Below are 115,343 nucleotides of genomic sequence, written 5' to 3' on the forward strand. Positions count from 1 at the left end.
AAAACTGAACGAAAAGTCGCCTTTTTTGTTTTACACGTGTTTTATGAGATGAAAAACGAAAGTTTTTCAGTGGCCTCGGACGATCCCGGCAACCTTTTTATTTACGCTTTTAATTTCGACATCGCAATTTCTGCCGCTGCAATTGTCGCTTCAATATCTGCATCACTATGTGCTGTTGATAAGAATAATCCTTCAAATTGAGAAGGTGGTAAGAATACACCTTGCTCTACCATTTCACGATAGTAAGCTGCGAAGAACTCTAAGTTAGACGTTTTTGCTGCATCGTAGTTAATAACTGGTTCATTCGTGAAGAATATACCTATCATTGAACCTGCGCGGTTTATATGATGCGGAATACCGTGTTTTTCAGCCGCTTTACGCAGGCCATTTTCTAACATTTCAGCTTTACGCTCAAACTCTTGATAACACTCTGGCGTTAATTGTACTAATGTTTCATAACCTGCAGTCATTGCTAAAGGATTACCAGATAATGTACCTGCTTGGTAAATCGGTCCGCTCGGTGCAACTTGACGCATAATTTCCGCTTTACCACCGTATGCTCCTACTGGTAGGCCGCCACCGATTACTTTTCCTAAACAAGTTAAATCAGGTGTTACACCGTAATAACCTTGTCCACAGTTGTAAGCAACGCGGAATCCTGTCATCACTTCATCAAAAATAAGCAATGCACCATTTTGCTCTGTCACTTCACGAAGTCCTTCTAAAAATCCTTGTTGTGGTGGAACTACTCCCATATTTCCTGCCACTGGCTCTACGATAACACAAGCAATATCGTCACCGAATTGCTCGAACGCATATTTTACACTCTCCAAATCGTTATACGCTACTGTAATCGTATTTTTCGCTACACCTTCAGGTACACCTGGGCTATCTGGTAAACCAAGCGTCGCAACACCTGAACCTGCTTTAATTAATAGCGAATCACCATGACCATGGTAACAACCAATAAATTTCAAAATTTTATTACGACCTGTATAACCGCGTGCTAGACGAAGGGCACTCATCGTCGCTTCTGTTCCTGAATTTACCATACGTACAATTTCAATCGATGGCACACGCTCAATTACAAGCTGCGCTAATTTATTTTCAATCTCTGTTGGCGCACCAAAGCTCGTTCCTTTTTCAGCAACAGCTTTTAATGATTCCACAACACGTTCATTTGCATGTCCGTGAATAAGCGGTCCCCATGATAATACGTAGTCGATATATTCGTTCCCGTCAATATCATACACTTTAGAGCCTTTTCCGCGCTCCATAAAAAGCGGATTCATACCAACGGACTTAAATGCACGAACTGGGCTATTTACGCCGCCAGGCATTAAATCTTGCGCTGTTTCAAACGCTTCAATCGATTTATCAAACTTTTTCATTATTGTATTCCTCCTTCTTGTAACCATCGTGCTGCGTCTTTCGCATGATACGTAATAATTAAATCTGCTCCTGCACGTTTCATGCTCAATAGTTTCTCAAGTACAATCTCTTTTTCATTAATCCAACCATTTTGCGCTGCCGCTTTAATCATTGAGTATTCTCCGCTCACATTATAAGCCACGATTGGTAAATTGAAATTGTTTTTCACATCGCGAATGATATCTAAGTAAGAAAGGGCCGGTTTTACAATTAAGAAATCCGCTCCTTCCATTACATCTGATTCAGCCTCACGGAATGCTTCCATACGGTTTGCTGGATCCATTTGATACGTTTTACGATCACCAAATTGCGGTGCACCGTGCGCAGCATCGCGGAATGGACCGTAAAATGCAGACGAGTATTTCACAGCGTATGACATAACCGGTACGTGTGCAAAACCGTTCTCATCTAACGCATGGCGAATCGCCGTTACAAATCCATCCATCATGTTAGATGGTGCGATAATATCTGCTCCTGCTTTTGCTTGGCTCACTGCTGTTTTTGCAAGAACTTCAAGTGATTCATCATTTAAAATGATTCCATCCTCAATAACCCCGCAATGCCCATGGCTTGTATATTGGCATAAACATGTATCCGCCACTACTACTAACTCTGGAAACTGCTCTTTAATTTGTTTGATCGCACGTTGTACAATGCCGTGTTCACAAAATGCAGAAGATCCAACTTCATCTTTTTCAGCAGGCAAACCAAATACGATAACAGAACGAATACCTAAATCTACCACTTCATGCATTTCAGCTTGCAGAAGATCTAAAGAAATTTGATATACATCCGGCATAGAAGGAACTTCGTTACGAACATTCTCTCCTTCTAATACAAAAATAGGATAAATAAAATCTTCTGTATGTAAAAATGTTTCACGTACAAGCACACGCATATTTTTGCTTTGTCTTAAACGACGATGACGATTAAATTGTAAAGAATTCATAGATTTCTATCTCCCATTCTTTTTATTTAGACTATGCATTTTGATTATATTTTGAAATGCACTGTATTAATGCTTCTACTGTATATTCTTTTGGAACGATTACACCAGCAAAATAACGCCTTGCCTCTTGCTCTGTTATCGGTCCTATACAAGCAATTGTACATTTTTTTGTCCATTCTCTCCAGTTTGTGCCCTCAAGTAATTTCACAAAGCTTGTAACAGTAGAGGGACTCGTAAATGTAACAACATCTACCTTACCTAACTCTAGAGCTGCGATAAGGTCTGGCTGCTTCTCATAATTTGTTTTCGTTTCATACACAACAAATTCTTCTAAAAACACATCAAGATCGCGGAGTTTATTTGGAATAATATCTCTAGCTAAATTCCCTTTTGGAAATAAAATGCGTTCTGTCCCGTTTAACTCTCTTACAAATTCTAAAACGAAAGCTTCCGCGACAAAAGTCTTTGGGACAAAATGAACCTCATAACCCCGCTTTTCTAATTCTTGCCCTGTTTTCACCCCTACTGCAGCAATGCGAACAGTAGGGGGTATTTCCTGACACAAACCATCTAAAAAAAAACTCACACCATTTTTACTCGTAAAAATAACCCAGTCATATGTGTGAAGCTGCTGAGATATACCTTGAAATTCCTGCTGAGATACACCTTCTATATGCAAAAGCGGAATTTCCAATGGAATTCCGCCCTGTTTTTTCACCGCTACACTCATTTGTTTTGCTTGATGCTGGGCACGCGTAATCAGTACTGTTTTGCCAGCAAGAGCATCCATGATTAATGTTGCTCCTTATTCGCAGCAAGAATGAGCTCTTTTGCTCCTTGCTTAATTAAACGATCCGCTGCCTCTAAGCCAACTTGCTCTGGATTCACACCTGTGACAATTTCTTTTAACAAGACTGAACCATCCATAGAACCGACAAGAGCTGTTAATTCAATTTCATCATTCTTCTGAAGCGTTGCATAACCAGCGATCGGTACTTGGCAACCACCTTCAAGTTTATGAAGGAATACTCGTTCAGCCGCTACTGTTCGTTCTGTTACAGCATCATTCATATGTGATAATAATTGCAATAGATCTGCATCATCCTCACGACATTCAATCGCTAAGGCACCTTGTCCTACAGCTGGTACACATAATGTTTCATCTAAGTGTTCTGTAATTACATCATCATCCCAGCCCATTCTCTGCAATCCAGCCGTTGCTAAAATGATTGCATCATAATCTTCTTCTTTTAATTTACGTAATCTCGTATCAATATTTCCACGAATCCACTTCACTTGTAAATCTGGTCTAGCAGCGAGTAACTGCGCACTACGTCGTAAACTACTCGTACCAAGAATTGCACCTTCTGCTAAGTCCTCAAATGATTCCCCGTTTTTTGAGATGAACGCATCACGCGGATCGACACGCTTTGGTATACACCCAATTGTTAATCCATCTGGAAGTACAGCTGGCATATCCTTCATACTATGTACAGCCATATCGATTTCTTTCATAAGTAGTGCGTGTTCAATTTCTTTTACAAACAAGCCTTTCCCACCTACTTTAGAAAGCGTCACATCTAAAATAACATCACCTTTTGTAACAATTTCTTTCACTTCAAATTCATATGGTAAACCAAGCGCTTTTAATTGATCAATAAACCAATTTGTTTGTGTTAATGCTAGCTTACTCTTTCTTGAACCTACAATAATTTTGCGCATAATGTTCTCTCCTCATTATAAATACCAAAAGTGGAAGTTGGATAAACTGCTTAATAGAAAAATATTGATTAACATAACGAGAAAGGCTCCAATGTTCCAGTTTATAATTTTCTTACCTTGCAATATATCTGACCCTCGTAAATATAGACCCATGCAATAGACAAACAAAACAACAAAAGACCCGATTACTTTCGTGTCATACCAATGGAAATTATCTAGTTTTGTATATCCCCATATACATCCAAGCAAAATAGCTAATAGGAAAAACGGAACAGAAAATAAATTTAATCCATATGACATCGACTCAAGCTTCGGTAAGTTTCCTAACCTTCTTAATCTTGCATTCCATTTTTTTTGTTTTAATAATCGATATTGCAACAAGTACATAATGGAAAAAATAAACGATACTGTAAACGCCGCATAGGAAATAATCGCCATTCCTACATGCACGTATACAAGCTCTGAAACTAATTGATGTGCGAGTACAGGCGACATTTTTCCGAGCGGAGTGAAAATAGAAAAAGCGCTTACGCCAAAAGCAATGACATTTGTAAAAAAGACTAAAAAGTCAATGCGCATAAATCGATTGATTACGAGTGACATTGTAATTAATAGCCACACATAAAAATAAATCCCTGACAATAATGTCAAAATCGGATTCGTCTCTGATTCCGTAGCTCGAAGTAACATAAAAATAGACTGTAATACCCATACAATCGCAAGTAACCAAAAAGCAATTCGATTCGCCTTTCGGTTACTTTGGAAATAATCTATAAAATATAAACTAATGCTACATGCATATAAAATAATTGCGATATGATAAATAATACTATTATTTAAAAAACCCATCCGATCATCCTTCCAGTTATAAAGATGGAACGGATGCTGTCCACACTCGTTTATGCTCTGGTTCTTCAATATGTTCCATGGCCGCTTCTTGCACTTCTAAATCAAAAATTTTCGCAAATAAAGCGAGCTTTTCCGTAGCTCCCTCTTCGGCCGCTAACTCTTTCGCTACTAAAATTGGATCCTTTAGCAGTTGATTGATAATACTTTTCGTATGCTTACTAATCACTTTTCTTTCACGATCACTAAGCGTTGGAATTTTTCGTGCAAGACTTTGCATCGTATCACTTTGAATCGCTAATGCTTTATCACGTAAAGCTGATATTAAAGGAACAACGCCAAGCGTATTTAACCAAGCTTTAAATATAACGATTTCCTCTTCGATCATAAGCTGAATTTTTTCCGCCTCTTTCAAACGTTCAGCACGATTGGCTTCTACTACACCTTGTAAATCATCAATATCGTACAAGAAAGAACCTTCTAGCTCATCGATTGTCGGATCAATATCACGCGGCACTGCAATATCTACCATAAATAATGGACGACCACAGCGTATACGCTCCACTCTTGTCATCATTTCTTTCGTAATCACGTAATCTGAAGCACCAGTTGAACTAATTAAAATATCCGCTTCTAAAAGCGCACACTGCAATTCACTTAACGGTTTTGCATGCCCCATATATTTCTCGGCCATTGTTTCCGCTTTCGTAAACGTACGGTTCATAACGGTCACTTTACGAGCTCCGCTTCCATATAAGTTTTGCAGGGCAAGTTCACCCATCTTTCCAGCGCCAAGAATCAAAACATGACAGTCTGTTAAATCGCCGAAAATTTTCTTTCCAAGTTCAACAGCAGCATAGCTAACAGACATGGCACTTTCACCAATTGTTGTTTCTGAATGCGCACGCTTTGCTAACGTAATGACTTGTTTGAACAATTCATTAAAAATTGTCCCTGTTGCTTTCACTTTTTGCGCCTCTAAGAAGCTATTTCGAATTTGTCCTAAGATTTGTGTTTCACCCACTACCATAGAATCTAATCCGCACGTTACACGGAATAAATGTTCCACGGCACCATCTTGTTCAAAAATAGACAAATATGGTGAAACCTCTTCTATACCAAGCTGAAACCAATCAGCTAAAAATTTCTTAATGTAATATCGTCCCGTGTGTAATTGATCGACGACAGCATAGATTTCTGTGCGGTTACACGTTGATACAATGACATTTTCTAACACGCTCTTTTGATTTTGTAACGTTGTCATTGCCTGCTCTAACTCCGCTGCCTGAAATGTTAGTTTCTCACGAAATTCTACAGGGGCTGTTCGATAATTTACACCAACAACAAGAATATGCACGCAGCATGTCCCCCTTCAACCGTTTTATCACCTTATCTACTATCATAATACAACTTTCCTGTTATGAATCTGACAATCGTGTGAACATCAACAAATTATTTTTTCTGCTTTTCACACCTAGCAGGAAATACATTACTCATCTGACTATATAAATGCAAATTGAAAAAACGACATAAAACCTAATCTTTAGGTGGGAGAGAGCATCCAGCCACGCATAGAAGCGGTCAGATCCTCTCCCTGCCCCATGCCAAGTTAAAACAAAGAGAGAAAACGAGTACATGTCACCTTTTGTTCTTCATAACAGCGACTTATATGTTAGAAAATCAAAATGTATATATACCTTACTTTATAATCATTATAAAATAATAACTCTATTTGTACGTTACCAAAAAAATCTATCAGAATCAAGTGATGGAAACTATTCCATACGAATTGAAATACTCTCTTTCTCTATCTTCTTTCATCATACAGAAAAATATGTATGATTGTTCCAAAATGTAACAACTTCTTTCATGTGACACATTACTCAAAATTTTTTCGTTGCAATGTATTTGACATCTCATTTCTTTTTCGTTATATTTATTTTACAAAATTTAATTGTGCACAATTAAAAAGGAGGGATGCTCATGAAAGATAATCCTTTGCATCTCGATAATCAGCTTTGCTTTTCTATTTATGCTTGCTCTAGGGAAGTAACACGCTTTTATCGACCTTATTTAGAAGAAATGGGTATTACGTATCCACAGTACATTACATTATTAGTACTTTGGGAGCAAGATGGATTAACTGTAAAAGAAATTGGTGAACGTCTATTTTTAGATTCCGGCACTTTAACCCCTATGTTAAAACGCATGGAAACATTAGGATTAGTTAAACGTGTTCGTTCTAAGGAAGATGAACGCAAGGTGTGCATTGAACTAACAGAACAAGGACACGCTTTAAAAGAAAAAGCATGTTCATTGCCAAAAACCATTGCTACCAATTTAGGAATTACAGAGCAAGAATACCGATCATTATTAGTTCAATTAAATAAATTAATTGAAACCATGAAACCAATAAATGATAGAAAAGGGGAATGAGGATGGAAAAATTATACACAGCAACTGTAACTGCAACAGGTGGAAGAAACGGGAAAGTTGTTTCAGAAGACGGCATTCTAAACCTTGATGTGAAGATGCCAAAAGCATTAGGCGGTATGGGCGGCGAAGCAACGAACCCAGAACAATTATTTGCAGCTGGTTATGCAGCATGCTTTGATAGTGCATTACAACTTGTTATTCGTACAAAACGTGTAAAAGTAGAAAGTACAGAAGTGACAGCTCATATTTCAATTGGGAAAGATACGGACGGTGGTTTTGGATTATCTGCTGTACTTGATGTACGTGTAGCTGGCGTTTCTCATGCTGAAGCACGAGAGCTTGTAGAAGCTGCACATGGCGTATGTCCATATTCAAAAGCGACTAGAGGAAATATTGAGGTTACATTAAACGTACTATAAGTAAACAAAAAAACGTGCGACGAATCGTCACACGTTTTTTGTTTTTGTAAACTTATGAATGGCTTTCCACGCTTCTTCTTTTCCAAGCCCTGTTTCCGATGAAAATAGAACAACTTCATCACCTTGTTCAATATCAAGCGTTTCTTTCACAACCTTCAAATGCTTTTGCCATTTCCCTTTCGGAATTTTATCGGCTTTTGTTGCAATGATGATTGTTGGAATTTCATAATGCTTTAAGAAATCATACATCATAACATCATCGTTTGTCGGCGGGTGACGTAGATCAACTACTAATACAGCCGCATCTAATTGCTCACGCGTTGTAAAATAGGTTTCAATCATTCTACCCCATGCCGCTCGCTCTGTTTTCGATACTTTCGCATATCCATAACCTGGAACATCGACAAAATGCATCATTTCATTAATTAAGAAAAAGTTGAGTGTCTGCGTTTTTCCTGGTTTAGAAGAAATACGCACTAACTTTTTACGATTTAAAATTTTATTAATAAAGGAAGACTTCCCAACATTAGAACGACCTGCTAATGCAATTTCTGGTAAGTCACCATCTGGATATTGTTCTGGTTTAACAGCACTAATGACAATATCTGCTTTTGTTACTTTCATTGTTTCACTCCTACTAATGCGTGCTCCAATACTTCGTCTAAATGAGACACAAGCACAAACGTAAGGTTTTCTTTTACGCTTTCTGGAATATCATCTAAATCCTTTTCATTTTCGGCTGGCAAAATAATTTTTGTTAAGCCTGCGCGATGAGCACTTAATGTTTTTTCTTTTAAACCACCGATTGGTAATACACGACCACGAAGGGTAATTTCACCTGTCATCCCTACTTCTTTACTGACAGGTACACCTGTCAATGCGGAAATAAGCGCCGTTGCCATCGTAATACCAGCTGATGGACCATCCTTTGGCACTGCTCCTTCTGGAACATGAATATGGATGTCATTCTTTTCATGGAAATTTGAATCGATATGAAGTTCTTCTGCACGAGAGCGAATATAACTAAATGCAGCTTGTGCGGATTCTTTCATAACATCCCCAAGTTTCCCTGTTAAAATTAATTTTCCTTTTCCTGGTGATACAGATACTTCAATTGCGAGTGTATCACCGCCAGCAGCTGTATACGCTAAACCAGTTGCCATTCCAACTTGATCTTTCGTTTCAGCTTGCCCATAACGGAATATATGTTTACCAAGCAGGTCTGTAATATTTTTTTCCGTTACAATAATACGTTTACGCTCTTCTGTTACAATAATCTTTGCTGCTTTACGACAAATCTTTGCAATTTGACGTTCTAACGTTCGAACACCAGCCTCGCGCGTATAGTAGCGAATAATTTCAAGCAGGGCTTCATCACGAATTTGTAAATTCCCTTTTCGTAAGCCATGTTCTTTTAATTGCTTCGGCAATAAATGTTCACGAGCAATATGTACCTTTTCAATCTCTGTATAACCAGCAATCGAAATAATTTCCATACGATCAAGGAGTGGACCTGGAATGCTCGCAAGCGTATTTGCAGTTGCAACAAACATTACTTTTGATAGGTCGTACGGCTCTTCAATATAATGATCGCTAAAATTATGGTTTTGCTCCGGGTCTAATACTTCTAATAATGCAGCAGACGGATCGCCGCGGAAATCATTGGACATCTTATCAATCTCATCTAATAAAAAGACTGGGTTGATTGTTTTTGCCTTCTTCATCCCTTGAATAATACGCCCTGGCATTGCTCCCACATATGTACGACGGTGACCACGAATTTCAGATTCATCACGAACACCACCAAGGGAAACACGGACAAAATTACGATTTAACGATGTGGCAATCGAACGAGCTAAAGATGTTTTCCCAACACCCGGAGGGCCTACTAGACAAAGAATTGGTCCTTTTAAAGAATTTGTTAGCTTTTGTACAGCTAAATATTCCAGTACACGTTCTTTCACTTTCTCAAGACCATAATGATCTCTATTTAAAATTGTTTCAGAATGTGCTAAATCGATCATATCCTCTGTCGCTTCTGTCCACGGAAGTGCTAATAACCAATCCAGATAATTGCGAATGACACCACTCTCTGCAGAACTTACTGGCAACTTTTCATAACGATCTAATTCTTTTAGGGCAGCTTTCTTCGTTTCTTCTGGCATTCCAGCCTCTTCGATTTTTTCGCGAAGTTCCTCTACTTCGCCGCCTTTACCTTCTTTATCACCAAGTTCTGTTTGAATCGCCTTCATTTGTTCACGCAAGAAATATTCTTTTTGCGTACGTTCCATCGAACGTTTCACCTTTTGTCCAATTTTCTTTTCTAAACTAAGTAGTTCCTGTTCATCTTGAATAATGGAAATGAGCGTATGTAATCTTTCTTTCGCTGATCTAATCTCCAAAATTTCTTGCTTTTGTTTTGTTTTAATTGGTAGATGAGAAGAAATTAAATCAGCTAGGCGGCCAGGTTCTTCAACATCTACTACTGTCGCAAACGTTTCATTCGATACTTTTTTCGAAACTTTAATATATTGCTCGAAATGTTCAAGTAACGTGCGCATTAGAGCCTTTTCTTCTAAATCGCCTTCCTCTTCCTCTGTTACTGTTTGAATAGAAACCTGTATTACATTTTCTTCTTCAATAAATTCTACAATTTCTGCTCTATGTAAACCTTCTACAAGGACACGAAGCGTACCGTTCGGCAGTTTTAATATCTGCTTTACTTTCGCTACTGTACCCACACTATATATGTCATCTTCTTTTGGATCATCGATATTCATTTCTTTTTGCATCGCTAAAAAGATGATATTTTCATCCATTGCTGCCTGCTCTAGTGCTTGTATTGATTTATCACGTCCTACATCAAGATGCAGAACCATCGTTGGATATACGAGAACGCCTCTTAATGGTAGGAGGGGCACAATTCTTTCGTTCGTATTCATACTAGACATAGCACCTCCATAATAAATTAAACTCCTGTTCAACTATTTTATATTACAATACACTTGGATGCAATTGCAGAGATTCCTTGCAATTGCAAATCTCCTACTTTTTCTTTCTCTATAAAGTGAAACTTCCAGCCGTAGGGGCCTTAGTTAACCATCACCAATCGGGCTTTTACAGGTAAGTTGCCCTACCTATTTCCCCCTCTTCTCTCTGAGCTTTGAAGTAGGGGCTTATTGCCCACGAATAGCGGGATAAAAGAAAAAGGGACCTCGCTTAAGCATACAAACTTAAACGAAGTCTGGCAAATATTACATGCTCTATTTCCCATTTACCTAAAAGGAAATCATTTCTTAGAACCCGATTTAATTTACATCGATTGTACATCGCCTTCATCTAGCTCGCGATGCACATCAATTTCACGATGCAATTTTTCCTGGACGAATGTTAACGCAAAAACTTCTTTTAATTTTCGAACAGGAATAATCTCGATACCCTTTATCGTATATAAAAATGGCTGCATGTTTTCAGCAGGAATAATAACCTTTTTCGCTCCTGCCTTTTTTGCTGCTTTTACTTTTGCATATACGCCGCCTACTGGTTTTACTTCTCCATGAATACTTATTTCTCCGGTCATCGCTATTTCGTTATTCACATACACTTGGTGAAGCGCTGAATATACACCTGTTGCCATTGCAATGCCTGCTGAAGGACCATCAATTGGAATACCACCTGGGAAATTAATATGTATATCATATCCTTCTGGTAACAAGTCTAGGGAGCGGAGCACGGTTAATACATTATCAACGGATCCTTTTGCCATACTTTTACGGCGAATCGATTTTGTTTGACTACCAATACTCTCTTCTTCCACAATTCCTGTAACATTTATCGTACCTTTTTCCGCAGCTGGAATTGCCATTACTTCAATTTCTAATAGCGCCCCTGTATTCGGCCCATATACTGCAAGACCGTTTACAAGACCGATCTTCGGAATTGGATAAATACGCTTTTCATATTTTGGAGTAAGCTGACTAGAATGTACAACCCATTCAATATCCTCATCTTTAATAAAAGAACGTCCCTCATTAATCGCCATTCCTGCAGAAATTTGCACAAGATTAATGGCTTCTCTTCCATTTCTTGCATACATGCCGATCATTTCAACACCTTGTTTTCCAATTTCCATTTTCACTTTTTCAGCTGCATTCTTCGCTACTTTTTGAATTTCTTCTGTATCAAGTTCACGGAAGAAAACTTCTAAACAACGAGAACGAATAGCAGGAGGAATTTCATCTGGAGAACGAGTTGTCGCTCCGACTAAGCGGAAATCTGCTGGTAAGCCTTTTTGAAAAATATCATGTATGTATGTTGGAATCATTGAATTTTCTTCACTGTAGTATGCACTTTCCAAAAATACTTTGCGATCTTCTAATACTTTTAACATTTTATTCATCTGGATTGGATGCAATTCACCAATTTCATCAATAAATAAAATGCCACCATGTGCATCCGTTACGGCACCTTTTTTCGGTTGTGGAATTCCTGCTTGCCCCATCGCACCTGCACCTTGATAAATCGGATCATGTACCGAGCCAATTAAAGGATCAGCAATGCCACGCTCATCAAAGCGGGCAGTTGTTGCATCTAGTTCAATAAATGTTGCATTCATACGAAATGGTGATTTTTGATTTTTCTTCGCTTCTTCTAACACAAGACGTGCTGCCGCTGTTTTCCCTACCCCAGGAGGTCCATATATAATGACATGCTGCGGGTTCGGTCCACACAGTGCTGCCTTTAATGATCTAATTCCGTCCTCTTGGCCAACAATATCTAAAAAAGATGTAGGACGTACCTTCTCGGCAAGTGGTTCTGTCAAAGAAATCTCGTGCATTTTGCGAAGTTGTTCTAATTCTTTTTTCGATTCTCGATCAATTGAAACTTTTTGTGTTCGCTGGTTTCGGAGCAAATGCCAAAAATACAATCCGACAATTACACCAAAAACAAGTTGAACAAGTAAGAATATGTTTGTCCAGCTCATAATTCATTTCCTCCCGCTATGTTTTACCATTTAGTATTTCCTGGGAGGAATAGTGCTAAACATAATAAGAAACAGCAATTATAAAAATTGCTGTTTCATTTTTACACTATGCAGATGTTTTTGTATCAAGTACAGTACCGTCTTGTAACACCAATTTTGGCGGTGCATTGTCCGCTACTGTTTCTTTTGAAAGAATACACTTCTCGATATCTTTACGAGATGGAAGCTCGAACATTACATCTAGCATTAAGCCTTCAATAATAGAGCGAAGTCCACGAGCACCTGTTTTACGTTCAATTGCTTTTTTCGCAATTTCAATCAGTGCTCCTTCTTCAAATTCCAACTCAACATCGTCAAGCTCCAATAATTTTTGGAACTGTTTTACAAGCGCATTTTTCGGTTTTGTTAAAATATCAACAAGAGCACCTTCATCAAGTGGTTCTAGGTTCGCAATAACTGGAAGACGACCAATAAACTCTGGAATTAAACCAAATCGTAAAAGGTCTTCTGGTAATACGTGAGATAAAACATGCTTTTCATTTACATCAGCATTTTTCTTCTCTGAACCAAATCCAATTACTTTTTCACCAAGGCGACGTTTAATAATTGGCTCAATGCCATCAAACGCACCACCACAAATGAATAAGATGTTCGTTGTATCAATTTGAATAAACTCTTGATGCGGATGTTTACGACCACCTTGAGGCGGAACGCTTGCTACAGTACCCTCTAAAATTTTCAGAAGGGCCTGCTGTACACCCTCACCAGATACATCACGTGTAATTGATGGATTTTCTGACTTACGCGCCACTTTATCAATCTCATCAATATAAATGATTCCTTTTTCAGCTTTCTCTACATCGTAATCAGCTGCTTGAATAAGTTTTAGTAAGATGTTTTCTACATCTTCCCCTACATATCCAGCTTCTGTTAAAGATGTTGCGTCCGCGATTGCAAATGGAACATTTAAAATACGCGCTAATGTTTGTGCCAATAATGTTTTACCACTACCTGTTGGCCCGATAAGTGCGATATTACTTTTCGCCAATTCTACATCATCAATTTTGCTGTTAGAATTGATGCGTTTGTAATGATTATATACCGCTACCGCTAATGCTTTCTTCGCATTATCTTGTCCGATTACATACTCATCTAAGATTTCACGAATTTCTACCGGTTTCGGTACATCTTTGAATTCTACTTCTTCGTCCTTCGCAAGCTCCTCTTGCACAATCTCTGTACAAAGCTCAATGCACTCATCACAAATGTAAACACCAGGACCAGCAACAAGCTTTCGGACTTGCGTTTGTGTTTTACCACAGAAAGAACATTTTAATTGCCCTTTTTCATCATTAAATTTAAACATATTTTCACACCCCTTACAAAGTGCTAATATCTTGCCTTCGTATGTACACGATAAATGTATCGTATGTAAATACATATTATGTCACTACGTGGCGAGAAATACAAATAATATGACTAGTTATGTACAAATAAAAAATTTTTAAAACTTTTGAAATATGTATATTCGACTTTAGAAGGATCATTTCCTTCTTCATCGAAAAGTTTTATAAATATATTTATATCTATATTTATAAAACAAGGCACGATCCAAAATCGCGCCTTGTTATTTTATTATGCAGCTTTGCTGTTGTCTACTAAGAAGTCTACAGCTTTACGAACTTTAATGTCTTCAGATAAAGCATCTAAGCTTCCAAGAGCTTGTGTGATAGCGTCAACTGGCATATTGTACATTGCAGCCATTTTTTCAACTTCTGCAGTTACTTCTTCTTCAGTAACTTCAATGTTTTCAGCTTCAATGATCGCTTCAAGAACAAGGTTGATTCTTACACGTTTTTGTGCATCTTCTTTCATTTGTTCTTTTAGCTTGTCAGCGTCAGTACCTGTGAATTGGTAGTAAAGCTCAAGGTTCATACCTTGTTGGCTTAAGCGTTGTTCGAATTCACGAATCATACGATCTAACTCAGTTTCGATCATAGCTTCTGGAATTTCGATTTCAGCGTTATCAGCAGCTTTTTCTACTACTTCGTCACGAACTTTGTGCTCAGCTTCGTGCTTTTTGCCTTCTTCTAAGTTTGTACGAAGTTTTGCTTTTAACTCTTCAAGAGTTGCAACTTCTTCGTCTGCATCTTTAGCGAACTCGTCATCTAAAGCTGGAAGTTCTTTTGCTTTAATTTCATGAACTGTTACTTTAAATGTTGCTGGTTTACCAGCAAGTTCTTCTGCATGGTACTCTTCTGGGAATGATACTTCAACGTCTTTTGACTCGCCAGCTTTTAGACCAATTAATTGCTCTTCAAAACCTGGGATGAATGTACCAGAACCGATTGCTAGAGAGTAGTTCTCGCCTTTTCCGCCTTCGAATGCTTCGCCATCAACGAAACCTTCAAAGTCGATTACAGCTGTATCGCCGTTTTCAGCAGTACCTTCTTCTTTAACAACTAGTTCAGCTTGACGCTCTTGTAAAGATTGTAATTCGTTCTCTACATCTTCGTCAGTTACAGTTGTTTCAACTTTTTCTACTGCTAGTCCTTTGTATTCACCTAATTTAACTTCAGGTTTTACAGTAACTTTTGCAGTGAAGATTAAGTTTTCATTTTTCTCGAACTTCTCGATGTCGATTTCAGGATGAGCAACTGGGAAGATACCAGTTTCATCGATTGCTTCACCGTATGCTTTTGGTAAGATAATATCTAAAGCATCTTGGTATAAAGATTCAATACCAAAGCGTTGTTCGAATAACGGACGAGGCATTTTTCCTTTACGGAAACCAGGTACGTTAATTGTTTTTACTACTTTTTTGAACGCAGCGTCGATAGAGTTGTTTACTTCTTTAGCATCAACTTCGATTGTTAAAACGCCAACGTTACCTTCTAATTTTTCCCATTTTGCAGCCATTTATTCTTTCCCTCCAACTATAATAATGTATGCACATACCTCTACAGATTGAGATTTTCATTATTTCTTTTTTAGAAACAACAAAAGCATGAAAGCCAATTTATTTAAGCTTTCTAATCTTCTAGCAATAAGCCTTAAGACACGCGATTCTCAATCTATTATTTGTCTATAAGACAAACACGGTATATTTTGTTCGAGAATAATATGAAACATATTAAGTAAGAGAATTATACTTCTCTCCTCTTACAAGCAGGCATAATTCAGCCTTTTGCAACCCTTACATTATAACATAGAATATTCTCGTTTCAATAACTGAACGATTCTTTTTCATAATTATACAGGTAAATGCCCTTCTCTCTCCACGCGTAAAAACCATTGATAGGCAATATGAAACTCTTCAACGGTAATATTATACGCCGCCATAAGTTCCTCTTCATCGATGATCAATCCGAAACGCTTTCTCCCGATTCGCTCTAAAACCGCTGCCCATACTTCTACTTTATCTATTAGTAATGGGAACGGGAAAATACTAGCTTGCATTTCTCTCCAATATGTAATAATCGCCTCAAACATATTTGGATTATCACTTTCTAAACGATTAGATAATATATGTATAACTTTCTTCGAGTACTCATCATTATGATCCAAATGAGCTGGAATAATCATTATTCTTTCGCCAAATTTTTCTACTTCTATTTCTTCTTTCATACGCTTCTCTACCATTTTGTATATAATAGAAGTTTTTAAATATGGATGTCGCGTGCTATCAACGAGAAATTTCCGTAAAGCTGGCAAAGCTTTTTCGAGGTTTTTAATTAAAAGAGCATGAATTACCTGTAGCTGCTGCCCAAAATTTTCTACAAATAGTTTTTTCGAAAATTCTTCCAGATCAAAATCTGATTCTACTAGCGTCGTTTCCTCACCATTTAGCATATTCTCCGCAAATTGGGCAAGCTGCGCTAACTTTTCTCTTTGCTCTACAGTCAATTCTTTCTTCTGCAAAACCTCTTCAACAGTCTCAATTACACCTACATAATCATTTGTTTGAACTAAAATAGTCACGTATGTTTCAAGAATATCCCCAAACAAGACTGTTCCTGTTTCAAGCAACTTCTCACATCGGTCTTTTGATTCTTCCATTCGCTTTAATTCTAATAAACAAATAACTGAAGCTAATTCTGTTTGCTCTGTTTCTCCATTATACTGGCGTAATATTTCAAAACAGCGCAATGCATCTTCGAACTTCCGCTCCCGCAGCGCCATAAACCCTTGATCAATATAACGCTCTGACAACTGCGGAAACAATACGACCGTATTTTCTTTTTTATCCATACGTCCGCCTCTTTTTTTAGATTTTAAATATCTTCAAAGTAAATATAACAAATGGCTGTTAAGAAAACAACATTCCAAATACATTTATTTGAAATATGAAAATATTCGACTTTTATAATTAAAACGAAAAAATCATATCAGAAAATCCTCTTTATACATATAAAAAACCCTCAGCAAATAACGCAGAGGATTTCCTCATTAATGGGCAGCTTTTATAATTGTAGGATATACGAAAAGAGTAATCATTTGGAGAACAATAATTGTAACAACAACCATGCTAAAAAAGAAGATTGGCTTACTTCGTTTCATCAAAAACATAATAATAAGCATAATGCAGGCAAGTAAACACATAAAAAATAAACTTGTAGTAGGACTCAGTATTCCGCTAGGGACAAATGACAATAATATAACACTACAAACACCTATAATTCCGAGTAACCATTCCATTCATTTATCCTTTCCCTCTCATAACAATTCTCTCTATGCTACTAAATGTTTTACAACCTCAATTACATCTGTTAATTTCTCATATGCAACAAACCCGAAAGCTACTGTTAAAGCCGTTACGACTAATCCTTTCATGTTTTTCTTCCTCCTCGTGTCATCTTCGTTACCTTAATTATAAAGAACTGGCATTTTGTTACCATCGAACTTTCTTACACTTACCTTACAGAATTGTAAGATTTCAAAAGAAAAAAACCACCTAACATACTTGAAAGTGGTTTTACGGGAGTTCTCTATAATCGTCTGCAAAATTAACATTCTTTTCTTAGTACTTATTTGGTGGATTTATTCTTAAACTAATTGATTTACGAAACACTTTTGTAATTATTTATTACATCACATTCGAGATATTTCTCTCCTTCACCTTCTTATAAATTTTTAAATACAGCCTAATTCCCTTGTTGAAAAATGTTAAAATATTTTTATGTAATTCAAAATCCAGAAATTAAAGGGGATGATCCATATGTTCAAAAAAGTAGCTGCTGATGTTCTCGGGCTAAGCGATGTAGGTTCTGTAATCACACCGAAAGATTATGATAAAGTGGATGCTGATGATTATGTGATGCATGAAGATGGAGAAAAAATTTATTTTCTAATTAAATCAAAATCAGATGAATATTGTTTTACAAACAAAGGGTTAATTCACTTAGATGGTACGAGTGCAGCAAGTAAAAAACGTACATTACGCCGCTTCAGCTACAGCAAACATCAAATTAAAAATGTAGCGTTAGAAACTGCTGGTACAATCGATTTAGATGTAGAAATTAAATTCCATATGGGAGATGAATATTACTCAATTGACGTTCATAAAAAACATATCGAGGAATTAAAAGACTTATATAAAGCTCTTCTCAAAATTGAGGAAATTTCATACGAAAATGATATTACATTACAATATGCTCATAAAAGTTTAGATATGGCTTCTAACACATTTAGTCGTATTACGAATGCACAAGTTAATTTAGCAGAGCAATTTAAAGAAATGAATCAAATTGCGTTTAATTGGCTTGTGGATACGAAGAAGCAATATAACGTGAAAGATTATGGGTTTGTTTTTGAAAAATTTATTAACGATTAATTTTTGAATAAACAAAAAACCTTGTCATCAAAAGATAACAAGGTTTTTTTAGCGTCCCAGGAGAGATTCGAACTCCCGACCGACGGCTTAGAAGGCCGTTGCTCTATCCTGCTGAGCTACTGGGACATGGAGCGGGTGAAGAGAATCGAACTCTCGACCAGAGCTTGGAAGGCTCTTGTTTTACCACTAAACTACACCCGCATATTTTGTTTTCATTTCCGTCTGATATCTTATCGACAAGCTTTATTATATTTGCACACGCAGATAAAGTCAACACCTTTTTTCAAAGAGGATAATTTTTCTTATCCTCTTTGAAAAGTTTTATGTGCGACAACTTTTCCAGCTAATGTTTCAAATCGAATTTCAATGTCCTTTTCATTTACTTCTAACAAAGTAAATGTTTTTTCTTTACGGGAACGTGGCAGTAAAATGCTTCCTGGATTGATGAATAAAATACCATCAATAAATTCCGCTCCCAACATATGAGAATGTCCAAAACATACAATATTCGCTCCCACTTCTTTTGCACGATATAAAAGTGTTTGCAAAGTCATTTTAATATTGTATCGATGACCGTGTGTAGCAAAAAAGCGCATTTCATCTACATCAGTAATGATTTCTTCTTCAAAACCATTATAAAGATCGCAATTCCCTTTTACTACTTGGAACCCTCGTAAATCTGGATGATCTGGCGTTAGTTCTGAATCACCGCAATGAATCATAACATCTACATTTCCCTCATATGTATCTTTTAATTGCTGTAATTCTTTCGTAGAACCGTGACTATCGCTTACAATTAAAGCTCTCATCGGTCTCTCTCCCTTATTCTTCTTCTAAAAACCACGCTGGAATTTTTTCTTCCAACTTACGAAGAGCACGCCCGCGGTGACTGATTTCATTTTTCTCATCTGAAGTTAACTCTGCCATCGCTCGTTTGTATTCTTCTACATAAAAGATTGGATCATATCCGAAGCCATTTTCACCACGACATTGCTCTAGAATTTTCCCTTCGCACGTTCCATTTACAATAACCGACTCTTTATTTTCTTCTGGAAAAGCAACCGCTAACGCACAATAAAAACGCGCTGTACGCTTTTCCATCGAAACGCCATCTAATCCTGTTAAAACTTTATCGATATTTGCCTGATCATCTTTTTGCTCACCAGCATAGCGAGCAGAGCGCACACCAGGATTTCCATTCAACGCATCAACAATTAGCCCTGAATCATCCGCAATAACAATTGAATTTAACTGTTTACATAAACTGTCCGCTTTCAAAAGTGCATTTTCTTCAAATGTTTCACCAGTTTCCTCGACTTCTTCAATATTAGGGAAGTCATGAAGAGATTTTACTTCTAAGTCAAATCTCTCAAATAGCTCGGCAAATTCACGTACTTTCCCCATATTTTTCGTTGCTACAACAACATGTTTCATATTTCCCACCTCTACTCTATATGAGATACGATGTCACCTAATGCTTCTTTTTGTTTTTCAATGAGTTGTAAAATCCCATTTTCAGCTGCATCAAGTAATTCATTTAACTCTGCACGGCTAAATGTTGCTTCTTCTCCAGTTCCTTGCACTTCAACAAAATGGCCTTTCCCCGTCATAATAACGTTCATATCAACATCAGCTTGAGAATCTTCTGCATAGTTTAAATCTAAAACTACACCTTGGTCTTCAACAATTCCAACGGATGTTGCAGCTAAATAATCTTTTACTGGAATTTTAGATACTTTTTCTGCTTGTAATAACTTTTCAAATGCTAACACCATCGCGACATAAGCACCCGTAATAGACGCTGTTCGTGTTCCTCCATCTGCCTGGATTACATCACAATCAATCCAAACCGTTCTTTCCCCAAGTGCTTCCAAATCAACAACCGCACGTAATGCTCGTCCAATTAAACGTTGAATTTCCATTGTGCGACCAGTTACTTTCCCTTTACTGGACTCACGAATTGTACGTTGTTCTGTTGCGCGTGGAATCATGGCGTATTCAGCTGTTACCCACCCTTTTCCTTCGCCTCTCATAAATGGTGGCACACGTTCTTCAATCGTTGCCGAACAAATAACCTTTGTATCTCCAACTTCAATTAGTACAGACCCTTCTGGATGTTTTAAATAATTTGTATGAAGATGTATATTGCGTAGTTCTGCCGCTTGTCTACCATCTACTCGCATAAAATAACCCCCTACCTAGTAACTGCTACTTGTTAGTATAGCCCGTTTTAAATTTATGATTATGTATATCAACAGAAGAAGGGGAACTCAAAAAGAAATTCCCCTTTCCTACATAAGTATATCAAATTATTTACGATTAAAAACTACCTGTATTCACGTTTTGCGGACGATCAACAGGTTTTGTTAATTTCTCACCCTTCTCGTTAACAAGATTTGCTTTTCCATTTACTTCAACAGAAACATTTTTCACACCTTGTTTTTCCGTTAAAGATAGAACGAGTGATTGCAGTACATAATTTGAAATCATACTTTTTCCTTTGTTCACATATATATTTTCATTGAAATTCAATGTAACCTTTCCATCTTGCACTTTCGGTTCACTAACGAGCTTTACATCTGGATTAAAATCATTAAGTAAAGCTGAACCCGACGGTCCTTTAACAAGCTCATTCACAACCGTTGCTACTTCATGTTCCTTTCCTTCTGCCACGCGGCGTGTTACTGGCACATAGTACTGTTTTTTATTATTTCGCGCTAGGAAATAAAGTGTAACCGGCTTCGTATTCGTTACATCCGCCACTTGCTCATCATCAAAGTTAATTCCATCCGCACGGCTAACCCCTTCACCAATCGGTGTACCAGCAACCGGCATCGTTTCTAAATTTTTACCGTTCATCTGAAATTTGACTTGCTTAATTTCTTTAAATTGCGTCAATGTCCATGCTACAGATTCCACGATTTGACGCTCTTCTTCTTTTTTATAATTTTTTATTTCCTTTGAGAAATCAACAACTGCTGTCCCATCTTTTTTCACATCAACTGACAGCGTTGTATTCGCTGGAAGAACCGCTTGAAATCCATTTGGCAACATATTTGTTACAGGACCATCCTTCACAAGATATTCCAATGTTTGCTTCACAACTGCATTCCCTTTGGGCGCAGGTAAATCAAATGTTTGCGGTACAACATAACCATTTTTATCAACGAGGTATAAATCATATTTCTTCGTTTGCCCTTGTTTTTCTTTTGTAGCAGTCTCTTTCTTCTCACCATCTGTATACGTAACTTTTTTTGGTGGATCAATTTGTTCCGTTTCTTTCTCCTGATTTAACAAACCGCATCCTGATAATAAAACTGCGCTTACTGTAACACAAACAAGCCATTTAAAAGTGGATTTAGGCATACCATTTCCCCCTAAAATCTAAGTTTGTACTATATGTATACGAGCTCTTTATCATTTTAGAACAAGCAATAACAACTTATCTTACAATTTACTAAACAAAAAAACTCCTGATTTCTCAGAAGTTTTTTATACAAATCTATTATTAACTTGTTTACAAATTAATATGTTTTACATTTTCAATCGGCTGTCCAAACCATTTAGAAGCAATTTCTTTGAATAAATCTATTTTTCCTGTGGTTAAGAAAAGATGGTCGCTTTGTTCTTCCCCTTCATTTAACATTTTACTATGATATAGTATCGTACTTACTTCACGAGCTGTTTCATCTCCAGAACTAATTAACTGCACCTTATCTCCCATTACCCGCTTAATAACTGGGCCTAGAATCGGATAATGTGTACATCCTAAAATCAGCGTATCAATTTCAGTATTTTTCAGTGGTTGCAACGTTTCTCTAACAACCTCATACGCCATCTCACTCTCAAAGTTTCCACTTTCAACAAGTTCAACAAATGGCGGACACGCTAAGCTTTCTACCATAACGCGGTTATTAATGGACTTTAACGCATCTTCATACGCACCACTTTTCACCGTTCCAATTGTTCCAATAATACCAACATGGTACGTATTCGTCACTTTTAAAGCTGTACGCGAACCAGGATGAATCACACCCACTACTGGAATTTTTAATTGTTTTTGCATCTCTTCAAGTACGACCGCAGTTGCAGTATTACAAGCAATAACTAGCATTTTAATATCAAGTGCTAATAAATACTCTGTCATTTCCCATGTGAATTGACGCACTTCCTCGCGAGAACGCGGGCCATAAGGACAACGTGCTGTATCTCCTAAATATATAATACGCTCTTTTGGCAGCTGACGAATTAACTCTTTCGCTACCGTTAATCCCCCTACTCCCGAATCAATGACACCAATTGCTCTATTCAACATAATCACCCGTTTTCTCATTCATCATCTTATTTTTTTGCATATCATTATATCTTACATACTTTAGATCTTTACAGATCCAAAATATACCTGTTAATAGATTTCCAAATATGTACCTGTATAGACCAGGACTTTTTTATTTTGCTCCTTTTCTTCGCAATTTGCAAGACAGAAAAATAGCCGACCTTTTATAAAAAGTCGGCTTCACCTATTATAATTCGAGTTCCCCCATACGAAGAAGCTCAACAACCGCTTGCGAACGTCCTTTAACCCCTAGCTTTTGCATTGCATTTGATATGTGGTTGCGTACAGTTTTTTCACTAATAAATAGTTCACTTGCAATTTCTTTCGTCGTTTTATCTTGAACCAATAATTCAAAGACTTCTCTCTCTCTCTTTGTGAGTAACGGTTTAGATTGATATGCTTTTTCCTTCAACTGGTATAACCCTCCTTGCTTAAGCCAGAGCTGTATATGTGTAAGTTGGGTGTTTATTTAGTCAAGATATTGTATGAACAAAATGTGCAGGTGGTGAATGAAAATGGGCTAATTTCGGCACGTTATTTATGATTTATATATATGTAAGAACTTCCAAAAAATCTTTTTCAAACAATAATCTCTATTCATCAAAAAAATTATTAAATAATAAGCGTGAAAATCCCCAAACTCCATTTATTACCTCTTTCTTTTCAGAAAGATTCATCAATAAACAGTCAATACTACCAAACAGGGATGTATGTGTTCATACCAATCCGCTTTGCACGCAAAATTTTATGTATTGGTGGTGTCATTATGTTTTCGGCCTTCAAACGATTTTTAATCGGTAGACCACTTAAGTCAACAGCACTCGGGGAACAAAAATTAAATAAACTAAAGGCACTCGCGATCCTTTCTTCTGACGCCCTTTCTTCTGTCGCTTACGGAACAGAACAAATTTTAATTGTATTAGCTGCATTTGGAGCGATTGCTTTTTGGTATTCCATCCCGATCGCAATTGGCGTTTTAATCTTATTGACAGCGCTCATTTTATCATACCGACAAATTATTTTTTCTTATCCGCATGGCGGAGGTGCTTATGTTGTTTCCAAAACAAACTTAGGCACAAATGCTGGGCTTATTGCAGGAGGATCATTACTTGTTGATTATATCCTTACTGTAGCTGTAAGTGTTTCAGCTGGAACCGATGCTATTACATCTGCTTTTCCGGCTTTGCACACATACACCGTTCCAATCGCGGTCATACTTGTTTTATTTATTACAATTTTGAATCTAAGAGGCGTAACGGAGTCAGCATCGATTCTAGCTTATCCTGTCTATCTCTTTGCCTTTGCACTTGTTATTTTAATTATTGCTGGTGTTTTTAAAATTTTTTCTGGGCAAGCTCCCGCTCATTTACATACACCGATTGGAACAGTCGTGCCTGGCATTACACTCTTCTTCTTGTTGAAGGCTTTTTCATCTGGTTGTTCCGCTTTAACAGGGGTAGAGGCAATTTCCAATGCAATTCCAAATTTTAAAGAACCGGCTGCAAAAAATGCAGCAAAAACATTAGTTATCATGGGAACGATTCTTGCTATTTTATTTACGGGTATTACATTTTTAGCCTATTGGTATGGAATTGCTCCGAAACATAATGACACTGTCGTGTCCCAAATTGCTTCAAATATATTTGGAAGGAATTTTGTATACTACTTTATTCAAGGAACAACTGCGCTTATTTTAGTACTAGCTGCAAACACAGGTTTTTCAGCATTTCCACTTTTAGCATTTAATTTAGCATCAGATAAATATATGCCGCGTATGTATTTAATGCGTGGAGATCGCTTAGGGTATTCAAATGGAATCATTACGTTAGGTATTAGTTCTATGCTTTTAATCGTTGCATTCCAAGGTAAAACCGAGCAATTAATCCCGTTGTATGCTGTCGGGGTATTCATTCCTTTTACATTGTCACAAACAGGTATGATTATAAAATGGTTACGAGAAAAGCCAAAAGGATGGATGCCTAAGTTACTAACAAACTTATTAGGCGCTCTTATTTCATTAACTGTGCTTCTCATTTTTTTTATTACAAAATTTGCGCAAGTATGGTCCATTCTTATCTTTTTACCTATCATTGTTTTCATCTTTCATCGCATCCACAATCACTATGTTGCAGTAGGAGAACAGTTGCGCATCAATTTTAATGAAATTCCTGAAAAAGTAACTGGTAACGTCGTAATTGTTCCCGTCGCTGGTATTACAAAAGTAGTCGAACAATCCATCAATTACGCAGAAACAATTAGCGATCAAGTTATCGCTGTGTATGTAGCTTTTGATAAAGAAAGCGAACTACGTATGCAGGAAAAATGGAAAGAATGGCAACCGAATATTCGTCTCGTTACCTTTATCTCATCTTACCGAAGCTTAATGCGTCCTATCGCAAAATTAATTACAATTATTCAGCATAAGGCGCAAGAAAAGAATCGTTTCGTTACCGTTTTAATTCCGCAATTTATTACAAAAAAGAACTGGCATAACTTTTTACACAACCAATCGAGTGTATTACTACGTGTCTATCTTCTATATAAGAAAAATGTTATAGTCACAACAGTTCCTTACCGTTTCCGAAAATAAAAGCAATATATACGTAAAAGAAAGGAGGCTATCCTCTCCTTTCTTTTATGTGTACAACTGCCTTACAAAACTGTAATCTTCTTTCAGAAAAATGTAATATAATTCGATAGTTTACATATTCTTTTCCATGTAAGATAAAAGTATAAAGAATCACCAATACATAAAAGAAACAAAATGGTGATTAAAAAGGAGAGGGGTTTATAATGGAAAAAAAGTTACGTAGATCTGAAACTGATAAAGTTTTATTTGGTGTATGCGGTGGTTTAGGAGAATATTTTGATATAAGCGTTAGTATGATTCGCATACTTTGGGTTATTGCGATTCTATGCTTCGGAACAGGTTTTTTAGTCTATCTTGTTTGTTTGTTGCTTATGCCACGTTCTTACTAAAAAGGCACCGGTGCCCAATCGGTGCCTTTCTTTCATCTTGTCACTTTTTGATAGAGCATACTTTCTTTTTGTGTTAACAAATACTTATTTGCTAAAATAAGAAACACACTAGAAGTCCATGTAAACGCTAAATCACGCAATCCTTGCCCGGTTTGTGCATGAAAATTTTCAGCCATCCCACTTTTATTTGCCATCCTACAAAAACGAACAGCAATATCCTTTGCAAATTCATTTTTGCCAACTGCTTGTAAAGCCTCAGTCATAATAAATGTTGTCGGTGCCCAAATTGGCCCGCGCCAATATCCATCATCACGATAATATGGACTCCTTATACTCTCTGTTGCAAAACCATACTTTGTCAAAAAGTGATTTTCTTTTTTCAATTCTACAAGTAAGCTTTCAATGATTTCTTTAGGTAACCTTTTTCCTAAAATGAGAGGAATATATAACACAAGACTATCTGATACTTCATATGAATGATTCCCAGATTGCGGGGCAATAAAACGCTTTTCTCTCCAACAATGTTGAATCATACGATTGAGCGTTGTATTTGCTCGCGCTTCCCATCGCTTTGCTTCTTCTTCAAATCCAAGCTTCTCCGCGACCTCCGATAATACCTCCATTTGTAAAATAAGAAATGAGCTTAAGTCCGGACTCTCAATAGGGGCACCACGGTGAAAAATCGTACTATTATCCCAACCGCTATCATTCCCATGATTATATTGAGGAACCCCATCCTCATCATCATCTCGATATGTAAACCACCAATCCGTCCATTTGCATAACGGTTCATACACTTCTTGTAAATGCTCTTCTGTTATAAAATCTGTATGTTCCATCATCCATTTCAGCGTCCACCCATGAATAGGTGGTTTACAGCAATTCCATAGCCCACTTTTATCGTTAATATAATCCGGTAATACACCGCACTCATCTTGCTTATCAAAGAAAATCATAAATTGATCCCACGCCACTGTCGGCTGATGCATCGCTAATGCCATCGCATTAAAACAATGATCCCAACTCCATATATTTGTCATCCAGTTTTTTGACATATACATCGCTTTTCTCGGTAAATACCCTTCCGCTTCTACCATACAAGACCATGTAATATAAGCCGCTAACTCTCTTCCTTTCAATAAGTCTTTCGGGACAGCCAATGTATGACGTAACCAATTTACAAAATCCACTTCAGCAGCATCCACCGCCTCCGCGAATGTCTTCGTCTCCTTCGGCTTCTGCAATACTGTTTTGTATTCCGTTAGTTCCACATCAATCCCTGATTCTTCATCTTGCGCATAAATATCAACAATAATATGTTTACAACGAAGTTCTTCAAACGGGGCATCCATATGCATAACCCCTTCTATAGCAGATAAATGAAACCTCATTTCTTTTGAAAAGCTATTAATTTCCCACCCACCTTGTGCACTTGGAATACAGTAATCATACGAACTTGTAATCCCAATAAAACGTAGCTGCAATCGATCCGAATAAAAACGAATTGTATCAGAATGAGAGAAACAAATCTTCACATCACCTTCTACAGTTTGGAGCGTTAGTAAAGATGGCGACATCTTTGTTTCACATGGTAAAACCTCTCCTTCCCGATTTAATACCTCTATTTTAAACACTTCACCAAAATCGTCGTCACCACCGCGAATGTTTCGAATCAATAATCCGTTATCATAGTTTAAAGAAATAACTAAAAAAGAACCGTACCGACTAAATGGAACTTGTTGTAAATCAAACATTTATATCCCCCTAGGAAAGAGCCCTAGCAATAGAAGGGCTCTCTTGTAATTTAAGATTCTTTTACGATCTCAAAAGCTCGTTTATGATCCCCATTAAAAGGAACAATGTACACTTCAAACTGGCACGGCTCCGGCTTCAACTGATACTCCTGAAGCTGAGCCGGCCCACAACTCGCGCTTCCTAAACCATTTTGCTTATAATCTAGATGGAACGTAACAAACTCCCTTTCTTGTAATTCATATAAATGCTCTGCTTTCTCTAAATCTTCTGTCGTGTAAGGCAAGGCGCTAAAATTAAAATCTTGCGTACTATGCGCAACAAATCCAACATGATATTGATCATATAACGAAACCCACTTTACATCTGTTCGATTTCCCGTCTCTTGCGGAAAAACATACGGGAAAAATAAATCCTTTACAGTCATTTCATACAAATCTATTTTGTTCGCTTCTTTACTATCCACATATGATTCTCCTGGTCCACGTCCAAACCAACTTACATTTTGATATTGTTTTGGCAGACGCATTTCGAGCCCAATTCGCGGAAGCATCTCTGGTAAAGTACCGCTTGGATTCAACTTTGTCTCTATTTTCATAGCTCCGCTTCTTTCAATTTCATACGTATAAGTAAAAGCAATTTTCCAATTCACGACAAGCGGGGAAATAAATCCTTTCACAACAACTTCAACATTTCCATTTTCAAGTTGTACAGCTTCTATACTCGCTACGTCATGTTTCACAAGGTGTACATATTGTTCTTTCCATTTTTCAACTACATACATATCATTATCAATTGTTGCCCGCCAAATATTTAATTCAGGCCCTTCTTCCATAAGTGATTGCCCTTTAAAGGTCCAGTCTTTTATACACCCTGTTACAGGGTGAAAAGAAATAGCAAAACTTTCAGCAGCAACACGAATTTCCTCCTTTGTTTCATGTAAAGTTACTGGCTCATATAACTTCGAATCTCTTTTTCTTCTTATCTTTTTCAGAGCTGGAATACAAAATTGTTCCCAAGCTATTTCATGTCCTGCTACTCCCCAATTTGTATCTGCTCCTAATACAATCGATACTGTTACATAGCAATCCTCCTCTGTATGAAGGGCTATTTCATCTTTAAAGAGCAACTGAATCTCACAACTCTCTTTCGGTAACAAAGGCGGGGCATCTATAGAATCACTCGCAATTACTTTTCCTTCTTTTTTGACAGTCCACTGCACACGATAGCCTTTCAATGAGCGAAAATCATATATATTTTGTATCGAAATCCTACCACTTCGTATGTCTATCTCTCCTACTTTAATAGGTTCAATTATTTTCTTATATTGCAACAAAGCTGGCGATGGCGTTCGATCTGGCAAGAGTAGTCCATCAATGCAGAAATTACTATTATGCGGAGTATCTCCAAAGTTACCTCCATATGCAAAGTACTCTTCTCCATTTTCATTCACTTGACGTAATCCGTGATCAATCCATTCCCAAACAAAGCCACCTTGTAATCTTTTATGACTATAAATCGCTTCCCAATATTCTTTTAATCCGCCTGGTCCATTTCCCATCGCATGAGCATACTCACATAAAATATGAGGTTTTTCCCACTTTTCTTCTTCTGCATAACCAATAATCTTTTCGACTGAAGAATACATTGTACTAAAAATATCAGCGACTTTCGTTTCTCGATCCCCTTCGTAATGAATGATTCTTGATTGGTCCAATTCCCTACACTTATTCGCCATTGCAATAAAATTACAACCGAACCCAGATTCATTTCCGAGTGACCACATAATAATTGAAGAATGATTGCGATCTCGACGCACCATACGTTCCACACGATCTACATAAGCATTTTCCCATTCAGGATCATCACTTAATACGTTTGCATTACCAATCAACTCAAATCCATGGCATTCCAAATCAGCCTCATCAATTACATATAAACCATATTCATCGCATAGATCATAAAAACGTGGATCATTCGGATAATGTGCTGTTCGCACCGCATTAATATTATGCTGTTTCATAAGCATTACATCTTGTTTCATTGTTTCATATGTGACATATCTTCCTGTATCCGGGTCGTGATCGTGACGATTCACCCCTTTAAATATAATGGGAATACCATTGACAAGAAGATTTCTATCCTTCATCTCAATCATCCGGAAACCGATCTTCTGTGAAATCACTTCTACAACTTCACTATTTTCGTTTCGAATCGTGAACAATACAATATACAAATACGGGTCTTCTGCGGACCATTTCTGCGGCTTTTTGACAGAAAACGAATGTGTATCATCTATATCCCTTTTCCCCTGTAAGTCCAAATACGATGTATGTTGATCTAATACTTCCCCATTCTTATTACAAAACTTATACTCTAGTACATAATTTTTATTCAGTAATTGTTCGTTGCAAATCTTTGTACTTAGTTGTAATACACCATTTTCATAATTTTCATCAAGCGTTGTACATAACGTCATATCATAAATATGTACAGCAGGTTCATGCACAATGTACACATCACGAAAAATACCACTTAACCACCACATATCTTGATCTTCTATATAAGATCCATCACACCATCTATACACACATACTGTCATCGTATTCTTTCCGGCATGAACAAACGATGTAATATCAAACTCTGCCGTCAAACGACTTCCTTGGCTATATCCCACTTCTTCTCCATTTATCCATAAATGAAAGGCACTATCCACACCTTCAAATCGAATACGAATACATCCTCCGTTCCAACTTTCTGGTATATAAAATTCATTTTTATAACAACCCACTTGATTTTCAAATGGAACATGGGGTGGCTGAACCGGAAACGGATAATATAAATCGGTATAATGCGGCTTTCCGTATCCTTGCAATTGCCAATGCCCAGGTACATGAATCGTATCCCATTCACTACAATCAAAGTCACTTATGAAAAAATTCTCTGGAAGTTGCTTTGGGGATTCTAAGTACAAAAACTTCCACATTCCATTCAGCAATTTGTAATAAGAAGAGCTTTCACGCGTAAAAGATAGAGCCGCTTGTTCAGTTTGAAATGGAATAAAATGTGCTCTTCCCTCCATGCGATTCCGCCCTGTTACTTGAACATTTTCTAAGTCCTCTAACATGTTATGTCCCATATCGATCCTCCTTTTTGCATTCACTTTGTCACATCATTTCTACGCTCTATTATTTAAGGCCCGTATGCCCCGACTCTTCCACAATATAGCGTTGTGCGAAAAAGAAGAGTGCAAGAGGTACAATACTAATTAACAATGTCACCGCCATAATCCCTTCCATATCAACGCCAAACATACCTTTAAACTGTGCTAAGCCTAGCGTTAATGTATATTTGCTTTGGTCATTTAAGAAAATAAGCGGTCCTAGATAATCGTTCCAACATCCTAAAATATTAAAAACAGCAACAAGAATTAAAATCGGTTTCATAATCGGTAAATAAATACGGTAGTAAACTTGAAAAGCGTTCGCACCATCCATCCTTGCAGCCTCATCTAGCTCCTTTGGAACAGACATAATAAATTGTCTCATTAAAAAGATAAAAAACGCACCGCCAAACCAAGATGGAATAATTAAAGATTTTAACGTATTAATCCAGCCGAGAGCATTAAATTCCATATAAAGCGGAATCATCGTTACTTCCCACGGAATCATCATCGTCGCTAGCACAATCATGAACAAAATATCCCGTCCTTTAAATTTAAAACGTGCAAAACCGTATGCTACTAAAGAAGATGATATTAACTGTCCGATTGTTGAAAATACTGTTACAACAATTGAATTCCATAAAAAAGTATTAAATGGTTGACTCGTCCACGCCTTTGCAAAATTACTAAATTTAAACTCAGATGGAATCCACTTTGGCGGATATAAATATAATTCTTCTGGTGATTTCACAGATGTTGTAATCATCCAAAAGAAGGGCAATAAAAATAAAATGGAAAAACCTATTAATAGTGCGTACACTACAATTCGATGTATGCGCTTCTTCGTTCTCACACTGCATCCTCCTTATTCATCTTCTACTTTGACTTCATCTCATTTTCATAATAAACCCAAGCTGCTGATGATTTAAAAACAAGTAGTGTTAACCCTAAAATGATTAAAAACATAAACCAAGCATTCGCTGATGAATAGCCCATTTTAAAATACTTAAATGCATTTTCATATACATACATCGCGTAAAAATAGGTGGACTTTAATGGACCTCCGCCGGTTAATACAAGCGCTAATGTTAATTGTTGAAACGCACCGATAATTGTTGTAATTAAATTAAATAAAATCGTCGGCGTTAACATCGGCAATGTAATTTTGAAAAATTGTTGCACTTTTCCAGCTCCATCAATGGAAGCAGCCTCATACAAGTTTTGCGGGATATTTTTTAATCCTGCTAAAAAAATGAGCATAAGCGTACCTTGTCCCCATAAACTAGCAATTACCATCGCAATTAGCGACCAGTTCGGATCACTTAACCAATTTGGTCCTTTTATACCAACAAGCGATAGAAAGTAATTCAAAATACCATACTCTCCGTTATACACCCATGCCCAAATCATCGCTAAAGCCACACCAGAAATAACGCTTGGCAAATAGAAAAATGTTCGAAAAAACGCATATCCTTTTACCTTTTGATTTAGCAAAATCGCTAAAAATAGGGCAATAATTAAATTAAACGGAACAAATAATGCTGCAAATTTCACAGTAACCCATAACGAGTCCCAAAACATCGGGTCATTTAGAAACATATCTTGATAGTTTTTTAGTCCAACAAATTGAACTTCTCCAATAAGCGGCCAGTCAAAAAAACTAATAAATAATGAAAATAAAAGAGGACCAAGGGTAAAGGCTACAAAGCCAAATACCCATGGAAATATAAATGCATAAGGAACGAGTTTCTCCCATTTCATTTTCTTTTTCCTAATGGCTATATTCGTTTCACTTTCTATAGATACTCCATATTTCAACATCCACACCTCTTTGCTTTTACAATTATTTATCCATATATTTCTCTGAATCTTGAACAGCTTTATTTAATAATTGCTCTGGATCTTGTCCAAGCATAATTGCATTTATTGCCGCTGATAAATTCCGGTTTACTTCATCCCATTTTGGGTTAAGTAAAAATGCTGGTGTATTTGTTGAACGTTCTAGCATTGTGTAGAACGGTTTAACATTCGCATCTTCCTCTTTCTTCAATTCTTTTACAACACTAATTCGAACTGGCAAATCAGAAGTTCGCATTTTAATCGCTTCTGGTGAAGAATAAAACTTAACAAACTCCCAAGCTAACTCTTTATGCTTTGCATCTTTTGCAATTGAAACAGCTGATGTACCAACAAGTCCCTTCACTGGTTTCCCTTTAAATGCAGGAGGTTCTACTGTACCAAAATCAATTTTTGCATCTTTAAATCCTTCTAATGGCCAAATTCCACTCTCCCACATCGCTAACTTCCCAGCTTTAAAAATATCATCACCGCTCTGTTGATTTTTTCCACCTACTAATACAGCCGTTTTATCCTTTAGCATACTTTGGAAAGATTTCATAACTTCAATTGTTTCTGGACTGTTCATATGTCCTTTTATTTGTTTTCCATCTTCACTTACAAAACTACTACCGTTACTCCAAATAAACCCTTGTAAATCATACGTATCTGGCTCAGGTCGTAAAGCAAAGCCATATTGTTTATTGCTTGCATCTGTTAACTTTTTCGCAGTGTCTACAAACTCATCCCAAGTCCATCCATCTTTCGGGTATGGAATATTCGCTTTATCAAATAACTTTTTATTGTAATATATAACCCGCGTTGTAAACCCTGCTGGCATACCATATAATTTCCCGTCAATACTAGAGTAGTTAAATAGCCCTTGATAAAAGTCATCTAATTTCATATCTGGATCTTTCTTTGCCAGTTCATCTAAAGGCTCAAGAGATTTATAGTAAGCTGGGAAATTCCACATATACATAACATCCGGTGGGTTTTTCGCCCCGAAAGATGCTGCGAGCTTTTGATCAAAACCATCACCATAAGCCTCCACCTGTACTTTTACTCCCGGATTCTTCTCTTCAAATTTCTTTGCAATTTGCTGCTGAATCTTCAAATTTTTTCCAGAATCCCAAGTTGCAAATCGCAAAACTGTTCCATCATTTGATGTTTGTTTCTTTTCATCATCCTTTGATGATTTTTTACTTGTAGTCTCATTTGAGCTACAACCAGCTAAAAAAACAATAAGTACGAGCATAAAACTAAGACATACATGTACCATTTTTCTCACTGCACACACTCCCCTTCTCCAAAAAGCTTTTTTATTTCTGATTTTTCAGAATAAATAATTTAACCGCTTTCATTTTACCTTTTATGAAAGCGGTTAAAAACATCGATTTGTTCGATTTTTGTTATCAAATTGTTCGCTCGACGAAATCAGGGTGTCAATTTGTTTTATATAAAGTTCCACATTGTTTTTCTCGATATTCTGATGGCGTTGTTCCTGTACACTTTTTAAACCATTTACTAAAATATTTACTATTTGAAATACCAATATGTTCCGCTACCTCTTGAATCGTAAGTGAGGTTGTTTGAAGCATTTGCATGGCAAGTTCAAGTTTTCTTCGTTCTGTAAAAGAATGAAAACTTTCACCTATTATCTTTTTAAAAAGCATACTAAAATGGCTCCTGCTTAGTCCCACCATCTCTGCCACTTCTGAAACAACAATTGGCTCTGATAAATGATTCATTGTATACAAAATAGCCTCTTTAATTGTTTTTGGCCAATTGTTAATCGTTACTTTATACTTAATCTCAAGTTCTGCAAATTGCTTCATCGATTTAACCGAATCGATCCATTGCTCTATACTGAACAGCTCCCCTGATGTAATCCAATATAGCTCTTCGTATGTACTCTTTACATCCATAAACATTTGCTCCATCATTTCCTTATAGTTTTCATTAAGAAATAAGAAACATTGCTCCTTTCCACATAAGATCTTCACATGTGGATTTGGTATCTTTTGATCAATATCTTGTAATATGAGATGTAATCTCGATTCCGATCTTATAAAACAAGCATAATACCCATCGTTCATCCATTTCCATTCATTACGAAATAAATCCACAAGTACTTCTTGAAACTGATTTTGAAAACCACATAACCATTGAAAAAAATCTTCGTAAAAGAGGAATTTTTGCTGTTCAATCCCTTCCGCTTCCCTATGAATCATTAACTCTTTTTGAAATGCTCGTAAATATTGATCCAGCTCCTCATCATGAAACGATGTTTTCAATAAATAACCTGAAACCCCCAGTTTAATTCCTTCTTGCGCATATTCAAAATCACGATGACAACTTAATAATAATACCTTTGTTTTCGGCGCATGTTGTTTAATCTTTTTCACAAACTCAATTCCATTTACAACAGGCATAACAATATCTGTAATAACCACTTCTGGCTCATGCTGTACAAACTCCTCCCATCCTCTCTCACCATTTGGCACATCCGCTACTACTTCCATATTATACGCCGACCAATCTACCGCCATCTTCAATCCCCTTCGAACAATCGTCTCGTCATCCGCAATGAGCACTTTAATACGTTTCACTTCTGTATCCCTCCCTTTGGCCAAAGAATCTGAACTATAGTTCCTTTCTTTTCTTCTGATTGAATCGTTAATCCGTACTCTAGCCCAAAATGTAATTTGAATTTTTGATCGATATTATATAATCCAAGCCCACCTCTTTGTTCTGCAGACGGCTCTTGTAATAAATCCCGTTTCCGCCTATCAGAAATACCACGACCATCATCGGTAATATGTATACATAAGTCACCATTATCCTTTTCAAATGCCGATAATGTAATAGCTCCATGTCCATCGTCGAAAGCATGAAAAAATATGTTTTCAAATATAGGCTGAAGCGACATTCTTGGAATATGTTCCCCTTTCATAGAAGACGAGACATTTTGCGTATAAGAAAAATGATTTCCAAATCGAATCTCCTGTACCTTTAAATAGTGCTCAATAATGGTTAGTTCACTTTGGAGTGTGACAAGATCATTCGCAAAATTTAAATTCCCTTCTAACACAGCAACAAGATGATAAATCATTTCACTTACATCACTTGCCCCCTGAAGCTTTGCTTTCCATTGAATAGAATTTAATGTATTAAATAGCAAGTGCGGATTAATTTGATAATGAATTGCCTTGAGCTCAGCTTCTTTTTTCAACTTTTCTTTCTGATATATTTCTTCTACTAATGATTTAATTTTAACAACCATTTTATTAAAATTCACAGTTAAACTCCCTACTTCATCTTGTGAATTTACTGGTATATTTGTATAAAAATCTCCTTTACTTACTTGAGATATTGCATGATCCAAATTCGTGATATTTTCCGTTAACTTAGCCGAGATTAAAAATGCCAGCATAAAAGCTAAGCACAGTGATACAACAATTCCAATTAATGTAACAAACAAAATAATTGTAGAGGATTGATAAAATTCTTTTTCTGGAATAATAATTTCTAGACTCCATTTATTTGATGGAATTGGCTTTTCCCAAATGATATCATCCTTGTTTTTTTTATAATTTTCATCCGTCGTATAAATCACCTGTTTTTTTTCATCACGAATGGTAATCAATGCATGCAAATCTGTTTCTAATGAATCAATAAACTTAAATAAATCCGTCGCATCTGTTTCCACTAATATTCGGCTATCTTTCAAGCTACCGAATGATGTTTTAACTGGAACAAGTAATCCAATTACTTTGCTTTTATCAAGTGCAGAGTAATGATTCGGAACATAGATCCCATTCCAATACCCTTGTGATAAATTCCCTTGTTCTTCCCAAAATTTTTCTTGTTTTAGTTTCTGCACATCTAAATACCGATCTCCATAATAATAACCGCTAGGTGTAATTAAAAAGATCCCCTTCGTTTGTGCTGTTTTATGCGCTTCTAAAAACCTTTCAAAATTTTTCTCAATAATAAATTCCGAATACGATTTCGGTGCTTCTTTTTTTAAAACAATTAATGTCGGGTCTGATAAATATTCTTGAATATCACTAGCAATTAAATGCATATGGCTTAATGTTAATTCAATTTGAGTTTGAAGCTGCGATATAGCAAACTTTCCATAATCCCCAAACTGTTCATTTACAAGATTGGATGACTTTTCATATGACATCCAACTAAACAACATGAGCGGAATAAGTGCGACCACTAAAAAACATGTTAATAACTTTAAACGAAGGCTTGTTCGAATTTGTTGCACCAATCTCCATAATCTAAATTTCGTCATTCGTCTCATCCCTTATCCTACTCAATTTATTTTTTCAGAATATTTAAACTTAACTGTATTTTATCAAAAATATAGTTAAAATCTATAAAAAAAGAGCGCTTTATTGCAAGCGCTCTTTTTTATAGCTAAGAAGAATACTTCATCGTTAAATGCAAAACAGCTATTTCATCTCCAGCATTTTTATAACTATGCTTCTTATTCGCTTCAAACTGAATCGAATCAAATTCATTTAATTCATACACATCATTTTCAACTTGAATAGCAACTTGTCCTTTCATAACTGTAACAAGTTCAATCGCCCCTTCATGGTGAGACTCTGGCTCATACATACTTTGCGGTCTTAAACAAGCACGATGCATCTCCATGCCCGTTTCTTTCGTATACCGGAACATTGTCTCTAACCGCCATGCCTGTCCTACGTCTACCGCAAATCCTTCTCCACAGCGAGCAATCGCTACTGGTTCTCCAACTACCATTAACCTCGACAATGGAATTGACAGCCCCTTCGTAATTTTCCAAATGACGGCTAATGTTGGATTCGTTTCACCTCTTTCGATTTTTCCTAATGTTAATTTACTAACCCCTGTTTTTTGCGCCAATTCTTCTAAACTCAGTTTTTGTTCATTACGAATTTGTCTTAATAACTGACCAACTTGCTGAATGACTTCTTTTGTTTGCATATCCTCTTTTTCTTTCATAATAACAAAATCACCTCTAAGTATAAAAAAGTTTACTTTAATTAACTTTAAGTATATTATACTATACATAAATGTTTCGAATCTCGAAAGGAGTGCTTACGTATCATGCGCGCAATATTATTAGGTATTTTATCATCCGCCTTTTTCTCTGCAACATTCATTATTAACAGAGCAATGAATGTATCTGGAACAAGCTGGGCTTGGACTGCTTCTTTTCGCTTTTTATTCGCTCTCCCTATTTTATTCCTTATCGTTTTATTTCGCAAAAACCTTTGGCCCTTATGGTCAGAAATGCGAAAACATCCCTTTGCATGGCTAGGGTGGGGATCTTTAGCAGGGATCGGCTTTTATTCTTTATTAAGCTTTGCTGCTGTCTTTTCTCCAGCTTGGCTTGTTGCAGGAACTTGGCAAGTTACAATACTCGCTGGCTTGCTACTATCGCCATTATTTTTTATTACGATTGAAACAAAAACAGGTACAAAACGCGTACGCGGAAAAATCCCACTTCGCAGTTTATACGTATCACTTTTCATTTTAATTGGTGTAATTTGTATGCAAGCAACAGAAGCTGGGCATATTACAGCCACTCAATTTATATCTGGTTTTCTTCCTGTTGTTCTTGCAGCTTTCTTATATCCATTCGGCAATCGAAAAATGATGGAAGTTGTAGGAGGACGCCTTGATACTTTCCAGCGTGTATTAGGAATGGCAATCGGCAGCCTGCCTATAGCAATTATTCTTGCAATATATGGTTTTGGGGCAACAGGCATTCCAACATCCGGTCAAATGCTTCAAGGATTTTTATTAGCATTATGTTCTGGTGTTATCGCCACAATGACATTTTTCTTTGCAACAGATTTAGCGAAAGATAACCTTTCCTTATTAGGTGCTGTAGAAGCAACGCAAGCCGGAACTATGGTATTTACTGTTCTTGGTGAAATGCTTTTCTTAAATGGTTCATTCCCTATCGGACTCTCACTTATTGGGATGATTATCATTATAGCTGGAATGATCACAAATAGCATTTTGAATCGATCTATTCCAGTTACTAAACGAAAGAAAACAGCATAACAAATGAAAACACTGCATAAATAAAAAACATGATTATTCTTTGAGAATCATGTTTTTTATTTGATCAAAATTGTATAATCCTTCCCTATTTTTTTATCAGAATACTATTTCATTTTCCATTTATACTTAAAAGCACCTAATTTTATGCTATACTACGATTCATGTGTACATGAGGAGGAAAATTATGTTAAAAAAAGGAATCGCTGAATTTATTGGTACTTTTGTACTTGTATTATTTGGAACTGGAACAGCTGTTTTAGGCGGCGGAATTGAAGGAATTGGAACTTTAGGAATTGCAATGGCTTTCGGATTATCAATTGTTGCTATGGCATATAGCATTGGAACAATTTCTGGATGTCATGTAAACCCGGCAGTATCAATTGCCATGTTTGTAAACAAACGAATGAATGCTATGGAACTTAGCTACTATTTATTAGCTCAAGTTTTAGGTGGTTTATTAGGAACTGCAACATTAGTGACAATTTTAAAATCTTCTAATATGTCTTTAGATAACTTAGGACAAAATGCTTTTGGAAATTTTGGTTTGTCAGGATCTTTCTTAGTTGAATTTGTTTTAACATTCGTCTTTATTTTAGTAATTATTGCAGTAACAGGTAAAAAGGGAAACGCACAATTAGCTGGATTAGTAATTGGCTTTACACTGGTATTAGTTCACTTATTAGGTATTCCATTAACAGGCACTTCTGTTAACCCTGCACGTAGCCTAGCACCAGCTTTATTTGCTGGCGGAGAAGCTGTATCTCAATTGTGGGTATTTATTGTTGCACCAATTCTTGGTGGTATCGTTGCTGCCATTGTAGGGAAATTTGTATTAAATACTGAAAAATAGAATCTTCGATCTTTCTGAAAGTAAAAGAAGCGAGCCCACTTATACGAGGCTCGCTTTTTTTACTTTTTAATTTTTGATTGTAAATTTGTAACAAGTTGCTGAACTGTTACATTCGCAAGTACGCTTTCCATCGCTCCTTGCGCTTGTATTAATATAATTTCTAATACCGATTGAATATTCGCACCTACTGGACATTCAATATTTGGATTCTCATGGAAAGAAAATAGATGTCCTTCTTCTACTACTTCCACTGCTTTATATACATCAAGTAATGTAATCTCATCTAAATCACGAGCAAGTGATGTACCACCTTTCCCTGCTTGTACATCCACTAGACCTGCTCTTTTTAACATTCCTGTAATGCGGCGAATCACAACTGGGTTTGTATTCACACTGCCAGCAATCCATTCAGAGGTACAGCGAGAGTTTCGATCTATCGCAAGTAACGTTAACATATGAACACCTACTGTAAAACGGCTACTAATTCCCATCTGCACACCCTCCTTTTTATTCATTCTATTAAAAGACAACTCTTATTATTATATACTATTTTTAATTTATACATAAAGAAAAAGCATGATTTCACAAGAAAATCATGCTTTTTCCTATTATTGACGTTTAATAAATTTCGCTAAATCTTTAAATTTCACTTTGTCTGAGTAATTCATTACACCATTTACATAAATACGACTCGTAACAGCACTTAATATACCAATCGTCGCCAAAAGAATCGCAAGTGTTATCGTAATTTCTAACATCCCCGCCTCACCAGCTACAATGCGCGAGAATGTGACCATCGGTGTAAAGAACGGAACATACGAACTTACAACAACAATAGTACTATTCGGATCACTTAATGATTTCATACTAATGAATAATGCTGCCATGATTAAAATCGACACCGGGAACATTACACCTTGTAAATCCTCAGTCTTAGAAACAACCGCACCAGCAGCTGCATACATCATCGCATAAAGGAAATATCCTGTAACAAAATAAATTAGGAACATACTGATAACTTGTGCATCTAGCTTTGTAAAATCAATTGGCAATCCAAATAATGAACCACTTTCTAAATCTACCCAGCCTAGTACACAAGGAACAAGGTAACCACATGCCAATATAACAAGTTGTAATAACGCCGTTGAAACAACTGCCAAAATTTTTGCATACATCATAGTAAGAGGTTTTACTTTCGGAATCATGACTTCCATAACGCGAGAAGCTTTTTCAGAAGCAATATTCATCGCAATTGTGCTTCCGAACGCAACAATGAACATATACAAAGCGAATGTAAAGAAATATGCAATTCCGAAAGAGGCAGAACGATCTTTTATCGCTTCTTGTTTCACGGAAATTTCTGTTTGCAATTGTTGTGCAATTTCCGGTGAAACATTATGTTTAGCAACCGTTACTGCCGTATATTGCTCCTTTAAATAACTAGCCATAATTGTAGAAGTTGTTTCACTAGGGAACCCATTAAACATATACGTAACCTCTGGAACTCCATTCTTTTCTTTCACATGGAATAAACCATCTAAATCTCCTTCTTCTACTTGTTTATGGAATTTATCAAAATCACCCTTTGAACCAACCGTTATTTTTGCTGATGGCAATAACTTATTTAACTCTTCTTTTTGTATTTTATATGTAGAACTTTCTACTACAACTGCAATCTTATCTTTCTCCTTACTTTTATCTCCATCAGAAGTGAAATGGTTAAATGCAAAGATTCCAAACACAACTAAAAATAAAATCGCACTCGTAATCAATGATTTTTTAGAAAAAAATGCTTCCCTGAAATAAAATGAAAATACATGAGAAAATTTACGCATTGTTATTTCGCCCTTTCTACAAATATTTCGTTTAGCGTCGGCTCTAGCATTTTAAATTGCCTTAAGCTTACACCTTGCTCTTGCAATTGTTGCAAAATCTTTAGAGCTTCTGCATCGTCTTGTACTTTTACATAAAGAAGGCCTTGTTGTTTTTCATACGGAACATGTATAGCTTCTAATCCCTTTTCATTCTCTGCTGTATCTTCAATAGTTAAATTACGAAAACCGTATTCTTTCTTAATATCACTTAGCTGTCCTTCTACGACTGCTTCACCTTTTTTCAAAATACATACATGTTGGCAAAAAGCCTCTACTTGTTCCATACGATGACTTGATAAAATAATCGTCTTTCCGCTCTGTACTTGTTCTTCAATAATACTAGCTAGCATTCCAGCATTAACTGGATCAAGTCCGCTAAATGGTTCATCTAAAATAAGTAGTTCTGGATTATGAAGAAGGGCCGCAATTAATTGGATTTTTTGTTGATTCCCTTTTGAAAGCTCTCCTGCCGTTTTAAATTTATATTCTGGGATTGCTAATCGTTCTAACCAGTGATCGATTGCAAGATCGACTTCTTTCTTCGTCATTCCTTCTAATCTACCAAAATATCGCAGTTGATCTATTACCCTACTTTTTGTATATAATCCTCTTTCCTCTGGCAAATATCCAATTGTTACCCCACTATTACCAAATGTTTTTCCATCCCACGTAATAGAACCTTCATTAGGCGTTAATAACCCAAGAAGCATTTTAATTGTCGTTGTTTTCCCTGCACCATTTCGGCCAAGTAAACCTAACACTTCACCTTTTGGTAACGAGATTTGCAAACCGTTAACTGCCCTTGATTCTCCAAATGTTTTTGTTAAGTTTTGAATTTGTAAACTCAAAGTATAAAGCCTCCCCTTTAATATCATTCGTACTCTCTTAAAGACTATGATTGTTTGAAATAAAATATAGTATTATATTTCATTCTCTTATATGTACCATCATCTCTAATCCATCATTTGTTTCATTTAGTTAAAATTGTAAATAACAGAACGGAGTTTGTCAATTATAATTGTCATTTTGACAATAAAGTAAGTCAAATAACTCATTATCATTTTGCTCATCTTTCTAATATAAGGCACACTACTATATATACAAAAGACAATATACAAAAGTTCATAAAAAAAGGTATAAAAAAATATTATATTTTAATATATAATATTAAAGAATTTAGTTACATCAAGGAGGATACATATGAAAATGAAAAGAGGCATTACCACATTATTATCTGTAGCAGTTCTTTCTACATCACTTGTAGCATGTTCAGGAACAGCTGAAAAAACTGTAGCAAAAGAAGAAAAAGTAAAATTAACAGATCAACAGCTAATGGCTGATCTATGGTATCAAACAGCTGGTGAAACAAAAGCTTTGTATTATCAAGGCTATAACATCGGACAATTAAAACTCGATGCTGCTCTTGCAAAAGGGACAAGTAAAAAACCAGCAATTGTACTAGATTTAGATGAAACCGTTTTAGATAACAGCCCCCACCAAGCGATGACTGTGAAAGAAGGAAAGGGCTATCCTTATAAATGGGATGAGTGGATTAATAAAGCAGAAGCGGCAGCTCTTCCTGGTGCAATTGACTTCTTAAAATATACTGAATCTAAAGGTGTCGATATCTACTACATTTCAAACCGTAAAACAAATCAATTAGATGCAACGATTAAAAACCTTGAACGCGTTGGCGCTCCACAAGCAACGAAAGAACATATTTTACTACAAGACCCGAAAGAAAAAGGGAAAGAAAAACGTCGTGAACTTGTTTCACAATCACACGATATCGTCCTATTCTTCGGTGATAACTTATCTGACTTCACTGGATTTGATGGGAAATCTGTAAAAGATCGCAATCAAACAGTTGAAGAAACAAAAGCACAATTTGGCGAGAAATTCATCATTTTCCCTAACCCAATGTATGGTGATTGGGAAGGCGCTCTATATGATTACAATTTCAAAAAATCTGATGCAGAAAAAGATAAAATTCGTCGTGATAACTTAAAATCATTTGAAGTAAACAAATAACGGGAAACTTCCATCAGTTGGGTTTTCTTTATCCCTCACCCATCTTCTTTACTTTCACTAAATCTTGAGGTGGGGGTCTTACTGTCCGTGAATAACGGGATAAAAGGATGGCTTAAGCCATCCTTTTATTTCTTAACCCTTGGTTTATTCCAATCCATTTATGTGTATATCCGAACAATATACATATCCATTTTGATTTTTCAACATATAAGTCGCGGCTATGAAAATAAAAAGAAATCTCCACTCGTTTTCTCCCTTTGGTTTTACTCGGCATGGGGCTAAAAAAGGCACTGTCCGCTTCTATCCATGGTCAGACGCTCTCTCCCACCCAAAAAGAAAGGTTTTGTATTGTTTTTTCCATTTGTATGTATATGAATCAACAAAATCAAACATTTTTTGACATTTTCTTTGCAATTCTATTACGTTACGACTCTTATATTTCTTTTTATAGAAACTAGACTTATAATTAACATACTAGAAAAATTATAAGAAAGGACTGAGATTACACAGCGTTATGAAAAAGGTAATTGTTATTTCTGCCACTACGATTGTAATCGGTATTACATCCTTCGCTTATTTCAGCTCAAAATCTCCATTACAAAATGAAGCGAAAGCTGTCGAAACACAAAAACATATTGAACATCCAAAAGAAGAGATTCCAACATTCCCAAAAGCAACTCATACTGCTAAAAAAATAGATGAGAATTTCTCTCTTGTTACAAATCCAGATTCACCTCTTGTATTAGTAAATAAACATCGTAAATTACCAGATGGCTATACACCAGACGATCTTATAAGACCAGACGTTCCATTTGCATATCCAAAAGATAAAGAAAAAACATTACTTCGTAAAGATGCCGGCGTAGCACTAGAAAAAATGTTCCAAGCAGCAAAAGAGCAAGGACTAGAGCTTACTGCTGTATCAGGATACCGCTCTTATAAACGACAACAATCGTTACATAATATGTACATAAAAAGACAAGGACAAGCTGAAGCAGATTCGGTAAGCGCAATCCCTGGAACAAGCGAACATCAAACAGGCCTTACAATGGATATTAGTTCTAAATCAGCAAATTATCAATTAGAGCCTATTTTCGGTGAAACAGAGGAAGGTAAATGGGTAGCAGCACATGCCCATGAATTTGGATTCATTATTCGTTATTTAGAGGATAAAACAGATATAACAGAATACTCATACGAACCATGGCATATTCGCTATGTTGGTAATCCATATGCTACATACTTACATAAACATGACTTAACATTAGAAGAAGCAATGGGTGAAACAAATAAGAGAGCTAAATAGCTCTCTTATTTTTATTGCAATAGCTTTTGCTTCCATTCTTGGGGCCAAGGTGCCCCTTTTCCCGTTTTCTTTGAGGCTTGCACCATTGCCCCGCGCCCTACTAAGCAAACTTCTCCCGCTTCATTTTTCACCATATAGTGTAAATCCAAAGAAGAATTCCCAATTGTTTCAGCTTTTACATATACCTTTAAATGTTCATCGAAGAAAATTTGTTTTAAAAAATTACATTGTAAGTCAGCAACAACAATCATTGTTTCTGATGCTTCATGTGTCCATTCTTGCATAAAACCAAGCTCTTTAAAAAATTCAATACGTGCTTCTTCAAAATATGTAAAAGCAACACCATTATTCATGTGTCCAAACATATCTGTTTCACAAAAACGAACTTTCACAGGAATGTAAAATGAAAAATCTTTTTCCCAGCTAGCAAAGTTTTCAATATAGGAAATCTTCTTCATGTTTTTCTCTCCTTTTTCTCTCATTCTCATAAGTCACATAATAAATTTCAGAATAAACAAAAAATTAAAACGATTAAAAACCATATATCCATTTTGATTTTCCAACATATCAGTCGCAGCTATGGAAAACAACAGGTGACCTACACTCATTTTCTCCCTTTGTTTTCACTCGGAATAGGGCTACCGTTTCTATGCATGATCGGATCCTCTCTCCCACCCAAAAAGAAGAATTTTATGTCGGTTTTTCCATTTGTATTTATATAAATATTGCCTCTTCGATTCGAAGAGGCAATATAAATTAATAGTTATTGTCGCTACCAAAGAAATCTTTAAACGACTGAATTGTTGTATCACGGTTTAATGCTGCAATTGAAGTTGTTAACGGGATACCTTTTGGACATGATTGTACGCAGTTTTGCGAGTTACCACAGTTCGCAAGGCCACCATCACCCATAATTGCACGTAAGCGCTCTGCTTTATGCATTTCACCAGTTGGATGTGAGTTAAATAAACGTGCTTGTGAAAGCGGCGCTGGTCCGATAAAGTCAGATTTACTGTTTACGTTCGGACATGATTCTAAGCAAACACCACATGTCATACATTTTGAAAGTTCATATGCCCATTGACGCTTTTTCTCTGGCATTCTTGGTCCTGGTCCTAAATCATACGTACCATCGATTGGAACCCAAGCCTTAACACGTTTCAAAGCATCAAACATACGACTACGATCAACTTGTAAATCACGTACTACCGGGAATGTCTTCATCGGTTTTATACGAACTGGTTGTTCTAATTTATCGATAAGCGCTGTACATGATTGACGTGGTTTACCGTTAATTACCATAGAACAAGCACCACATACTTCTTCTAAACAGTTCATATCCCATGCAACCGGAGTCGTATGATTTCCTTTTGCATCAACAGGATTACGACGAATTTCCATAAGAGCCGAAATAATATTCATATTTGGGCGATATGGAATTTCAAATTCCTGATCAAACGATTGTGCATCTGGTCCATCTTGTCTCGTAATGATGAGGCGGATTGTTTTCTCAGACATGTTGTTTATCCCCCTTCTCTTCACCCTTAGCAGCTACATCATGTTTTGAAGAATAATCACGTTTACGTGGTTTGATTAATGAAACATCAACGTCTTCGTAATGGAATGCCGGTGCATTTCCTTCTCCTTCAAACTTCGCCATTGTAGTTTTTAAGAAGTTCGCATCATCACGATTTGGGAATTCTGGTTTATAATGCGCACCGCGGCTTTCATTACGGTTATACGCACCAATTGTAATAACACGAGCTAATTCAAACATATTTGCCAGTTGGCGTGTAAACGAAGCACCTTGGTTACTCCATTTTGCTGTATCGTTAATGTTAATGCGTTTATAACGTTCCATTAACTCTTGAATTTTCGCATCTGTTTCTAATAACTTTTTATTTTCACGAACTACTGTAACGTTATCCGTCATCCATTCTCCAAGCTCTTTATGAAGAACATATGCATTTTCATTACCATCTAACGTTAAAATATTGTTAAATTTCTCTGTTTCGATTAATTCATTTTGCTCGTATAAAGTAGCTGAAACAGCATCAGATGATTTTGAAAGACCTTTCATATATTCAATCGCATTTGGTCCCGCTACCATACCGCCATAAATCGCTGAAAGTAACGAGTTAGCACCTAATCGGTTACCACCGTGCATAGAGTAATCACACTCACCTGCTGCAAATAACCCTGGAATACTTGTCATTTGCTTATAATCAACCCATAGTCCGCCCATTGAATAATGAACAGCAGGGAAGATTTTCATCGGTAGTTTACGAGGATCATCACCTGTGAACTTTTCATAGATTTCAATAATTCCACCAAGTTTAATATCTAGTTCTTTCGGATCTTTATGAGAAAGATCTAGATATACCATGTTTTCACCATTAATACCTAGTTTTTGCTCGACACACACGTCAAAAATTTCACGCGTTGCGATATCACGAGGCACAAGGTTTCCGTATGCAGGATATTTCTCTTCTAAGAAGTACCATGGCTTACCGTCTTTATACGTCCAAACGCGTCCACCTTCACCACGTGCAGATTCACTCATTAGACGTAACTTATCGTCCCCAGGAATTGCTGTTGGGTGAATTTGAATGAACTCACCATTCGCATAATATGCACCTTGTTGATATACAGCAGATGCTGCTGTACCTGTATTAATAATAGAGTTTGTTGATTTTCCGAAGATGATACCAGGGCCCCCTGTTGCCATAATTACGGCATCAGCTTGGAAACTCTTAATCTCCATAGATTGTAAGTCTTGTGCAACGATTCCGCGACATACGCCTTCGTCATCCACAACAGCACGTAAGAAATCCCAACCTTCATATTTCGTTACAAGTCCTGCTACTTCATGACGGCGTACTTGCTCATCTAATGCGTACAATAATTGTTGGCCAGTTGTTGCACCAGCGAATGCTGTACGGTGATGTTGTGTTCCCCCGAAACGACGGAAATCAAGAAGTCCTTCTTCTGTACGGTTAAACATAACACCCATACGGTCCATTAAATGAATAATACCAGGCGCTGCTTCACACATTGCTTTAACTGGCGGCTGGTTCGCTAAGAAGTCACCACCATAGATTGTATCGTCAAAGTGAATCCATGGAGAATCCCCTTCACCTTTCGTATTTACAGCACCGTTCATGCCACCCTGTGCACATACAGAATGCGAACGTTTTACTGGTACTAAAGAGAACAGTTCCACGTTTACTCCTGCTTCTGCTGCCTTAATCGTTGCCATTAAGCCGGCTAAGCCACCACCGACTACTATAAGTTTCCCTTTCATGCTCTCCCACTCCTTACTGATTTGCTAGCTGTGGATCGATGAACGCTAATAATGCACTCACACCTACATAAGATAAACCTAAGAAAATAGCTAATGTTACATAAGTAGAGATACGTTGTGAACGTGGCGATACTGTAATTCCCCAGCTAATGCAGAATGTCCATAATCCATTCGCAAAGTGGAAAATTGTTGATACAACCCCAACTAAGTAGAAACCAAACATAACTGGGTTGCTTAAAATATCTGCCATCATGTCATAATTTACCTGCTTACCCATTGCTGCCTGAATACGTGTTTCCCAAACGTGCCAAGATAAGAAAATAAGCGTAACGACACCTGAGATTCGTTGGAAGACGAACATCCAGTTACGGAAATAACTATAAGATGTCGCATTGTTCTTAGCTGTAAATGCAATATATAATCCATATATAGCATGGTACAGTATCGGTAAAAAGATGACGAAAATTTCTAGCGCATACCGGAATGGAAGGAGCTCCATAAAATGAGCAGCTTTGTTAAAAGCCTCTGCCCCTCTTGTTGCAAAATTGTTTACTACTAAATGTTGCGTCAAAAAGACACCAACCGGAATGACCCCCATTAATGAGTGCCACTTGCGAAACGTATACTCGCGGCCTTTCATGTCCCCATTACCCCCCTTGAGTGTTTAACTGCTGCTTTCAGTATTAGTTTATAACAATAATGTTTTTTCACTATTGCTATAAGAAAAACTGAAAAAATTATTCGAAATATTTCAGCATAATTTGATACCAAATTCATTTTACTCCTATTTTTGTCGAAGCGTCAAGAAAACGTATACATAATTTGTACATAATTTGCATATAATTTGCCACTTCCTTTTTTCTTTCTATATATTTAGATTTTCCTAAAGAAAGTGCTGTTTTTATAAATGGGAAATGTTATATAATAATCCCTATAGAAAGAGGGGAATATTTTGAGCAAAAATACAATTGATATAGCATCTTTAGAAGATGTTTCATTGCACGCTTTCGCTTATGAACTGCTGCGGGAAGAAGTACTACCTGACCTAATTGGTAAAGAATTAGATGACATCTTATACTGGGCCGGCAGAAACCTAGCACGAAAATATCCGCTAGAGACGATTGAAGAAGTCATTTATTTTTTTGAAAAAGCTGGCTGGGGTCGCTTGAACATCATCGAGCATAAACGCCGTGAAATGCATTTTCAGCTAACAAGCCCGCTCATTACAGAGCGTCAAAAGCAAACTAGACATTCTTCTTACCAATTAGAAACTGGATTTGTTGCAGAACAAATTCAAAAGCAACGAAATGTTGTTGCAGAGTCATATGAAGAGCAAAAAAAACGTTCGGATTCTATCACATTTCTTGTGAAATGGGACGTAAAAGATCCTATCGAAGTGTAGAATCTACATTAACAGTCAACTAGACATATAGGTTTAGTTGACTTTTCTATATAAATCCAAATTAAAAAAACGACATAAACCATTTCTTTTTAGGTGGGAGAGAGCATCCGGCCATGCATAGAAGCGGTCAGTGCCTTTTTTCTCCCCCTACCGTGTGAAAACAAAAGGAGGAAATGTGTGAAGAACTGTTTTTGTTTTCATAGCTACAGCTTATATGTCGAAAAATCAAAATGGATTTATATTGCATATTCATTCATTTTTAATAATTTTTAATATTCTGAAATTATATCAAAAAATAGAAGACATTGTAAACTACAACGTCTTCTTATCTGTTAAATAGGAATAAATGGTTTCTGCAACATTTTGCGGCATTCCCGCTTCGACAAATTCCGTCACAGAAGCTTCTTTCATCTTTTTTAGGGAGCCAAAATGTTTTAACAATACTTTTTTTCGCTTTTCACCAACTCCAGGAATCCCATCTAAAGCAGATTGAATCACTGATTTCCCGTGAAGCTGACGGTGAAATGTAATTGCAAATCGGTGTACCTCGTCTTGAATACGCTGCAATAAATAAAATTCTTGGCTATTTCTTTCAAGCATAACAGGCTCAGGAGGATCACCAATCATTAAATGCGATGTACGGTGTTTATCATCCTTAACAAGTCCAGCCATCGGAATATATAAGCCAAGTTCATTTTCAAGCACATCACTAGCAGCTGCAAGATGTCCTTTCCCGCCATCAATCACAATTAAATCAGGTAGTGGCAAATTTTCTTTTAAAGCACGCGTATACCGCCGGCGTACAACCTCTCGCATCGATTCATAATCATCTGGCCCTTGAACTGTCTTTATCTTATATTTTCGATACTCTTTTTTCGCTGGTTTTCCATCAATAAAGACAATCATTGCTGAAACTGGATTCGTCCCTTGAATATTTGAGTTATCAAATGCTTCAATACGATATGGTGTTTCAATGTCAAGCTGCTTACCTAAATTTTCAACAGCCTTAATTGTTCTCTCTTCATCACGTTCAATTAAATAAAACTTCTCCCCTAAAGCGATCTTCGCATTCTTGTTTGCTAATTCAACGAGGTCTTTTTTCTTTCCTCGTTTTGGCTGCGTTACATCCACTTCTAAAAAACGCTCTACTAATTCAGGATCAATACTGCCTGGCACTACAATTTCCTTTGGTTTAAAATGATTGTTTTGTTCATAAAATTGACCGATAAATGTTAAAAACCCTTCTTCCGGCTCATCATAAATTGGGAACATAGAGACATCGCGCTCGATTAACTTACCTTTTCGGACAAAGAAAACTTGCACGCACATCCAGCCTTTATCCACCGCATAACCAAACACATCGCGGTCAACTAAGTCGCTCATAATCATCTTCTGCTTTTCCATAATCGCATCTATATGAGAAATTTGATCACGTAATTCTTTTGCACGTTCAAACTCTAATTTTTCCGATGCTTCATACATTTTCGCTTCTAATTCTGAACGAACTTCTTTATGTCCACCATTCAAAAACTTAACAATTCCATCTACAATTTCTTGATTCTGTTCATCCGTTACCTCTTGTACACAAGGTGCTAAGCATTGTCCCATATGATAATATAAACAAACTTTATCTGGTATATTTGTACATTTCCGAAGCGGATACATGCGATCTAATAGTTTTTTTGTTTCATGAGCTGATTGCGCATTTGGATACGGACCAAAATACTTTCCTTTATCCTTTTTTACATTTCTCGTAATGAGCAAACGTGGCTGTTTTTCAGCTGTAATTTTAATAAATGGATATGTTTTATCATCTTTTAATTGGATATTATATTTCGGATCATATTTTTTGATTAAATTTAATTCTAAAATAAGTGCCTCTAGATTCGAGGAGGTAACAATATATTCAAAATCAACAATTTCTCCGACAAGACGGAGTGTCTTCCCATCATGTGAACCAGTAAAATACGAGCGCACACGATTTTTTAACACCTTTGCCTTCCCGACATATATAACCGTTCCTTGCTTATCTTTCATTAAGTAACAGCCTGGTTGATCTGGTAAAATTGATAATTTTTCTTTTAAATGCTCGTGCACTCGCAAACCCCCGTTTCTACATATTTATCATTATTATTCCAAAACACCCAACATACGTTCTTTTATTGTAACGGAAAGAACAAAAAAATGAAAACATTATACATATTTTCTTCTTTTCACATAGAATTGTACTATTAATTTTCATGTTAAACTAACAAAATAGAATTTTTGATTTTGTTTTTTAACCTTTGATCATGATGTATTATATAAACAATTCGCGCATGAAATATCCAAAAGAAGCTTTCAAATAAAACATCAAAGAAATGCGTAAAAAGGAGGATACAATGGAGAAATATTTTGAAGAAGCACACCGTTTCTGTTCTCATAATAGAATTTACTTAAAAAAGACACTATGTGTGGTTGTTTTTATTGTTTAGAAATTTTCATCCCAAGTAAAATTAATGAATGGTGGGATGATGATACAGCAGTTTGCCCCTATTGTGGTATTGACTCTATTATAGGAGAGGGTTCTGGATTTAAAATCACTGAAACCTTTTTAAAAGAAATGCGCCAAAGATGCTTTGAATAATTAAATTTATTCTCCTTATTACACAAACCATAACGTGAAATTTTAATCAGTGGTGGGCTTTATTCCTCGCTGATTATCAGCCCTCACCAATCAGACTTTTACGGGCAGCTGATCCCCACCTAACTTCTTTGCTTTCACTGAATTTTGAAGTGAAGTCTTAATACCCATTAATGAGGGGTAAAGTGAAACTTTAATCGGCGGGGTTCTTCATCCCTTACTAATTGTATTATTATCATCTAACAGAGACTTAAAACAAAAAAGCTACCTCATGGCAGCTTTTTTGTTTTAGAAGTGTTTAGAAACTAATTCTACTAACGCTTCTTTTGGTTTGTATCCTAACGCTTGGTCAACCACTTTACCATCTTTTAACACGAAAAGAGATGGAATGCTCATTACTTCAAAACTACGAGCAGTTTCTTGGTTTTCATCAACGTCTACTTTTACTACTTTTACTTTTTCGCCTAATTCTGCATCGATTTCCTCTAATACAGGAGCGATCATTTTACAAGGCCCACACCATGGTGCCCAGAAATCTAATAATACAATACCTTCGCTTGTTTCAGCTGCGAAGTTTTGGTCAGTTGCGTTTACAATTGCCATTTTGTTTCCTCCTTCAAGTATATTCTACCAAAAGTATATCATTAAGTTATATACGTGGCGAATATTATGTATCGTTATGTATTGTAACAAAAAAATGTACCTTTATACTATACAAAAAATCTATGGTATATGCTAAAAAACGAGAGGCAGGGGACCTCTCGTTTTTCTATATATAGGGGTATTTCACTTGGAACTCAAGGGTCACTCAAATTAAGAATGTACTTTTAACTTTTTAAACTCTTCTGTTAATAAAGGAACCACTTCAAATAAGTCGCCAACAATACCATAATCAGCTACTTTGAAAATACTTGCTTCTGGATCTTTATTAATTGCAACGATTACTTTTGAGTTAGACATACCAGCTAAATGCTGAATTGCGCCAGAAATACCGCATGCAATATATAAGTCTGGCGTAACAACTTTACCTGTTTGTCCAATTTGTAATGAGTAATCGCAATACTCTGCGTCACAAGCACCACGTGATGCACCAACAGCACCACCTAATACATCTGCTAATTCCTTTAACGGTTTAAAACCGTCTTCACTTTTCACTCCGCGTCCACCAGCAATAATAACTTTCGCTTCTGAAAGATCTACACCTTCTGCTGTTTTACGCACAACATCTTGAATGATTGTACGTAAATCTTTTACATCAACTGTAATAGAAGATACATCACCTGTACTCGCTTCATCTTTTTCAAGTGGCGTAATGTTATTTGGACGAACTGTCGCAAATAGAATACCATCTGTTACAACCTTCTTCTCAAACGCTTTACCAGAATAAATTGGGCGTGTGAAGACAACATTTCCACCTGCAACTTCTAATGCAGTTACATCAGAAACAAGGCCAGCTTCAAGCTTAGCAGCTAACTTTGGTGATAAATCTTTACCGAGTGCTGTATGTCCAAAGACAATACCTTCTGGCTTCTCTTCACCATACACAGCTAAAAATGCTTGTGCATAACCATCGGATGTATATGATTTTAATTTATCATTTTCAACTGTCACAACGCGATCTGCACCGTAATGAATCAATTCATTTGCAAAAGATGCAACGCTCTCTCCAACTAGAAGGCCAACCACTTCACCGCCTTCTGCGATTGTTTTCGCTGCTGCTACTGCTTCAAAAGAAACGTTACGTAGTGATCCGTCACGAACTTCACCCATTACTAATACTTTACGAGCCATAGATTTTCCCTCCTGCATATATAATTTCGTATTTTATTAGATTACTTTCGCTTCTGTATGGAGCAACGATACAAGTTCTTTTACTTGATCTTGCAGCTCGCCTTGTAACACTTTTCCTGCATCTTTCTTAGGAGGTAAATAGATTTCGATTGTTTTTGTTTTTGCTTCCACATCATCTTCCTCTAAATCTAAATCATCTAATTCTAGTTCTTCAAGCGGTTTTTTCTTCGCTTTCATAATACCTGGAAGCGATGGATAACGCGGTTCATTTAAACCTTGTTGCGCTGTTGCTAAAAGTGGTAGTGATGTTTCAATCACTTCAGTATCACCTTCGACATCGCGCTCAATTTTCACGCTTGTGCCATTAATTTCAAGCTTCGTAATTGTTGTTACATATGGAATATTTAGCGCTTCCGCTACGCGTGGGCCAACTTGTCCAGACGCACCATCAATCGCTACGTTGCCACCTAAAATTAAATCTACTTCTTTATCTTTTAAATATTCAGCAAGCACTTTCGCTGTTGTAAATTGGTCACCATTCTCAACATCATCTTCAATATTGATTAATACCGCTTTATCACAGCCCATCGCTAGCGCAGTGCGAAGTTCTTTTTCACTATCTTCTCCGCCAACTGTTACAACCGTAATTTCACCGCCTTGTGCGTCTCTTACTTGAATTGCTTCTTCAATCGCATATTCATCGTAAGGGTTGATGATGAATTCCGCTTCGCCATCATAAATTGCACCGTTTTTAATTACGATTTTTTCTTCTGTATCAAATGTTCGTTTCATGAGTACGTAGATGTTCATTCCATTTACCCCCTTGTTTTTCAGAAAGATTCTATCAATTTTAATATTCTGGTAATTTATATTAAAAAAATAATTTGAACTACCTACCACTAAATGAAGGTTTGCGTTTTTCTAAAAATGCCGCTACACCTTCTCTTCCATCTTCACCCGTAAACACTTCACCAAATATTTGTGCTTCACGCTGTACACCTTCATAATAATGAGATGATTTTGTTGTTTGTAATAGCTCTAACACAGCACGAGTTGTCGCTGGGCTTTTGCCAGCAATTTGTTTTGCGATTTTGAGAGTCTCTTCTAAAAGTGTTTCTTCTGAGAACACGCCGTTAACAAGTCCCCATTCTAATGCCTGTGTACCTGTAATTGGTGTACTTGTTAGCATCATTTCACAAGCCTTCGCTTTACCAACATAGCGTGGCAAACGCTGTGTACCTGCAAAGCCAGGAATAAGTCCAAGCGTTAGCTCTGGTAAACCAAGCTTTGCACTTTCAGTTGCAAAGCGCATGTGGCAAGACATAGCGAATTCAAGGCCACCGCCAAGTGCCGCTCCATGAATTGCCGCAATGATTGGTTTTGAGCACTTTTCGACACGCTCAAACGTAACTTGTCCAAGCTGTGCTAACTCTGTTGCTTGTTTCGCTTCCTCAACAGAAGTAAACTCTTTAATATCTGCTCCTGCTGAAAAGAAGCGGCCTTCACCATGAAGAACAACAACGCGGATATTTTCATCCTTTTCGACTTGATCAATTAGCTCAGTAACGTCATGCATAACTTGTGAAGACATCGCATTAGCTGGCGGATGATTTAACGTTGCCACCGCAATATGGTCTTCTACTGTTACAGATAGGAATTTCAACATGATCCCTCCCATTATTGACGATAACCACAAGCTGAAATAAGCAGCCCATGTACCGTTTTTGAAAGTGCGACCAAATCATATTTATGATCGCTCATTACCCAATTGGTCACAACTTCATCTACTGTTCCGAAGATCATTTGTCTTGCTACGCGAACATTTAAATCCGCTTGGAATTCTCCTTGTCTTATACCTGTTTCCAAAATCTCATCGATAACTTGTAAGTATCCTTTTAATACTTCATTTATTTTGAGGCGTAACTCTTGGTTGGATTGACGAAGCTCTAGTTGCGTGACAATAGCAAGAGGATCATTTTGTGACAACAGCAAGAAGTGCGTTTCTACCAACATAAATAACTTCGCTACAGCGCTTTCAATTCCTGCTGTTTTTTTGCGAATTTTTTCTATAAATTCTCCCATCTTCTCTTGGAATAAGGATATTAATATATCTTCTTTATTTTTAAAATATAAATAAATAGTTCCATCAGCAACACCAGCTTGCTTTGCAATTTTAGAAACTTGCGCTTGATGGTATCCATTTTCTGCAATTACAATAACCGCAGCATCAATAATTTGGTTATATTTTGGTCGATTTTTTTTCACTTTACTGTCCCCTTCAAGAAGATGACTGAATGAGTGATCATTCATATTTCATATAATACTGACTATTCAAAAAAATGTCAATCCTATATCCTATATTTTCAAAAAGAAAGGGCCTTTAGCCCGTCTTCTCATCCTCTTTCTTCTTCTGTTCTTCATCTATAAGGACACGGCGTAAAATCTTCCCTACTGTTGTTTTTGGTAACTCGCTCCGAAACTCATATACTTTTGGGACTTTATAAGCAGCCAAATATTTACGAGCAAATTGATCTAACTCTTCTTCAGAACAAACTTCTCCTTCTTTTAGCACAACAAAAGCTTTCACAGTCTCCCCGCGATACGGATCTGGAACACCAATCGTAACCACTTCCTGCACTTTTTCATGCTCATATAATACTTCTTCCACTTCGCGCGGATAAACATTGAATCCGCTGGCAACAATCATGTCTTTCTTGCGATCTTTCACATAGAAAAAACCATCCTCATCCATATACCCAATATCACCTGTGTGTAACCACCCGTCCTGTAATACCGCTGCTGTTTCCTCAGGCTTATTCCAGTATCCTTTCATCACTTGCGGGCCCTTCACTACAATTTCACCAATCTCACCGGGTGGCAAATATTCTCCTGTTTCAAGTGACATAATGCGTGCATCTGTATCTGGCCACGGAACACCAATACTTCCCGGCACACGTTTTTCCCATAAAAAATTGCCGTGTGTAACTGGAGATGATTCTGTGAGTCCATATCCTTCTACCAGCTTACCGCCTGTAATCTTTTCAAATTTCTCTTGTACCTCTACTGGAAGTGGGGCAGAGCCACTAATACAAGCCCGAATCGAAGAAATATCATATTCCCGAAGTAGAGGACTATTTAAAAGGGCAATATAAATTGTTGGAGCTCCTGGAAATAGTGTAACTTTATGTTTTTTAATCGCTTCAAACACCATTTTCATATCAAACTTCGGAATCAATACCATTTTATACCCTTGCATAATAGCCAAATTCATTACAGCAGTCATTCCATACACATGAAAAAATGGAAGAACACCGAGAATGACTTCCTCTCCCTCTGTACAGTTATATAGCCAATGCACACCCATTAGTGTATTCGATACAAGGTTTTTGTGTGTTAACATAACTCCTTTCGGAAAACCTGTCGTACCTCCAGTATATTGTAAGAGTGCTAAATCATTTTCAGGATCACACGGCACTTCTACCATTTCATCACTTTCTTTTTCTACCGATTTCCAAACATGAATCGTATCACTTTCCGTTACTGTTACAACCAGGTTGCTTTGCTTCTTTTGTACAACTGGATAGAGTAAATTTTTTGGAAATGGCAAAAAGTCAGCAATGCGGGTTACAATAACGTGCTCCACCTTTGTAGCAGATTGAACATTGGTGACTTTCGGAAAAACTAGGTCAACACAAAGAATAACTTTCGCACCGGAATCATGGAGCTGATATTCTAACTCCCTCTCTGTATAAAGGGGATTTGTTTGTACCACTATACCACCTACAAGTAACGTACCATAATATCCAATCACAGCTTGCGGACAATTTGGTAACATAATCGCAACTCGGTCACCTTTTTTCACACCAAGCCTTTTAAGGTAATTTGCAAATTGTCTCACCTTACGATCTAACACTGCAAATGTAATATCTTTCCCTAAAAAATGAAGCGCTTTCTTTTCTGGGTACCGAGAAGACATCTGCTGTAAATATACATGGAGCGGCTGCATATCATTAGAAATTGTATGCGGAATTTCCTTTGGATAATTTTGTAACCAAGGTTTCTCCATTCCCATTCCTCCTTCCTGTTCTTACACAAATAAAATGAATGTCCATTCATGATGATTATTTTCATTATATTATAGCCATAATCATGTTACAATCATAATATTCTGACTCTTGCGTAACTATTCATTTATAACCTCATATATGTACTAGCCCTCCTACAAGATCTTTTGCATCTATTCTAATTGTATAGGAGGAGCCAAGATCTACATTCTAATATTTATTACATACAACTTTTTTCTCTTTCGGCTTATATCTTTTGTCTTGATTTTATAGTTCCTTCTTCTTCATTTAAAATCTCCGCAATTTCCTTTGTTTTGAATTTATTCACATAGTAGAGTACAATCACGAGTCGATACTCTAAACTTAAATGACTAAGCATATTTTCAAATTCTAGCTTTTGTTCCATGTTTTCTTTTACTGCGTGCCCACTACCCACTTCTCCGTAATCTTCCACATATAAAACTTTATTTTTCTGTACCATATCGTTACACTTATTAATTAATATTTTCGTAATCCACGTTTTAAAATATGCTGGTTCTTTTACACTCAATACTTTAAATTCCCCCGTTTTGGATGCTTTCATCTTATGTTAACAATATAACTAATTCGTGAAAGGAAAAACCTCCTCCTTTCACGAATTTACCATATGAATGTAACCATAGGAGGGATAGCATGTATCAAACAATTGAAGGCTTTCTAAAAACGTGGAAATACGAGGCTGATTCTACGCAAAAGGTATTGGATGCATTAACAGATGAATCGTTGACTCAAGAGATTGCACCTGGTCATTGGACTTTAGGTAGAGTTGCTTGGCATATCGTCACCGCGATTCCAGTAATGCTGTCAGGGACAGGTTTACAGTTTGAGGGGGAAACAAAAGATTATCCTGTTCCAACTTCTGCAAAGACGATTACAGAAAATTACCGTAAAGTAAACACAGCTTTTGTTGAAGCAATTCAAACGCAGTGGACCGATAAAGATTTAACAACAATCAACGATTTTTTTGGACGCCCAATGCCGAATTCTATATTTTTAATGACTCTCATTAACCATCAAAACCATCACCGCGGTCAAATGACTGTTTTAATGCGCCAAGCTGGATTAAAGGTTCCAGGTATTTATGGGCCCACTAAGGAAGAATGGACTGCTGCGGGGATGGATGCTCCGAAAATGTAATGACATAAAAAAGACAAGGTGATTCAGCACCTTGTCTTTTTTATGTAACTTGTTTCATGTGAAACGTTATAGCATATCCTCTTTCTCAATATTTCTAATTCCATAATAAGCAATCATAATGCCAATAGCCGCAAGCGCTAATTGAAGTGGCAGAAAAGTTGCTAATGAAAACTCTGGCTGGCTTTGACATGCAATCATCACAACAATTAAGGAAGAAACAATCGTTGTTGGAACAGAATATTTACGCATACCAAAATATAATGGAATTATACCTGCTCCTGCAGCTGCAACGGCAAAAGGAACCACTTTTATACCTTCTTGAATCAACTCATCTATCGTTATTGTATTCGGAATAACTAAAATATAGCTATTTACTGTAAAGAAGACACCTACTATAAAAATGTTAGATAATAAGATTGTTATGAATGTTAGTATTGCGGTAATTAATAACTTACTTGCAATGATTTTTTTTCGATTAATCGGATACGAAAACATGAGCAATATTGTTTTATTTTTATATTCTTCAATTACTAATTTCGCAATTAATACTCCTGCAAAGACAATAAACGTCCCTCTTACCATTGCACTCGCCATTAAAAGAATACCTTGAGGGTTTCCTAATTCTACATCCCCTTCAATTTGTGACACATAGCTTACAAAAAACAACATCGCAACCATCACTATATTTGCGATAATCGCACCTTTTATATACCAGCCGAGCTTACTTTTCTTTATTTCTAGCTTTATTAATTGCAGCATGTTATTTCCCTCCCTAGTTCATATGTTTTATTAAATAAATCCTCCTGCTCAATTTTATTGTTTATTCACTGGTAATACTTTACGATAACTTCTAGATAGAAAATTCAAATAAATACGGCGATACTTCCCACGATTCCACCTATGATCAGAGCCAAAACCATGCTCCACTCCTGAGGGATTGATAAACCAGGTCCAATATCCATTTTTATCCACACAACTCCAAAAGAACGAATAATACCTGCAATAAATATAAGTACAGTGCAAAAACCGAAACCGTACGCGATCGTTGCCAAAACTGGAATAACAATAGCACTTAATAGTCCCGTCGTACAGTAAAAAACCAGTATAGCAAATACGTCACTGACGGAACGAGTTGATTTTTTCTGCATGGTATATTCACCTCTTCTAATTATTATTTGATATATATAGTGCCTTTCTTTCCAAAACTGAACCCTCCCGCAAAACCTTCCTTTCGCTCTTTCTGATTCACTACAATTTTCTTTCCATCCTTTTTCATTGTTACAGGATCATTCTTCTTATCTTCCTGTTTTCCCTCAGCTGCGATTGTTACTTTGCTTGATTCCGCACTTTTGAACGCAACATCCCAATTTTCGTTATTTATTTCTATTTCTTCTACACTATCTACTGCAAAAAAAATTTCTTTTTCAAAACTCTTTGTCCCTACTTCCTTGAGACTAAAAACTACTCCTGCAACTACAATTATTAAAATAGAAGCTAATATCGTTTTCTTCATGTTTTATTCCCCAGTTCATTTTAAGCCCACATCTCATTCAAGATTGTATTTTTATTTAAGCCACATCTATTTTATCCACTTTATGATAAGAAAGGTAGCCAATTGCAAGACCTAATAGACAGAGCACAATCGGTACTATAATGAAGTCAAACAAACTAAGCTGTCCTCCCCCATTAGAAACAGTGGAGTTAATCAATAATCCTATTAATATAGACGAGGTAATCGTTGTAGGAGTTGATTTTTTTCTCATGCCAAAATATAAAGGAATGAGACTTACTCCAGCCATCATAAATGCGCTAATAAAAGTAGCTGGAACTGTAGCAATGATTTCACCTACACTAACAGGTGTTTCAAAGAATCCTATTATTGGATTTAAGAAGAAAATTAACATATTGATGATAAAAGTAGCAATGATTATGCTGCAAAAACAAAATCCAAAAACAATTGCTAACTTCGCTTGCATGAGTTTTTTTCGTTGTAACGGATAGGTAAACAATAATTGCATCGTTTTACTTTTGTATTCATCAATTACTAAACGTGATAAAATGACAGCTGAAAAAATCATAAATGTTGTTCTAATAAAAATATTTGTTAAAGACATAAATCCTGCATAATCTAGAAACATTTGCTCACTCTCAGCTCTAGAACCCCATGCCATAAGACCGACAGCAACGAAAATTGCTACAATGCAAATTGCTACTCCTTTAAAATAACGAGATAAGCGATGTTTTTTCCATTCTAGTTTCATAAGTTTAAGCATGTTGTTCTCCTTCATTCATTAGATTTTAAAAATATGTTTCTAATGAGTTATATTTTTTCGTTTCTATCTTCTATTTCCTATTCTTTAAACTTGCCCTATTTAAACAAATCTACCTGTTCAATCTTTCTTATTGCCATATAAGCGATCAACAAACCAATACAAGCTAATATAACGGGAATAGCAATAAAATTGAATAATGTACCCCCAGTCCCCCTACCTGAATTTAACAATGCTACAATTACTATCGCTGACACAACCGTTGTTCGCACAGAATATTTTTTCATTCCAAAGTATATCGGGATTAAACTAATTCCTGTTGCTGCTAATGTATTCATGAATAGCTTTAAGGCATTTTGAAGTAAGATTGATACGGTTAATGTTCCTGCAATGATTGGCTGATACAAATTGAATACATAAACAACGCTAAAAATGATAATATCTGAAATCACAATAAAGCAAAGTGTAAAAAAAATGATAATAAATAATTTTGCAAACATCATCTTTTTACGATTAATTGGATACATAAATAGCACTGTCATCGTCTTTTCTTGAAACTCTTGAATAATAAATTTTGCAATTAGACTTGCTCCGAAAATCATAAATACCGCTCGTGAAAAAGTGTCAATGAGTGCCCCTCTCATAATAGGCGCCATTTTAAATTTCATAAGCTCAAGTCTCATTAAATTAAGCACGGATTCCCTCTCCATTCACAAGGTTCAAGAAATACTCTTCTAATGAGCTATGCTTTTTATTTATACTTTCAATTTCTATGTCATTCATGATCAGCGTTTTAGAAATTGCTTGCTGCGTAGCTGTCATTTCATACACACGAATGATACCCTCACTCATAATTTTGTAGTTTGTTATGCTGAGTTTATTTTCTAAAACATAAGCCGCTCGTTTCACATCTTGAACGTGAATTTCAATATACTCCGTTTGCTTCCCATTAATACTTTTCATTGAAACTTCTTTTATCAATTTTCCATTTTGAATTACACCAATCGTATCTGCCATTTGCTCCATTTCTCCTAAAATGTGGCTAGAGACTAATAGCGTAATCCCATATTCTTTGCAAAGCATTTTAAATAGGTCGCGCAGTTCTCTAATCCCGATTGGATCTAAACCGTTGATTGGTTCATCTAAAATTAATAGCTCCGGCTTTGTCAAAATTGCTCTGGCAATTCCTAACCTTTGCTTCATCCCCAGTGAAAAGTCTTTTACTTTTTTATTCTCCACATTGTGTAAATTGACAAGATCTAGTGCATGCTCAATCCCCTTCTTGTCGTAGTAACCCATATATTCACAATGTAAATATAAATTTTCTTTAGCTGTTAATTTGTCATAAAAGATTGGATATTCAATAATTGTTCCCATTCGTTTTAACACGTCATAAGATGTATCGGTTAATTTCTCACCGAAAATTTCAATATCCCCACTCGTTGGTTTTATTAAATTTGTAATCATCTTCATAATCGTTGTTTTACCAGCACCATTAGGTCCTAAAAAGCCATAGATTTCTCCTTTTTTCACATGCATATTAACCCCAGAAATCACTTCTTTCCCCTCAAATACTTTTGTTAACTGATTTGTTTTTAATACATAGGACATATCATTTTCCCCTTTCGCTTCCACTTCATACTTCCCCCGCATTAACGGGCAGTAAGATTCCCCTAACTCGAAGGAAGATAAAACCGCCCGTTAATGCCCGATTGGTTCAACTAACCATCAGTGGGGGATAAAGCCTCCCCACTGATGGAAGTTTCACTTTATATCATAGACAATGAAAATCTCTTTTTTCTTACCCATTCCTTACAAATTCCTTACGTTCAAAAAAAAGCTTGTAGAATACTCTTTTCTACAAGCTAAAACTCTATTTTTTTCAGTACAATTGTAAATACCGTTTTCTTATATGGCGTACTAGAAAGATGAATTTCTCCTCCTAACGCTTCCACAAGTCGTTTTGTAATCGTAAGCCCAAGACCGCTGCCTTGATACAATCGGTTCCTTGAATCTTCTAACGTATACATGCGTTCAAATACTTTATCAATATGCGATTCATCAATTCCTTTACCACGGTCCCACACATCAACATACACGCACCTATCAGCATCTCTTAATGTAATACCAAGTGTTTTCCCATCATATCCATACGCAATTGCATTGGATATTAAATTATTCAACACCCTACCTAATACTTCTGTATTTCCAAGTGCATATACATTTTTCTCCGGTATATCAATATGCACCTCAAATCCTTTGGTCGTTACTAAATCATAAAACGTTAAAATCTTTTCTCGGCATACTTCATTCATATTCACCTTTGTCATTTCGACTGCTTTATCTCCAGATTCTAATTTCGCCAAATCAAAAAATTTATGAATAAGTTCCATTACTTCCAAAGTTTTCAAATGTACCTTTTCTAGCAATACTTGTCGTTCTTCTTTACTTATCGTTTTATCTACATTTAACATTTCTGTATACCCAAGAATAACAGTGAGCGGTGTTTTTAAGTCATGTGAAATGTTAGAAAGCATCTTTCTCATCGAAATTTCAACCTTCGCATGATCAGCATTCGTTTTTTGTTTCGCATCTAATAAATGATTAATTGCTACTAATAATTTTTGCAGTTCTTTATCATCCGTCACAACTAATAATTTCTCACCTGTTTGCTGCTTTACAATATCCTGTAACTTTTCATATGTATAGCGTACATTTGCACTTTTACTTTTCTGTATTCTATATTGAAAATAAATAACACCTAATAATATGAAGATAACGATCGTTAAAAGAGAGATCATACTACATCACTTCCAACTTATAGCCAATGCCCCATAATGTTTTAATATATTCTGGATTAGAAGGATCATCTTCAATCTTTTCACGCAACCGTCTCATGTGAACATTAATCACGTTATCATCACCATAATATTCTTCATTCCAAATCAGGTTATAGATTTGTGCTTTTGTAAATACACGATTTTGATTCTTCACAAATAGTTTTAAAATCTCAAATTCTTTCAAAGTCAGTTTTAGCTGTTTTTCTTTTTTTTGCACAGTGAAATTAATCAGATCAATTTTTAAATCACCAATCTCAATCGTTTCTTCTTTCTGCTCCGTGGCTGAATACTTTGTAGATCTTCGAATGCTTGCCTTTACCCGAGCTGCCAGTTCAATCATAGAAAATGGTTTACAGATGTAGTCATCTGCTCCAAGTCCTAAACCGACCGCCTTATCCACATCCGTATCTTTTGCGGACATCATTAAAATCGGCACAGCACTTTTTTCGCGAATGATTCTCACAACTTCTAATCCGTCTAGCTTTGGCATCATGATATCGAGAATGATTAAATCAAATGAGCCTTTTAGAAATGTGAGAACTCCTTCTTCTCCATCAGATGCAATTGTTATTTGAAAGCCCTCTTTAGTTAAATATTTCTCGACCATTTCTTGAATAGAGCTATCATCTTCCACTAACAAAATATGATGTGACATGCTTCTACCCCCTTTTTTACAAACATTAACAATTTAATTGTAACTGAAGTCAATAAAGGTGAAAAGAATTATATGAAAATTCAATCCGACTTCATTTCTTTTCATAACAATGTTATGATGGAACTCACAACTATTGTTTACAATTAACCTAATATAAAGGAGTTTTACCATGTCAGAAAATAAAAAAGTAAGCTTAGCTGATTTAATGCGCGAACAACTTGCAAAGAAAAAGCAAGGAAATGGAAACGGAGCAAATACTGCAAATCAAAGTCAAGCAACGAAAAAACTACAAAACCAACAAACGAAGAAAACGAACAACCAACGTAGACGTACAGGTGTGTAAATGAACGGGCAAAAACGAGCTAACATTTCACCAGGTCTTGAAGTTGATATTGTCTTAAAAAAAGACCAACGTACTGGTACACTCACTAGAGGGATTGTAAAAGATATTTTGACAAACTCACCGTCTCATCCGCACGGCATTAAAGTGCGCTTACAAGACGGACAAGTTGGCAGAGTGCAGCATATTGTTCAATAGGAAAATGAGCTCATTTTGAAATTGAGCTCATTTTCTTATATCGTTTTTTATCTGTAAATCGATATCCTTTGTCAAAATGTTGATATATTTTAATTATCCTTTAATTTTTTCAATAAAAACAACCTTTAAATAGTCGCCTTCTTTAAATTGGTCAATCGTACGGAAATCTTCTGGCAAAGAATATTCTTCTAATATTTTATATTTGCCATTCATTTCTTTGAACGCTGTATCAATAAAGCCTTTAAATTTTTTCATATCAAATGTACTGCAGTTTGTAGAAGCAACGATAATACCGTTGTTTTCTGTAATGGCGATTGTTTCTTTTAATAGGTTTTTATAGTCTTTTGCTGCACTAAATGTATATTTTTTAGACCGTGCAAAGCTTGGTGGATCTAATACAACCATGTCAAACTTCATCTGTTTCTTCGCTGCGTATTTAAAGTAATGGAAAACGTCTTCTACAATAATATCTTGTGCTTCATAGTCAATGCCGTTCACGCTAAATTGTTCAATTGTTTTACTTAAACTACGATTCGCAAGATCAACACTTGTTGTTTTTGTCGCTCCGCCAAGCGCTGCGAATACAGAGAAAGCACCTGTATAAGAGAACATATTTAACACTGTTTTACCTTTCGCGTATGTGTCACGAATTTGTTTTCGAACGTTACGCTGATCTAAGAATACGCCAACCATCGCACCATCATTTAAATACACGGCAAAGTTTACACCGTTCTCTTTCACGATGATTGGGAACTCGCCGCGCTCTCCAGCAACAAAATCATCGTCTTCCATATACTTTCCTTTTGTATCAAAACGCTTCTTCTGGTAGATTCCTTTAAAGTTTGCTACTTTTTGAAGAGCCCCAATGATTTCATCTTTAAAAGAATAAATCCCTTCACTATACCAGCTAATTACATAATAGCCATCGTAATAATCGATGATTAAACCACCAAGGCCATCACCTTCACCATTTACAGCCCGGAATGCAGTCGTGTCATTCGATTTGTAAAAACCTTTTCTCTTATGTAACGCTGATTTGATTTTTCTTTCAAAGAAAGCTTGATCAATGTGCTCCTGCTCTTTTCTTGTTAAAATCCAGCCATATCCTTTATTTTGCTTTCCGTAATATCCTTTACCAAGAAATTGGTTCTTCTCATCAACAATTTTGATGATTGCCCCCTCTTCACGTATATCATTTAAGTTTTGAATTGCATCTTTTAAAATAAGTGGGTAGCCACTTTTAATCTCTTTTATAAATTTCGGTTTTATCTTTACATTTACTTCTGATCGCATGTAATGTCTTCCTTTCCATTTGAATGCTTTCTATTTAGTAGGAAGCATTTAAAAAACGAGACTGAAAAAACAGCCTCGTTTCACTATACCATATTATTGCTTTGCGAGTACAACCAGCTCGTTGCTTAGAACGACTGTTATATATTTATCCCGCTATTTGCGGGCAGTAAGACTCCCATCTCAAAATTCGGCAAAAGCAAAGAAGTTAGGTGGGAGATCAACTGCCCGTAAAAGTCCGATTGGTGAGGGCCAATAATCAGTGGGGGATGAAGAAAAACCCCACTGATTAAAGTTTCACTTTATACGATGTAAAAGATGAGACTCTTATCTAAAGATCAGTCTTAGAGCATTGTCCAACGGAAAAACCCTGTACATAAACAAGAATAAACAAAAACTTTCATTTCTCTCAAAAACCAAATAATAGATTTTTAATATTGTGGGTTTTCACGAAACCATAATGTAGCAATCCATTTTTCTCCTTCATGTACCGCACAACCTTCATGCAATGAAAGGGGATGTGGTTCATTTGTCCCTCTTTTACAATTTTCAAAAACTAATAATTTCCCTTCGCTTGGAGTAACTGTAAGATTCAGAGAGGGAAAAAAAGTTTCTCCACCTGCATTAACTGTATTCAAATAAAGAATAGCTGTATAAAGTCGTTGTCCCCCTTGTTCAACTCGGTTCCTCCCGTCTTCGTGCCAGGTACCATAACAATCAATATGAGCATCAAATTTCCCCCCAACTTCATATCTCGCTGCTTGTAATGGCTCAGCGTGATTAAGCGGTAAGGGCATAGCAGTAGCAATAAGTTCAGATACTTGACTAACAAGTCCATGTGAATAGTGTGGAAGCCAAGTGAAATCTGATTTCCGTTCCCCTGTATGTCCATAGGCTTGTGCGGGTTGGATGTGCTTTTTAGATAGTTCGATTAACTCTTGGCATTCTGCTGGTGTAATTATTTGTTCATACTGGGCTACAAAAGGCTCATCATGGAGAACAATTGGCTTTTTATTCATAAGGTATATTCCTCCTCAAACTTTATTGAACGACGATATTATATTATGTGGGTGAAACTAAATAGGTGTTACAAACAAGGATTAATAAAATGACAGTCTTTTTTAGCTTGAAAACTCCTTCATCAATGAACAATAGATTTAGATAAAGTGAAACTTTAATCAGTGGAGATTTTCTTCATCCCCCACTGATTATTGGCCCTCACCAATCGGGCTTTTACAGGCAGTAATGTGGGGTACATTTCCCAACATCTCACTTTCTATATATGTAAGCTTTTCTACAAAAAAAAGAGACTTTCTTTCAAAGAAAGCCTCTTTACCTTATTTCCCTACAACAACTTCTCGCTTCTGAAAAGCCGAAACAACATACCCAACAAACATACCGATCATTCCTGGAATTAACCATCCAATCCCTACACTATAAAACGGAACTTTTTCTAAAATCGGCGCTAATGCTGCAATTTGAATGTGTGCATTATTTAATCCATCGAAAAAGCTAATAACAAATGCTCCTATAATACCACCCACATACATTGCCAACGGGATACGAAGGTAATTTTCAATTAGCGATAATATGATTAATACGATTCCAATTGGATAGATTGCTATTAAGATTGGTAATGCTAATGCATTTAATTGTGTTAAACCTAGGTTTGCTACCATAAATGCTAACACGCAGAAGATAAAAACAACTTTTTGATAAGACAGCTTTGGTAGTAGTGCTGAGAAAAACTCTCCACAAGCTGCGACAATCCCAACAGAAGTTGTTAAACATGCAGCCGCAATTGCTACCCCAAGTAGTAGTGTGCCGTAATTTTCAAATAAATGATGAACAACGTTTGTTAAAATCACACCGCCGTTTTCTCCCATTCCAAGCGATACACTAGAAGCCCCAAGGTAAGCGAGTGCTAAGTAAACGATAAGTAAGCCAAGTGCTGCAATAATTCCTGCAAAGATTGTTACTTTCGCAATACTTTTCTTATTTGTAATCCCTTTTCCTTTTAGAGCATTGATAACCACATTTCCGAAAACAAGTGCTGCTAATCCGTCTAATGTTAAATATCCATCAATAAATCCTTTAAACAGTGGATCTTTGTATGTTTCTGTCGGTGCACCGAACTCTCCAATTGGTGTAATAAGTGCTTTAATAACAATAATTGCAATGACAGCTAATAAAATTGGTGTTAATACTTTTCCGATGCGCCCTACTAATTTTGAAGGGTTTAATGCTAAATAGAAAGTAACTGCAAAGAAAATGAATGTAAAGATAACAAGTGGATATGCTTGGCTCGCTACTGAACTTGATAAAAATGGAGCGACTCCCATTTCATAAGCAACCGTTCCTGTACGCGGAACGCTGACAAATACACCTAAACATAAATAAATCGCAACTGTAAAAACAAGTGCAAATAACGGATGCACGCGACCTGCTAATTCATTGATATCTCCTTTTAAAGCAATGACAATAACCCCTAGTAAAGGAAGTCCTACCCCTGTAATGATAAAACCAAACAACGCAATCCATACATCTGTTCCAGCACCTTGTCCTAACGCTGGTGGGAAAATCATATTACCTGCGCCGAAGAATAGCGCAAATAACATTAAACTTATTGCAAACATCTCAGATAACTTTAAAGATGATTTCATTTTCATTTACCTCCTAAAAATCAATAAATAGACAAAATATTCAGAAATAAAAACTCGTTACGTTTCCTCTTTCAATCCTACTTCCCCTATAAAAGAACACAAAAAACACCCGTCCCTAACAAAGGGACGAGTGTTGAAATCGTGGTTCCACCCTTATTCTAATAAAATGAATGTATAACGAAATAAACTCATTTTATAGCTCGTGTAAATTGATAACGGTTTTATCCGTCAAGAATTACAATGCATCATGCCGTTCACTCTTGAAGTTTAGAGGTGGTAAGTGTATCTTTTCGTATTAGGAAGCTCACAGCCTAAGGCTCCCCTCTCTGAGAATCGTAAAAAATAACTCGTGTCCTCATCATTACTTTTATAAAATATATTGTCGAATATTGTTGTTTTTTATTATATGGGCTATTTTTAAAAAAATCAATAGTTTTATTTTTTTAAAAATAAACACAGAAAAACAACTATAACTGCTTCAATAATTCCTGTAACTCTTGCACTGTGACATTCCGCCACTCTCCAGCCTCTAATCCATCAAGCTTAATATTCATAATTCGTACGCGCTTCAGTTTTGTTACTGTATATCCAAAAGCACGGCTCATTCGACGAATTTGTCTGTTCATTCCTTGCGTTAAAATAATTCGAAATGTAGAACTATTTACTCGTGTCACTTTACACTGCTTCGTTATTCCATCTTTAATCTTCACGCCACGGGACATTCCGTCAATAAACCAATCTGTAAATGGCTTATCGACCGTTACAATATATTCTTTTTCATGCTCATGATCTCCGTGTAAAATTTGATTGGCAATCCTTCCATCATTCGTTAACAAAATCAATCCTTCCGACGCTTTATCTAAGCGGCCAACTGGAAAGATTCTTTCGGGATGATTGATATACTCGATGATATTCCCGTCAATATGATCCGCAGCTGTGCAAGTAATGCCAACTGGTTTATGGAAGGCAATGTAGATTTTTTCTTTGTCCTCTTTTTCAATCGTTTTGCCATCAATCGTTACAATATCATTCTCCGTAACAATCGTACCGTGCGTACACACTTCACCGTTAATTGCCACGCGGTCCGCTTTAATAAGGCGGTCTGTTTCTCGCCTTGAGCAGGATAATGCTTCGCTTATAAATTGGTTAATTTTCATGTCATGTTCCTTTTTTCTTATAGATTATCCGAAAAGAAAAAGCGTCAATCTCAGGCGGTATACTGATGCCGAGATTGACGCTCCCTTACTTCGCAAAAACCACTAAATAAATAACCCCAATCACCAAAAATATTCCGCAACAAGCTAACAATACTTTTGCAAGTTTGTCCATAAACATATAATGGTTTCCCCTTTTGCTTGGTTTTGTGTTATTTTAATTCGACAACTGTTACGCCTAGGCCTCCCTCGCCCATGTCACCGTAACGGTAGTTTTTCACGCCGCGATGTTTTTTCAAGTAGTCTTGTACACCTTGGCGAAGTGCTCCTGTTCCTTTTCCGTGAATGATGGATACACGTGGATAGTTTGCAAGCTGTGCATCATCTAAATATTTTTCAACGCGCATCATCGCATTTTCAAAACGCTCGCCACGAAGGTCAAGCTCTAAGGAAACGTGATAGTCTCTTCCCTTAACAGTCGCGACTGCTTTCTTCTCAACCGGTTGTGGCGTATTAATGTACTCCATATCGGATTCTTTCACTTTCATCTTCAGAATACCAATTTGAACGTTCCACTCATTATCGCTTACTTTTTTCAGCAGCTGTCCTTTTTGACCGAACGTTAATACTTTCACTTCGTCGCCTGCTCGCAATTGTTGTTTTGGCGCTGTGTTTTTCACTTTTACTCTTTGTTTTTTCACAAGCTCTGGCGCTGCCCCTTCTAGACGACTTTTCGCTTCAATGAGTTCATGATCTTTCACGCTTGCAAGCTGCGCTTTACGCAGTTGACGAAGTTCATGAATGATACCTTCTGCTTCTTTTTTCGCAGCTTCTACTTTTTCTTCGCCCTCTTTTTGCGCTTTTAATAATCTTTCATCACGCTCATAGTTAAATTCAATGATTTGACGCTGTAATTCACGATGAAGTTTTTCAGATTGTTTACGATGCTCTTCTGCTTCGTTCCATTCGCGCTCTGCATTTTTTTGACTTTCTTCTAGCTTCGCAATCATATTTTCGATTTTATTCGTATCTGTACCAATATGATTACGAGCACGGTCAATCACGCGATCAGATAATCCAAGGCGTTTGGAAATTTCAAAAGCGTTACTGCGTCCTGGTACACCGATTAATAATTTATACGTTGGGCTTAATGTATTTACATCAAACTCAACACTTGCGTTAATAACTTGTTCACGATTGTAACCATATGCTTTTAGCTCTGGATAATGCGTTGTTGCGACAACGCGCGCTCCGCGGTTATATACTTCATCTAAGATTGAAATGGCAAGCGCAGCCCCTTCTTGTGGGTCTGTTCCGGCACCTAATTCATCGAATAATACTAAGCTTTCAAAGTCAGCTTTTTCTAAAATATCTACAATGTTCACCATATGTGAGGAGAACGTACTTAAGCTTTGTTCAATCGATTGTTCATCACCGATATCAGCAAAAATGTTTTTAAACACACAAATCTCGGATTCGTCTAATACTGGAATATGAAGGCCAGATTGCGCCATTAATACACAGATACCGACTGTTTTTAATGTAACTGTCTTACCACCTGTATTCGGACCTGTAATAACGATTGTTGTGAAGTCTTTACCAAGCATAATATCGTTTGGCACAATGATTTCCGGGTCGATAAGCGGATGACGTGCTTGTCTTAAATTCATATAGCGTTCATTATTTACAATTGGTTTTGTAGCTTTGATTCGCTTTGCATAAAATGCTTTCGCAAAAATGAAATCAAGATTCGCAATAACCTCTACGTTTGCTAATACAGTATCTGCTTCTAGTGCTACTTCTTCTGTTAACATCATTAAGATGCGCTCTACTTCTTGTTTTTCTTTCACGCGTGCTTCTTGCAATGCGTTATTTAGTTCCACAATGACTTGTGGCTCAATAAATAACGTTTGTCCAGATGCCGATTGGTCATGAACAATACCACCATAAACACCACGGTATTCTTGCTTCACAGGAATTACATAGCGATCATTACGAATTGTTACGATTGCATCTGATAGCATCTTCTGTGCATTAGAAGATCGCGTCATATTTTCAAGTTTCTCACGAATGCGGCTTTCCGCAGTACGGATTTGGTTACGAATACCGCGCAGTTTATCACTGGCACTATCAACTACTTCGCCACCATCACCAATGCAGCTTGTAATTTTCTTTTCTAAATCATATAGAGACACAATTTGCGCCACATAGGTTTCTAAGATTGGAAGCTCTACGCCATTATCAACCATATCTTCAATAAATCGCTTCATTTGGCGGCTACCATACATCGTACTTGCAATATCAAGAAGTTCATGTGGACTTAACATACTTCCAATTTTCGCACGTTTTACATTTGGACGAATATCAAAAATCCCACCGAGCGGCACATGTCCTTTTAAGCGAATGACTTTTGCTGCTTCATCCGTTGTCTCTTGCATTTCTACAATTTCTTCAAAATCTGTACTTGGCACAAGGCTCTTCACTTTATCACGACCAATTGAAGAAGCAACATGCTCAAGTAATTGTTCTTTTACTTTGTTATATTCTAATACACGCAACGTTCGTTCTAACATAAGTTGCCTGTCCCCCTTGTGTTACTTATTCCGTTTAATAAAATCTAATAAACGTTTCATATCCCATGTGTTAATCACAGTATCTTTTTGAATCCAGCCTTTACGTGCTGCCGCTACACCTGTTTCCATATCTTCTAACATTTCAAGTGTATGAGCATCGGTATTAATTGCTACTTTCACACCAGCATCTTGCGCTTGCTTTAGTAATTTTGCGCTTAAATCTAATCGGTTCGGATTCGCATTTAACTCTAAAACTGTATCTGTTTCTTTCGCAAGTTCAATGAGTAAATCTGTATCTACATCATACCCTTCGCGTCGTCCAAGGAGACGACCTGTTGGGTGGGCAATCATTGTAACATGCTTATTTTCAATTGCTGTGCGCAAACGTTTCATAATCGTTTCACGGTCTTGTGAGAAACTAGAGTGGATTGCACCAATTACATAATCAAGTTCTGCTAATACTTCATCATCAAAATCTAGCGTTGCATCTGGTAAAATGTCCATTTCGATTCCGCGTAAAATTGTGATATCCGGGTATTTTTCGTTAATGCGCTCAATCTCTTTTCCTTGTTCACGAAGACGCTCTTTCGTTAAACCATTTGCTACTTTCAAATATTGCGAGTGATCAGTAATTGCCATAAATTTATACCCACGCCCTCGGCACGCTTGTACCATTTCTTCAATGGAAAAAGCACCGTCGCTCCATGTTGTATGCATATGTAAATCACCTTGTATGTCAGAGAACTGAATTAAATTCGGATATTCTTTAATTAATTCGACCTCTTTTCCATCTTCACGTACTTCTGGTGGAATGAACGGCAATCCAAAATGAGCAAAAAATGCTTCTTCTGTTTCAAACGTCTTCACTTCACCCGTTTCTAAGTTTTCCACACCGTACTCACTAATCTTTTCACCTTTATCTTTCGCAATTTGGCGCATTCTTACGTTATGATCTTTTGAACCTGTGAAATGATGAAGAGTTGTAATAAATTCCTCAGGTTTTACAAGACGGAAATCAATCGAAATATCATATTCATATTGAAGACGAACGGATACTTTTGTATCACCGCTTGCAATGACTTCAATCATATTATCAAACTGTAATAAATGTTCACGTACCGCTGCTGGCTCTGTCGTTGCGATGATGAAATCTAAATCTTTCACTGTTTCGCGAACGCGTCGTAAACTACCAGCGCGAGAGAATCGAACAATTCCCTGGATATTCGACAATTTCTCTTCTATTTCCCCGGCAATAGGTAGGACCATTGCAATCGGTAAACGCTCTGGACGAGATCCAACTTGAGCAATCGCTTCTAATATTTTCTCTTCCGTTTTCTTACCGAACCCTGCTAATGCCTGTACTTTATTTTCTTCACAAGCCCTTTGCAATGTTTCCATATCAATAATGCCAAGCTCTTTGTACAACTTTGCTACTTTCTTGCCACCAAGCCCCGGTAATTTTAATAATGGTAATAGGCTACTCGGCACTTCTTTTTCAAGTTCCTGCAATACTTCTGAAGTTCCAGCTTCAATATATTCTTGAATAACTGCCGCTGTTCCTTTTCCAATGCCCGGAATCTTTGTGAAATCTTCAATTTCAGAAAGACTACGATCATCGCTTTCTAATGCTGCTGCCGCTTTACGAAATGCGGATATTTTAAATGGATTTGCGCCCTTAAGCTCCATAAAAAGGCCGATTGTCTCCAGTAATTTAATCACTTGTTTTTTATTCACTTTCATTCTTGCCCCACCTTTCTTTCATAGAAAAAAACTTCTCTTTCCGAGAAAAGAGAAGTTATACTTTGCTACCTGTCTGCCATAGTTCCTTCACTTTTTCAGAAAGAATCGGTGTATCGTCTACAATTATTTTGCTGATTGATGATTTTTGCAGTGGCGTTTGTACTTGTTCAATCGGAAGAATTGTTCCAATAATAATTAAGACAAACAAAATAATGTACACTTCTAAAAAGCCAAGAAGTGCCCCAGCAAACGCATTCACCTGTTTTATAACTGGGATTTCTGTAAACATATTCAGCAAATTCCCAAGCAATGAAAGTGCGATTTTTGTAATAATAAATAATACAATGAACGCAATTGCTTGATAGAATACTGCTTCGATATTATTCGCATCAATCCATTCTGGAACAGATACGTTCTTATCAAATGGATATGGAATAAATTTCTCAAATGTTGGTGCTAAATCTTTGCAGTACCAGTACGCAACAAGGTATGCGATAATAAAGCTTGTTAACTTTACAAGTTGCAGGACAAATCCTCTTTTTAAACCGAGGAAAAATCCCATAACAAGCAGTAAAATGATAATAATATCAATCATGTTATTCCATTCCTTTTTTTGTCATACTTTCTTTCAATTTCTCATGTTCATCTTTTAATTTTATGTAATCGTGTATGACGTTTACCGCCGTCAATACCGCTAGTCTACTCGTATCAAGCGAAGGATTCTTGGCATTGAGTTCGCGCATTTTATCATCCACAATCGCTGCTACCATGCGGATATGACTTGTACTTTCATCGCCAACAACTGAATATTGTTGACCATAGATTTCTACATTAATTCGACTTTTATTTCCCTTTTGTTGTGACAACTCACCGGCCTCCAATCACGTACAGAATCCTAAAGTTTATCATACCATGAACCATCATAATATGGAAACAGAAAGAACAATCCGATATGATAAAAATAACAATATAAAAAAGGAGCGACTACTTTGTCAAATTCTATCGTAATCCAAACAAGTTCTAGAACAATTGAAGATATGAAACAGCAATATAAACAAGCAATTGCACCGAAAGTTCCGCAAGGCGGTGTCTTTATGGCAAAAGTCCCATCTTGTACAATTACAGCCTATAAATCAGGCAAAGTAATGTTTCAAGGTACTCGTGCTCTGGAAGAAGCAGCACGTTGGCAAAATGTTTCTCAAGCACCTAAATCTTCTGTTAAGAAAACGGCAAATTCACACTGCTATGCCCCGCCTTCTTCCATTGGAACAATGTCTATAGCAGGATCCGATGAAGTAGGTACTGGAGATTACTTCGGACCGATGACAGTTGTTGCTGTATATGTAGATGCAAAGCAAATTCCATTGTTAAAAGAACTTGGTGTAAAAGACTCTAAAAATTTAAACGATGCGCAAATTGCTGAAATTGCAAAGCAACTACTTAGCGTTGTTCCTTACAGCTCTCTCGTTTTGCATAATGAAAAATATAACGAACTGTTCGAAAAAGGGAACAATCAAGGTAAACTAAAAGCGCTCTTACACAATAAAGCTCTTACACATTTACTAAAAAAGATCGCGCCGACAAAGCCAGAAGGCATCCTAATTGACCAATTTACACAACCTGATACATATTATAAATACTTAACAAAACAAAAAGAAGTACAGCGTGAAAACGTGTATTTTGCAACAAAAGGCGAAAGTGTCCATTTAGCAGTTGCAGCAGCCTCCATTTTAGCTCGCTACTCATTCGTAAAACAGTTTGATGAACTAAGCAAAAAAGCGGGTATGCCACTTCCGAAGGGGGCAGGCAAGCAAGTTGATATTGCCGCGGCTAAATTGATTCAAAAACTTGGAAAAGAACGACTTCCTGAGTTTGTGAAACTTCACTTTGCAAATACAGAAAAAGCATTTCGTTTACTGAAAAAATAACTATTTTTCAGTATCGACAATATATAAATGAACTAAACAAAATAAAAACATATAAATAAGAGTAGTCGACATGACTACTCTTATTTATATGTTTAGCTTCGTTTTTGTCTCTTATTTGATGAAGATACTTTAAAAGAACCCGTTTCGTTTGTTGTAGTTCCTTGCCCTTCGACTTGCGAGGAACCAAGACTTACTCTAGAAGGATCTTTTTTAATCTTTTTTCCCATTTTATTCACCCCTTCGCGTTACTTTTTACTTAGAGGCGAGAAACTATACAGCATAACAATCAAAATATATACTGCCGATCCAATCAGTATAAAGTCACTCTTACACTTTCATTTCTATTAACGCTAGTTCTATTTTCCTGAGAGATGAGTCTGCTCTTCACTAATATCCCATAGACGCTTTGCGGCATCCATATCCAATGCAACCTCAGATGGCTTTTTCACTTGTCTATCAGCATAATAACAACCACTATGATTGATAATATCAGTTGTTTCTGCTAGCCATACTAAAGTTTCAGCCCCTTCCTCAGGTGTGCGAGAGAAAGGCTTCATTACTGCCATAGTTAAGCGAGCTGTGAAGCCATTATCCTGGTTGAAATTCGTGGCCACAAGTCCTGGATCGAAGCAGGAAGCTATGACACCTGTTCCCTCTAGCCGCCGTGCCAACTCAGAGGTGAATAAGATGTTAGCTAATTTTGTCTGCCCATAACGCATCGTAGGACCCCCCATTAATTTCTTAACACCACGATAAAGTTGTTCTGCATCTAAATCACTGAAATCAATTCCTTTTTTAGCCATTTTGTAACCATGAGATGCCGTAGTGATGACGCGAGCTGGGGCACTTTCCTTTAAACGGTCAAGTAGCAAATTAGTAAGTAGGAATGGACCTAAATGATTAACCGCCCAGGTCATCTCCAAACCGTCCTCCGTAATTTGCCTTGTTTGAAATAAAGCACCAGCATTATTAACTAATATATCTATTCTAGGGCACTTCTCTAGAATGTCAGTAGCTACTTGGTGTATCGACTTCTGAGAAGCCATATCAGCTAGAAATACATCTACCACTGCATTACCATTCGTTGAATCCTTAATTTGAGTCACAATATCATTTGCTTTTGCTTCGTTTCGTGCAATAATCCCTAGCTTTGCACCGCGTTCTGCAAGTACCTTAGCCGCCGCTAGCCCAATCCCACTTGTCGCTCCAGTGATTACTACATACTTGTCACGCACCGTCCACTCCAAACGACTGGTAATTCCCCCCATCTCCCCAAAACCCCTCTCCCAATTTCCATAAATGATTCATTCGTTTTACTATATATGAAATGGAAAGAGAACTATGAACAACATTTTTTATCCTATCTCAAAATACTTTATAGATTTGAGCTCTGGTTACATCCTCTTCTAAATAAAAAAGCGAGAGCAATTGCTCTCGCTTTTTTATCTTAAAACTCCGAAGAACCTGGAGTTCTTGGGAATGGAATTACGTCACGGATGTTCGCCATACCAGTGATGTACATTAGGAAACGTTCGAAACCTAGGCCAAATCCAGCGTGTTTTGTGCCGCCGTATTTTCTAAGTTCTAAGTACCACCAGTAGTCTTCTTCATTCATACCTAATTCTTTAATTCTGTCTACTAAAACATCCATTCTTTCTTCACGTTGACTTCCGCCGATTAATTCACCAATGCCAGGAACGAGAAGGTCAGTAGCAGCTACTGTTTTACCGTCATCATTCATACGCATGTAGAATGCTTTAATGTCTTTCGGATAGTCAGTTACGAATACAGGGCGTTTGAAGATTTCTTCTGATAAGTATCTTTCGTGCTCTGTTTGTAAGTCAATACCCCATTCTACTGGATATTTGAAGTCTGCACCTGACTCTTGAAGCACTTTAATTGCTTCTGTATATGTGATACGGCCGAAGTCAGAGTTAATTACGTTGTTCATGCGCTCTAGAACTGTTTTATCAACAAAGCTGTTGAAGAATTCCATTTCTTCTGGTGCATGCTCTAGTACATATTTCATTGCATATTTCAACATATCTTCTGTAAGATCCATTACATCTTCAAGTTCAGCGAATGCAATCTCAGGCTCCACCATCCAGAACTCAGCTGCGTGACGAGTTGTGTTTGAGTTTTCTGCGCGGAATGTAGGTCCGAATGTGTATACATCACGGAACGCTAATGCATAAGCTTCCGCATTAAGCTGTCCACTTACTGTTAAGTTTGTTTCTTTGCCGAAGAAGTCTTTTGATTCATCAACTTTTCCGTCTTCACCTTTTGGCAAGTTGTTCATATCTTGCGTTGTTACGCGGAACATTTCGCCCGCACCTTCTGTATCACTACCAGTAATAATTGGTGTGTGAACATGTACGAATCCACGCTCTTGGAAGAATTGGTGGATTGCAAATGCTGCGATAGAACGCACGCGGAATGTTGCAGAGAACGCGTTTGTTCTTGGGCGTAAATGAGCGATTGTACGTAAGTATTCAAACGTATGACGTTTCTTTTGAAGTGGGTAATCAGAATCTGATAAGCCCTCGATATCGATTTTTTCTGCTTTAATTTCAAATGGTTGTTTTGCCCCTGGTGTTGCAACTAGCTTACCTTCTACTTTAACTGAAGAGCTAAGTGGAAGTTTTGCAATTTCTTTGAAGTTATCTAATTCTGTATCGAAAACGATTTGAACGCTTTTGAAGAAGCTACCATCGTTTAATTCGATGAAACCAAATGCTTTTGAATCACGTAAGTTACGAATCCAACCTGATACTTGTACTGTTTGATCTGCGTATTTATCTGTATCTCTATACAGACTTTTTACTAATGTGTTTTCCATAGTGAAATTCTCCTTTGCTGATATATTTGAATACAAAAAAACCTTTCATCCATAAAGGGACGAAAGGTTAAACTTCGCGGTACCACCCAATTTGTCATAAAGACCAACTTTAACTCGTATGTATGTACATACTTCCCGGTTTGTAACAGGCCGGCTTCCCGTCTAAGTCTACTCTTGAATATAAGCTTCAATTTCGGTTAGCAACTCCAAGGTGTTCTTCATATATACCGCCTCATCAGGCTCTCACCGTCCCTGACTCGCTATGGATTATAGTATATACTACTTTTCCTTATCATCGTCTTTCATTTTGTTAAACTAAAATTAATGTACTACATTCGAGGGAAAGATGCAAGTTGTCCTTTTATTTCCTAACTAGCTCTATTTCTCCAAACTTCTTCATTTGGAGCTTCAATGTATTCGCTTTGTCATAAGAAGTAATCGGGAAATTAACATAGACAGTCGTTTTACCATTCTCAACATCCTGACTATATCCTTTTGATTTATATTCTTTTCCTGTTTCGTCTACCATCTTCATATCCATAAAAGTATTTTCATCTTCTACTACTTCATCCACTGAAAATGTTAGATTCAGAGATGTTGGATTTGCCTTTGCGGATACAATTTGGATATTAGATCTTGTTTCTGCTAATCTATACTCAAACGTTGACGTTGCTTCTTCTTTCGTTTTGTCGCTAATCGGTAAATTCCATATGCCATCAATTTCTTTCCGTTCATCATTCTCATAAAAAACCTTAACGCTCTCTATTTCTAACACAGCATCTTTCAATTTAGGAATAGAACCTTGGTTCGATTCAAATACTACATCATATTGCACTTTCCCGGTCTTTCCATCTATTGATGGATTTTTATCTTCCGCTTTAGACATATACACTTTTTTGCCTTTCAATGGCTTTGTATCTGGAATAGACTCCATAATATATTTGCCATCTCCATTTTTTAATCGATAATCAAAAGACACTTCACTCACTTGTTTCTTTAGTATACTTGTATCCTCAAATACCAATTGAAAACTAAATCCTAGTTTATTCGCGTCAGCAAAATAACGGTCAAGCGCCACCGTAATCCCTTTGTCAGTAGCTATACTATTGCTTTTTTGTGGAAACTCTTCATCCACTGCTCGCTCAATTCCTTTATCATTAAAATGAAATAATTTGTTTATATTAGCTTGCACATGCTTATTTGTAAAAATACTACCAGCTATCACAAAACAACAAGCCGCCACCGCCAATTTTCTCCACATCACATTTCTTTTCTTTTTCTTTGCTTTCATACGTATCACATCATAGGAATGATCTAAAGACTTTCTAACAATACTAGGCATTTCTTTTCCCTCATGTAGCAACTGCTGAAATTCTTTTTCAAAGTTATTTTTCATTTACACTCACTCCTTCACCACTGTAATAATGATTACGTAATATCGATTTAGCTCTGGAAAGTCTTGATTTAATCGTTCCTTCTGGTTCTTTTAAAAACACGCTCATTTCTTTTATACTAAGTCCAACAATATAATATAAAACAATCGCCATTTTATAATCCTTATTTAAGCTATTTAACGCGTCTTCTAGTTCTATCTTCAAAAATTCATTTTTGTTTTGTTTTTGCTCAATGAGCTGATCTACTAACGTAATTTTTTGTCTTTTGTTTAATATACCGTTGCATGTATTGATTAATATTTTACAAATCCATGTGTTAAAGTACTCTTCATTTTTGAGTGTATGTATTTTCTCATAAGCCACTGTGATTGCTTCTTGCATCGCATCTGCTACATCCTCATCTTTCTGTAACAATCTACTTGCGACTTTGTATAATACATCTTCATACCGCTGTACAAGAGAAACAAAAGCTTCTCCATCCCCTTTTTTCGCCTTTTTCACCAAGGCTTCTAGCTTTCCCATGTAAGAACCCCCTTGCTAACTCATTTCAATATACGCTTGTTTTCCTGTTCTTTACATCCTATTAGATACAGAAAAACAATATTTGGTTGCATTGATTTTTTCTTTTTACAAAAAAAGAGGATCATCACTTTATTATGAGTGACAATTCTCTCAAATTATTTACGCAACTCCGTACTAAATTTCTCTTCTAACGCTGCTAATCCACCTATGACAATAGTTCGTTTTTTGTAATTCATTTTTAAAAACAAACATCTACAATTTAGAAAACATATTCTACACTATATATTAATGAAAAGTGAGGAAACGCAAATGAATCTGTACCATCAAAAAGGATTCCCTTCCACAAGTACACCTTTTTTTCCTTATATCGATCTACCAAAACTTCCCAAGGTCCGAAAAACAATAAATGTATCAAAATCCCCCAAAATTCAACCTCCCATAAAATCATCAAAATCTCCTGAGCTAAAAACCATGTGCTGCAGACAAATTGTAGAACATAAAATTCAGTTAGTTCCCCCTGCCAAAAAAGGAACCACTAAAGTTAAGAAACAGATATTTACTACGATTGAAAAGGTGTGTTCAGAAGTAGTTGTCATCCTTGGGTTTATCCGGAAAACCATTACCTATACGGCGGTCACTCACAATAAGGAGATTCCAAATCATAGCATCCAAGATGACGTTCCCTTCCAGTGTCTTATAGAATCAATAGATATTAAAGAAAACCAGCCAGTTCGCATCATTGAGCAGAAAATTCTCAGTGAAGTTTTTTCTCATGAAACTAATTTTGGAGAAGTAACCACAGCCTCACCTTGTGTATAATGAACAGTTCAAGTAAAGATTCAACAAAAAAGCAGCCAAACGGCTGCTTTTTTATATTATTTACGTAACTCCGCACCAAATTTTTCTTCTACCGCTGTTAATACACGACTGTGTGCTTCTGTTACTTCTTCGTCAGTTAATGTGCGTTCTGGATCGAAGTAGTTCATAGAGAATGCAAGTGATTTCTTGCCTTCTTCCATTTTTTCACCTTCGTATAAGTCAAATAGTGTTACTTCTTTTAGAAGTTCTCCGCCAGCTTCAGCAATTACTTGCTTCATTTCACCAGCTTTTACTTCTGTATTTACTACAACTGCCATATCACGTGTCATAGATGGGAAACGTGGAATTGCTGAGTAGGAAGTATCTTCTGTATCAGCAGTAAATACTTTTACTAGAGACAATTCGAATACGAACGTATCTTTCACATCTAATTGCTTTTGTGCTTCTGGGTGTAACTGACCGATGAAACCAATCACTTCTTCGTCTAGTAAGATATCAGCTGTACGGCCTGGGTGCATACCTTCACGTTTTGTTGGTAGGTATGTGATATTGTTTGAAACGCCAAGTACGTCGAACAATCCTTCTAATACACCTTTTGCAACGAAGAAGTCAACAACTTTCTTCTCACCTTGCCATGCATGATGAAGTGCAAGACCTGTCATAACACCAGCAAGATGTTGTTCTTCTTTCGGAAGCTCGCCTTCTGCTGTTGGTAGGAAGATAGAACCTACTTCATATAATGCAACACTGTCGTTTTTACGAGCGTTGTTATATGAAACTGCTTCTAACAATTGTGGTACTAAGCTTAAACGAAGTTGGCTGCGCTCTTCGCTCATTGGAAGTGCAAGATTAACAGGAGCTTTTTCGTTCGGCTCAACCATATATTGTTTTGCTTTATCAGCGCTTGTTAATGAATACGTAATCGCTTCATATAAGCCAGCACCTTCTAAGTAACGACGTACTTTACGACGTTTTGCTTGCGCTACTGTTAATTTACCACGTGTCATTGTACCAGTTGGTAGTGTAACTGGAATATGATCGTAGCCGTACAGACGACCTACTTCTTCTACTAAGTCTTCTGCAATTGTAATATCAGGACGACGTACTGGTACGTTTACATGGAATGTTCCTTCTACTTCTGTAAATGGGAATTTCAAGTTTGTAAAGATTGTACCCATTTCACTTGCAGAGATGTCTGTACCTAATACACGGTTTACTTTTTCAGCTGTAACAGATACTGTACGCTCTTGTACTTGTAAGTTATCAACTTCTACTACACCTTCAAGTGCTTCACCACCAGCATATTTCGCCATTAAAGCTGCTGCATGTTGAATTGCTTCAAATGTACGTGTTGGATCAATTCCTTTTTCAAAACGTGCACTTGATTCACTGCGAAGACCTAAATCTTTTGATGTGCGGCGCACTGTTTGCCCTGCAAAGTATGCAGACTCGATCAGAACGTTTACTGTATCGTTGTCAACTTCAGATTCAGCCCCACCCATTACACCAGCAACAGCCAATGCTTTTGTACCGTTTGTAATAACAAGGTGATGCTCTTGTAGTGTACGCTCTTGATCGTCTAATGTTTGAATCTTTTCGCCTTCTTTTGCAAGACGAACAATGATTTCTTTTGAACCTAATTTATCATAGTCAAATGCATGTAATGGTTGACCATATTCAATTAAAATGTAGTTTGTAATATCAACTACGTTGCTAATTGGACGAATACCCGCTGCCATAAGGCGCGTTTGCATCCACATTGGTGATGGACCTACCTTTACGTTTTTCACCATTTTTGCGATATATAATGGATTTTGCTCTGTTGCTTCTACACTCACAGAAATATAGTCAGAAGTTTTTTCTTCTACCTCTTGTAAGTCAGCGGCTGGTAGTTTCACTTCGCGGCCATAAATAGCAGCTACTTCATATGCAACACCTAACATATTTAAGCAATCAGCACGATTTGGTGTTAAACCAAGCTCGAGTACTTCATCATGTAAGTTTAAGATTTCAAGTGCATCTGCACCAACTTCAGCGTCACTTGGGAAGATGAAGATACCATCTGCATAATCTTTCGCAACTAATTTACCATCAATACCAAGCTCTTGTAGGGCACAAACCATACCGTGAGAAGCTTCGCCGCGTAGTTTTGCTTTTTTAATTTTGAAGTTACCAGGAAGAACCGCGCCAACTTTCGCAACTGGTACTTTTAAACCTTTTGCAATGTTAGGAGCACCGCAAATGATTTGTACTGGTTCTTCTTCACCGATGTCGATTAGACATTTGCTTAATTTATCAGCTTCTGGGTGTTTTTCACATTCTAATACGTGACCAACCACAACACCTTTTACACCTTTATTTAATACTTCAACGCCTTCTACTTCGATACCACTTTTCGTGATTTTATCTGCTAGTTCTTGTGCCGTTACATCTTTAATATCTACATATTCTTGTAACCAACGATATGATACGAACATATTTATCCTCTCCTTCCCTTACGCTCGTTTGAATTGTTGTAAGAAACGTACATCATTTGTATAGAAATGGCGAATGTCATCAACGCCGTATTTTAACATTGCGATACGCTCTGCACCCATACCGAATGCGAAACCTTGATATTCTTTTGAATCATAGCCAGCCATTTCAAGTACGTTTGGATGAACCATACCTGCACCTAAAATTTCAATCCATCCTGTTCCTTTACAAGTGCCGCAACCTTTTCCGTGACACATCATACAAGAAATATCCATCTCAACAGATGGTTCTGTGAATGGGAAGAAACTTGGACGAAGACGAATTTCACGGTCTTCACCGAACATCTTTTTCACGAATACTTGCAATGTACCTTTTAAATCACTCATACGAATATTCTTGTCAATTACAAGACCTTCAATTTGCATGAACTGATGTGAATGCGTCGCATCGTCATCATCACGGCGATACACTTTACCAGGACAAATAATTTTAATTGAACCTTTTTCTTTATTATTTTCCATTGTTCTTGCTTGCACAGAAGATGTATGTGTGCGTAGCAATGTTTCTTCTGTAATGTAAAATGTATCTTGCATATCACGCGCTGGGTGATCTTTTGGTAAGTTTAATGCTTCGAAATTGTAGTAGTCTTTCTCTACTTCTGTTCCTTCAGCTACTTCATACCCCATACCGATAAATACATCTTCAATTTGTTCAACAACCGCTGTTAACGGATGATGACAACCTGTTTCTACAGGACGGCCTGGTAATGTAACATCAATTGTTTCAGATGCTAATTTCGCTTCAATTACTGCTTTTTCGATATTGTTAATTTTGTCTTCTAAACGCGTTTGAATTGCTTCACGTACTTCATTTACTAATGCTCCCATACGTGGACGCTCTTCTGGAGATAATTTCCCCATGCCGCGTAATACTTCTGTAATCGGACCTTTTTTTCCTAAATACGCTACGCGTACATCGTTTAAGCCCTTTAGCTCTTTCGCTTCTTCAATCAGCTCTAACGCTTTTTGCTTTAGCTCTTTTAAACGTGCTTCCATTTGGAACCCTCCTAATTTTAAAAATAAAAAAACCTCGCTCCCAAAAAGGGACGAGGTAAATTCGCGGTACCACCCTAAATTGACAGAACAAGTCTGCCCACTCAATTAGTTATAACGGCTTGTTAGACCGGAACGCCTTTACATATCAATGGTCCTGGCGTCAACTCCAGAGGTGAATTCACTTCCGTCTACCATAAGAATGCTTTCAGTCTACGGCACTCTCTCCCTATATGGCGATTTTGCAAGCTACTCTTCTCTATCAACGTCTTTTCATTATTTCACTTTTATTATATGTTCATCATGAACATGTACTTCAATTTATTATAAGAAGTTTTTTATCGATTCGCAACTGGGCTTTGTAAATAATACGTTAAAATTCCAGCAGCAACCGCAACATTTAATGATTCTGCCCCGCCATAAATCGGAATATACAAGTTTTGATTACATTTTGTAAGAATTTCTAGGCGTACACCATTTCCTTCGTTTCCTACAATTAATGCAAAACTTCCTGTCGGCGTTACTTCACCATATGGAATTCCGTTTTCAAGAGATGTTCCGTATACAGGAACGTTCTTTTCTTTTAACTTATCTACCCATTCTTCTAAGTTTCCTTTCACAATCGGTAAATGGAAGATTGAACCTTGTGTAGAGCGGAGCACTTTACTATTATAAGCATCCACGCATCCTTCTCCAAGCACAACGGCATGAATACCAGCTGCATCTGCTGTACGAATAATTGTTCCTAAATTACCTGGGTCTTGTAGGCCATCTAATAATAGAAATTTCCCATCTGTAAGAGCGATTTCTTTCTCATGCTTCTCACAAACAGCAAATACACCTTGCGTCGTTTCTGTTTCACGAAGTACCTTTACAATTGCTTCCGGCACAATATACATTTCAACATCAGTAACCGTCCAATCTTTCGGAAGATCTGTCTGATCTGAGACGATAAGTTCTGTTATAACTCCTGCTTTTAAAGCTTCCTCTACTAAATGAAATCCTTCTACAAAGAATAAACCTTTTTTATCGCGCTCTTTTTTCGTCTGCAGCTTTTTCCACTGCTTTACGCGCGGATTTTGTACTGAATCAATGTTTTTCATTCTATGCATTCCCTCTCTTCTTGTCTTCTCATTATAGCCTATTTTTTATACATATTTACATAGAAAAGAACAAAAACTAACGTCAGTTTCAATTCAGAAGAAGAGGTGAAAGTGATGAACTTTAATTTACGCGGCGCTGTATTAGCAAACGTTGCAGGAAATACACAAGGCGAATTACAAGAAACAATTGTAGAAGCAATTCAAAGTGGTGAAGAAAAAATGCTTCCAGGTCTTGGTGTTTTATTTGAAGTGATTTGGCAAAATGCCGACGAAAATGGAAAGCATGAGATGTTAGAGACACTTGAGCAAGGGTTAAAAAATAAGGAATAGGAAGTCACCTTAGCTTGAGCTAGGGTGATTTTTATTTTCATGATGAATCCCCCCTCTCAATTCTTCTATTCTTAGAAACTGTTCCTTTCTCAAATTCCTCTTCTCCTAAACATTTCTACTTTACTAACACAGGCATGATGGAGTAAAATATTCAAAATATATTTACGTCTATCTTTTTGTTTCCATCATACACATCAACGAATAAAAGGAGTGAATGTTTTATGCGCCGTATCACGCTTGAACAAATTTTCCAACATCATATCACACAAAAATATGTAAACCGTTCTGGAATGGTCCACGCGATCGCCGTTGCTTACCATGCGTTTCACTTAGCAAAAAAGCATCACGCCTCAGTCGATACTGCAACAAAGGCTGGTTTTCTTCATGATATAGGACATCATACATGGTATCGTAACGGAGAATGGGACTATGAATTGTATAAAAAGAATGATATACATGCGATTAAAGGAGCGGAAAGAGCTCATAAATTACTAATTCGATTAGGAGAACATCCAAAACAAGCAAAGGAAATTTCTGTTGCAATTCTCTTGCACACAGATTCCTTTTTACTAGAACAAACGCTTGAAAGAACACCGTTACAAAATATTATTAAGTGGGCGGACGAAGCCGATGAAGAACCGGGCGGAGCTCATCACTACCGAACAATTTCTTATAAAAAAGCTCTCAAAGCAATTCAGCAATTAGATCGAATGGTAGAGCGTGAATTACAAAAACAACAACCAGCGTCCCTTGCTCATATTTCTTCAGATAAACGAAAAAAACAGGGCGAATTTGTTAAACAGTAATATATTTTGAAGATCCTGGATTGGCACTCCATACAACATCCATCACATATATAAGTGAATGGCATTAAAATAAAAATAAAAAGGGGCATCACTACATAGCGATACCTCTTTTATCCCACATTAACGGGCAGTAAGACCCCCATCGATTAAAGTTTCACTTTATTATTTTACAACTACTTCAAACTCTTTCTTTTTTAACACTATCGTCTCATTTGTCAATATGATTCCAAATGCTTCTTTATCCTCCATACATTCCTCATATACATCGGCTAAAGAACTTAAATGCTTTTGAATCATACCTTTGATAAGCCCACCGTATCGATCAATAACGAAATGTAGTACTTTTCCATTTTGTTTCTTAATCATTCATTTCTAACTTTAAATATCTGATTATTACGCAATATTAGACAATGACATACCGAAACTAAATGTGTATAATTTTTATATATAAATATAAAGAGGGGATTCGATATATGCAATCGACTACACAACTTACATACGGTCCAAAACAATCTATGTCCTGGTTACAATTTTTTGGTTCTTCCTTATTTGCCTTTTTTGGAACAGGACTACTAAGCGGCTTATTTATATTACTCCCGCTTACGATTTATAGTGAAGGCATTACAAATAAAAAGACAATTGCTCTATATGAGTCACTTGGAAATACTGCGAGCACTTTATTACAACTACTTGTTTTATTGTTATTCATCTATAAATACAAGCCGGTGAAAAACCTATTATCATCCGCCTTCAATTTCAAAGCACTAAAAAAAGTGAGTACTTACGTATACTTAGTTCTTTTCTTCATCTTAAATATCGTCTTGAATTCACTAATCTTAACACATCTATTTCCTGATGCAACAACGCAACAAGCCTCTGCTTTAAACTTAGATGTTCTAAAACAATATCAATTTTTATTAATTATTGGATTTGCAATTTTCACTCCTATCTTTGAAGAAATCATTTTCCGAGGTATCATCCTTCGTTTCTTCTCAGAACGTTTTCCATTTTGGATTGCTGCAATTGGGACGAGCTTAATCTTTGGTATTGCTCATACATACTCACTCGGCGTTATGATTGTAACTTTCCTTATGGGGCTATTGATGGCTATTTTATGCAAACGAACAAACTCCATCCTTCCAGCCATGCTATTTCATATTATGAATAATACGCTTGCGTTTTTATAAAGTGAAACTTTAATCAGTGGGGGTTTTCTTCATCCCCCACCTATCTCCCTTGTTTCTCTCTGAATCTTGAGGCGGGGAGTCTTACTGCCCACAAATAACGTGATAAATTGAAACTTTAATCTATTAAATGAAAAAGGAGTATAACTTTGCAAATACGTACACAGTTAGATCATTGGACCAAAACATCATGGCTTCAATTTCTTGGGATTTTGTTAGTTCTCTTTTTCTGTTTTCCACTCATAAATTCTGCTTTTACCATACTTCCAATTTGGTTGTATGAGCAAGCTAACCAAAATACAAATGCACCTTTACTTGAATCGCTAAAAAATATTAGCTATGAATTCGTAGCTCTACTCTTTTTGGTACTATACACGATGAAGTATAAGCCACTTAGACAACTTGTTTTACCAGCTGTTGATTTTCAATGTTTAAAAACTTTTCGCATGTACATCTATGTACTAATTTATTATGTGATTGGTGCTTTTATCGACTTCTTTATACTAGATAAACTATTCCCTGAATCCTTACAAGAACAGCTAGATGCGCTAGACTTCGCTACTTTAGAGCACTATAAATTTCTATTAGTTCTCGCAGTTGGAATCATTGCACCTATTTATGAGGAACTTGTATGCAGGGGATTGCTTTTACGTTTCTTTGAAGAGAAGTTTACATTTTGGCCAGCTGCGCTTTTATCCAGTCTATTATTTGGCATCGCTCATACATATTCAGTTGGTGTAATGGTGAGTGCATTTATTACTGGACTATTTGCCGCATTGTTATATAAACAAACAAAATCTATCATTCCAGCTATGCTACTTCATATCATTATCAATACTTCTTCTTTCTTTTATTAAATAAACCTTTTATTGTAAAATATAACTTACAAATTAGGAGGAATTTATAATATGCAAATGTTAAGCTTTCTGTGGGTTTTCTTTATGCCCGTACTTGTATCCTGTGGAATAGTTGGTGGAATTTATTTAGTTATAGCAGGAGTCAGGTATCGAAAGCTACTTGTTATTACAATGGGGATTATTTGTTTCTCATTCATCGCTATGCCTTTTATTTTCTGGGGAATGGGGATTGATGGCGATAAGATCTTACCAATTCCAACTGTCCTGTACTGGATTCTTTTCGCTTTAGCTGGCTTATTGGCAGGTATAAGCGGGATACGTAATCAAATTAAGAGCATTCGCAATATGGGGATTATCATTTGTTCGGCAGGAGTACTGGGAGCTATCTTCTATCAATTGATGTCTCTGCCGATGTAATTTTTTAGAATATAAGAACACAGAAAAAGCAGAGAAATTAATTCCCTGCTTTTCGGTTCGGCTTATTACCTGATGGCAAGAATAATGATAATACCCAGGCAATACCCGCTAATATTGTTGCAATTAAGAAAGCATCATTAATACCATTAATCGCAGACAGCTTCGAAATTTGTCCGAATAATAGTTGTGAGCTCATCGCATCTCCAGCTTGTGCTGATCCGGCAACCGCTGCTAAACTTTGTCCCATTCCGTGTACTTTATCCACTAAAATTGGGTTTGTTTTTGTTAGCATATTTCCGTAATCCGCTACGTGAGCTGTTGTTTGCTGCGTCATAATTGTAATTAAGATTGCTGTACCAATTGAACCTGCTACTTGTCTAGATGTATTTTGTGTTGCTGTACCATGAGAAATTAATTTCATCGGCAGTGCGTTCATACCTGCTGTCATAATTGGCATCATAATGAATGACATACCAAATGAACGTATAATATAATCCGTCATAATGACGCTATATGGTGTATCCATCGTTAGCTGCGTAAACTCATACGTTGCATATGTCGTAATCGCTAATCCAACTACTGCTAATGGACGAATGCCATACTTATCAAATAGTTTCCCTGCGATCGGTCCCATAATCCCCATAATTAATGATCCTGGAAGAAGCAGGAGACCTGATTCAATTGGCGTAAAGCCACGAATGTTTTGCAGGTATACAGGAAGTAATAACATACCTCCGAATAATGCCATTGTTACAATCGCGTTAATTAATAATGTAAAAGTAAACGTTGGATATTTAAACACTTGTAAATCCAGCATTTTGTTATCCGTCGTCATCTCTCTCCAAATGAACACCGCTAAACCAATTACACCAATAATAAGTGAAATAACAACTTCGGCACTGCTCCAGCTGTTGTTTCCAGCTTCACTAAATCCATACAGTAAGCTACCAAGTCCAATACTTGAACTAATAACACCAAACATATCTAACTTTGTTTTAGAAACTGGCTGAGCTAGTGTAAAGAATTTTAAAGATAATAATATGATGATTAAACCAATGGCAAACATCGCATAGAACATTAAGTTCCAGCTATAATTTTCAATCACCCATCCTGTTACAGTTGGTCCGATAGCCGGCGCTAAAATCATCGCTACCCCAAGTAATCCCATTGCAGCTCCGCGCTTATGCGGCGGGAACAAAGTCATGAAAATATTCATACCAACTGGCATTAAAATACCAGCGCCTACCGCTTGAATTACACGCCCTGTCATCATCATTGTGAAGTTTCCAGATAACGCACAAATAATAGAGCCGACTGTAAAGAATAACATAGCTGCTACAAACAATTTTCGATACGTAAACCGAGAAACTAAGAAGGCGCTAATTGGTACTAAAATCCCGTTCACGAGCATAAATCCTGTAATTAACCATTGCGCTGTTGAAGTTGATACATTGAACTCATTCATTAATGGAGGCAATGCAACATTAATGATTGTTTGGTTTAAAATGGAAACGAACATACCGAGAATTAATACCGCTACAACTGCTTTTACATTGACATTCTCTACCGGCAATTGCTTTTTCGGTACTTCTTTTGTCATTTTCTGTATTTCTTGTTCTACTAATTCTTTTTTTGTCGTTTCTAATTCTACTACATTGGAAGGTTCTGGTTCTGGTTGTTCTGATTGCGTTGTTTCTATCTTACTTACGGCTGGGACTTGTTCTTCTCCCGCGTTCGTTTTTTTCTTTCTTAAAAGACGATTTACAAGGAAGAAGACGATGATACAAAATAATGCATATCCTACAATTAAACCTGAGGACATTTTATCTTCCCCCCTTACTTATGAATACGAACTGTCACATTCATTCCAGGAACAATATTTACTGATTTGCTATGATCTAAAGAAACTTTAACTGGTACAACTTGTGTTACTTTCGTATAATTTGCTGTTGCATTGCTTGATGGTAACATAGAGAACGTATTTGCTGTTGTTAATCCAACTTGTTCTACTTTTCCTGTTAACGTTGTATCAGGATATGCATCTACATATACGTCTACTTCTTGACCTTTTTGTACACTATCAATGTCTGTTTCTTCAATGTTTGCTGTTACCCATAAATCGTTCATATCGTATGCATATGCAATTGGACTACCTGCTCCGACAAACGCATTTGTTGTTGCATTGGATTGAACAACTGTTGCATTTTTAGGAATTGTTACGTCGATTGTTTGCTCACCATTTTGTCCTGATACAGTAACAGCACCTAATTTATCGTTTTCATTGTAGCTCTTACCTACTTCGGCTTTCCATTCTGCTAATTTCCCTGCTACTGGTGATGCGATTGGGATCACTTTCCCATCGATTTTCGCATTATCTGTTTTTAAATAGTTTTCAGCTTGATTATAGTAGTAATAACCGACAATACCGCCGCCAACTAATACAATTAATGTGATAATATTAATAATCACCATTCTTCGAAACTGATTCATTGCTTTCCTCTCCTTATATCGCATATAATTTTTTTCTAAACTATTTCTACCCCTTTTGTTTATACTGTTTAATGGTTAATTATATTAACCATTAAACAAAAAAATCACAGCCTTTGCTATGCAACACAATCTTTACCTGCATGCTCGCGGTGCTGTTTTCTAAAGGAATATCGTTTATAATTATAAATAATTATTTTGAATCTACAACCGACAATGCGAGCATATGTGTTGGTTATCCAACACTTTGCTATCTATTTGTTGTTTAAGTGATTAAAATTCAGCAAGGAGAAATAAAATGTCTATTAAAAATACAAACGATCCGCGTGTGAAACGAACGAGACAATTAATACAGGATGCTTTTGTCGCTTTAGTAGGCGAAAAAGGATTTGACAATGTCACAGTGCAACATATCGCTGAACGTGCTCCTGTCAATCGTGCTACCTTTTATAGCCATTATCATGATAAATACGATTTATTGGATAAGAGTATAGAGGAGATGTTAGCATCTTTATCAGAAGTGATTAAGCCAAAAAAGCAAACAAAAGAAGATTTTCAGCTTACATTCGATTCACCTAATCCAATTTTTCTAGCCTTATTTGAACACATCGCTGAGAATGCAACCTTTTATAACGTAATGCTCGGAGACAAAGCAGCTGGAAACTATTCTTATAAAATGATGAAAACCATTCAAACACATTTAACATTAAGTCTTTCTATTTCACAGCCAGATGATGACGAACTTATGGTTCCTCGTGATATTCTCATTAGCTATGTAACAGGTGCGCATATCGGTATGATTATGTCGTGGTTAAAAAGAGGGATGATTTATACGCCGCACTTTATGGCGATGCAGCTTACAAGGTTGATTATTTTAGGAGCGCATACTGCTGCTGGACTAGAGAGACCTTTTTAACAAGATATATTTATAACGCATTAAAGATCTTTCATATAGTATTTAGTAATATTTACAAAATCATCAGAGGGAGTATTATTTTATGAAGAGAGGAATAAGTTTTCAACTACCTAATACTGATAAATATGACTCTTGTCTTGGGGATGTATTAAAACCAATAGACATTTCTACTTTCAGTTGGAGAGTTACCCCCGTAGAGTCTTATTTAGTAGTTAATGATGAGTTAGATATAGATAAAGACCTTTTTGAAACAGATAATGAAATAATGGAAGGTGCTGATCTTAAAAATCTATTAGAAAACAATGTCTATTATATTATTTTCGCTGATTTACAAGCATATCCGAAAGGCAAAGTTTCAGAAATTGAAACTTATGAAGAATTCGTTGAAAGTGAGTGTGAACTCGTTCTTTTCGTAGTGGACAGCTACTACACTGTCATTTACTGCAAAGATAAAGAAAAACTCGAATTACTTTATAAGAACGCAGCAGTCTTCGGATTTGAAAATATACAATTTATTACTGATGAAAATGATACAAGAACAAGAATAACTGCATGGTAAAAACATAAAAAAAGCGAAGGAACCCCCTTCGCTTTTTCTTATTAATTAAATGTGATATTATGTACAGCCTCTTTATCAAGACGTTTGATAACTTCTACAATTAACTTCACTGCATTCTCATAATCATCACGATGTAACATTGCTGCATGAGAGTGAATATAACGAGTTGCAATCGTAATCGCCATAGATGGAATACCATTGACAGAAATATGAATTGCACCTGCGTCAGTCCCGCCACCAGCTACAGAATCATATTGATACGGGATATCTAATTCATCCGCCACATCAACTACGAAATTGCGAAGCCCAGTATGTCCAATGACTGATGCATCATATAAAATGATTTGTGGTCCATCGCCCATTTTACTTTGCGCTTCTTTTTCTGTTACTCCTGGTGTGTCGCCGGCAATACCAACATCTACAGCAAATGCGATATCTGGTTTAATATAATGTGCAGATGTTTTCGCACCGCGAAGACCTACTTCTTCTTGAACAGTTCCAACGCCGTATACAACGTTTGGATGCTTTTCATCTTTTAATTGTTTTAACACGTCAATTGCAATAGCACAGCCAATGCGATTATCCCATGCTTTTGCAAGTAGCATCTTTTCATTTTTCATCACTTGGAATTCAAAGTATGGTACAACTTGATCCCCTGGTCGTACGCCCCATTCCATTGCTTCTTCTTTGCTAGAAGCACCGATATCAATGAACATGTCCTTAATTTCAACCGGTTTTTTACGAGCTTCTGCTGGTAAAATGTGTGGTGGTTTTGAACCAATTACACCTGTTACATCACCTTTACGTGTTACAATTGTTACGCGCTGCGCAAGCATAACTTGTGACCACCAGCCACCAACTGTTTGAAAACGAAGGAAACCTTTGTCATCAATTTGCGTAATCATAAAGCCAACTTCATCTAAGTGGCCAGCTACCATAATTTTCGGACCGTTTTCTTCCCCAACTTTTTTCGCAACTAAACTTCCTAAATTATCTGTAGAAAGTTCATCTGCAAATGGTTCGATATATTTTTTCATAACTTCACGTGGTTCGCGCTCATTACCTGCAATCCCACGTGCATCTGTTAATTCTTTTAGCATTGTCAATGTCGAATCTAATTTTGTCATTGCCAACACCCTCCTTTTTCTTCATTCACTTCATTATACAAAAGTAAATTGAAATATTCAAAAAACAAATCAATACCCTTGTGTTTGACGCTGATGATTGACTTCGTTTTTATCTAAATATGCTTTTTCAATTTCTTCTTGACCAAACTCAAGAGCTTGTCCTAAACGAAGGTAGCTTGTAAATAGTTCAATATAATTTGTAATAGACGGTTGGTCCGTAAAACGAATTACTTTCGCATACGTGTCTAAGAAAATTTCAACTTGTGTTTTGTTCGTTTGAGCACATTTATAAAATAGGAAGTTTTTATCAATTCCCAGGTCAATTCCAATCGATAAAATAAAGTGCAGGCCATCTACATATTCTTCAAGTATAACTTCACGTTCAGCTGCTGGTTTTTTGCTCCAATATTTAAAACAACGTGTTTCATTTGCAAGTTCTCCAATTTCAACAAGGAGTGCTAGCATTTTTTCTTTTAATAATTTCTTCGGTTGTAAATCATGTTCTTTCACAATACGATCATCTAACTCTTTTTGTAATTTAAATAGCTGTAGTAAATCCATTCTATTCCTCCTCCAACATCGCATAAAAACAATGTTGTTTCATCTCATATTTATTGTAAGCTTTAAAAATCCTACCCTTTATTATCTAGTTAGCTTCCTAGCCCCTTATAAAATAGCTTGTCCCTAAATCATCAATACGTTTCAGACATCATCTACATATGATGAAACTTCCATATCATCTTTCCATTATAGCAGTGTCGTTTCTACTAGGAAAGATGCCTTTAAACGACAGTAAAAAAGCCAGAGGAAACCTCCGACTTTTTTACTGCATATTCTTCTATATTGTTATAGCTTTTATACTTATTTTGTCATATCAAGTACAACACGTCCATTAATCTTTCCTTCTTCCATTTCACTAAAAATCTCATTAATTTCATCAAGATGACGTGTTTCTATAATTGCTTTTACTTTTCCTTCTGCGGCAAATTGCAATGTTTCTTGTAAGTCTTTTCTTGTCCCTACGATAGAGCCAATAATTTTCACGCCATTTAAGACGGTATCAAAGATTGGTACTTCCATCATTTCTGGTGGTAACCCTACTGCTACACACGCGCCACCTCGTCTAACAGAACGGTACGCTTGATCAAATGCCGGTTTTGACACGGCTGTACAAATAGATGCATGCACACCTTTTACTTTCTTGAATATCCACGCTGCCGCATCTTCTTTAAGTGGATTCACAGCTAAATCTGCACCAAGTTCTTTGGCGAGCTCTAATTTATCATCTACGGTATCAACAGCAACAACATGTAACCCCATTGCTTTTGCATATTGAACAGCTAAATGCCCAAGGCCACCGATACCAAAAATCGCGACCCAATCGCCAGGTTTTGCTTCTGATGCTTTTAATGCTTTATATGTTGTAACACCGGCACAAAATAGCGGTGCTGCATCAACGAACTCTAAGTTATCCGGTACTTTCACAACATAATCAGCTGCTGCAACGCAATACTCTGCATAACCACCATCAACTGAGTAACCTGCATTATGTTGATCTAAGCAAAGCGTTTCACGGCCAGATAAACAATATTCACAATGACCACACGCTGAATATAGCCATGGTACTCCAACCCGGTCACCAACTTTTACGTGAGTAACACCTTCCCCTACTTCTTCAATAACTCCAACACCTTCATGTCCTGGAATTAATGGGAGTTTCGGTTTTACCGGCCAATCACCGTGCGCCGCATGTAAATCTGTATGGCAAACGCCGCATGCTTCAATATGTACAAGAACTTCACCAAGTTCAGCTTTTGGTTTTGGAACTTCTTTCACTTCTAACTTCTCTTTGAACTCATTTACAACTGCTGCTTTCATGTAAACGCCTCCTAGTTATAGATACAAAAAGTTCTTACAAGTTCATCTTAATATAATAGAAGAAACGAGAGGCAGTTGAATTATGACAATAATTTGCGAAATATATCACAAATTATCGAACGATTATATTAATTATAAAAGTAGCTCCAAACAATAAAAAAACCTCAGAAGAAAATTCTTCTAAGGTTTTTGAACAATTAGTTTAAGTTGTTTTTTGCAACTGTTGCTAATTCAGCGAAAGCTTTTTCGTCATGAACAGCTAAGTCAGCAAGCATCTTGCGGTTAACTTCGATACCAGCAACTTTTAAACCGTGCATTAAACGGCTGTAAGAAAGACCGTTAATACGAGCAGCTGCGTTGATACGAGTGATCCATAATTTACGGAAGTCACGTTTCTTTTGACGACGGTCACGGAATGCATATAGTAAAGATTTCATAACCTGTTGGTTAGCAACCTTAAATAATGTATTTTTAGAACCGTAGTAACCTTTTGCTAATTTTATAACTTTTTTACGACGTTGACGAGTAACTGTACCACCTTTTACTCTTGGCATAATATTACCTCCTATTTGTTCTATATATCAGCCGAACTTATTTTAAGTTGTCAAGCATTTGACGAATGCGTTTGAAGTCACCAGCGCTTACTACACCAGCTTTACGTAGTTTACGTTTAGCTTTCGTAGATTTGTTAGCGAATAAATGGCTTGTGTAAGCGTGTGAACGCTTAAGTTTACCAGATCCAGTCTTTTTGAAACGCTTTGCAGCGCCGCGATGAGTTTTTTGTTTAGGCATAGGTATTTCCTCCTCTATCTATTACTTATCGTTTTTCGGTGCTAAAACTAAGAACATACTACGTCCTTCCATTTTAGGCTTAGATTCGATTGTACTAACTTCAGCACAAGCTTCTGAGAAGCGATCTAAAACACGTTGACCGATTTCTTTATGAGTAATGGCACGTCCTTTAAAGCGAATTGACGCTTTAACCTTGTCGCCTTTCTCTAAAAACTTGATAGCATTACGAAGTTTTGTGTTAAAGTCGTGTTCATCAATTGTTGGACTTAAACGAACTTCTTTCATGCTAATTACTTTTTGATTTTTGCGCTGTTCTTTTTCTTTCTTTTGTTGCTCAAAGCGGAATTTACCGTAGTCCATAATGCGGCATACTGGCGGTTTCGCATTTGGAGCAACCAATACTAAATCAAGATTAAGATTTGCAGCTAAGTCTAAAGCGTCATTACGAGACTTGATGCCAAGTTGATCACCATTCGCACCAACTAAACGTACTTCACGTGCACGAATTTGCTCGTTAATCATCATATCCTTGCTAATAGTAAGCCACCTCCAAGGTTTTCTTAGAATACGTTTGTAGTCATAGAACCCAAACAAAAAAGTGTGGGCATACGGACACCCACACTTGTACAATCTTAAGTAAGAAAGACATTTACCTGCTAACTGCGTATGCGTCAATCAGGTGAGAAGCGGGTGCTTCTACTTGTTCTACAAAACAATATTCTATTATCCTTGATGATTTTACCATAGGATATAACGTCTGTCAAGACGACGCGTTTTACTAATAACAAGAAATATTGTAACAAACAACACGAATACATGCAATACTTTTTTATGATAAGTCTTGTTTGGTTATTATTTCTAATTTTTGTCCCCCTTACCCATAAAACAAAGGCGCGGCATGCCGCGCCTTTTCCTTAGCGTTTTCCTTCAACTTTAATCATATCAACAAACGCATCTAATGCGATTGTTTCTGATTTTTGTTCACCGTATTTACGTACGTTTACGCCGTTTTCAGCAACTTCATTGTCACCTACTACAAGCATATACGGAATTTTTTGCATTTGTGCTTCACGGATTTTATAACCGATTTTCTCTTCACGAGTATCCACTTCCACACGGATACCAGCACGTTGCAAGTCTTCCTGTACTTTCTTCGCGTAGTCTAAATGTACTTGCGGAGAAACCGGGATTACTTGTACTTGAACTGGCGCTAACCATGTTGGGAATGCACCTTTGTACTCTTCGATTAAGAAAGCAACGAAACGTTCCATAGTTGATACAACACCGCGGTGAATAACAACTGGACGATGAGGTTTACCATCTTCCCCAACGTAAGTTAATTCAAAGCGCTCCGGAAGTAAGAAGTCTAATTGTATAGTTGAAAGTGTTTCGTCTTTTCCAAGTGCAGTACGAACTTGAACGTCAAGTTTTGGACCGTAGAATGCAGCTTCACCTTCAGCTTCATAGTACTCAAGACCCATTTCATCCATAGCTTCTTTTAACATAGATTGTGCTTTTTCCCACATTTCATCGTCAGCATAATACTTTTTAGTATCTTCTGGATCACGATAAGATAAGCGGAATGAATAATTTTCTAAACCGAAGTCTTTATATACTTCTAAAGTTAAGTTTACAACGCGTTTTAATTCTTCTTTAATTTGATCTGGACGAACGAAAATGTGCGCATCATTTAAAGTCATTCCACGTACACGTTGTAATCCAGATAGTGCACCCGACATTTCATAGCGGTGCATTGTTCCAAGCTCTGCAATACGAATTGGTAATTCACGATAGCTGTGGATATCGTTTTTATACACCATCATATGGTGAGGGCAGTTCATTGGACGAAGTACTAATTCCTCATTATCCATTTCCATTGATGGGAACATGCCATCTCGGTAGTGATTCCAGTGACCAGAAGTTTCATAAAGCTCTCTGCTTCCTAATACTGGAGTATATACGTGGTCATATCCTAAGCTCGCTTCTTTATCAACAATGTAACGCTCAATAATACGACGGATTGTTGCACCTTTTGGTAACCAAAGCGGTAAACCTTGTCCTACTTTTTGGCTATTTGTAAATAATTTCAACTCTTTACCTAATTTACGGTGGTCACGCTCTTTCGCTTCTTCAAGCATACGTAAATGCTCATCTAATTCTGCTTTCTTCACGAATGCAGTACCGTAAATACGCTGTAGCATTTTATTATTGCTATCACCACGCCAGTAAGCACCTGCAACACTTAACAATTTAAACATTTTAATTTTCCCTGTAGATGGAAGGTGAACCCCACGGCAAAGGTCGTAGAATTCGCCTTGTTCATAAATTGAAATAACCGCATCTTCTGGAAGATCGTTAATCAATTCTACTTTTAGCTCATCGCCAATTTCTTCATAACGGCGAAGTGCTTCCGCACGTGGCACTTCATGACGAACGATTTCTAAATTCTCGTTCACAATCTTTTGCATCTCTTTTTCGATTTTTAGGAAGTCCTCAACTGTAATTGCTTCTTCCATATCGATATCGTAGTAGAAACCATTTTCGATTACTGGACCAATACCAAGTTTTACATCTTTATATAAACGTTTTAACGCTTGTGCTAAAAGATGGGCTGTTGAGTGGCGTAAAATGTATAAGCCATCTTCAGAATCTAATGTAATGATTGAAACTGCACCATCTTCTTCAATTGGTGTACGAAGATCGATCATCTCATCATTTAATTTTCCAGCCACAGCTTTTTTCTTTAAGCCTGGGCTAATAGAAGCTGCGATTTCTTCAGTTGTTGTTCCTTTTGGAAACTCCTTCACAGCTCCATCAGGGAAAGTAATTTTAACTACATCTGCCATCACTGGTCACTCCTTTTTTTCTCAAAATAAAAAACACTCATCCCGTAAAAAGGGACGAGTGTTGAATTCGTGGTTCCACCCTTGTTCCAATTAACTAAACTGTCAATTGCTCAAGTTCAACATAACGGTGTTGGCCGTTAGCAATTACTAGAAAAAGTGTTCACTGCTAAAGTTTAGAGGTGGTAAGTAATAAACCCGTACTAGGAAGCTCACACCCTAAGGCTTCCCTCTCTGAAAATCGTAGTAAATCACTCATGTCCTCATCGTAACATTTCAATATATTTCATTTATGTAGGTAATTATATGCTCAAAAACTTAGAAAATCAAGGGTGTTCCCTTTATTTTTTAAATTTTTCACGTTGTGTTCAAATTCATGCAGTGCACATAACTGAACTCGTTCTTGAAATACATTTTGAAGGGTAACAATCATATTGTGATCTTGCTCTTTCGTGTACAAATAAATCATTCTCGGCGCAATAGAAAGAAGCGGTGCAATTACCTTCGTGTCAATATATACGCCCTGCTTATTTAGTAAATCCTCTTCTATATATTGAACTAATTTTTCTTGTTTTAAACGTATTCCTTTTTCATCATAAAAAATAAAACTTTCATCAAATACAAGATGTAGACACGGTAAACGTGATTTTCGGCTGCTCACTTGTTGCCTTAGCATTTCTACAAACATTTGATATTCTTGCTCCATTTTATATTCATCGATCGCCACTTCCGCAAGTCGGTGTACCATCTCCCTATATGCGCGGAGGCGAAAACGAATATAAGATGAAAAAGAAAAAGAAAGTGGGTCACAGAGCCATCCTTTTAAAGAAGACATAATACGGACTTCAATCTTATTACGTGTTAGATCACGGGCAATCCCTTTTCGCTTTCCATTTAAGATAGCATGTGCCATATGTAAAATTTGATGGCACTCTTCTTGTTCTTCATAAAAAAATTTCTCTTTTAAAATAGTACGAAGCCATTCGTTTTGTTTTATATTAACAATAAAATAAAGAAGTACTGGTGTTAAAACTTTCTCAATATAATTCGATTCGCATATTGGTATATGAATCGTTACCTTTTGTTCATATAAATAAACACTTGTTTCTTTATATAGCTTTTCCGTTCTCTTTATCAGTTGTTGATATACGTGCGCAGCATCATTTTTTTCTTCGAAGCAGATTTCAATCACTCTTGTCCCCCCTTTTATCCCGCTCTACGGAGTTACTTTCTCTCAAGCCCCCATAAGAGTCCAGTTCACGAAAGCTAGGCGCTAAGTAGCAATACCTTCTTCCGCTTCACTCTACAATCCTTGCTAATTTTATATATATTAAGGGACTAGAAAAAAAATGATACAAGCTCGTATGAAATTTCAAACATATACTGAAGAAACATAAAAAAAGAGCAAGCAGTATGCTCACTCTTTACGTATGACGACGATTTTTCCCACCAATTGGAACTGGCTTCGCCAAATACTTAATACGCTCCATAATACGCGCCGCTTTCATTTCTTCTGCTTCTCCACGCTGTGTGTAGGTTAAATGATGTTCTAGCTGTTTAAAGTCAAAATTAGACGTAAAGAACGTCGGTAAGTTTTCAAGCATACGGAACTGCAGTATAGCACCAAGCACATCATCACGCACAAAGCTTGACATTGCTTCCGCCCCAATATCATCTAACATTAATACTTGTACACGCTTCACCGCATCAATCTTTTCACCTATCGTATTATTTTGCAGTGAACTTTTAATTTCTCGTAAAAATTCTGGTAAGTATACGATCATTGAACTTATTTTTTTTAAGGCTAATTCATTCGCAATCGCTCCTAAGAGATACGTTTTCCCTACACCAAATTTACCGTAGAAATATAACGCTTGTACTTTTTTTCCAGGTTCGTATGCACTTAAAAATTCATTTGCTGCACGAATCGCCTCAATTCGCGGTTCTAAATCTGATGGATCTAAATTTTCCATAGAAGCCTGTAAAATATCACTTGGCATATAGACACTTTGAACTAATTTTTCATATTTCTTCCGCTCATCATAAGCCACTTTTCTTACGCAGCGATCATATTGAATATCAATCATCTTACCTTGAATAATCAGTTTCGGCTCATATCCTTGAATCATATTTTTACATGATTCTAAGTTCGGACAATCTGCACATCCAACACTTTGCCCAATGTATTCATACAGTTTCACAAGACTTCGCTCTATCATGGAAGTCGTCACTTCACCTTTATGTTCTTCAATAAACTCTTTCACACGCGGATGTGCCATCACTTCCGCCTTTAACACTTCGTATCTATTTTTAAAATTCTCATTTTGCATCAACTTTGCAAATGAATTTTGAATATGCTCCATTCTCTCACCTCAAAGAGCGTTCATTCTCTTCTATTAATCACGCTTATATTTTTTCAACTCTTCTTCCAATCTCTTTCGTTCTTCTTCTAACTTGCTCGATTTTTTCGCCACATTCGTAAGTTCCTTAGGCTGTTCTTCTGGTTGTTCCTTGGATTGTTCTTTCAACCAATCGGGCACCATTTCTTTCCGCACTGTTTTCTTCGAAGTATGACCCTTTTTCTTCGTTTCAGCCCATTCTTGATATTGACGATTCTCTTCTTTCGCCAATGCCATCGCTTCTGATACCGTACCTACTTTTTTTCGTGCCCAGTGCCCCGCAATTTTCTCAACATATGTTTTGGCAAGCTTCATATCCGAACGCAGCATTACATAATAAATAAGTACATTGACCACACCTGGCGTTAGTTTTTGATTCATCATTACTTCTTCTACAATTTGCAAATCTGCTTTCGTTGCTTCTGCCCCGCCTGAAATTTCTTTTAACAATTGTTTTGGAGAAATTTCTTCTAGCTGTTTAATGAGCATCTCTTCTTGCGTAGACGGCTCTTTCTCTTTCATCGTACGTGCAGCATGAGGCTGTACTCGTTCACTTAACACTGGAAGCGCTTGACCATTTTCAAATTGATACCAATCACGCGCTCCTTTCCGAAGCCTTTCCATATCAATCGTTTGCAATTCTGTCATTGCACCAAGCACAATATTTTGCATCGACAGCACATCCACACCATACACGTAAGAGAGTGTAACAACACATTCACGCACTTGGTCCGTAATCGCTTTTCGCGGCACAAGAGTCGATAACCCTTCTACAAATAAAGAAAAATCAAAGAAATCGTTCCAAAGTTGTGGGGCAGTTCCTTTTTCATTGCCCGGCATAACTGCGCTACTTGGAATTCGAAGTTCCTCTTGCGCATGTTCAAATTGCCCTGGATTAAAAGACCCAAATACATCATTAAAGGAATGTGTAACATTTTCATAAGAAGCAAAATCAAACTCTTCTTCTAAAAAATATTGTTTAACTTGATTATATTTCGCACGGCTTAATCGATTATACAAAAAGATGCTCAGGACAATATCATCAAAAAATTGTTTTGGTGATAACGGCGGCTGCAATTCGTATATAAACATTCGAATATCTTTTTCTTTTTTTATATATACGTTTAAAAGCCCAATTGCTTCTAATTTCATCCGTTCTTCATATACTTCAGGAAGCTGCATTTGCATTGTCACCATAAGAGAGTGGTGTGTATTCTCTTTTCCAAATACACGATCCTGCTCTAGCTCTCCCCACAGCGTCATGTATAAGCTAAAAGCCTTGCTACCCACTAATGGTTGATATAACATCGTTAATACCTTCCGATCGTAACTATGCAGCAACCCTTTCGCACTTACTTTATAACGATCAATTGGCAATAGCTCCATCCATGACTGTTTTTCCATCCTTGCAATTCCTTTCTTTCTTCCATTCTACGTATATAATTCCTTAGTGAAAAAGAGCTAATAGCTTTCGCTTCTAGCTCTTTTTCACCACTATTTGCGGGCTCAAAGTTTCACTTTATTCTCGTTCTTTTTGCAGTATATCTTTTAATTCTTCAATAAATACATTTAAATCTTTAAATTGACGATATACGGAGGCAAATCGTACATAAGCAACATCATCAATATCTCGAAGTGCTTCCATTACGATTTCACCGATCATATCACTTTTCACTTCTGATATTCCTAAATTACGAAGTTCACGCTCCACATTTTGTGTTACTTCTTCTAATTGTTTTAACGATACAGGTCTTTTTTCACACGCTTTAATTAATCCACGCAAAATCTTTTCTTTATTAAACTCTTCTCGTGTTCCCTCTTTTTTTACAACAATAAGAGGTGGTTCTTCTACTCGTTCAAATGTCGTAAATCGATTTAAACAACTTTCACACTCTCTTCTTCTTCGAATGGAGCGTCCCTCATCTACCGGACGTGAATCCAATACTCTTGTACCATTATGAAAACAGGCTGGACAACGCAACTCATTCACTCCCTTGCAATTTAATCTTCATTCTTTTTACTTCATCTACATGTGAAAATATATATACAATATTATATAACCTATTTGTATTTGCTCACTACCTTATCCTACTATTCACGTTCAATAATACATTACTTTTTTAAAATTTACTTTATAGCAAGCATTCGTCAAAAACAGTCTACCATTTTACAATTTCAAATTTATATAAACTAAAAAGAGGTGCATTATACACCTCTTTACATTTTAAATCAATTATGTTCTTTTTTAAAGAGCTTTTGTTTCTCTATGCTTAATTTCGAAGCTACCTGTGCCTCGAGGAAGCTCGATGCTCTCTCGCGTTTTCGCATTTAAACCTTCTGCAATATACTCTGCAGCAACATTTGGATCAATACGATCCCCGCAAGTATAAACATCAATACTTGCATAGCCGTGCTCTGGAAAGCTATGAATTGTTAAATGTGACTCCGAAATGATTACAACTCCACTTACACCCTGTGGCGCAAATTTATGAAAAGCAACCTCACGTACTTCAGCACCAGCTCTTAGTGCTGCATCCACAAATAATTGTTCAATAAACGGCATATCATTAAGCTTGTCGAAATCGCAATCCCAAAGTTCAGCGATTACGTGACGACCCATCGTGTCCATAGTATCCATTCTACAGTTCCCCCTCATAAAAATTTAATCTAACTGTTCGAATTGAAAACTAATTTGCAATTTGGCTTGCTCTACTACCACGGGGGAAAGTTAGTCCAGAGAGGTCCTAACCCTTTAAGTAGTAACTACGTACCTCAGCTCTTAAGTTTACGAGTGTTAGTATACTTTGTTTATTTTCATTTTGCAACAACAGTTTTTTCGATTTTTTGTCATATTCTCTTCTTTACTTTTCCCCAAGAAAAATAATTGATTCACAAATACAGTAATCACAATGGTTTCTCCTATGTACCATTCACAAAAATATACTTGTATAATTTTTTTCCTTTTCAGAAAAAAGCATAAAAAAGAAGACAAGCAATCGCTTGCCTTCCTTGTATCATTAAATGTGTTGCACACTTTCTTGTTTTGTTAATTCAGCGCCAACTAACTTCACAAGATCTACAACGCGGCGAGAGTAACCCCACTCGTTATCATACCAAGCAAGTACTTTCACTTTACGTTCGCCCATTACCATTGTAGATAAACTATCAATGATAGCTGAGTGTGTATTTGTATTAAAGTCAATCGAAACTAAAGGTTCCTCACTGAACTCAATAATCCCTTTCAATGGACCGTTTGCAACAGTTTTAAACGCTTCATTAATTTCCTCAACTGTTACATCACGTTTTACATCTACTACTAAGTCAACAAGAGACACGTTTGGTGTCGGAACACGAAGTGCCATCCCATGAAGTTTTCCGTTTAAATGTGGAAGAACTTTCGCTAGAGCTTTCGCAGCGCCTGTTGTTGTAGGAATAATAGACTGTCCACAAGCACGCGCTCTTCGTAAATCTTTATGTGGGTTATCAATATTTTTTTGGTCATTTGTATAAGCATGAACAGTTGTCATTAAACCGTTTTCAATTCCAAATTGCTCATCTAACACCTTAACAACAGGCGCTAAACAGTTTGTTGTACAAGATGCATTTGAAATCACAGTATGGTTTGTAATATCTAATTGTTCTTCGTTTACACCAACTACAATTGTTACATCTTCATTTTTACCAGGTGCTGTTAAAATAACCTTTTTCGCCCCAGCTTCTACGTGAAGAATTGCTTTTTCTTTCGCATTAAATTTACCAGTTGCTTCAATTACAATTTCAACATCCAGTTCTTTCCAAGGCAATTCTTTTGGATCGCGGTTGTTTAGAAGGCGAATCATTTTCCCATCCACTAATAAATGATCTTCAAATGCTTCCACTGTTCCGTCAAACTTGCCATGAACTGTATCATACTTGATTAAATGTGCTAATGTTTCTGGTGGATAGCTTGCGTTAATCGCTACAATTTCGAATGCGCTTTCTTTTATCGCTTGACGAAATACCATTCTCCCAATACGTCCAAATCCATTAATTGCCACACGAGTCATAATATGTTATCCCCCTTGAATGCGTTATACTATTTATCTCCAATCCCAATAATAGTATAACACAAAAAGAAGATATGTCACTAAGCATTTTCACTAATTTCACAATTTTTTAGTTAATAATGTTCCATTCTTTTAAAATGAGCTGTAATTGCGCTTTTGTCTCAGCAATTGTGCCATCATTATAAATAACTTTATTAGCTAATGTTGCTTTCTCCGCTAAAGGCATTTGCGAATCAATACGTGCTTTCGCATCCTCTTCTGTAAAGCCATTTCGCTTCATTAAACGTTCTAATTGCATACTAGGTGATACAGCTACAACTACAATCCGATCAACAAGTGCTGTTAACTTACTCTCAAATAGAAGCGGAATATCTAACACAACCGCTTGCACTCCTTCCTTTATGTACATGTCCTTCTGCACATTCATTTCTTTGCGGACAGCTGGATGAACAATTTTATTTAAGCGCAATCGTTTTTCTTCATTATGAAATACAATACTCCCAAGCTTCGGACGATCAAGTTCGCCATCTGCTTGTAATATTTCTTCACCGAATACGTCTACAATTTCTTTATATGCTTCTTTACCTTGTTCTACAACTTCTCTTGCAATAATATCCGCGTCAATTACAGGTATTTGCAGTTCACGAAACATTTGTGAAACAGTACTTTTTCCACTTGCAATACCTCCTGTTAAACCTATAACAATTGTCATTCTATTTCCTCCTCACAAATAGAAGCGTGAAACTTATGTTTCACGCTCCCACTTACATTTTCCAAATTCCAATAATAATAAGTAAAATCCCAGGTAGGAACGTAAATTTTTGTAACCATCGCATATTCGATAAAACCGTTCCTAGCCTCATTCCGATAAATAAAAACAGAGAACTCATAACGGCAACTAACACTGCCATCATGGCGGGTGTATATCCTAGTAAGGATGCACCAATCCCTGCTCCAAACGAGTCTACTGAAAGAGCGATACCTAAAAGCAAGGCTTCCCCACCAGAAATCGTGCCTGATTTATCAAAATCGGCAACAGTCGGTTTCCGTAAAATTTGAATGACTAACCCAAGCGAAGCAATTTCTAACTTCCAAACTTTCTCTTCTTGCTGCGGTTCGTCTTTTTTATCACTCCGAAAAAACTGATACAACACCCACGCTCCAATAGCCACTAAAACGATTCCGCCAATGCGCGTTGCAATCACCGGAGAAAACACCTTAGCAATCATATGTCCAATTCCCATCGACACAAGCATAACAGCCGCTGAACACATTCCAATGATGAGTATCGATTTTAACGGAATCCGTACGCTCCGCAAACCATAAGTAAGCCCTACACTACAGCTATCCAAACTTAATGTAAAAGCTAATAAAATAAGAGAGAAATAATGATACATCGGTAAGCTCCTTCCCTATACATAGCTTTGCTGTATGTATATGACAAATGCCTATCCGATGTTATTAGAAAACGATATCTTTCTTAGCTTTTTGGCTGGCACATAGGACAATAATGCGTTCCTCGTCCACCAACAACTGTCTTTTCAATCACGTTCCCACAAGTTACGCATGGTTCACCTTTTCTTCCATACACATTTAGAAGCTCTTGGAACGAGCCGATTTGTCCTTGCGAATTGATATACGTTCTGATTGTACTTCCACCGCGCTCAACAGCCTCCGCTAATGTTGCAACGGTCGCCGCATGAATCTTTTCTATTTCAGCTTTCGTTAAAGATGAAGCTTCTCGTTCCGGGTGAATCCCGGAACGGAATAAAACTTCATCTACATATATATTACCAAGCCCGACTAAAAGACGTTGATCGAGCAATACAACTTTTATTTTACGGTTTGTCTTTTGCAATCTTTCTTGCAAATACCCTACTGTCAGTTCAGCGTCAAATGGCTCAGGCCCTAAATCAGCAAGTGGCATTTGGTCAAATTCTTCACCTTTTTTAAAGAGATGCATCGTGCCGAACTTTCTTACATCTTTATAGTGTAACTCTGTACCATCTGTAAACTGGAAACGCACATGCGTATGTTTATCTACCGGCTCATCATCTTTATGAAGCAAATATTTCCCTTCCATACGCAAATGTGAAACAATAACATACTTTGTTACATATAGAAGTAAAAACTTACCTCTTCGCTCAATCCGTTCAATCTTTTCACCTCGTAACATTTCTTTAAAGAGCTCTGCGTCATCTGGTCGCTTTACTAATTTTGGATATGTTACGATCACATCTTGAATTGTTTTTCCCGTTACAAGGTTTTCAAGTGTCCTTCTAACATTTTCAACCTCTGGTAGTTCAGGCATTCAATCACTTCCTTATTTTGCGTCATACCAAGTTGGACCAGAAGAATAATCAACTTTTAGAGGAACAGCAAGTTCAATCGCATGCTCCATCACTTCAGGTACAAGCTTTTCTAATTTTTCTACTTCTTCTTTTGGCACTTCAAAGATCAATTCATCGTGTACTTGCAGAAGAAGACGCGCTTGTAAGCCTTCTTCTTCTAAGCGATCCGCCATAATAATCATCGCTTTTTTAATAATATCTGCCGCACTACCTTGAATTGGTGTATTCATCGCAGTACGCTCCGCAAAGCTGCGCAAATTAAAATTCCGACTCGTAATTTCCGGAATATAACGGCGACGATTTAATAATGTAGAAACGTATCCTTTTTGCTTCGCTTCTTGTACAATCTCATCCATATATTCTTTTACACCAGGGAAGCTTGCGAAATACTTTTCAATAAATTCCCCTGCTGCTTTTCGTGTGATTCCTAAGTTTTGTGAAAGCCCATAGTCACTAATACCATACACAATTCCGAAGTTAACCGCTTTTGCTTGACGTCTCATATTCGATGTTACTTCATCTTTTCCAACGCCAAACACGTCCATTGCAGTTTTCGTATGAATATCCATATCATGCTGGAACGCTTCTACTAACCCTTTGTCTTTTGCAATATGCGCCAAGACACGCAGTTCAATTTGTGAATAATCGGCTGCATACATAACCCAGCCTTCTTTTGAAGGAATGAACGCCTGACGAATCTTTCTTCCTTCTTCTAAACGGATCGGGATATTTTGCAAGTTTGGGTCTGTAGAACTTAATCGGCCCGTTTGCGTTAACACTTGATTAAAACGAGTATGAATTTTAGATGAATCTTCATGAACAACTTTTAATAATCCTTCAATATATGTCGAATTTAATTTTCCTAATTGACGATAGTGTAAAATTTTAGGAATAATTTCATGATGCTCCATTAACTTGTCCAGCACATCAGCTGACGTAGAATATCCTGTTTTCGTCTTTTTAATAACCGGTAGGTTTAAATTCTCAAATAGAATCACGCCAAGCTGCTTTGGAGAATTAATATTAAATTCTGTTCCTGCAAGCTCATAAATTTCTTGTTCCATTTCCTTAAGCCTTCCAGCAAGCTCATCTCCCATACTACGTAAGCGCTCTGTATCAACCGTAACACCTTTCACTTCCATTTCAGCTAACACACGAGCAAGCGGCATTTCAAGCTCAGTAAATAGTTCATATTGTTCATTTTTTTGTAGTTCTTCTACAAATGTTTTTTGCACATCGTATAATACATGTACTTTTCGAGCTACGTGCTCCGCGACTATATCTTGCGCAGGAACCGCACGTTTTGCACCTTTTCCATACACTTCTTCATCAGATTTAACAGCATGCGTTTCTTTCATTTTCGCTACGGCACGGAAATCTTTATCTGTATCTGCTGGATCAAGTAAATAAGCAGCAATTAGTAAATCAAAGTCAATCCCTTGAATCTCTATACCTTTCCACTTAAGTGCAACAATGGCACGTTTCGCATCAAACGTATACTTTATCATTTCATCATCTGCAAGCCACTTCTTAAAAGCTTCAGATTTTAGCGCAACATCGCTCGGAATGAAATAACAGCCATTTTCATTTTGAATACCGAACCCTTGAATGTCAGCTTTATGATAATTGTCTTCTTGTACTTCCACAATAATTGCACTATCTTGCTGCAGCATTTCTTCTGTCACTTCTTCTGCAATATCAAATGAAATATCATCTAATTCAGCTGGAGCTGTTTCTTCAGGAGTCGCACCGAGCTTATTTAATAGCGAAGTAAATCCTAAATTCTCGAACATTGGAATGACGTCACTTGCTTCATATCCTTTGTATTCGATATCATCTACATGCACTGTAATTGGTGCATCGGTAATAATTGTGGCAAGCTCTTTACTCATAAACGCTTGCTCTTTATTCATTTCTAGATTTTCTTTTAATTTTTTTCCGCTCACCTTGTCTAAGTTCTCATATACTGCTTCTACTGTTTCAAATTGCGTTAACAATTTGATTGCTGTCTTCTCACCAACTCCCGGTACACCTGGGATGTTATCCGATTGATCTCCCATTAAACCTTTCATATCAATAATTTGCTTTGGTGATAAACTATATTTTTCGAATAACGCTTCTTTCGTATATTCATCTACTTCTGTAATCCCTTTACGTGGAATACATACAAGCGTAGTATCAGAAACAAGCTGCAGTAAATCTTTATCTCCAGAAATAACTTTTACGTGAGCACCTTGTTCGTTCGCTTCTTTCGCTAGTGTGCCCATAATGTCATCTGCTTCATAGTTCTCTAACTCATAGCGTGGTACGTGAAACGCATCTAACAGTTCACGAATAAATGGGAATTGCTCTGATAGCTCAGGTGGCGTTTTTTGACGACCTCCTTTATATTCGCTAAATGTTTTGTGACGAAATGTTGTTTTACCCGCATCAAACGCAACAAGCATATGTGTTGGTTTTTCTTCTTCTAATATTCTCATTAACATCATCGTAAAACCATAAATTGCGTTCGTATGTATACCTTTGTCGTTATTTAAAAGCGGCAGTGCAAAGAAAGCACGATACGCGATATTATTTCCATCGACTAATACGACCTTTTTTTCCAAATTAGAAACCTCCCCATACAAATTTAAAACGATTTATATATAAATCCAAATTAAAAAACCGACATAACCCCTTTTTTTAGGAGGGAGAGAGCATCCAGCCATGCATAGAAGCGGTCACCCCATGCCAAGTTAAAACAAAAAGAGAAAACGAGCGCAGGTCACCTTTTGTTCTTCATAGCAGTGACTTATATATTGAAAAATCAAAATGGATTTATATAGAAAGAAAAAACCGTCTTTTCCTTCTCTCTATATTAACACGACTAAGAGAGAGAAGAAAAATAACGGTTCTTCCTACTACATATATTTAATGTAAAATGGAGATGCTGTCACAATATCTCATGAATTAAAATAACCTTATCGTATTGATATAACACTTTGATATAAGTTACATAGAGATATTTCAAAAACAAAGATATTATAGTTTCACAAAAAGGGAAGTGACGAGAATAGAGTACCTATTCTCGTCCAAAATTACTCCTTGGATGAAGGGGTTTTCATGTATTATATTAACAGGACTTTATTAATATTTAATGAAGCTATTGTTAATATAATGTAAATATATCCCGTTCAAACGTTTACTATATAAATCCAAATTAAGAAACCGACATAAACCCTTTCTTTTTAGGCGAGAGAGAGTATCCGGCCATGCATAGAAGCGGTCAGACCCTCTTCCTGCTCCATGCCAAGTTAAAGCAGAGAGAAAAAACGAATGTAGGTCACCTTTTTCATATCAACGACTTATATATCGAAAAATCAAAATGGATTTATATAGCTCTCATCCAATAAAGTGAAACTTTAATCAGTGGTTTTTCCATACCCCACTGATTATTAGCCCTCACCAATCGGGCTTTTACGGGCAGCCCGACCCCCACCTACCTTCTTTGCTTTTGCTGAACTTTGAGGTGTGGATCTTACTGCCCGCGAATAGCGGGATAAAGGTTGCACATTATCATTACTTCTCCAAATCCGATTTCGGTAAAGCAACTGTAAATGTTGTTCCTTCCCCTACTTCACTCTCTACAGTAACTGTCCCATGATGGGCTTCTACTAAATGTTTTACAATCGATAACCCAAGGCCTGTACCGCCTGTATTTCTGCTTCTCGCTTTATCTACACGATAAAAACGTTCAAAAATACGCGGGATTTCTTCTTTACTAATCCCAATTCCTGTATCAGATACCTTTATATAAGCGTTATGTTCATCCTCTAACAACTCTACAGAAACCGTCCCGCCGGCTGGTGTGTATACAATTGCATTATTAACTAAATTGATAAAGATTTGTTTTAATCGGCTCGGATCTCCTATCACTGAAACGTGTCTCAACACATCAACTTGTAAGGAAATTTCTTTATCTTGTGATTTATTCTCTAGCACCATTTTAATTTCTTCAAGCAATTCCTTCATCTCAACAGTACCCATATTTAACTTAAATCCTTGTTGTTCAATCTTTGATAGATCCAATAAGTCTTCGATTAAGCCTTGCATACGCTCGCTTTCCTTTAAAATAATGTTCAGGAAATGCTCGCAAAACTGCTGATTTTCCATCGCACCATCAAGTAACGTTTCAGAAAATCCTTTAATAGAAGTAATTGGCGTCTTTAATTCATGTGAAACATTTGCTAAAAAGTCTTTTCGCATTTGCTCTAGTTTCTTTAGCTCTGTTATATCGTGGAATACGAGAACAATCCCTTTCCATTCATGATTTGTCCCAATAATTGGTGCGCCATATACTTCAAAGTGCTTTCTTTCAATACCAAGTGGCAGTAGCATTTGCTTGCGCACTTTCACTTCTGTCATAAAAATTTCTTCCACAAGTTCAATGATTTCTGCATGAAGAAACGCTTCATAATACAAACGATCTAAATACTCTTCATCCGTTACATGAAATATTTCTTTATACGAACGGTTTACAAGACTTATATAACCACGGCTATCAATTAAAATCATACCGCTCCCCATATTTTCAATCAGTGTATGTAAACGATCTTGTTGCATTTCTTGCTCTAGCGTCATTTCTTGTAAATTACGCGCTAAAATATTGATTGCCTTACTTAACATCCCCGTTTCATCTGAATGACTTTCATAAGCACGTGCTTTATAATTCCCCTTCGCCAATTCAATCGCTACTTTCGTAACAGACTCTATCGGACGAATATATTGACCTGTAATTTTCACACCAAGAAAAACAACAACAAGACAAGCAATCACAAACCCTACAATGAGTAATCCCCACGTTTTTTGATGAACATCTTTCAAAGGAGCAATTGTACTTTTTATAATAATGTACCCTTGCTTCCCCTCTGCATCTTGAACAAACACCGCATGATGGAATACATTTTTATCATCTGTTTCCTTCGTAATCACTCTATTTTTTTGTTTTGCTGTTTCAGAGGAAAGTTCCTCAATTGTCGCTTGGTCGAATATAGGTTGCTTACCTTTACTATATTTGACTTTCTTCGCTTCATCAGTAAATATAACCGAAACCGGCACTTGTTCTTCTAATTTCTCAAATACGTTTGGCGCTTTTAGAACATGATCAATACCTTCTGCCTCTACTAATGAAGCAACATATCTTGCCTCTTTTACCGTTCTGTCTTTCGCATGATCGATGTAGTAATTCTCAAACACCGTTTCCAAAAGTACTCCTAGTCCAACTAAAATAAGAATAATAAGAGAAACAAATGTAAAGAGAAGCCTCGAGCGA

At 36.8% G+C, this 115,343-nt stretch carries 109 protein-coding genes, 2 tRNA genes, 1 pseudogene and 5 other annotated features (1 of these 117 running past the window's edge); of the genes and pseudogenes, 23 read left to right on the forward strand and 89 right to left on the reverse strand.

Annotation, left to right across the window (positions count from 1 at the left end; all coding sequences use genetic code 11):
• Window positions 1-101: 101 nt before the first annotated feature.
• The 6 genes from hemL to hemA are packed head-to-tail and all read right to left on the reverse strand — an operon-like array spanning window position 102 to window position 6,305.
• Window positions 102-1,391, reverse strand: coding sequence for a glutamate-1-semialdehyde 2,1-aminomutase (hemL, locus tag JDS96_RS05800; protein WP_003200815.1), 1,290 nt, complete (start codon window positions 1,389-1,391; stop codon window positions 102-104).
• Window positions 1,391-2,380, reverse strand: a complete 990-nt coding sequence (hemB, locus tag JDS96_RS05805) for a porphobilinogen synthase (RefSeq protein ID WP_199666361.1) — start codon at window positions 2,378-2,380, stop codon at window positions 1,391-1,393. Before hemB ends, hemL begins: the two co-directional genes overlap by 1 nt.
• Before the next feature lie 31 nt (window positions 2,381-2,411).
• Window positions 2,412-3,170 (reverse strand): uroporphyrinogen-III synthase, encoded by a 759-nt coding sequence (gene hemD / locus JDS96_RS05810; protein WP_199666362.1) that lies wholly within the window; start codon window positions 3,168-3,170, stop codon window positions 2,412-2,414.
• A gap of 2 nt (window positions 3,171-3,172) precedes the next feature.
• On the reverse strand, window positions 3,173-4,102 hold the full coding sequence (hemC, locus tag JDS96_RS05815) for a hydroxymethylbilane synthase (protein ID WP_003200809.1): 930 nt from the start codon (window positions 4,100-4,102) through the stop codon (window positions 3,173-3,175).
• A 15-nt stretch (window positions 4,103-4,117) separates the two neighbouring features.
• Window positions 4,118-4,951, reverse strand: a complete 834-nt coding sequence (locus tag JDS96_RS05820; RefSeq protein WP_003200806.1) for a cytochrome c biogenesis protein — start codon at window positions 4,949-4,951, stop codon at window positions 4,118-4,120.
• 16 nt (window positions 4,952-4,967) lie between these two features.
• The gene (gene hemA / locus JDS96_RS05825; RefSeq protein ID WP_199666363.1) at window positions 4,968-6,305 is read right to left on the reverse strand and encodes a glutamyl-tRNA reductase; all 1,338 of its coding nucleotides are present in this window, start codon (window positions 6,303-6,305) and stop codon (window positions 4,968-4,970) included.
• Between the two features lie 626 nt (window positions 6,306-6,931).
• Here hemA and JDS96_RS05830 point away from each other — a divergent pair.
• Together JDS96_RS05830 and JDS96_RS05835 are read left to right on the forward strand one after the other, a co-directional pair.
• On the forward strand, window positions 6,932-7,384 hold the full coding sequence (locus tag JDS96_RS05830; protein WP_016116496.1) for a MarR family winged helix-turn-helix transcriptional regulator: 453 nt from the start codon (window positions 6,932-6,934) through the stop codon (window positions 7,382-7,384).
• A gap of 2 nt (window positions 7,385-7,386) precedes the next feature.
• The gene (locus JDS96_RS05835; protein ID WP_003200800.1) at window positions 7,387-7,803 is read left to right on the forward strand and encodes an organic hydroperoxide resistance protein; all 417 of its coding nucleotides are present in this window, start codon (window positions 7,387-7,389) and stop codon (window positions 7,801-7,803) included.
• A gap of 27 nt (window positions 7,804-7,830) precedes the next feature.
• On the opposite strand, the gene ysxC is transcribed toward JDS96_RS05835, so the two are convergent.
• The 7 genes from ysxC to JDS96_RS05870 all read right to left on the reverse strand — a co-directional run bounded on the left by ysxC (window position 7,831) and on the right by JDS96_RS05870 (window position 17,485).
• Complete coding sequence (gene ysxC / locus JDS96_RS05840; RefSeq protein ID WP_018764396.1) at window positions 7,831-8,427, reverse strand: ribosome biogenesis GTP-binding protein YsxC; 597 nt, start codon at window positions 8,425-8,427, stop codon at window positions 7,831-7,833.
• Window positions 8,424-10,754 carry an endopeptidase La gene (lon, locus tag JDS96_RS05845; RefSeq protein WP_199666364.1) on the reverse strand — a complete coding sequence of 777 codons (2,331 nt, stop codon included), beginning with the start codon at window positions 10,752-10,754 and terminating at the stop codon, window positions 8,424-8,426. The genes ysxC and lon overlap by 4 nt, the downstream gene beginning before the upstream one ends.
• A gap of 362 nt (window positions 10,755-11,116) precedes the next feature.
• The gene (gene lonB, locus JDS96_RS05850) at window positions 11,117-12,787 is read right to left on the reverse strand and encodes an ATP-dependent protease LonB (protein ID WP_199666365.1); all 1,671 of its coding nucleotides are present in this window, start codon (window positions 12,785-12,787) and stop codon (window positions 11,117-11,119) included.
• Between the two features lie 106 nt (window positions 12,788-12,893).
• Window positions 12,894-14,153, reverse strand: a complete 1,260-nt coding sequence (gene clpX, locus JDS96_RS05855) for an ATP-dependent protease ATP-binding subunit ClpX (RefSeq protein ID WP_018764399.1) — start codon at window positions 14,151-14,153, stop codon at window positions 12,894-12,896.
• Between the two features lie 269 nt (window positions 14,154-14,422).
• Window positions 14,423-15,706 carry a trigger factor gene (gene tig / locus JDS96_RS05860; protein WP_003200787.1) on the reverse strand — a complete coding sequence of 428 codons (1,284 nt, stop codon included), beginning with the start codon at window positions 15,704-15,706 and terminating at the stop codon, window positions 14,423-14,425.
• A 333-nt stretch (window positions 15,707-16,039) separates the two neighbouring features.
• A complete protein-coding gene (locus tag JDS96_RS05865; protein WP_097795381.1) occupies window positions 16,040-17,038 on the reverse strand; it encodes a hypothetical protein in 999 nt (332 codons plus the stop codon).
• 198 nt (window positions 17,039-17,236) lie between these two features.
• A complete protein-coding gene (locus JDS96_RS05870; RefSeq protein ID WP_018764400.1) occupies window positions 17,237-17,485 on the reverse strand; it encodes a hypothetical protein in 249 nt (82 codons plus the stop codon).
• A gap of 520 nt (window positions 17,486-18,005) precedes the next feature.
• Between JDS96_RS05870 and JDS96_RS05875 the strand changes: the two genes are divergently transcribed.
• Window positions 18,006-18,620, forward strand: coding sequence for a PH domain-containing protein (locus tag JDS96_RS05875; protein ID WP_003200781.1), 615 nt, complete (start codon window positions 18,006-18,008; stop codon window positions 18,618-18,620).
• 52 nt (window positions 18,621-18,672) lie between these two features.
• Here the strand turns inward: JDS96_RS05875 and JDS96_RS05880 are convergent.
• The 8 genes from JDS96_RS05880 to gerE all read right to left on the reverse strand — a co-directional run bounded on the left by JDS96_RS05880 (window position 18,673) and on the right by gerE (window position 23,368).
• Window positions 18,673-18,746, reverse strand: a tRNA-Arg gene (locus tag JDS96_RS05880).
• A 1-nt stretch (window position 18,747) separates the two neighbouring features.
• Window positions 18,748-18,821, reverse strand: a tRNA-Gly gene (locus JDS96_RS05885).
• Window positions 18,822-18,922: 101 nt separating this feature from the next.
• On the reverse strand, window positions 18,923-19,429 hold the full coding sequence (locus JDS96_RS05890) for a metallophosphoesterase (RefSeq protein ID WP_003200763.1): 507 nt from the start codon (window positions 19,427-19,429) through the stop codon (window positions 18,923-18,925).
• A gap of 13 nt (window positions 19,430-19,442) precedes the next feature.
• Window positions 19,443-20,054 carry an XTP/dITP diphosphatase gene (locus tag JDS96_RS05895; RefSeq protein WP_199666366.1) on the reverse strand — a complete coding sequence of 204 codons (612 nt, stop codon included), beginning with the start codon at window positions 20,052-20,054 and terminating at the stop codon, window positions 19,443-19,445.
• An 11-nt stretch (window positions 20,055-20,065) separates the two neighbouring features.
• Window positions 20,066-20,803, reverse strand: coding sequence for a ribonuclease PH (gene rph / locus JDS96_RS05900; RefSeq protein WP_003200759.1), 738 nt, complete (start codon window positions 20,801-20,803; stop codon window positions 20,066-20,068).
• A 136-nt stretch (window positions 20,804-20,939) separates the two neighbouring features.
• Window positions 20,940-21,986: a GerMN domain-containing protein gene (locus JDS96_RS05905; protein ID WP_003200757.1), complete on the reverse strand. Its 1,047-nt coding sequence runs from the start codon at window positions 21,984-21,986 to the stop codon at window positions 20,940-20,942.
• A 151-nt stretch (window positions 21,987-22,137) separates the two neighbouring features.
• A complete protein-coding gene (gene racE, locus JDS96_RS05910; RefSeq protein ID WP_003208646.1) occupies window positions 22,138-22,953 on the reverse strand; it encodes a glutamate racemase in 816 nt (271 codons plus the stop codon).
• Between the two features lie 190 nt (window positions 22,954-23,143).
• On the reverse strand, window positions 23,144-23,368 hold the full coding sequence (gerE, locus tag JDS96_RS05915; RefSeq protein ID WP_000659494.1) for a spore germination transcription factor GerE: 225 nt from the start codon (window positions 23,366-23,368) through the stop codon (window positions 23,144-23,146).
• Between the two features lie 354 nt (window positions 23,369-23,722).
• Here gerE and JDS96_RS05920 point away from each other — a divergent pair, with 354 nt between their 5' ends.
• On the forward strand, window positions 23,723-25,546 hold the full coding sequence (locus JDS96_RS05920; RefSeq protein ID WP_018764402.1) for an APC family permease: 1,824 nt from the start codon (window positions 23,723-23,725) through the stop codon (window positions 25,544-25,546).
• 203 nt (window positions 25,547-25,749) lie between these two features.
• Entirely contained in the window at window positions 25,750-25,935 is a 186-nt protein-coding gene (locus JDS96_RS05925) for a PspC domain-containing protein (protein ID WP_003200751.1), read from the forward strand.
• 32 nt (window positions 25,936-25,967) lie between these two features.
• Here the strand turns inward: JDS96_RS05925 and JDS96_RS05930 are convergent, their stop codons facing one another.
• The 8 genes from JDS96_RS05930 to JDS96_RS05965 all read right to left on the reverse strand — a co-directional run bounded on the left by JDS96_RS05930 (window position 25,968) and on the right by JDS96_RS05965 (window position 37,693).
• Window positions 25,968-27,689: an amylo-alpha-1,6-glucosidase gene (locus tag JDS96_RS05930; protein WP_199666367.1), complete on the reverse strand. Its 1,722-nt coding sequence runs from the start codon at window positions 27,687-27,689 to the stop codon at window positions 25,968-25,970.
• A gap of 50 nt (window positions 27,690-27,739) precedes the next feature.
• Window positions 27,740-30,826, reverse strand: a complete 3,087-nt coding sequence (gene lacZ / locus JDS96_RS05935) for a beta-galactosidase, LacZ type (RefSeq protein WP_199666368.1) — start codon at window positions 30,824-30,826, stop codon at window positions 27,740-27,742.
• A gap of 49 nt (window positions 30,827-30,875) precedes the next feature.
• The gene (locus JDS96_RS05940; protein WP_018764405.1) at window positions 30,876-31,703 is read right to left on the reverse strand and encodes a carbohydrate ABC transporter permease; all 828 of its coding nucleotides are present in this window, start codon (window positions 31,701-31,703) and stop codon (window positions 30,876-30,878) included.
• Window positions 31,704-31,726: 23 nt separating this feature from the next.
• On the reverse strand, window positions 31,727-32,671 hold the full coding sequence (locus JDS96_RS05945) for a carbohydrate ABC transporter permease (RefSeq protein ID WP_018764406.1): 945 nt from the start codon (window positions 32,669-32,671) through the stop codon (window positions 31,727-31,729).
• 22 nt (window positions 32,672-32,693) lie between these two features.
• A complete protein-coding gene (locus JDS96_RS05950) occupies window positions 32,694-33,944 on the reverse strand; it encodes an ABC transporter substrate-binding protein (protein WP_003200743.1) in 1,251 nt (416 codons plus the stop codon).
• A gap of 187 nt (window positions 33,945-34,131) precedes the next feature.
• Window positions 34,132-35,298 (reverse strand): response regulator transcription factor, encoded by a 1,167-nt coding sequence (locus tag JDS96_RS05955; RefSeq protein ID WP_018764408.1) that lies wholly within the window; start codon window positions 35,296-35,298, stop codon window positions 34,132-34,134.
• Complete coding sequence (locus JDS96_RS05960) at window positions 35,295-37,004, reverse strand: sensor histidine kinase (RefSeq protein ID WP_050780586.1); 1,710 nt, start codon at window positions 37,002-37,004, stop codon at window positions 35,295-35,297. The genes JDS96_RS05955 and JDS96_RS05960 overlap by 4 nt, the downstream gene beginning before the upstream one ends.
• 116 nt (window positions 37,005-37,120) lie before the next feature.
• Window positions 37,121-37,693: a helix-turn-helix domain-containing protein gene (locus JDS96_RS05965; RefSeq protein ID WP_003200737.1), complete on the reverse strand. Its 573-nt coding sequence runs from the start codon at window positions 37,691-37,693 to the stop codon at window positions 37,121-37,123.
• 105 nt (window positions 37,694-37,798) lie between these two features.
• Between JDS96_RS05965 and JDS96_RS05970 the strand changes: the two genes are divergently transcribed.
• Window positions 37,799-38,764, forward strand: a complete 966-nt coding sequence (locus tag JDS96_RS05970) for a DMT family transporter (RefSeq protein ID WP_003200735.1) — start codon at window positions 37,799-37,801, stop codon at window positions 38,762-38,764.
• A 184-nt stretch (window positions 38,765-38,948) separates the two neighbouring features.
• The gene (locus tag JDS96_RS05975) at window positions 38,949-39,614 is read left to right on the forward strand and encodes an aquaporin (RefSeq protein ID WP_199666369.1); all 666 of its coding nucleotides are present in this window, start codon (window positions 38,949-38,951) and stop codon (window positions 39,612-39,614) included.
• A 59-nt stretch (window positions 39,615-39,673) separates the two neighbouring features.
• Here the strand turns inward: JDS96_RS05975 and JDS96_RS05980 are convergent, their stop codons facing one another.
• From JDS96_RS05980 to JDS96_RS05990, 3 genes are all read right to left on the reverse strand, one after another.
• Window positions 39,674-40,105 (reverse strand): Rrf2 family transcriptional regulator, encoded by a 432-nt coding sequence (locus JDS96_RS05980; RefSeq protein WP_199666370.1) that lies wholly within the window; start codon window positions 40,103-40,105, stop codon window positions 39,674-39,676.
• 117 nt (window positions 40,106-40,222) lie between these two features.
• Window positions 40,223-41,449 (reverse strand): ABC transporter permease, encoded by a 1,227-nt coding sequence (locus JDS96_RS05985; protein WP_003200723.1) that lies wholly within the window; start codon window positions 41,447-41,449, stop codon window positions 40,223-40,225.
• A 2-nt stretch (window positions 41,450-41,451) separates the two neighbouring features.
• Window positions 41,452-42,336 carry an ABC transporter ATP-binding protein gene (locus JDS96_RS05990; protein WP_199666371.1) on the reverse strand — a complete coding sequence of 295 codons (885 nt, stop codon included), beginning with the start codon at window positions 42,334-42,336 and terminating at the stop codon, window positions 41,452-41,454.
• 352 nt (window positions 42,337-42,688) lie between these two features.
• Between JDS96_RS05990 and JDS96_RS05995 the strand changes: the two genes are divergently transcribed.
• On the forward strand, window positions 42,689-43,519 hold the full coding sequence (locus JDS96_RS05995; protein ID WP_003200718.1) for a 5'-nucleotidase, lipoprotein e(P4) family: 831 nt from the start codon (window positions 42,689-42,691) through the stop codon (window positions 43,517-43,519).
• 514 nt (window positions 43,520-44,033) lie between these two features.
• The gene (locus JDS96_RS06000; RefSeq protein WP_199666372.1) at window positions 44,034-44,825 is read left to right on the forward strand and encodes a M15 family metallopeptidase; all 792 of its coding nucleotides are present in this window, start codon (window positions 44,034-44,036) and stop codon (window positions 44,823-44,825) included.
• Between the two features lie 11 nt (window positions 44,826-44,836).
• On the opposite strand, the gene JDS96_RS06005 is transcribed toward JDS96_RS06000, so the two are convergent.
• The 4 genes from JDS96_RS06005 to JDS96_RS06020 all read right to left on the reverse strand — a co-directional run bounded on the left by JDS96_RS06005 (window position 44,837) and on the right by JDS96_RS06020 (window position 48,769).
• Window positions 44,837-45,283 (reverse strand): acyl-CoA thioesterase, encoded by a 447-nt coding sequence (locus tag JDS96_RS06005; protein WP_018764413.1) that lies wholly within the window; start codon window positions 45,281-45,283, stop codon window positions 44,837-44,839.
• A gap of 298 nt (window positions 45,284-45,581) precedes the next feature.
• Window positions 45,582-46,343, reverse strand: coding sequence for a succinate dehydrogenase iron-sulfur subunit (gene sdhB, locus JDS96_RS06010; RefSeq protein ID WP_016116528.1), 762 nt, complete (start codon window positions 46,341-46,343; stop codon window positions 45,582-45,584).
• Entirely contained in the window at window positions 46,336-48,129 is a 1,794-nt protein-coding gene (gene sdhA / locus JDS96_RS06015; RefSeq protein ID WP_199666373.1) for a succinate dehydrogenase flavoprotein subunit, read from the reverse strand. Before sdhA ends, sdhB begins: the two co-directional genes overlap by 8 nt.
• Before the next feature lie 13 nt (window positions 48,130-48,142).
• Window positions 48,143-48,769, reverse strand: coding sequence for a succinate dehydrogenase cytochrome b558 subunit (locus tag JDS96_RS06020; RefSeq protein ID WP_003200710.1), 627 nt, complete (start codon window positions 48,767-48,769; stop codon window positions 48,143-48,145).
• 312 nt (window positions 48,770-49,081) lie between these two features.
• Here JDS96_RS06020 and JDS96_RS06025 point away from each other — a divergent pair, with 312 nt between their 5' ends.
• Window positions 49,082-49,531, forward strand: a complete 450-nt coding sequence (locus tag JDS96_RS06025; RefSeq protein WP_003200709.1) for a YslB family protein — start codon at window positions 49,082-49,084, stop codon at window positions 49,529-49,531.
• Window positions 49,532-49,843: 312 nt separating this feature from the next.
• Here the strand turns inward: JDS96_RS06025 and uvrC are convergent, their stop codons facing one another.
• Window positions 49,844-51,628 carry an excinuclease ABC subunit C gene (uvrC, locus tag JDS96_RS06030; protein ID WP_018781660.1) on the reverse strand — a complete coding sequence of 595 codons (1,785 nt, stop codon included), beginning with the start codon at window positions 51,626-51,628 and terminating at the stop codon, window positions 49,844-49,846.
• A gap of 284 nt (window positions 51,629-51,912) precedes the next feature.
• Between uvrC and JDS96_RS06035 the strand changes: the two are divergent.
• A pseudogene (locus JDS96_RS06035) lies at window positions 51,913-52,157 on the forward strand (cytoplasmic protein).
• Window positions 52,158-52,442: 285 nt separating this feature from the next.
• On the opposite strand, the gene trxA reads toward JDS96_RS06035, so the two are convergent.
• The 7 genes from trxA to JDS96_RS06070 form a co-directional block, all read right to left on the reverse strand.
• A complete protein-coding gene (gene trxA, locus JDS96_RS06040; protein WP_003200692.1) occupies window positions 52,443-52,757 on the reverse strand; it encodes a thioredoxin in 315 nt (104 codons plus the stop codon).
• Between the two features lie 210 nt (window positions 52,758-52,967).
• Entirely contained in the window at window positions 52,968-53,945 is a 978-nt protein-coding gene (gene etfA, locus JDS96_RS06045) for an electron transfer flavoprotein subunit alpha (protein WP_199666374.1), read from the reverse strand.
• A gap of 36 nt (window positions 53,946-53,981) precedes the next feature.
• Window positions 53,982-54,755 (reverse strand): electron transfer flavoprotein subunit beta, encoded by a 774-nt coding sequence (gene etfB / locus JDS96_RS06050; protein WP_018764423.1) that lies wholly within the window; start codon window positions 54,753-54,755, stop codon window positions 53,982-53,984.
• A 79-nt stretch (window positions 54,756-54,834) separates the two neighbouring features.
• Window positions 54,835-55,611, reverse strand: coding sequence for an enoyl-CoA hydratase (locus JDS96_RS06055; RefSeq protein WP_199666375.1), 777 nt, complete (start codon window positions 55,609-55,611; stop codon window positions 54,835-54,837).
• Window positions 55,612-55,622: 11 nt separating this feature from the next.
• Window positions 55,623-56,210, reverse strand: coding sequence for a TetR/AcrR family transcriptional regulator (locus tag JDS96_RS06060; protein WP_472926294.1), 588 nt, complete (start codon window positions 56,208-56,210; stop codon window positions 55,623-55,625).
• A 115-nt stretch (window positions 56,211-56,325) separates the two neighbouring features.
• Complete coding sequence (locus tag JDS96_RS06065) at window positions 56,326-58,011, reverse strand: long-chain-fatty-acid--CoA ligase (protein WP_033796444.1); 1,686 nt, start codon at window positions 58,009-58,011, stop codon at window positions 56,326-56,328.
• A gap of 245 nt (window positions 58,012-58,256) precedes the next feature.
• Window positions 58,257-58,559 (reverse strand): RNA polymerase sigma factor, encoded by a 303-nt coding sequence (locus tag JDS96_RS06070; RefSeq protein WP_242479861.1) that lies wholly within the window; start codon window positions 58,557-58,559, stop codon window positions 58,257-58,259.
• 122 nt (window positions 58,560-58,681) lie between these two features.
• On the opposite strand from JDS96_RS06070, the gene JDS96_RS06075 reads away from it, so the two are divergent.
• A complete protein-coding gene (locus JDS96_RS06075; RefSeq protein WP_199666378.1) occupies window positions 58,682-59,185 on the forward strand; it encodes a DinB family protein in 504 nt (167 codons plus the stop codon).
• A 66-nt stretch (window positions 59,186-59,251) separates the two neighbouring features.
• Here the strand turns inward: JDS96_RS06075 and JDS96_RS06080 are convergent, their stop codons facing one another.
• From JDS96_RS06080 to JDS96_RS06115, 8 genes are all read right to left on the reverse strand, one after another.
• Window positions 59,252-59,944 (reverse strand): ABC transporter permease, encoded by a 693-nt coding sequence (locus JDS96_RS06080; RefSeq protein WP_003200921.1) that lies wholly within the window; start codon window positions 59,942-59,944, stop codon window positions 59,252-59,254.
• Window positions 59,945-60,048: 104 nt separating this feature from the next.
• Window positions 60,049-60,333 carry a hypothetical protein gene (locus tag JDS96_RS06085; RefSeq protein ID WP_242479862.1) on the reverse strand — a complete coding sequence of 95 codons (285 nt, stop codon included), beginning with the start codon at window positions 60,331-60,333 and terminating at the stop codon, window positions 60,049-60,051.
• Between the two features lie 23 nt (window positions 60,334-60,356).
• A complete protein-coding gene (locus JDS96_RS06090; RefSeq protein ID WP_199666379.1) occupies window positions 60,357-60,698 on the reverse strand; it encodes a DUF4097 family beta strand repeat-containing protein in 342 nt (113 codons plus the stop codon).
• Between the two features lie 55 nt (window positions 60,699-60,753).
• The gene (locus tag JDS96_RS06095) at window positions 60,754-61,458 is read right to left on the reverse strand and encodes an ABC transporter permease (RefSeq protein WP_033797318.1); all 705 of its coding nucleotides are present in this window, start codon (window positions 61,456-61,458) and stop codon (window positions 60,754-60,756) included.
• Between the two features lie 95 nt (window positions 61,459-61,553).
• Window positions 61,554-62,150, reverse strand: coding sequence for an ABC transporter permease (locus tag JDS96_RS06100; RefSeq protein WP_307838166.1), 597 nt, complete (start codon window positions 62,148-62,150; stop codon window positions 61,554-61,556).
• Window positions 62,143-63,066, reverse strand: a complete 924-nt coding sequence (locus JDS96_RS06105; protein ID WP_199666415.1) for an ABC transporter ATP-binding protein — start codon at window positions 63,064-63,066, stop codon at window positions 62,143-62,145. Before JDS96_RS06105 ends, JDS96_RS06100 begins: the two co-directional genes overlap by 8 nt.
• A gap of 254 nt (window positions 63,067-63,320) precedes the next feature.
• On the reverse strand, window positions 63,321-64,256 hold the full coding sequence (locus JDS96_RS06110) for a sensor histidine kinase (RefSeq protein ID WP_199666380.1): 936 nt from the start codon (window positions 64,254-64,256) through the stop codon (window positions 63,321-63,323).
• 1 nt (window position 64,257) lies between these two features.
• The gene (locus JDS96_RS06115) at window positions 64,258-64,950 is read right to left on the reverse strand and encodes a response regulator transcription factor (protein ID WP_003200910.1); all 693 of its coding nucleotides are present in this window, start codon (window positions 64,948-64,950) and stop codon (window positions 64,258-64,260) included.
• A 169-nt stretch (window positions 64,951-65,119) separates the two neighbouring features.
• Here JDS96_RS06115 and JDS96_RS06120 point away from each other — a divergent pair, with 169 nt between their 5' ends.
• On the forward strand, window positions 65,120-65,293 hold the full coding sequence (locus JDS96_RS06120; protein ID WP_006096212.1) for a hypothetical protein: 174 nt from the start codon (window positions 65,120-65,122) through the stop codon (window positions 65,291-65,293).
• On the forward strand, window positions 65,294-65,488 hold the full coding sequence (locus JDS96_RS06125) for a YwbE family protein (RefSeq protein WP_006096211.1): 195 nt from the start codon (window positions 65,294-65,296) through the stop codon (window positions 65,486-65,488). It begins immediately after the preceding gene.
• Window positions 65,489-65,581: 93 nt separating this feature from the next.
• Here the strand turns inward: JDS96_RS06125 and JDS96_RS06130 are convergent, their stop codons facing one another.
• The 8 genes from JDS96_RS06130 to zapA all read right to left on the reverse strand — a co-directional run bounded on the left by JDS96_RS06130 (window position 65,582) and on the right by zapA (window position 75,774).
• The gene (locus JDS96_RS06130) at window positions 65,582-66,781 is read right to left on the reverse strand and encodes a class I SAM-dependent rRNA methyltransferase (RefSeq protein WP_098158903.1); all 1,200 of its coding nucleotides are present in this window, start codon (window positions 66,779-66,781) and stop codon (window positions 65,582-65,584) included.
• Between the two features lie 428 nt (window positions 66,782-67,209).
• The gene (locus tag JDS96_RS06135) at window positions 67,210-67,797 is read right to left on the reverse strand and encodes a prolyl hydroxylase family protein (RefSeq protein WP_199666381.1); all 588 of its coding nucleotides are present in this window, start codon (window positions 67,795-67,797) and stop codon (window positions 67,210-67,212) included.
• 318 nt (window positions 67,798-68,115) lie between these two features.
• Window positions 68,116-69,441 (reverse strand): branched-chain amino acid transport system II carrier protein BrnQ6, encoded by a 1,326-nt coding sequence (brnQ6, locus tag JDS96_RS06140; RefSeq protein WP_199666382.1) that lies wholly within the window; start codon window positions 69,439-69,441, stop codon window positions 68,116-68,118.
• A gap of 119 nt (window positions 69,442-69,560) precedes the next feature.
• Window positions 69,561-69,812, reverse strand: a binding site (T-box leader).
• 96 nt (window positions 69,813-69,908) lie between these two features.
• Window positions 69,909-70,598 carry a 23S rRNA pseudouridine(2604) synthase RluF gene (locus JDS96_RS06145; RefSeq protein WP_199666383.1) on the reverse strand — a complete coding sequence of 230 codons (690 nt, stop codon included), beginning with the start codon at window positions 70,596-70,598 and terminating at the stop codon, window positions 69,909-69,911.
• A gap of 209 nt (window positions 70,599-70,807) precedes the next feature.
• On the reverse strand, window positions 70,808-73,168 hold the full coding sequence (locus tag JDS96_RS06150; protein ID WP_199666384.1) for an endonuclease MutS2: 2,361 nt from the start codon (window positions 73,166-73,168) through the stop codon (window positions 70,808-70,810).
• A 21-nt stretch (window positions 73,169-73,189) separates the two neighbouring features.
• Complete coding sequence (gene polX, locus JDS96_RS06155) at window positions 73,190-74,908, reverse strand: DNA polymerase/3'-5' exonuclease PolX (RefSeq protein WP_199666385.1); 1,719 nt, start codon at window positions 74,906-74,908, stop codon at window positions 73,190-73,192.
• A gap of 55 nt (window positions 74,909-74,963) precedes the next feature.
• The gene (locus JDS96_RS06160) at window positions 74,964-75,503 is read right to left on the reverse strand and encodes a CvpA family protein (RefSeq protein ID WP_016116555.1); all 540 of its coding nucleotides are present in this window, start codon (window positions 75,501-75,503) and stop codon (window positions 74,964-74,966) included.
• Between the two features lies 1 nt (window position 75,504).
• Complete coding sequence (gene zapA / locus JDS96_RS06165; RefSeq protein ID WP_000082702.1) at window positions 75,505-75,774, reverse strand: cell division protein ZapA; 270 nt, start codon at window positions 75,772-75,774, stop codon at window positions 75,505-75,507.
• 123 nt (window positions 75,775-75,897) lie between these two features.
• Between zapA and rnhC the strand changes: the two genes are divergently transcribed.
• The gene (gene rnhC, locus JDS96_RS06170) at window positions 75,898-76,836 is read left to right on the forward strand and encodes a ribonuclease HIII (protein ID WP_199666386.1); all 939 of its coding nucleotides are present in this window, start codon (window positions 75,898-75,900) and stop codon (window positions 76,834-76,836) included.
• Between the two features lie 92 nt (window positions 76,837-76,928).
• On the opposite strand, the gene JDS96_RS06175 is transcribed toward rnhC, so the two are convergent.
• The 5 genes from JDS96_RS06175 to JDS96_RS06195 form a co-directional block, all read right to left on the reverse strand.
• Window positions 76,929-77,063, reverse strand: coding sequence for a YuzL family protein (locus JDS96_RS06175; RefSeq protein WP_199666387.1), 135 nt, complete (start codon window positions 77,061-77,063; stop codon window positions 76,929-76,931).
• 129 nt (window positions 77,064-77,192) lie between these two features.
• Window positions 77,193-78,104 (reverse strand): SDR family oxidoreductase, encoded by a 912-nt coding sequence (locus JDS96_RS06180; protein WP_199666388.1) that lies wholly within the window; start codon window positions 78,102-78,104, stop codon window positions 77,193-77,195.
• 179 nt (window positions 78,105-78,283) lie between these two features.
• Window positions 78,284-79,675 (reverse strand): asparagine--tRNA ligase, encoded by a 1,392-nt coding sequence (gene asnS / locus JDS96_RS06185; RefSeq protein WP_006096202.1) that lies wholly within the window; start codon window positions 79,673-79,675, stop codon window positions 78,284-78,286.
• A 52-nt stretch (window positions 79,676-79,727) separates the two neighbouring features.
• Window positions 79,728-79,980, reverse strand: a binding site (T-box leader).
• Window positions 79,981-80,036: 56 nt separating this feature from the next.
• Window positions 80,037-81,071: a DUF4179 domain-containing protein gene (locus JDS96_RS06190; RefSeq protein ID WP_242479863.1), complete on the reverse strand. Its 1,035-nt coding sequence runs from the start codon at window positions 81,069-81,071 to the stop codon at window positions 80,037-80,039.
• A complete protein-coding gene (locus JDS96_RS06195; protein ID WP_003200881.1) occupies window positions 81,061-81,591 on the reverse strand; it encodes a sigma-70 family RNA polymerase sigma factor in 531 nt (176 codons plus the stop codon). The genes JDS96_RS06190 and JDS96_RS06195 overlap by 11 nt, the downstream gene beginning before the upstream one ends.
• Before the next feature lie 309 nt (window positions 81,592-81,900).
• On the opposite strand from JDS96_RS06195, the gene JDS96_RS06200 reads away from it, so the two are divergent.
• Window positions 81,901-82,410 carry a hypothetical protein gene (locus JDS96_RS06200; protein ID WP_242479864.1) on the forward strand — a complete coding sequence of 170 codons (510 nt, stop codon included), beginning with the start codon at window positions 81,901-81,903 and terminating at the stop codon, window positions 82,408-82,410.
• A gap of 56 nt (window positions 82,411-82,466) precedes the next feature.
• On the opposite strand, the gene pheT is transcribed toward JDS96_RS06200, so the two are convergent.
• From pheT to JDS96_RS06215, 3 genes are all read right to left on the reverse strand, one after another.
• Window positions 82,467-84,887, reverse strand: a complete 2,421-nt coding sequence (pheT, locus tag JDS96_RS06205) for a phenylalanine--tRNA ligase subunit beta (RefSeq protein WP_199666390.1) — start codon at window positions 84,885-84,887, stop codon at window positions 82,467-82,469.
• 18 nt (window positions 84,888-84,905) lie between these two features.
• On the reverse strand, window positions 84,906-85,940 hold the full coding sequence (gene pheS / locus JDS96_RS06210) for a phenylalanine--tRNA ligase subunit alpha (protein WP_098927846.1): 1,035 nt from the start codon (window positions 85,938-85,940) through the stop codon (window positions 84,906-84,908).
• Window positions 85,941-85,983: 43 nt separating this feature from the next.
• Window positions 85,984-86,212, reverse strand: a binding site (T-box leader).
• A 63-nt stretch (window positions 86,213-86,275) separates the two neighbouring features.
• Window positions 86,276-87,040, reverse strand: a complete 765-nt coding sequence (locus tag JDS96_RS06215; RefSeq protein WP_018764445.1) for a TrmH family RNA methyltransferase — start codon at window positions 87,038-87,040, stop codon at window positions 86,276-86,278.
• 114 nt (window positions 87,041-87,154) lie between these two features.
• Here JDS96_RS06215 and sspI point away from each other — a divergent pair, with 114 nt between their 5' ends.
• Window positions 87,155-87,370: a small acid-soluble spore protein SspI gene (gene sspI, locus JDS96_RS06220; RefSeq protein ID WP_199666391.1), complete on the forward strand. Its 216-nt coding sequence runs from the start codon at window positions 87,155-87,157 to the stop codon at window positions 87,368-87,370.
• 221 nt (window positions 87,371-87,591) lie between these two features.
• Window positions 87,592-88,176, forward strand: coding sequence for an HD domain-containing protein (locus JDS96_RS06225; protein ID WP_199666392.1), 585 nt, complete (start codon window positions 87,592-87,594; stop codon window positions 88,174-88,176).
• A 162-nt stretch (window positions 88,177-88,338) separates the two neighbouring features.
• On the opposite strand, the gene JDS96_RS31920 is transcribed toward JDS96_RS06225, so the two are convergent.
• On the reverse strand, window positions 88,339-88,542 hold the full coding sequence (locus JDS96_RS31920; RefSeq protein ID WP_242479865.1) for a hypothetical protein: 204 nt from the start codon (window positions 88,540-88,542) through the stop codon (window positions 88,339-88,341).
• 107 nt (window positions 88,543-88,649) lie between these two features.
• On the opposite strand from JDS96_RS31920, the gene JDS96_RS06235 reads away from it, so the two are divergent.
• From JDS96_RS06235 to JDS96_RS06245, 3 genes are all read left to right on the forward strand, one after another.
• Complete coding sequence (locus JDS96_RS06235) at window positions 88,650-89,363, forward strand: CPBP family intramembrane glutamic endopeptidase (RefSeq protein WP_199666393.1); 714 nt, start codon at window positions 88,650-88,652, stop codon at window positions 89,361-89,363.
• Window positions 89,364-89,509: 146 nt separating this feature from the next.
• Entirely contained in the window at window positions 89,510-90,217 is a 708-nt protein-coding gene (locus JDS96_RS06240; RefSeq protein WP_199666394.1) for a CPBP family intramembrane glutamic endopeptidase, read from the forward strand.
• A gap of 51 nt (window positions 90,218-90,268) precedes the next feature.
• Window positions 90,269-90,634 carry an ammonia permease gene (locus tag JDS96_RS06245; RefSeq protein WP_199666395.1) on the forward strand — a complete coding sequence of 122 codons (366 nt, stop codon included), beginning with the start codon at window positions 90,269-90,271 and terminating at the stop codon, window positions 90,632-90,634.
• 37 nt (window positions 90,635-90,671) lie between these two features.
• Here JDS96_RS06245 and JDS96_RS06250 read toward each other — a convergent pair whose 3' ends face one another.
• Both JDS96_RS06250 and JDS96_RS06255 read right to left on the reverse strand, forming a co-directional pair.
• Window positions 90,672-92,456: a DHA2 family efflux MFS transporter permease subunit gene (locus JDS96_RS06250; RefSeq protein WP_199666396.1), complete on the reverse strand. Its 1,785-nt coding sequence runs from the start codon at window positions 92,454-92,456 to the stop codon at window positions 90,672-90,674.
• A 14-nt stretch (window positions 92,457-92,470) separates the two neighbouring features.
• A complete protein-coding gene (locus JDS96_RS06255) occupies window positions 92,471-93,124 on the reverse strand; it encodes an HlyD family secretion protein (protein WP_098784817.1) in 654 nt (217 codons plus the stop codon).
• Between the two features lie 295 nt (window positions 93,125-93,419).
• On the opposite strand from JDS96_RS06255, the gene JDS96_RS06260 reads away from it, so the two are divergent.
• Both JDS96_RS06260 and JDS96_RS06265 read left to right on the forward strand, forming a co-directional pair.
• Entirely contained in the window at window positions 93,420-94,037 is a 618-nt protein-coding gene (locus JDS96_RS06260; RefSeq protein WP_199666397.1) for a TetR/AcrR family transcriptional regulator, read from the forward strand.
• A gap of 82 nt (window positions 94,038-94,119) precedes the next feature.
• Entirely contained in the window at window positions 94,120-94,596 is a 477-nt protein-coding gene (locus JDS96_RS06265) for a DUF2691 family protein (RefSeq protein WP_199666398.1), read from the forward strand.
• Between the two features lie 41 nt (window positions 94,597-94,637).
• On the opposite strand, the gene JDS96_RS06270 is transcribed toward JDS96_RS06265, so the two are convergent.
• From JDS96_RS06270 to pnpS, 18 genes are all read right to left on the reverse strand, one after another.
• Window positions 94,638-95,723 (reverse strand): M42 family metallopeptidase, encoded by a 1,086-nt coding sequence (locus JDS96_RS06270; protein ID WP_016116571.1) that lies wholly within the window; start codon window positions 95,721-95,723, stop codon window positions 94,638-94,640.
• Window positions 95,724-95,792: 69 nt separating this feature from the next.
• Window positions 95,793-96,284, reverse strand: a complete 492-nt coding sequence (locus JDS96_RS06275; RefSeq protein ID WP_003200923.1) for a dUTP diphosphatase — start codon at window positions 96,282-96,284, stop codon at window positions 95,793-95,795.
• Between the two features lie 300 nt (window positions 96,285-96,584).
• Window positions 96,585-97,601 (reverse strand): alcohol dehydrogenase AdhP, encoded by a 1,017-nt coding sequence (gene adhP / locus JDS96_RS06280; protein WP_199666399.1) that lies wholly within the window; start codon window positions 97,599-97,601, stop codon window positions 96,585-96,587.
• A 197-nt stretch (window positions 97,602-97,798) separates the two neighbouring features.
• The gene (rplT, locus tag JDS96_RS06285; protein WP_003201011.1) at window positions 97,799-98,155 is read right to left on the reverse strand and encodes a 50S ribosomal protein L20; all 357 of its coding nucleotides are present in this window, start codon (window positions 98,153-98,155) and stop codon (window positions 97,799-97,801) included.
• A 37-nt stretch (window positions 98,156-98,192) separates the two neighbouring features.
• Complete coding sequence (gene rpmI, locus JDS96_RS06290; RefSeq protein WP_001125945.1) at window positions 98,193-98,393, reverse strand: 50S ribosomal protein L35; 201 nt, start codon at window positions 98,391-98,393, stop codon at window positions 98,193-98,195.
• Between the two features lie 21 nt (window positions 98,394-98,414).
• The gene (infC, locus tag JDS96_RS06295; RefSeq protein ID WP_000973214.1) at window positions 98,415-98,918 is read right to left on the reverse strand and encodes a translation initiation factor IF-3; all 504 of its coding nucleotides are present in this window, start codon (window positions 98,916-98,918) and stop codon (window positions 98,415-98,417) included.
• A 61-nt stretch (window positions 98,919-98,979) separates the two neighbouring features.
• Window positions 98,980-99,101 (reverse strand) — a sequence feature (ribosomal protein L20 leader region).
• A gap of 206 nt (window positions 99,102-99,307) precedes the next feature.
• Window positions 99,308-101,239 (reverse strand): threonine--tRNA ligase, encoded by a 1,932-nt coding sequence (thrS, locus tag JDS96_RS06300; protein WP_199666400.1) that lies wholly within the window; start codon window positions 101,237-101,239, stop codon window positions 99,308-99,310.
• A gap of 47 nt (window positions 101,240-101,286) precedes the next feature.
• Window positions 101,287-101,515: a binding site (T-box leader), on the reverse strand.
• Window positions 101,516-101,546: 31 nt separating this feature from the next.
• Entirely contained in the window at window positions 101,547-102,428 is an 882-nt protein-coding gene (gene ytxC / locus JDS96_RS06305; protein WP_098018570.1) for a putative sporulation protein YtxC, read from the reverse strand.
• Between the two features lie 232 nt (window positions 102,429-102,660).
• Window positions 102,661-103,599, reverse strand: coding sequence for a primosomal protein DnaI (gene dnaI, locus JDS96_RS06310; RefSeq protein WP_003201005.1), 939 nt, complete (start codon window positions 103,597-103,599; stop codon window positions 102,661-102,663).
• Between the two features lie 33 nt (window positions 103,600-103,632).
• Window positions 103,633-105,039 carry a replication initiation and membrane attachment family protein gene (locus JDS96_RS06315; RefSeq protein WP_003201003.1) on the reverse strand — a complete coding sequence of 469 codons (1,407 nt, stop codon included), beginning with the start codon at window positions 105,037-105,039 and terminating at the stop codon, window positions 103,633-103,635.
• A 115-nt stretch (window positions 105,040-105,154) separates the two neighbouring features.
• Window positions 105,155-105,616, reverse strand: coding sequence for a transcriptional regulator NrdR (gene nrdR, locus JDS96_RS06320; RefSeq protein ID WP_016116577.1), 462 nt, complete (start codon window positions 105,614-105,616; stop codon window positions 105,155-105,157).
• Window positions 105,617-105,880: 264 nt separating this feature from the next.
• Window positions 105,881-106,264, reverse strand: a complete 384-nt coding sequence (gene speD, locus JDS96_RS06325) for an adenosylmethionine decarboxylase (RefSeq protein ID WP_006096185.1) — start codon at window positions 106,262-106,264, stop codon at window positions 105,881-105,883.
• Between the two features lie 388 nt (window positions 106,265-106,652).
• Complete coding sequence (locus JDS96_RS06330; RefSeq protein ID WP_018764454.1) at window positions 106,653-107,681, reverse strand: glyceraldehyde-3-phosphate dehydrogenase; 1,029 nt, start codon at window positions 107,679-107,681, stop codon at window positions 106,653-106,655.
• Window positions 107,682-107,790: 109 nt separating this feature from the next.
• The gene (gene coaE / locus JDS96_RS06335; protein ID WP_003200993.1) at window positions 107,791-108,393 is read right to left on the reverse strand and encodes a dephospho-CoA kinase; all 603 of its coding nucleotides are present in this window, start codon (window positions 108,391-108,393) and stop codon (window positions 107,791-107,793) included.
• A 52-nt stretch (window positions 108,394-108,445) separates the two neighbouring features.
• A complete protein-coding gene (gene ytaF, locus JDS96_RS06340; RefSeq protein WP_003200991.1) occupies window positions 108,446-109,078 on the reverse strand; it encodes a sporulation membrane protein YtaF in 633 nt (210 codons plus the stop codon).
• A gap of 83 nt (window positions 109,079-109,161) precedes the next feature.
• Window positions 109,162-109,992 (reverse strand): DNA-formamidopyrimidine glycosylase, encoded by an 831-nt coding sequence (mutM, locus tag JDS96_RS06345; protein WP_003200990.1) that lies wholly within the window; start codon window positions 109,990-109,992, stop codon window positions 109,162-109,164.
• Window positions 109,993-110,004: 12 nt separating this feature from the next.
• Window positions 110,005-112,638 (reverse strand): DNA polymerase I, encoded by a 2,634-nt coding sequence (gene polA, locus JDS96_RS06350; protein ID WP_199666401.1) that lies wholly within the window; start codon window positions 112,636-112,638, stop codon window positions 110,005-110,007.
• Between the two features lie 952 nt (window positions 112,639-113,590).
• Window positions 113,591-115,343 carry the 3' portion of a two-component system histidine kinase PnpS gene (pnpS, locus tag JDS96_RS06355; RefSeq protein WP_199666402.1) on the reverse strand. The gene runs 11 nt beyond the window's last position, so the window shows 1,753 of its 1,764 coding nt (coding positions 12-1,764); its start codon lies beyond the right edge, outside the window; its stop codon occupies window positions 113,591-113,593.

The organism is Bacillus cereus group sp. N21, assembly GCF_016483395.1.
Classification (GTDB): Bacteria; Bacillota; Bacilli; order Bacillales; family Bacillaceae_G; genus Bacillus_A; species Bacillus_A pseudomycoides.

Coding starts and splice junctions, on each gene's coding strand:
- hemL (WP_003200815.1), bottom strand. CDS start 1,391: ATGAAAAAGTTTGATAAATCGATTGAAGCGTTTGAAACAGCGCAAGAT.
- hemB (WP_199666361.1), bottom strand. CDS start 2,380: ATGAATTCTTTACAATTTAATCGTCATCGTCGTTTAAGACAAAGCAAA.
- hemD (WP_199666362.1), bottom strand. CDS start 3,170: ATGGATGCTCTTGCTGGCAAAACAGTACTGATTACGCGTGCCCAGCAT.
- hemC (WP_003200809.1), bottom strand. CDS start 4,102: ATGCGCAAAATTATTGTAGGTTCAAGAAAGAGTAAGCTAGCATTAACA.
- JDS96_RS05820 (WP_003200806.1), bottom strand. CDS start 4,951: ATGGGTTTTTTAAATAATAGTATTATTTATCATATCGCAATTATTTTA.
- JDS96_RS05830 (WP_016116496.1), top strand. CDS start 6,932: ATGAAAGATAATCCTTTGCATCTCGATAATCAGCTTTGCTTTTCTATT.
- JDS96_RS05835 (WP_003200800.1), top strand. CDS start 7,387: ATGGAAAAATTATACACAGCAACTGTAACTGCAACAGGTGGAAGAAAC.
- ysxC (WP_018764396.1), bottom strand. CDS start 8,427: ATGAAAGTAACAAAAGCAGATATTGTCATTAGTGCTGTTAAACCAGAA.
- lon (WP_199666364.1), bottom strand. CDS start 10,754: ATGTCTAGTATGAATACGAACGAAAGAATTGTGCCCCTCCTACCATTA.
- lonB (WP_199666365.1), bottom strand. CDS start 12,787: ATGAGCTGGACAAACATATTCTTACTTGTTCAACTTGTTTTTGGTGTA.
- clpX (WP_018764399.1), bottom strand. CDS start 14,153: ATGTTTAAATTTAATGATGAAAAAGGGCAATTAAAATGTTCTTTCTGT.
- tig (WP_003200787.1), bottom strand. CDS start 15,706: ATGGCTGCAAAATGGGAAAAATTAGAAGGTAACGTTGGCGTTTTAACA.
- JDS96_RS05865 (WP_097795381.1), bottom strand. CDS start 17,038: ATGGATAAAAAAGAAAATACGGTCGTATTGTTTCCGCAGTTGTCAGAG.
- JDS96_RS05870 (WP_018764400.1), bottom strand. CDS start 17,485: ATGGAATGGTTACTCGGAATTATAGGTGTTTGTAGTGTTATATTATTG.
- JDS96_RS05875 (WP_003200781.1), top strand. CDS start 18,006: ATGTTCAAAAAAGTAGCTGCTGATGTTCTCGGGCTAAGCGATGTAGGT.
- JDS96_RS05890 (WP_003200763.1), bottom strand. CDS start 19,429: ATGAGAGCTTTAATTGTAAGCGATAGTCACGGTTCTACGAAAGAATTA.
- JDS96_RS05895 (WP_199666366.1), bottom strand. CDS start 20,054: ATGAAACATGTTGTTGTAGCAACGAAAAATATGGGGAAAGTACGTGAA.
- rph (WP_003200759.1), bottom strand. CDS start 20,803: ATGCGAGTAGATGGTAGACAAGCGGCAGAACTACGCAATATACATCTT.
- JDS96_RS05905 (WP_003200757.1), bottom strand. CDS start 21,986: ATGCCTAAATCCACTTTTAAATGGCTTGTTTGTGTTACAGTAAGCGCA.
- racE (WP_003208646.1), bottom strand. CDS start 22,953: ATGAGAAAACGGGTGATTATGTTGAATAGAGCAATTGGTGTCATTGAT.
- JDS96_RS05920 (WP_018764402.1), top strand. CDS start 23,723: ATGTTTTCGGCCTTCAAACGATTTTTAATCGGTAGACCACTTAAGTCA.
- JDS96_RS05925 (WP_003200751.1), top strand. CDS start 25,750: ATGGAAAAAAAGTTACGTAGATCTGAAACTGATAAAGTTTTATTTGGT.
- JDS96_RS05930 (WP_199666367.1), bottom strand. CDS start 27,689: ATGTTTGATTTACAACAAGTTCCATTTAGTCGGTACGGTTCTTTTTTA.
- lacZ (WP_199666368.1), bottom strand. CDS start 30,826: ATGGGACATAACATGTTAGAGGACTTAGAAAATGTTCAAGTAACAGGG.
- JDS96_RS05945 (WP_018764406.1), bottom strand. CDS start 32,671: ATGTTGAAATATGGAGTATCTATAGAAAGTGAAACGAATATAGCCATT.
- JDS96_RS05950 (WP_003200743.1), bottom strand. CDS start 33,944: ATGCTCGTACTTATTGTTTTTTTAGCTGGTTGTAGCTCAAATGAGACT.
- JDS96_RS05960 (WP_050780586.1), bottom strand. CDS start 37,004: ATGAGACGAATGACGAAATTTAGATTATGGAGATTGGTGCAACAAATT.
- JDS96_RS05965 (WP_003200737.1), bottom strand. CDS start 37,693: ATGAAAGAAAAAGAGGATATGCAAACAAAAGAAGTCATTCAGCAAGTT.
- JDS96_RS05970 (WP_003200735.1), top strand. CDS start 37,799: ATGCGCGCAATATTATTAGGTATTTTATCATCCGCCTTTTTCTCTGCA.
- JDS96_RS05975 (WP_199666369.1), top strand. CDS start 38,949: ATGTTAAAAAAAGGAATCGCTGAATTTATTGGTACTTTTGTACTTGTA.
- JDS96_RS05980 (WP_199666370.1), bottom strand. CDS start 40,105: ATGGGAATTAGTAGCCGTTTTACAGTAGGTGTTCATATGTTAACGTTA.
- JDS96_RS05985 (WP_003200723.1), bottom strand. CDS start 41,449: ATGCGTAAATTTTCTCATGTATTTTCATTTTATTTCAGGGAAGCATTT.
- JDS96_RS05995 (WP_003200718.1), top strand. CDS start 42,689: ATGAAAATGAAAAGAGGCATTACCACATTATTATCTGTAGCAGTTCTT.
- JDS96_RS06000 (WP_199666372.1), top strand. CDS start 44,034: ATGAAAAAGGTAATTGTTATTTCTGCCACTACGATTGTAATCGGTATT.
- JDS96_RS06005 (WP_018764413.1), bottom strand. CDS start 45,283: ATGAAGAAGATTTCCTATATTGAAAACTTTGCTAGCTGGGAAAAAGAT.
- sdhB (WP_016116528.1), bottom strand. CDS start 46,343: ATGTCTGAGAAAACAATCCGCCTCATCATTACGAGACAAGATGGACCA.
- sdhA (WP_199666373.1), bottom strand. CDS start 48,129: ATGAAAGGGAAACTTATAGTAGTCGGTGGTGGCTTAGCCGGCTTAATG.
- JDS96_RS06020 (WP_003200710.1), bottom strand. CDS start 48,769: ATGAAAGGCCGCGAGTATACGTTTCGCAAGTGGCACTCATTAATGGGG.
- trxA (WP_003200692.1), bottom strand. CDS start 52,757: ATGGCAATTGTAAACGCAACTGACCAAAACTTCGCAGCTGAAACAAGC.
- etfA (WP_199666374.1), bottom strand. CDS start 53,945: ATGGCTCGTAAAGTATTAGTAATGGGTGAAGTTCGTGACGGATCACTA.
- etfB (WP_018764423.1), bottom strand. CDS start 54,755: ATGAACATCTACGTACTCATGAAACGAACATTTGATACAGAAGAAAAA.
- JDS96_RS06055 (WP_199666375.1), bottom strand. CDS start 55,611: ATGTTGAAATTCCTATCTGTAACAGTAGAAGACCATATTGCGGTGGCA.
- JDS96_RS06065 (WP_033796444.1), bottom strand. CDS start 58,011: ATGGAGAAACCTTGGTTACAAAATTATCCAAAGGAAATTCCGCATACA.
- JDS96_RS06075 (WP_199666378.1), top strand. CDS start 58,682: ATGTATCAAACAATTGAAGGCTTTCTAAAAACGTGGAAATACGAGGCT.
- JDS96_RS06080 (WP_003200921.1), bottom strand. CDS start 59,944: ATGCTGCAATTAATAAAGCTAGAAATAAAGAAAAGTAAGCTCGGCTGG.
- JDS96_RS06085 (WP_242479862.1), bottom strand. CDS start 60,333: ATGCAGAAAAAATCAACTCGTTCCGTCAGTGACGTATTTGCTATACTG.
- JDS96_RS06090 (WP_199666379.1), bottom strand. CDS start 60,698: ATGAAGAAAACGATATTAGCTTCTATTTTAATAATTGTAGTTGCAGGA.
- JDS96_RS06095 (WP_033797318.1), bottom strand. CDS start 61,458: ATGCTTAAACTTATGAAACTAGAATGGAAAAAACATCGCTTATCTCGT.
- JDS96_RS06105 (WP_199666415.1), bottom strand. CDS start 63,066: ATGTCCTATGTATTAAAAACAAATCAGTTAACAAAAGTATTTGAGGGG.
- JDS96_RS06110 (WP_199666380.1), bottom strand. CDS start 64,256: ATGATCTCTCTTTTAACGATCGTTATCTTCATATTATTAGGTGTTATT.
- JDS96_RS06115 (WP_003200910.1), bottom strand. CDS start 64,950: ATGTCACATCATATTTTGTTAGTGGAAGATGATAGCTCTATTCAAGAA.
- JDS96_RS06120 (WP_006096212.1), top strand. CDS start 65,120: ATGTCAGAAAATAAAAAAGTAAGCTTAGCTGATTTAATGCGCGAACAA.
- JDS96_RS06125 (WP_006096211.1), top strand. CDS start 65,294: ATGAACGGGCAAAAACGAGCTAACATTTCACCAGGTCTTGAAGTTGAT.
- JDS96_RS06130 (WP_098158903.1), bottom strand. CDS start 66,781: ATGCGATCAGAAGTAAATGTAAAGATAAAACCGAAATTTATAAAAGAG.
- JDS96_RS06135 (WP_199666381.1), bottom strand. CDS start 67,797: ATGAATAAAAAGCCAATTGTTCTCCATGATGAGCCTTTTGTAGCCCAG.
- brnQ6 (WP_199666382.1), bottom strand. CDS start 69,441: ATGAAATCATCTTTAAAGTTATCTGAGATGTTTGCAATAAGTTTAATG.
- JDS96_RS06145 (WP_199666383.1), bottom strand. CDS start 70,598: ATGAAAATTAACCAATTTATAAGCGAAGCATTATCCTGCTCAAGGCGA.
- JDS96_RS06150 (WP_199666384.1), bottom strand. CDS start 73,168: ATGTTAGAACGAACGTTGCGTGTATTAGAATATAACAAAGTAAAAGAA.
- polX (WP_199666385.1), bottom strand. CDS start 74,908: ATGAAAGTGAATAAAAAACAAGTGATTAAATTACTGGAGACAATCGGC.
- JDS96_RS06160 (WP_016116555.1), bottom strand. CDS start 75,503: ATGATTGATATTATTATCATTTTACTGCTTGTTATGGGATTTTTCCTC.
- JDS96_RS06175 (WP_199666387.1), bottom strand. CDS start 77,063: ATGGGAAAAAAGATTAAAAAAGATCCTTCTAGAGTAAGTCTTGGTTCC.
- JDS96_RS06180 (WP_199666388.1), bottom strand. CDS start 78,104: ATGGGGGGAATTACCAGTCGTTTGGAGTGGACGGTGCGTGACAAGTAT.
- asnS (WP_006096202.1), bottom strand. CDS start 79,675: ATGGAAAACACATTAGTAAAAAGTCTGTATAGAGATACAGATAAATAC.
- JDS96_RS06190 (WP_242479863.1), bottom strand. CDS start 81,071: ATGAAAAATAACTTTGAAAAAGAATTTCAGCAGTTGCTACATGAGGGA.
- JDS96_RS06195 (WP_003200881.1), bottom strand. CDS start 81,591: ATGGGAAAGCTAGAAGCCTTGGTGAAAAAGGCGAAAAAAGGGGATGGA.
- JDS96_RS06200 (WP_242479864.1), top strand. CDS start 81,901: ATGAATCTGTACCATCAAAAAGGATTCCCTTCCACAAGTACACCTTTT.
- pheT (WP_199666390.1), bottom strand. CDS start 84,887: ATGTTCGTATCATATCGTTGGTTACAAGAATATGTAGATATTAAAGAT.
- pheS (WP_098927846.1), bottom strand. CDS start 85,940: ATGGAAGCACGTTTAAAAGAGCTAAAGCAAAAAGCGTTAGAGCTGATT.
- JDS96_RS06215 (WP_018764445.1), bottom strand. CDS start 87,040: ATGAAAAACATTGATTCAGTACAAAATCCGCGCGTAAAGCAGTGGAAA.
- sspI (WP_199666391.1), top strand. CDS start 87,155: ATGAACTTTAATTTACGCGGCGCTGTATTAGCAAACGTTGCAGGAAAT.
- JDS96_RS06225 (WP_199666392.1), top strand. CDS start 87,592: ATGCGCCGTATCACGCTTGAACAAATTTTCCAACATCATATCACACAA.
- JDS96_RS31920 (WP_242479865.1), bottom strand. CDS start 88,542: ATGATTAAGAAACAAAATGGAAAAGTACTACATTTCGTTATTGATCGA.
- JDS96_RS06235 (WP_199666393.1), top strand. CDS start 88,650: ATGCAATCGACTACACAACTTACATACGGTCCAAAACAATCTATGTCC.
- JDS96_RS06245 (WP_199666395.1), top strand. CDS start 90,269: ATGCAAATGTTAAGCTTTCTGTGGGTTTTCTTTATGCCCGTACTTGTA.
- JDS96_RS06250 (WP_199666396.1), bottom strand. CDS start 92,456: ATGTCCTCAGGTTTAATTGTAGGATATGCATTATTTTGTATCATCGTC.
- JDS96_RS06255 (WP_098784817.1), bottom strand. CDS start 93,124: ATGAATCAGTTTCGAAGAATGGTGATTATTAATATTATCACATTAATT.
- JDS96_RS06260 (WP_199666397.1), top strand. CDS start 93,420: ATGTCTATTAAAAATACAAACGATCCGCGTGTGAAACGAACGAGACAA.
- JDS96_RS06265 (WP_199666398.1), top strand. CDS start 94,120: ATGAAGAGAGGAATAAGTTTTCAACTACCTAATACTGATAAATATGAC.
- JDS96_RS06270 (WP_016116571.1), bottom strand. CDS start 95,723: ATGACAAAATTAGATTCGACATTGACAATGCTAAAAGAATTAACAGAT.
- JDS96_RS06275 (WP_003200923.1), bottom strand. CDS start 96,284: ATGGATTTACTACAGCTATTTAAATTACAAAAAGAGTTAGATGATCGT.
- adhP (WP_199666399.1), bottom strand. CDS start 97,601: ATGAAAGCAGCAGTTGTAAATGAGTTCAAAGAGAAGTTAGAAGTGAAA.
- rplT (WP_003201011.1), bottom strand. CDS start 98,155: ATGCCAAGAGTAAAAGGTGGTACAGTTACTCGTCAACGTCGTAAAAAA.
- rpmI (WP_001125945.1), bottom strand. CDS start 98,393: ATGCCTAAACAAAAAACTCATCGCGGCGCTGCAAAGCGTTTCAAAAAG.
- infC (WP_000973214.1), bottom strand. CDS start 98,918: ATGATGATTAACGAGCAAATTCGTGCACGTGAAGTACGTTTAGTTGGT.
- thrS (WP_199666400.1), bottom strand. CDS start 101,239: ATGGCAGATGTAGTTAAAATTACTTTCCCTGATGGAGCTGTGAAGGAG.
- dnaI (WP_003201005.1), bottom strand. CDS start 103,599: ATGGAGCATATTCAAAATTCATTTGCAAAGTTGATGCAAAATGAGAAT.
- JDS96_RS06315 (WP_003201003.1), bottom strand. CDS start 105,039: ATGGAAAAACAGTCATGGATGGAGCTATTGCCAATTGATCGTTATAAA.
- speD (WP_006096185.1), bottom strand. CDS start 106,264: ATGGACACGATGGGTCGTCACGTAATCGCTGAACTTTGGGATTGCGAT.
- JDS96_RS06330 (WP_018764454.1), bottom strand. CDS start 107,681: ATGACTCGTGTGGCAATTAATGGATTTGGACGTATTGGGAGAATGGTA.
- coaE (WP_003200993.1), bottom strand. CDS start 108,393: ATGACAATTGTTATAGGTTTAACAGGAGGTATTGCAAGTGGAAAAAGT.
- ytaF (WP_003200991.1), bottom strand. CDS start 109,078: ATGTATCATTATTTCTCTCTTATTTTATTAGCTTTTACATTAAGTTTG.
- mutM (WP_003200990.1), bottom strand. CDS start 109,992: ATGCCTGAACTACCAGAGGTTGAAAATGTTAGAAGGACACTTGAAAAC.